Source organism: Shinella daejeonensis (assembly GCF_024281235.1).
GTDB lineage: Bacteria > Pseudomonadota > Alphaproteobacteria > Rhizobiales > Rhizobiaceae > Shinella > Shinella daejeonensis.
Genome location: NZ_JAHWXY010000004.1, coordinates 114,353 through 226,382, shown reverse-complemented (window position 1 = coordinate 226,382; position 112,030 = coordinate 114,353). Strand labels below are relative to the sequence as shown.

The window sequence follows — 112,030 nt, the reverse complement described above, 5'->3', positions numbered from 1 at the left end:
CGGTGGCCGAGACGAGCGCGACCTTCGGATGATCGACGAGGACTTCGCCGATCGCCCGGTCGCCGATGAGAACCTGCGACAGGTTCTTCGGAGCGTCGCCGAAGCGGGCGATGGCGCGCTCGAGGATCGCCTGGCTGGCGAGCGCGGTCAGCGACGCCTTTTCGGAGGGCTTCCAGACGACGGCATTGCCGCAGACGAGCGCCAGCGCGGTGTTCCACGACCAGACGGCGACCGGGAAGTTGAAGGCCGAGATGACTCCGACGACGCCGAGCGGATGCCAGGTCTCCATCATGCGGTGGCCGGGGCGCTCTGTGGCGATGGTCAGGCCGTAGAGCTGGCGGGAAAGTCCGACGGCGAAATCGCAGATGTCGATCATTTCCTGCACTTCGCCGAGGCCCTCGGACGTGATCTTGCCGGCCTCGATCGAGACGAGACGACCGAGATCGTCCTTGGCGGCGCGCAATTCCTCGCCGAGCAGGCGTACGAGTTCGCCGCGCTTCGGCGCAGGCACGAGACGCCATTCCTTGAAGGCCGCATGGGCGGCGTCGATCGCCCCGGCGGCGCCTTCGGCCGAAACGGTCTTCAGCCGGGCGATCTCCTCGCCGCTCACCGGGCTGAAGGAGGCCATGTCGCCGCCTTCCCAGGCCGCGCGCGGCACGCCCAGCTTGTCGAGAAGAGCTGCGGTTTCCTTTTTCACGTCGACTGTCGTCATGAGATGTCTCCCTATTGTCCTGTCAGAATGTCATGGCGCCGAGCGGACCCGGCGAGGTGATCGATTTCAGCCCGGCCGCCAGCTTGCGGATCTCATCCGGGGTATATTTGTCGTAGAAGCCTTGGTTCTTGCGGCCGATCGCATGTTCCGCGCTGAAGCTGCCGCCGAAGGTTTCCACGGCGGCCGTGAACACCCATTCGCGCAAACCCGGCTCGAAGCCCGGATCGGCAAGCCGCCGGTCGTCGCAGGCGACAACGAGGTTGAAGTGCACGCCGCCGTCGCCGATATGGCCGAAGTCGCAGATGGTCACATCCGCAAAGCGTTTCGGCATCTCCGCCTTCATATGGTCGAGGAAACGCATGATGTCGCCCCGCCGGAAGGATAGATCGAAGGCGATCAATCGCCCGCTATGTTTGACACCTTCCGAAAGCCCATGCCGCAGCGCCCAGATCTCGTGCGGCGGACCGACGAAGGCATCGGCAAGCGGCGCGCCTTCCTGCTCCCAGATTGCCGCCAGCACGTCCTCCAGCACCGCGTCGAGCGGCTGCTCGCCCTCGCGCTGCGGGCTGGAGCGGGAAATCTCGGCAAGGATCACGAAATCCGGAACGATGCCGCCCTGAAATGGATTGCGGAGCGAAGCGACATGGTCAAGCGCCGCGCGCACCGCATTGCCGGACATGCCCTCGAAGGCGGAAAGATAGCTGCCGAGAGCCTCCTCCATCGCCACGAGCAGGGCGGGAACCGCCTCCGTCGAGGCCGGCACGAGCAGCGCGGTCGCGGTCTGGCGCGGCAGGGGCTCGAGGTTCAGCACGCATTCGGTGACGATGCCGAAGGCGCCCGAGGTGCCGATGAACAGCTGTTTCCAGTCGATGCCCGTATTGTTCTTGCGCAGGCCCGAGGACAGGTCGAGCACCGTGCCGTCCTCGTCGGCAAGCACGACCGTGAGGCCCAGCGTATTGCGGCGTACGTCGCCATAGCGCAGGAAACGCGAGCCGCCGGTATTGGTGGCGATCATGCCGCCGAGACACGGATCCGCCCCGAGGTCGATCGGGAAGAAAAGACCGGCCTCCTCCAGCCTGCCGTTGAGGTCGGACAGGCGAAGCCCTGCCCCGGCCTTCACCGTGCGGTTCACCCGGTCGAGCGCGAAGGGCGCGGTCAGCCGGTCGAGGCTCAAGACGCCCTGCCGGCCGCTATCGTCCGGCGTCGAGCCGGAGACGAGGCCGGTATTGCCGGATTGCGGTATCAGCGCGATGCCGTTTCGAACGCAGTAGGAGACGACCGCCGAGACTTCCCCGGTGGAGGCCGGCCGCGCCACGAAGGCGGCCGCGCCGTGATCGTAGCGCGCGCCCGTCTCATAGGCCGCCATATCGGAGGCCGTAGCGAGAAGGCCTTTCTCGCCGAGCAGGTTCTGCAATGCCTCGATATGGGCGTCGATCATTCTCTTGTCTGTCACTCCGCGGCGACGGCCATGTTGACGATGGTGAGGCAGATTTCAAGCGATGCACGCTCGATGCCGGCATAATGCGCGAACTCGTCGAGCACGGCCACGCCCAGATCGCGCTCGAACATCAGCTGGTTGGGGCTGGCGGCAAATTCCTGCGTCGCGTCATCGCCGAGGTTCGACTGGAAGATGCCGGCGGCGCTGACAGGCAGGAAGTCCTCGTAGACGATCGGATCGAACCGGATGAGGCCCGCCTCGATGGCCGTCTCGAGATCGGCCTTGCGGCCCGAGGCCGCCCTACCCTTCTCCGTCAGCGAATAGCTGAAGTAACCGAGGCCGGCCTTGCGCATGTCGTCCCAGTCGTCCGGAAACGCCTTGAAGACATCGGCGAGCGCTGCTTCGTATTCTGCCGCATTGGAGCCGTCGGCGGCCGGGCGCACACGGGCGCGGGTCTCGCTCAGCAGCTGATCGTAGAGCGCGCGGCCCTTCGGGGTCAGGGCTACGCCGCGCTGCTCGATCTCACCGAAGCGGGCCGTATGCGAGCCCTTCTGCCAGCTGCCGTCCGGACCGGCGAAGGAGACGGCTTCGTCCAGCGCCTTGAAGGAGGTCTGGCGCAGCAGGATCGGGCAACGCCGGGTCGGCGGCCCTTCGACGACGGCCTTGGGAGCGATACCCTCTTGCGGCATCCGCGCCTGCACCTTGTCGATATCGAGCGTGCGCGGGGTCAGGTGGTTGATATGCGGCCCCCTGAAGGACACGACATCGGCAATCAGCCGGTGCGCATCGTGCAGGCGCCCGTACATCCCGGCGCTGACGATCGCATGATCGTGCCAGCGGAAGGTTTCGAGCACTTCGCAGACGAAGCGCGCCGCATCGGTCTCATCAAGGCCGCCGTCACGCTCGGCCTTCTCGACGAGCGCGACGGCTTCGTCCGTGAAGATCCTGCGGGTAGCGAGCACGGCGGCGGCCTCCTCCCGCAACGCCTCGTCGGCGATGAGGTCGAGACGCAGCAGCGAGGTGAAGACGCGGAACGGGTTGCGCTTCAGGCTCTCCTCCCCGACCGGGCGGAAGGCGGTGGAATGGACGGGGACGCCGGCCGTCGAAAGATCGTAGTAGCCGACCGGGTCCATGCCCATCACCGCGAAGACCCGGCGCATCATGGACAGTTCCGCCGGCGTGCCGAGACGGATCGCGCCATGGCGCTCCTCGGAAATGCGATCGAGCGAACCGGTGGCTTCCAGCCGCTCCCGCAAGACCGGATCGGCGGCAAGCGTTTCCGCGTTGACGGCGGCAACCAGCGACATCAGCGTACCATAGGCCGGAACCTCGTCGCGATACATCGCGGACATCGCCGCCGAGAAGCGGGAGCGGATATCGTCGGCGTGGACGTGTGGATTTTCTGTCATGACAAACGGTCTCGTCTCATTGTTGCGCAATTCCGGATGGAAAACCGCTTCACACTTTTCGCGAAATTGCTTTAGAAGGGTGGGAGGCCCTGATCATTCTCAAAACGGATCATACCGGATCGTTCTACCCCGCGATTGCGACCGTTTTGACTATGTTGATGCGAGGAACGAATGAAGCTCAGTCGCCGGTTGATTCCGGACGTCACCACGCTACAGGCTTTCGAATGTGCGGCGCGCCACGGCAGCTTCACCCAGGCCGCCCATGAGCTGAACCTGACCCAGAGCGCCGTCAGCCGGCAGATCAAGGATCTGGAAGAACAGCTCGGCGTATTGCTTTTCGAGCGCGTGCGCCAGCGCGTCGTCCTGTCCGACGACGGCCGCCGGTTCCTGCCGGAGGTCCGCAAGCTCCTGCATCAGACCGAGGAAACGATGCTGCGCGCCATGGCGTCGGCCTCTTCCGATCACAGCCTCAGCGTGGCGACGCTGCCGACCTTCGGCAGCCGCTGGCTGACGCCGCGCGTTCCCCGCTTCCTCGCGCAGCATCCCGGCACCGTCCTCAATATCGCCTCGCGCTCGGCGCCCTTCGATTTCGACGAGGAGAATTTCGACCTGGCGATCCACTACGGCCAGCCGGTCTGGGCGCGGGCCTCCTGCTCCTATCTGTGCAGCGAGATCATCCTGCCGGCGGCAAGCCCGGCGCTGCTTGAACGCTCGACGCCCGCCGAGCCGAAGGAACTGGAGCACGCGCCGCTTCTCCATCTGGCGACCCGCCCCAAATTATGGGCGCAATGGTTCGATCTCAACGGCGGCGCGACCGAGACGGCCTATCGCGGCCACCGTTTCGACCAGTTCTCCATGGTGATCGAGGCGGCCATCGGCGGCCTCGGCTTCGCCCTGCTTCCGCTCTATCTGATCGAGCAGGAACTGGCCGCCGGCCGGCTGTCGGTCGTCTTCGACAGGCCGATGCAGACCGAGAACAGCTATTATCTCGTCGTACCGGAGGGCAAGCTCGAGAATCCGCTCAGCCAGGCGTTTCGCGCCTGGATCGCCGCCGAGGTGGAATGAGGGATCCGGCTTCCGATGCGGTCCGTCATGCCGCATGGGCATGACCCGGTTCCGAAATTTCGTTTTTCCCCTTGCGCGCGATGCCGGAATGTGGCGCCATCGCAACCGCCTCTCCGGAAATAAAGACAGACGATCATGCTCAACGATCCGCGCTCCCATGGCCTTTGGGAGGTGACCGCCCCGCCTGCTCCCGAAACCGCCGCCTTTTCAGGCCGTGCCGAGGCCGATGTCGTTGTCGTCGGCGGCGGCTTCACGGGCTTTTCCACGGCCTTGCATCTGGCCGAACGCGGCACGCGCGTCGTGCTGCTGGAAGGCGCCGAGATCGGCTTCGGAGGCTCGGGACGCAATGTCGGCCTCGTCAACGCGGGCATGTGGGTGATGCCGGACGAACTGCCGGGAGCGCTCGGCGAGGTCTATGGCGGGCGGCTTCTCGCATTGCTCGGCGATGCGCCGCGCCTGGTCTTCGACCTCGTGGAAAAGCATGGCATGGATTGCGAGGCGATGCCGGTCGGCACGCTGCATTGCGCGGTGGGCCGGAGCGGCTTGCGGGAGCTGGAGCAACGCGCCGGGCAATGGAGCCGGCGCGGCGCGCCGGTGCGCCTGCTCGATGCCACCGAGACGGCGCAGAAGGTCGGGACGGATGCCTACGCCGGATCGCTGCTCGACCTGCGGGCCGGCACGATCCAGCCGCTTGCCTATGTGCGCGGCCTTGCCCGCGCGGCGATCGCCGCCGGAACGCAGGTATTCACCGCAAGCCCGGTCATCGGCGCGGAACGCAACGGCCGGCGCTGGACCGTGAAGACGGCGCGTGGAGAGATCACGGCCGACTGGGTGGTCGTCGCCACCAACGCCTATACCAACGCGCCCTGGCCCGAAGTGCGCGCCGAGCTTGTCCACCTGCCCTATTTCAATTTCGCCACCGTGCCGCTGCCGTCCGAAATGCAGGCGAAGATCCTGCCCGAGCGGCAGGGCGTCTGGGATACCAAGGAGGTGCTTTCCTCCTTCCGCTTCGACAAACGCGGCCGGCTGGTGTTCGGCAGCGTCGGGGCGCTGCGCGGCCCGGGCACGGGCATCCACAGGGCCTGGGCGCAGCGGGCGCTGGCGAAACTCTTCCCGGCGCTTGGAAACATCGCCTTCGAGGCGGAGTGGTACGGCAAGATCGGCATGACCACCGATTCGTTGCCGCGCTTTCACCGGCTGGCGGAAAACGTCGTCGGCTTCAGCGGCTATAACGGGCGCGGCATCGCGCCGGGCACCGTCTTCGGCCGCACGCTCGCCGAACTGATTTCCGGCGACATCACCGAGAAGGACCTGCCCCTGCCGGTGAGCGACCCCGAGGCCCGCTCCCTGCTTGCCCTGCGGGAAGGCTATTACGAACTCGGTGCGCAGATCGCGCATTTCGCCGGCGCGCGGATCTGACCCGGCCACCGGAAGCTGCCTGTCCTGCTTGTGGATACGCCCGGCCGGAGCCGGGCGTCTGAGCCCTCAATGCCGGCCGGGCAGACGCGGCAGCAGGATCGTCAGGATCCCGAGCAGCGGCAGATAGGAGCAGATATGGTAGACGAAGTCGATGCCGTGGCTGTCGGCGAACAGGCCTAGAACCGCCGCGCCGAGACCGCCCGCGCCGAAGGCGAAGCCGAAGAAGATGCCGGCGATCAGGCCGACCCGGCCGGGCACCAGCTCCTGCGCGAAGACGACGATGGCCGAGAAGGCGGACGAGAAGATCAGGCCGATCAGCACCGTCAGCACGCCGGTCCAGAACAGATCGGCATAGGGCAGGATCAGCGTGAACGGGATCACGCCCAGGATCGACAGCCAGATCACGAAGCGCGCGCCGTAGCGGTCGCCGATCGGCCCGCCGAGAAAGACGCCGACAGCCGAAGCGCCGAGGAACAGGAACAGCATCAGTTGCGCCTGCTGCACGCTGAGGCCGAAATGCTCAATCGTGTAGAAGGTGAAATAGCTCGAGAGGCTAGCAAGATAGACGTTCTTGGTGGTGGTGAGCAGCACCAGCACGGCAAGTGCCCAGGCGACCTTGCCGCCCGGCAGCGGCAGGGCGCGGCTTGCGGCGGGCCGCCCGGCCGAAAGGCGCTGCTCGCCGGCATACCAGTTGCCGACCCAGCTCAGGATCCCCATGCCGATCAGCGCGATGGCGGAGAACCAGGCAAGGCTGGTCTGGCCGAAAGGCAGCACGATGAAGGCCGCAAGCAGCGGCCCCATCGCCGTGCCGGCATTGCCGCCGACCTGGAACATCGATTGCGCGAAGCCGTGCCGGCCGCCGGAGGCAAGCCGCGCCACGCGCGAGGCCTCCGGATGGAAGACCGCCGAGCCGAAGCCGATCAGGCACGCCCCGAAGACGAGAACGGGAAAACTGTGCGCATAGGCGAGCAGGATCAGGCCGCAGAACGTGCTGCCCATGCCGACGGGCAGCGAGAAGGGCATCGGCCAGCGGTCGGTGACTATGCCCACGGCCGGCTGGAGCATCGAGGCCGTGACCTGGAAAGCCATGGTGAGAAGGCCGATCTGCACGAAGTCGAGCGCGTAGTTTTCCTTCAGCAACGGATAAAGGGACGTCAGCAACGACTGCATGATGTCGTTCAGCATGTGGCACAGGCTGACGGCGAGGATGATGGAGAAGGTGGTTCGCGCAGGAGACGGCGCGGCAGGAGCGACTGCCGACATCTGGACCTCGAATGTCAGGGACGGAATTGTCAGCCGTCATCCATACAGGGATTGTAGACGGCCTGCTTTCGTGTTCTGGTCCATTTCTTTCTTGATCGGGCCAATATGGACAGATTGACGCACAGCCGCAACGCCACGCTTCACGACGATCATCTGCGGAACCTCGTCCGGGTGGAGCAATCGAACGCCGACGTCATCGTGCATAATTCCGAAGTGCCGCATGGCTATATCGTTCCGCCGCACCGGCATCGCCGCACGCAGTTTCTCTGCGTCTTCGCGGGCGTCGTCCTAGTGGCGACGGTGCGGGGACGCTGGATGATCCCGCCGGGCCACGCGCTGCTCATTCCGCGAGGGCTGGAGCATTCGGTGGAAATGCATAGCGACGTGACGATGCGCTCCGTCTACGTCATGTCGGGCGAAGGACTGGCGGCCTCGCCCGAACCCGCCGTGCTCGAAGTGACGGAACTGGCGCAGCAACTCCTGACGGAGGCGGTGCGGCTCACGCCGATGGAAGCGGATTCCCGGCGGGCCGAACTGGTCATGGCGCTGCTCCTCGACGAGATCGGCCGGCTGCGCGATCGGCCTCTGGGTCTGCCGTTTCCCTCCCACGCCCGGCTTGCCGCGCTCTGCCGCCGCTTCATGGACGATCCGGCGCCCGACGCCAAGATCGACGACTGGGCGGCCCGCCTGCACATGAGCCGGCGCAGCTTCACCCGGCTGTTTCGCGAGGAGACGGGGGTCAGCTTCTCCACCTGGCGTCAGCAGGCGGTGATTTTCGCCTGCCTGCCGAAGCTTGCCGCCGGCCTGCCGGTCACCCAGGTGGCGCTGGAGGCGGGCTATGACAGCGTTCCCGCCTTCACCACCATGTTCAAGCGCATGCTCGGCAGCGCCCCGAAACTCTATTTCCACAACCGCCAGGGGGCCTGAGTCTCAAAAAGACCGGTCGAGGACGCGTTTCAGGGGCTGTTTTCCACCACCGTTTGAGATTAGGAAGGAGAAGCGGGACCCATTCCGGGACGCGGCAACAGCCGGCAGCGCAAGAGCGCACGGAGGCAGACGTGACGAGACGCATTCGCATCATCGGGATAGGAACGGGAAATCCCGATCACATGACCGTTCAGGCCATCGATGCGCTGAACGCCTGCGACGTCCTGTTTATTCCGACCAAGGGCGACGAGAAAGCCTTTCTGGCGACGCTGCGTCACGATATCTGCGAGCGCTTCATCACCGGCCGGATGCCCCGTATCCACGAGTTCCCGGTTCCCAAACGGCGCGCCGACGGCGACTACGGCGCCGGCGTCACCGATTGGCACACCGCAATCGCCGCGATCTACGAGCGGATGCTGCTGGAAAATCTCGACGCGGACGAGACCCTCGGCCTGCTCGTCTGGGGCGACCCGATGCTCTATGACAGCACCATCCGCATCATCGATCTGGTACGCACCGCCGGGCGGGTCGCCTTCGACTATGACGTCATTCCCGGCATCACCAGCCTTCAGGCGCTTTGCGCCAGCCACCGCATCCCGCTGAACCGGATCGGCCTGCCCGTCCAGGTCACCACCGGCCGCCGGCTTTCCGCGGGCTGGCCGGAAAGCGTGCGCGACATCGCGGTGATGCTCGACGGCGTGCAGGCCTTCGAGACGGTGGACGATCCCGATGCGGTCATCCATTGGGGCGCCTATCTGGGAACGCCGATGGAGATCACGCTGTCGGGCCGACTTTGCGAGATCGCCGGCACGATCGCCGAAACCCGGCGGGCCGCCCGCGCCGAACATGGCTGGATCATGGATACCTATCTGATCCGCCGCCCTGTCGAAAGCGGCGGCGAGGAGGGCGAATGAACCCGGCCTCCGACCTGACAGTCCCGTTCCGGCGGGGCGCCTGCCCCTCGGTCCTGACGCCGATGCCAACCGGCGACGGATTGCTGGTGCGGCTGAGGCCCCGGGCGGCCGGACTTGCGCCCGCGCAATGGCGCACCCTGGCGCAGCTTGCCCGCAGCCACGGCAACGGCATTCTCGACATCACCGCGCGGGGCAATCTCCAGATCCGGGGGCTCACCGCCAAAACCGCACCGAAGCTTCGGGCAGCACTCGACGCAGCCGGCATCGCGCCGCGGTCCGGGGTCGCCATCGAGACCCCGCCGCTTTCGGGGCTCGACCCGTCCGAGACGGCGGACGCCGGGCCTCTGGCCACCGCCCTCGAAGCGGCGATCGCCGGTTGCAAGCCGCCGCTGACGCTTGCACCGAAACTCGCCATCGTGGTGGATGGCGGCGGCGTGCTGTCGCTTGCCGATATGGTTGCCGACCTGCGTCTCGATGCCGTCAGGTGCGCAGACGCGGTGCGGTGGCGGATTTCCATCGCAGGCAATGCATTTTCCGCCCGCCCCGTCGCCCTGCTCGATGCATCGCAGGCTATTAAAGAGGTTCTGCGTCTTCTCCGCCTGCTCGACGCGCGTGGTCCCGCCGCGCGGGGACGTGATCTGGCGGGAGAGCGCATGGACGACCCCGCATGGAGGCCCGTTTCCCCTCGCCCGCCGGTCGGCGTGATCGCACTGGACGACGCCTTCGTACTCGGCCTGCGCCTGCCCTACGGCCAGGTCGACGCTGACCGGCTGGCGGGGCTGGCCGACGATCTCGAAGAACTCGGCGTCACCGATATGCGCCTTGCGCCGCATCGCGCGCTGCTGGCGCGGGGACTGGCCCAGGCGCAGATCGCCACGGCCCGGCGACGGGCGGAGGGCCGGGGTTTCTGCACCGATCCCGACGATCCCGGCCTGGCGCTGTCCGTCTGCGCCGGCTCGGCCGGCTGCGCCGCGGCGAAGCTCGACACCCATGCCGTCGCCGACGCGCTTCGCGCAACCGCGCCTACGCTTCTCGACGGCACGGCGTCCGTCCATATCTCCGGCTGCCCGAAGGGCTGCGCCCATCCCGCCAGGGCGTCGCTGACGCTGGTCGGCACGCCAGAGGGAACGGGCCTTGTGCTGTCCGGCAGGGCGGGCGACGCACCGGCCGCCGTCGTGGCCTCCGGCGATCTGTCCGCCGCGCTTGCCCGCCTCGACGCGTTCGTCCGGCGCGAACGCCGGCCGGACGAGACCTTTTCCACGCTTTACGACCGACTGGGCGAAAAGCCGTTTGAAACCGCATTTCAGGGCAGGATATGATCCACTACGACTATATCAAGGATGGCGCGGCCATCTATGAGCGCTCCTTCGCCATCATCCGCGCGGAGGCCGACCTTGCGCGCTTTTCCGAAGCCGAAGCCGATGTCGCCGTGCGCATGATCCATGCGGCGGGCCTTGTCGAGGCGGCGGAGCATTTCGTCTTCTCGCCGGATTTCGTGGCGGCGGCGCGCGGAGCGCTTGTCGCCGGCGCGCCGATCCTCTGCGATGCGGAAATGGTGGCGCGCGGCGTCACGGCGGCGCGGCTTCCGGCGGAAAACGATATTCTCTGCACCCTGCGCGATCCGCGCACGCCGCAATTGGCCGATGAGATCGGCAACACCCGCTCGGCGGCGGCCATCCGTCTCTGGCTCGACCGCATGGCGGGCTCGGTGGTGGCCATCGGCAACGCGCCGACCGCGCTTTTCTACCTGCTCGAACTGCTGCGCGACGGCGCACCGAAGCCGGCGGCCATCCTCGGCATGCCGGTCGGTTTCGTGGGGGCGGCCGAATCGAAGGAGGCGCTTGCCGAAAACGCCTATGGCGTGCCCTTCGCCATCGTGCGTGGCCGGCTCGGCGGCAGCGCCATGACGGCCGCCGCCCTCAATGCGCTTGCAAGGCCCGGCCTGTGAGCGGCGCGGGGAAGCTCTACGGCGTCGGCACCGGCCCCGGCGATCCGGAGCTGCTGACGCTGAAGGCCGTGCGCGCCATCGGCGAGGCGGATGTCCTTGCCTGGTTCGCCAAGGCCGGGCGCAACGGAAACGGTCGCGCCATCGTCGAGGGCCTGCTGAAGCCGGGCCTTGCGGAACTGCCGCTCTACTATCCGGTGACCACGGAAGTGGAGAAGGACCGCGAGGACTACACCCGGCCGATCACCGCCTTTTACGACGAATCGGCCGCCGCCGTGGCGGCGGAACTGTCGGCTGGGCGCACCGTGGCGATCCTCTCGGAGGGCGATCCGATGTTCTACGGCTCCTACATGCACCTGCATGTGCGGCTGGCGCATCGCTTCCCGACCGAGGTCATTCCCGGCATCACGGCAATGTCCGGCTGCTGGTCGCTTTCGGGCCTGCCGATCGTGCAGGGCGACGACGTGCTCAGCGTGCTGCCGGGGACGATGGGCGAGGCGGATCTTGAGCGCCGGCTCGGCGATACCCAGGCCGCCGTCATCATGAAGGTCGGCCGCAACCTGCCGAAGATCCGCCGGGCGCTGGCCGCCGCCGGCCGGCTCGGCGAGGCGATCTATGTGGAGCGCGGCACCATGGCGGCGGGCCATTCGCTGCGCCTTGCCGAAAAGCCGGACGACATCGCGCCCTATTTCTCGCTGGTGCTGGTTCCCGGCTGGAGTGCAAGGCCATGACCGGCAGGCTGTTTGTGATCGGCACCGGCCCCGGAAATCCGGACCAGATGACGCCGGAGGCGCGGCAGGCCGTTGCGGCGTCGCGCGAATTCTTCGGCTATTTCCCCTATATCGACCGGCTGGAACTACGCCCCGATCAGCGAAGGGTCGCCTCCGATAACCGCGAGGAACTGAACCGGGCGCAGGCCGCGCTGTCGCGCGCGGCGGCGGGCGTCGACGTCTGCGTCGTCTCGGGGGGCGATCCGGGCGTCTTCGCCATGGCGGCCGCCGTCTGCGAGGCGATCGACGCGGGACCGGAGGAATGGAAGGCCATCGACCTCGTCGTGGTCCCCGGCGTCACCGCCATGCTGGCGGTCGCGGCCCGCATCGGCGCGCCGCTCGGCCACGACTTCTGCGCGCTTTCGCTTTCCGACAACCTGAAGCCCTGGGAGGTCATCGAGACCCGGCTGCGGCTCGTCTCGCAAGCCGGTCTCGTCATCGCGCTCTACAATCCGATCAGCAAGGCGCGGCCATGGCAGCTCGGGCGCGCCTTCGAGATCCTGCGCGAGGTACTGCCGGCCGAAACCCCGGTCGTCTTCGGCCGCGCCGCCGGCCGGCCGGACGAACAGATGCTGGTGATGCCGCTCGCGCTGGCCGAGGCGGAGCGGGCGGACATGGCCACCTGCGTGGTCATCGGCTCGCCGGAAACCCGCGTGATCGCCCGTCCCGGCCGCCCCGACCTCGTCTATACGCCGCGCTTCCTGGGGGCCGCGAGCAGATGACCGGCAAGCCGCATCGCCTCCCCCACCGTTTCAGCGCGGTTTTCCCCGCCGGAGGCCCCACGATCGATCATCACGACGGGCAGGTCGAGGATGCGGGCGGCGACGATCTTTGCCGCCGTCGCCTCGCCGCCGCTGTTCTTGCTGACGATCATCTCGATGCGGCGGCGCTTCAGGAGATCGACCTCCGCCTCCACCGCGAAGGGTCCCCGCGCCAGCAGATAATCCACATGCGGCGCGGCAAGCGGCGGAACGACCGGATCGACGCTGCGCACGAGATAGTGATGCTGCGGCGCGGCGTCGAAGGCGCCGGCCTCCTGCCGGCCGATGGCGAGGAAAACGCGGCGCGGCCTTTCGCCGAGGGCGGTCACCGCTTCTGCAATCGAACCGACCCGGATCCAGCGGTCGGTCTCCGTCTCCTCCCAGCCGCGCCGTTCGAGCCGCAGCAGCGGCACGCCGGCGGCCTTCGCCGCCGCGTCCGCATTTTCGGAGATCCGGCGCGCGAAAGGATGCGTCGCATCGATCAGCAGGTCGATCTGCTCCTGACGGAGATAGGCCTCCAGTCCGGCCACCCCGCCGAAACCGCCGGTCCGGACCGGAACGGGCTGCCGGGCGGGATCGAGCGTGCGGCCGGCCAGCGACAGCGTGACGCGGTGCTCGCCGCCGGCGTCGAAGCGGGCCGCCAGCGCGCGGGCTTCGGCCGTGCCGCCCAGAATGAGGATCCGTGCCTTGTCCAATGCTGATGCGTCCCTTCCGCCGTGGCTTGCCGTCATCGGTATCGGCGAGGACGGTCTAGCCGGTCTCGGCGATGCGGCCAAGGCGGCAATCGCGCAAGCGGCGATCGTCTTCGGCGGCGCGCGTCATCTGGAACTGGCCGCCGACGCGATCCGGGGCGAGCGTCACGTCTGGCTCAGCCCGTTCGAGCGTTCCGTCGAAGCGGTGCTTGCCGCGCGCGGACAACCGGTCGCCGTGCTCGCCTCCGGCGATCCCTTCTTCTACGGTGTCGGGGTGACGCTGTCGCGGTGCGTTCCGCGGGCGGAAATGCGGGTTTTCTCCGCGCCCTCCGCCTTCAGCCTCGCGGCGGCCCGCATGGGCTGGGCCTTGCAGGATACGATCTGCCTTTCGCTTCACGGCCGCCCGCTCGATCTCATCCGTCCCCATCTCCATCCGCAAAGCCGCATTCTGGCGCTGACGTCCGACAGCGACGGGCCGGCGGCGCTGGCGGAACTTCTCGTCGAGAACGGTTTCGGGGGATCCGCGCTCAGCGTGCTGGAAGCGCTCGGGGGACCGCGTGAACGGGTGAGCCATCACCGCGCCGGACATTTCGCGCTGTCCGGCGCCGACATGCTGAACGTCTGCGCCATCGAGGTCGAAGCCGGAGACCACGCGCGGGTGCTCGCGCTGACGCCGGGCCTTGACGACGACCTTTTCGAACACGACGGGCAGATCACCAAGCGGGAGGTGCGGGCGCTGACGCTTTCCGCGCTCGCCCCTCGACGCGGCGAGCGGCTTTGGGACATCGGCGCGGGCTCCGGTTCCATCGGCATCGAGTGGATGCTGGCCGATCCGTCGCTCACCGCCATCGCCATCGAGGCCGATGCGACGCGCGCCGCGCGCATCCGGTATAACGCCGGCCGCTTCGGCGTGCCGGCGCTTGCGGTCGTGGAAGGGGCGGCTCCGGCAGCGCTGGCGGCGCTTGCCGCAGCGGACGCCGTGTTCATCGGCGGCGGCGGCAGCGAGCCGGGCGTGATGGCGACGGCGCTCGCCGGCCTCAGGCCGGGCGGGCGGCTCGTCGCCAATGCGGTGACAACCGAAATGGAGAGGGTGCTTCTCGACCATCATGCCCGCCTCGGCGGCAGCCTCATCCGCATCGACATCGCCCGCGCCGCGCCGGTAGGGCGGATGACCGGCTGGCGGCCGGCCATGCCGGTCACGCAATGGCGCTGGAGGAAACCGGAGAGCGGCGAGAGCCCGTAAGGGCGGGCCGACGGGCGGACTGGCGGAAAGAACGGGGATCAATCTGTGCGGAAAATCGAGGAAAGAACATGACGGTCCATTTCATCGGCGCCGGACCGGGCGCCGCCGATCTCATCACGGTGCGCGGGCGCGATCTCATCGGCCGATGCCCCGTCTGCCTCTACGCGGGATCCATCGTCTCGCCGGAACTTCTCGCCTATTGCCCGCCCGGCGCGCGCATCGTCGACACCGCCCCGATGGCGCTCGACGAGATCGAGGCGGAATATCTGCGTGCGGCCGAAGCCGGCGAGGACGTGGCGCGTCTGCACTCCGGCGACCTTTCGGTCTGGAGCGCCGTGGCCGAGCAGATCCGGCGACTCGAGCGCCATGGCATCGCCTATACGCTGACGCCGGGCGTGCCCTCCTTCGCCGCCGCCGCCGCCGCGCTGGGCCGCGAACTGACCATTCCGGCCGTCGCCCAGAGCCTGGTGCTGACCCGGGTCTCGGGACGGGCATCCCCGATGCCGAATCGCGAGACCTTGCAGGCGTTCGGCGCGACGGGAGCAACCCTCGCCATCCATCTCGCCATCCACGCGCTGGAGGACGTGGTGCGTGACCTGACGCCGCTCTACGGCGCGGATTGCCCGGTCGCCATCATCGTCAAGGCCTCCTGGCCGGATGAGCGGATCCTGCGCGGAACGCTCGGCGATATCGCGGCAAGGGTCGCCGAGGATCCGATCGAGCGCACCGCGCTGATCTTCGTCGGCCAAACGCTGGCGGCGGCGGATTTCCGGGAAAGCTCGCTCTACGATCCGGCCTACCAGCGGCGTTTCCGCGGTCGCGAAGGCTAACCGATAGTCCGGCAACGAACCGGGCGGACTGGCGGCCCGGACGGGAATATGCTGAAATTGTCCGGCCGCAGCGGGCGGCTTCGTGAGGAAACAATCGCCCGGAGGAGGGCGGCCAGACGGGAAAGCAGCATGCTTCAGAAGAACGCAATGACCGACAGACTGAATTTCTACATCGATGGCCAGTGGGTGCGGCCTGCCGACGCTCCGGTGATCGAGGTGGTGAACCCGGCGACCGAGGCGGCCTTCGCGCGGATTTCGGCGGGTTCTGCGGCCGATATCGATCAGGCCGTGGCGGCAGCGCGGCGCGCCTTCGACGGCTGGAGCGCCACGGCGCGCGAGGAGCGGGTCGCCTTCCTCGAACGGCTTGCGGCGATCTATCGCCGCCGTATGGACGAAATGGCCGAGACGATCAGTCTGGAGATGGGCGCGCCGATCAGGCTTGCGCGCAATTCCCAGGCCGCCGTCGGCCTTTCGCATCTGGAAGCCTTCATCCGCGCCTTCAAGGCTTATGACTTCGAGCGGCAGCCCAACCCCGAACAGTCGGAACAGCGCGTCGTCCATGAGCCCATCGGCGTCTGCGGCCTCATCACGCCCTGGAACTGGCCGATGAACCAGATCGCCCTCAAGGTGGTGCCGGCCATCGCCGTCGGCTGCACGGTGGTGCTGAAGCCATCGGAGATCGCACCGCTCTCGGCGATGCTCTTTGCCGAATTCGTCGACGAGGCCGGCCTGCCGAAAGGCGTGTTCAACCTCGTGAACGGCGAAGGCGTGGTGGTGGGAGAGGCGCTGTCCGGCCATCCGGACGTCGACATGATGTCCTTCACCGGCTCGACCCGGGCCGGCACCGCCGTTTCCCGGGCCTCGGCGGCAACCGTCAAGCGCGTTTCCCTGGAACTCGGCGGCAAGTCGCCCAATATCGTCTTTGCCGATTGCGACCTGCCGGCGGCGATCGAGCGGGGCATCCAGCACTGCTTCGAAAACACCGGCCAGTCGTGCAACGCGCCGACGCGCATGCTGGTGGAGCGCTCCGTCTACGACGAGGCCGTACGGCTCGCCATCGAGGCCGGGGCGAAGGTGAAGGTCGACGACCCGGCCCGGGACGGAGACCATATCGGCCCGCTCTCCTCCAGGGCGCAGTTCGACAAGGTCTCCTCGATGATCGACAAGGGCATTGCCGAAGGCGCGCGCCTCGTACTTGGCGGCCCGGGGCGTCCGGACGGTCTCGAACGCGGCTATTTCGTCCGCCCGACGATCTTCGCCGACGTCGACAACGACATGACCATCGCGCGCGAGGAAGTCTTCGGGCCGGTTCTGGCGATGATCCCCTTCGAGGACGAGGAAGACGCCATCCGCATTGCCAACGATACGGTCTACGGCCTTTCCGGCTATGTCCAGACCGGCTCGCCGGAGCGGGCGCAGCGGGTGGCGCGGCGGCTGCGCACCGGCATGGTGCAGATCAATGGAACCTCGCGCGCGCCGGGAACGCCCTTCGGCGGTTACAAGCAGTCCGGCGTCGGCCGCGAGGGCGGCGCCTGGGGTCTCGAGGACTTCATGGAAGTCAAGCTGATCAGCGGCTGACGCCGCCGCTCCCCCGCCCGGCTCAGACCGCCGGGCGGCGGGCGACGAGCATATAGTTGACGTCCATGTCCTTCGAGAGGCTCCACTGGTTGGCGAGCGGATTGAAGAACACACCGGTCCGGTCGGTGATCGTCAGGCCGGAAGCGGCAAGCGGCCTCTCGATCTCTTCCGGCCGCACCAGCTTCTCATATTGGTGGGTGCCGCGCGGCAGCCAGCGCAGCACGTTCTCGGCGGCGAAAATGGCAAGCGCCGCCGCCTTCATCGTGCGGTTGATCGTTGCGACGAACATCATGCCGCCCGGCCGCACCATGGAGGCGCAGGTGGTGAGGAAGAAGTCGACGTCGGCGACATGTTCGACGACCTCCATATTGAGCACCACGTCGAAGGTCTCCCCGGCTTCGGCGAGTGCTTCCGCCGTCACCGCGCGGTAGTCGACCGGCACGCCGCTGCCGGCGGCATGGGTCCGGGCGATGCCGATGTTCTTCTCCGAGGCGTCGGCCCCCAGCACATCCGCGCCCATGCGGGCGACCGGCTCGGAAAGGAGCCCGCCGCCACAGCCGATATCGAGAACGCGCAGGCCCTCCAGCGGGCGGTGCGACGCCGGGTCGCGGCCGAACTGGGCGGAAACGAGATCGCGGACATAGGAAAGGCGGATGGGATTGAACTTGTGCAGCGGCCGGAACTTTCCGGTCGGATCCCACCATTCCGCCGCCATGGCCGAAAAACGCTCGACTTCCGCCGGATCGATCGTGGTGCGGGGCGCTTGCCTGGTGGCGCCTTCGCCTGCTGTCTCTTCGCTCATGGTCCGGTCTCCCTCGCATCGCTTCATCCTGTGAAGTCGACCCGGCGGCCCCGGATGTCAAGGGGGCGCGGCCGGTGACGCTTGCGAGCCCTGCGCTTGTAGCCTATCAGAAAGCGAGGGATCGGCGGATCGAAGGCTTGCCGGCGCGCCGTTCGGGGTGAACATCCGCAATGCCGCAAGCCGCAGCGTTTGGGACGAGGTCGCGATCGGCATGACGACGCGAACGAAGGGCAGATCGGGCTTGACCGTCTTTGCGCTGCTGGCGACCCTTCTCGTCGGCGCGATCGGCGCGACCGTGCTGATGGCCAACGGCTATCGCAACCTCAACCGCCTGCTGCTCTCTTTCGATCTCCCGCCGATCGAGGTCGGACGAAGCCGGGATGATCCGCCGTCGCAGGAACTGCGGGGAAACCGCATGCCTCGCCCGCGCGGCTTGCTGCCGGATCGTCTCTTCGCGCCGGTCGCAATGGCGCCGGCCCAATTCGTGCGCACTATCCGCCAGCCGCCCGAACGGCTTTGCGCGGCGCTGACGGAGGCGGGCTTTCCCAATTCCGGCTGGCGGACCGGCGTTTTCGACAAGCAAAGCTGGGAGTGCCAGTCCTATCGCGACTTCCCCGCAGACAGCGACACCACCGCTCCCTCCTCGGCGTTCCTGTCGATCCGCGGCAATGCCGAGACGCGGATCTCCTCCTTCCGCATCAAGCTCAATATCGAGAACCCGCAGACCCGGGACCGCGTGATCGACGTCACCCTTGCCGCCATCGGCGTTTTCCTCGACGAGGTGCGCTGGGAAGAGGCGCCGGACATTTTTGCCGACCTTCGCGCCCTTAAGGAGTTCGATCTCATCCGCTTCGGCAATCGCATCCGGCTCGGCAAGGAATTTTCGGAAACGCCGCGCTATAATTTCATCGTGACGCCCGACCGCAAGCGCAATCGCGGCAGCTATCTGCCGGATTACTTCGACCGCAGCCGCTGGCTGCCGCTTCGCGAAGGGCCGTAGGTGAAGCCGGTAGAAGCGATATGTTAGAGCATTTCCAGCAAAAGTGTGAAACGGTTTTGCGTCCGGAAATGCGGCTAAAACAAAGAGATAGAGCGGCTCTGCCGATTCTGTGAAAACCGGAACCGCTATAGAGCAATCCCGATGCGCCGGATTTCACCGGAATTGCCTTGGCGTCGGAGCAGGAGGACAGGACGATGACCTGCCGGACGGGGAAACGCGGAAGGAGATGGCGAGGCGGCGTTCATGCCGTTTGCGCGCTCATTCTTCTCAGTCTCCCGCCCGCCGGCGCGCCCTGGGCCGGCGACAGCGGAAACCTGCGACACGACGAGCCGGTCTGGACCGACCGGCCGATACGCATCGATCGCAACAACCAGCCCTACGAGCGTATCGCCGTCGAGCGCCTGCCGGAGCGCTTCCCGCTGCGGATATCATCCCGCGCCACCGTTTTCGATAGCGCGTCCTTTCGCGACGGCGGGCGCATCTACGTCCTGACGGGCGTCGTTGCGGTCGACCCGGGGCGGCGCTGCCGGCAGGCGGATGGCGGCCTCGCCATCTGCGGACAGCAGGCCCGGGTGCTCCTGCGCCGGCTCGTCCAGAACGTGGCGCTCGCCTGTGAGGAGGATTTCCGTCTCGCAACGGTCTCCTTCGTCACCTGCCGCCGGCAGGGCCGGGATCTTGCCACGGTCATTATCGAGAACGGCGCCGGATGGGCCGCCCTGCCCGCGCTGGCCGCAGCGCAGGAAGAGGCCATGCGGATGCGCAAGGGCATCTGGGCCGACGCGCGGTGCCGCGAAACCCGGCGATGCCCGCCGGGCGAAAAACGCTGAACGCCGTCCAGATCAGCCGCGGCCGAATTCATCCTCGATACGGATGATGTCGTCTTCTCCCAGATAGGATCCGGTCTGGACTTCGATCAGTTCGAGCAGGATCTTTCCCGGATTGGCCAGCCGGTGCATCTCGCCCTGGGGAATATAGACCGACTCGTTTTCACGCAGCGACATGGTCCTGTCGCCGATGGTGACCTCCGCCGTACCGCGCACCACGACCCAATGTTCCGAGCGATGATGGTGTTTTTGCAGGGACAGCCGCTTGCCGGGCGTCACGAACAGCCGCTTCACCTGAAACCGCTCGCCGTTCAGCACCGACGTATAGCCGCCCCAGGGGCGATAGGACGTCGGATGGGTCTCGGTGAGCTTCGAGGTTCTGGCGGCCGCCGCCAGATGCTTGACCAGTTTTCCGACGTCCTGGCTGTCCTCCATGCGCCCCACATAGACGGCGTCCTCGCTGGCGATCACCGCGAGGTCGTCCAGCCCCTGCACGGCGACATGGATATCGCGGGAAATGACCAGCGAGTTGCGCGTATCGAGCAAGGTGGTACTGCCGTCCGCGACATTGCCGGCCTCATCGCGCTTTCCGGTCTTCCACACGGCGTCCCAGCTGCCGAGGTCCGACCACCGGAAAGGCGAGGGAACGACGGCGGCAATCGGCGTCTTTTCGAAGATCGCGTAGTCGACGGAGATATCCGGCGCACGGGCGAAGGCCTCCTCGTCCAGACGCTCGAAATCGAGATCGTGGCGGGCTTTCTCGACGGCGGAGCGGGCGGCGTCCAGCACGGCGGGCGCATATTGGCGCAATTCGCTGAGAAACAGGCCGACCGGCAGCATGAACATGCCGGAGTTCCAGAGGTAGCCGCCCTGATCGAGCATGGCTTGCGCATTTTCCCGATCAGGCTTCTCCACGAAACGGCGAACCGCATGTGCGCCATTGCCGACAGCCTCGCCGATCTCGATATAGCCGTAACCGGTGGCCGGCTCCGTCGGCGCGATGCCGAAGGTGACGAGGTGATCGTCCCGCGCCGCATCGCGCGCCTTGAGAATGCAGTCGAAATAGGCCTCGCCGGCGTCGATCTCGTGATCGGAGGCCAGAACCTGCATGATGGCGTCGTCGCCGTGGCGGGCCTCCGCCACGATCGCCGCGGCGGCAAGCGCCGGGGCGGTGTTGCGCGGCACGGGTTCGAGCAGGATGGTGGCAAGCGCCGCGCCGGCAGCCCGCGCCTGTTCCGCGACGAGGAACCGGAAGTCGGCATTCGTCACGACGATCGCCGGACTATAGAGCTTGCGGTCCGACACGCGCTCCAGCGTCTTCTGGAACAGCGTCTTTTCCCCGAGAAACTCGAGAAACTGCTTCGGCGCGGAAGAGCGGGAAAGCGGCCACAGACGGGTTCCCTTACCGCCTGCCATGATTACGGGTACGATCTTGCTGGTCATGATCCGGCTCTCCTTGCCCTTCGTCCGCGTCCGTCTGTTCAGGATTTTAAAGCGGAATCCGATTAAGGAATCATGCAAGCGGAGGATGCAAGCGAAGAAGTCGAAATCTTTCCCCGGCGCATCGGTTCCTTGCCCGAAAAGGCGACAGCCCGCCAAAGGCGGGCTGTCGGGAAAGGCAGGCATGTTCCGGCCGGCGTCAGACCGGGACGACGATACCTTGTAGCGTGGTAAGCTCCGCGAGGTAGCTCTGAAGACCGTATTTGTGGTCGTCTTCCCTGGCGTTCTCCAGCTCGGCCCGCGCGGCTTCGATACGGCGCACGATGTCCTCGCTCTTGACCTCCTCGATATGGACCGCCGATTCGGCCAGCAGCGTGCAACCGGTCGGGACGATATCCGCGAAACCGCCGAAAACCACATAGCTGTCGTTCTTGCCATCGGCGAACTTGATCGTGACGACGCCGGGCTTGATCGTCGTCATCGTCGGCGCATGATTAGCCATGACGGTCATCTCGCCCTCGCTCGCCGGGATGACGACTTCGCTGACGCTGCCGGAAACCAGCAGGCGCTCGGGAGAAACGAGTTCAAAGTTGAAATTGTCAGCCATGACCATTCACTTCTTCTGATTTCATACGGCCGGGAGCAATTCCGGGAAAAATACCGCGCGGTTTTCCACCCGGAATTGCGACAGCAGGAAAGGGCGCCCGGCCTGCGGACGCCCGTCGTTCGTCAAGCGGCTTCGGCAGCCAGCTTCTTGGCCTTCTCGACGGCTTCCTCGATGGAGCCGACCATGTAGAAGGCCGCTTCCGGCAGATGGTCGTATTCGCCGTTGACGAGGCCCTTGAAGCCCTTGATCGTGTCTTCGAGCGCGACGAGCTTGCCCGGCGAGCCGGTGAAGACTTCGGCGACGAAGAACGGCTGCGACAGGAAGCGTTCGATCTTGCGGGCGCGGGCGACGGCCAGCTTGTCGTCTTCCGACAGTTCGTCCATGCCGAGGATGGCGATGATGTCCTGAAGCGCCTTGTAGCGTTGCAGGGTCGTCTGAACCTTGCGGGCGACTTCGTAGTGCTCTTCGCCGACAACCATCGGGTCGAGCATGCGCGAGGTCGAGTCGAGCGGGTCAACGGCCGGATAGATGCCCTTCTCGGCGATCGAGCGCGACAGAACCGTCGTGGCGTCCAGGTGGGCAAACGAGGTCGCCGGCGCCGGGTCGGTCAGGTCGTCGGCGGGAACGTAGATCGCCTGCACCGAGGTGATCGAGCCCTTGGTCGTGGTGGTGATGCGCTCCTGCATCGAACCCATGTCGGTGGCGAGCGTCGGCTGATAGCCCACGGCCGAGGGGATACGGCCGAGAAGTGCGGACACTTCGGAACCGGCCTGCGTGAAGCGGAAGATGTTGTCGACGAAGAACAGAACGTCCTGACCCTTGTCGCGGAAGTCCTCGGCGATCGTCAGACCCGTCAGCGCGACGCGGGCGCGGGCGCCCGGAGGCTCGTTCATCTGGCCGTAGACGAGCGCGGCCTTGGAGCCTTCGCCGCCGCCGAGCTTGTTCACGCCGGATTCGATCATCTCGTGGTAGAGGTCGTTGCCTTCGCGGGTACGCTCGCCCACGCCGGCAAACACCGAGTAACCGCCGTGCGCCTTGGCGACGTTGTTGATCAGTTCCATGATCAGAACGGTCTTGCCGACGCCTGCGCCGCCGAAGAGGCCGATCTTGCCGCCCTTGGCGTAGGGCGCGAGAAGATCGACGACCTTGATGCCGGTGACGAGGATTTCAGCTTCCGTGGACTGCTCGACGTATGCCGGGGCGTCCTGGTGGATCGCGCGCTTTGCCGACGTGACGAGCGGGCCCGCCTCGTCGACCGGCTCGCCGATGACGTTCATGATGCGGCCGAGAGTCTCGTCGCCGACCGGAACGGAGATCGGAGCGCCGGTATCGCTGACCGGCTGGCCGCGCACGAGACCTTCGGTCGAGTCCATGGCGATCGTGCGAACCGTGTTCTCACCCAGGTGCTGGGCGACTTCGAGAACGAGGCGGTTGCCGTTGTTGTCGGTTTCCAGCGCGTTCAGGATCAGCGGCAGATCGCCATCGAAGGCGACGTCGACGACGGCGCCGATGACCTGGGTGACGCGACCGGTCGCCCCGGCGGCTGCCGGAGCTGCGGCCTTGGTTGCAGCAGCGGTGCGTGCCGCCGGCCTGCGTGCAGCCGGCTTCTTCTCCGCTGCGGTTTCCTTCGGGGTAGCTGCCTTAGCCATATCTCTTACCCTCTTTGTCCTGGTCCTTAGAGCGCTTCAGCGCCCGCAATGATTTCGATGAGTTCCGTGGTGATCTGAGCCTGACGCTGACGGTTGTAGTTGAGCGTCAGCTTGTCGATCATTTCACCGGCATTTCGCGTCGCATTGTCCATGGCGCTCATCTTGGCGCCCATCTCGCCCGCGACGTTCTCGAGCAGGGCCCGGAAGATCTGGACGGAGATGTTGCGCGGAATGAGATCGTCGAGGATCGCGGCGGCATCCGGCTCGTAGTCGTAGATCGCCGATGCGCCCGTCGTCTCGTCGGCAACCGCCGGAGCGGCGGCGGGCACGAGCTGGAGCGCGGTCGGAATCTGCGAAATGACCGACTTGAACTCGGAATAGAACAACGTGCAAACGTCGAACTCGCCCTTTCCGAACAGCTCGATAACCTTCCGGCCGATCTGGTCGGCGTTGGCAAAGCCGATACGCTTGACTTCGCGCAGATCGACACGGTCGATGATCAGCGAGGCGAATTCGCGCCGCAGGATATCGAAGCCCTTCTTGCCGACGCAGATGATCTTGACCGTCTTGCCCTCGGCGAGAAGCTTGCGGGTATGGTCGCGCGCCAGACGGGCGATCTGCGAATTGAAGCCGCCGCAAAGGCCGCGCTCGGCGGTGCAGACGATCAGAAGATGAACGTCGTCCTTGCCGGTGCCGGTCATCAGGCGCGGCGCGGCATCGTCCTGGCCGACGGCCTGGGCGATATTGGCGAGAACAGCGTTCATGCGCTGCGAATAGGGCCGGGCGGCCTCGGCCGCTTCCTGGGCGCGTCGAAGCTTCGCCGCGGCGACCATTTTCATCGCCTTGGTGATCTTCTGCGTCGCCTTGACGGAGGCGATCCGGTTTTTCAGATCCTTAAGTGAAGGCATCCGTTTCCGTCCTGTAACACGATCCCGGAGAAAATCTCCGGCCTGGATCATGCGTCAATCAAAGTTCCCGGGCGATCCCGCGCGCCGAGCGCGCAGGACGTTGACGAGAGGCGTCGCCTCAGCCGAAGCTCTTGGCGTAGGCGTCGAGGGCGTCCTTGAGCTTGCCCTTGGTCTCGTCGCTGATCGCCTTTTCGGTGCGGATCGTGTCGAGGATGGCCTTGCCTTCCGAACGCAGGTAGGCGAGCAGGCCCTGCTCGAACTTGCCGACATCGCCGACGGCGATCTTGTCGAGATAGCCGTTAACGCCGGCGAAGATCACCGCGACCTGTTCTTCCGTCTTGAGCGGCGAGAACTGCGGCTGCTTCAGGAGTTCCGTCAGGCGGGCGCCACGATTGAGGAGGCGCTGCGTGGCGGCGTCGAGGTCCGAGCCGAACTGGGCGAAGGCGGCCATTTCGCGATACTGGGCAAGCTCGCCCTTGATCGAGCCGGCGACCTGCTTCATCGCCTTGATCTGGGCCGACGAGCCGACGCGGGAAACCGACAGGCCGACGTTCACGGCCGGGCGGATACCCTGGTAGAACAGGTCCGTCTCAAGGAAGATCTGGCCATCGGTGATCGAGATCACGTTGGTCGGGATGAACGCCGAAACGTCGTTGCCCTGGGTCTCGATGACCGGAAGGGCCGTCAGCGAGCCGGCGCCCATGTCGTCGTTGAGCTTTGCAGCACGCTCGAGAAGACGCGAGTGCAGATAGAAGACGTCGCCCGGATAGGCTTCGCGGCCCGGCGGGCGGCGCAGCAGCAGCGACATCTGACGGTAGGAAACGGCCTGCTTGGAAAGGTCGTCGTAACCGATGAGGGCGTGCTGGCCGTTGTCACGGAAGTATTCGCCCATCGCGCAACCGGCGAACGGTGCGAGATACTGCATCGGCGCCGGATCGGACGCCGTCGCGGCAACGATGATCGAATACTGGAGAGCGCCGCGCTCTTCGAGCACCTTCACGAACTGGGCGACGGTCGAACGCTTCTGGCCGATGGCGACGTAGACGCAGAAGAGCTTGTCGCCGTCCGGGCCGTTGTCGTGGATCGCCTTCTGGTTCAGGATCGTGTCCAGAATGATCGCGGTCTTGCCGGTCTGGCGGTCACCGATGACCAGCTCGCGCTGGCCGCGGCCGACCGGGATGAGGGCGTCGATGGCCTTGAGGCCGGTCGACATCGGCTCATGCACCGACTTGCGCGGAATGATGCCCGGAGCCTTCACGTCAACACGCGAACGCTGCTTGGCGTTGATCGGGCCCTTGCCGTCGATCGGGTTGCCGAGCGCGTCGACGACGCGGCCGAGCAGTTCCGGACCGACCGGGACGTCAACGATGGCGCCGGTCCGCTTGACGGTGTCGCCTTCCTTGATGTCACGGTCCGAACCGAAGATAACGACACCGACGTTGTCGCTTTCCAGGTTCAGCGCCATGCCACGGATACCACCGGGGAACTCCACCATTTCACCGGCCTGAACATTGTCGAGGCCGTAAACGCGGGCGATGCCGTCACCGACGGAGAGCACCTGGCCGACTTCCGAGACTTCCGCCTCTTTGCCGAAATTTTTGATCTGATCTTTGAGAATTGCGGAAATTTCCGCGGCGCGGATATCCATCAGCCGACCTCTTTCAGTGCAAGCTTAAGGGTAGAGAGTTTGGTGCGAAGGGAAGTGTCGATCTGGCGGGAACCGACCTTGACGATCAGGCCACCGAGAATGGACGGGTCGACGGTGACGGAAACCGCCACGTCTTTGCCGGTGACGCCTTTCAGCGCCGCCTTCAATTCAGTTTCCTGCGCTGCGGAAAGCGCATGGGCGGAGGTGACCTCGGCATTGATCTCGCCGCGATGGCGCGCCGCGATAGCGCGATAGGCCTTGATCATGCCGGGAATGGCGAAAAGACGCCTGTTGGAGGCCACCACCTGGAGGAAGTTGCCGACGAGGCCCGCAATGCCTGCCTTGGCGGCGACGGCGGCGATCGCCCTGGTCTGCTCTTCGGCGGAAAAGACGGGGCTGGTAATCAGCCGCTTGAGATCGCTGCTCTCGTCGATCATCGCCTGGACCCGGTCCAGTTCAGCGCCGACGCTGTCGGCGGAGCCGGCTTCCAGCGCGAGGTCGAAAAGCGAGGATGCGTATCTTTCTGCAACACCGGAAACAAGCTGGGATGTGTCTGCCACGGGCTCGAGCTTCTCTTCTTTTCATCAACAGCCCCGGCGGCAGCGAGGCTGCTGTTCCAAGATGTTGACATCGTTGCGGTAATTTTCAGGTATTACAGGTCTTTAGGTCCGCTTTTCCTGAATTTCGCGGTTCGTCTAGCATAGGACGTGCGGACTCGCAACACGCCTGCCGAAGGAATGCGCCTAACTCGGGCCTGGAGGACACAAAAAGTTCCGCGCCCCGCTGCTGCCCCTACAGGAAACCGAAGGCATAGCCGAGCGGCAGGCCGGCCAGAACGATCTCCACGGCGAGGATTGCAAGGTTGCCGGGTGAGGCGGAACCGTCCGACATCAAAGACAGGATGCGGCCGAAGGCGGCAAGGGCGAAAGCGCCGCCGATCGCCATATAGATCCAGCTTTGCGCCATCAGCAGCGCGACGACGGCGAGCCCGGCCCGAAAGCCGCCGGCCGAGCGGGCGAAGGCCAGCCCCTCGCGGGAAGGCCCGGCAAGCGAAAGGCCGGCCAGCCGCAACGTCAGGCGCGGCGCGAAGAGCCCGAAAAGTCCGATGACGCCGGTCAGAAGGGCCGCGCAAAAGGCCAGAAGCTCGCCGGTTTCCTCCGGTATGTAAAATTCCATGCCGCGTCTCCCCCTGTCGGCGTCCGCTTTCACCTGTCTATCGCATAGCGCCCGGCCGCCGCAAAGCCCTCACAGAAAGCTCTGGGGATCGATGTCGATCTGAACCTGGAGCGAGGCCCGTTCCTTCGGTCCCTGCGCCAGCATCCGGCGCAGGAAACCCTGCATGTCGCTGCCGCGACGGCCATGCACCAGCAACCGGAAGCGATGACGGCCGCGGATCAGCGCCAGCGGAGCCTCCGCCGGCCCGAGCACGGAAATGCCGTCGGCCTGGGGCGCGGCCTGACGCAACGCGCGCGCGTGGGTCTCCGCCTCGCCGCGATTGTCGGCGGAGACGATGACCGAAGCCAGCCGGCCGAACGGCGGCAGCAGCGCCTTTTCCCTTTCCCCGACCTCGCGATCGTAGAAGGCGTCCGGATCGCCCGAGACGATTGCCTGCATGACCGGGTGGAGCGGCTGGTAGGTCTGGATGAGGCCATGGCTCTTCAGCCCGGCGCGGCCGGCGCGGCCGGTCACCTGATAAAGCAGCTGGAAGGTGCGTTCGGCCGCGCGCGGATCGCCGTTCGAAAGCCCGAGATCCGCATCGACGACGCCGACCAGCGACATCCGCGGGAAATTGTGCCCCTTGGCGACGAGCTGCGTGCCGATGACGATATCCGCCTCGCCCCGGGCGATCGCCTCCAGTTCCAGCCTCAGCCGCTTCACGCCCATCAGGTCGGACGACAAAACGATGGTGCGCGCTTCGGGGAAGTGACGCTCCACCTCCTCAGCGATGCGCTCGATACCCGGCCCGCAGGCGGCGAGATGGTCGAAGGTGCCGCATTCCGGACAGGCTTCCGGCGTGCGCTCGCCATAGCCGCAATGATGGCACTGGATCTGGCCGCGGAAACGGTGCTCGACCAGCCAGCTTGAGCATTGCGGGCACTGGAAGCGATGGCCGCAGACCCGGCAGAGCGTCAGCGGCGCATAGCCGCGACGGTTCAGGAACAGCAGCGCCTGCTCGCGCTTTTCGATGGTGCGGGCAATGCCGCGCAGCATGACCGGAGAGAGGAAGCCGCCGCGCGCCGGCGGATGGCGGCGCATGTCGACGAGATGGAGGTCGGGGAGCGCCGCATCGCCGTAGCGGGTTGGCAGATGCAGCTTGCGATAGCGCCCGACGTCGCTGTTGACCCGGCTTTCCACCGAGGGCGTCGCCGAGACGAGGACGGCGGGGAAATCGCCGATGCGCGCGCGCACCACCGCCATGTCGCGGGCGTTGTAGAAGACGCGATCCTCCTGTTTGTAGGCCGGATCGTGCTCCTCGTCGACGATGACGAGCCCGAGGTTCTCAAACGGCAGGAAGAGCGCCGAGCGCGCACCGGCCACCACGCGCACATCGCCGGTCGTCACCTGCCGCCAGACCTTTTCGCGGGTGCGGGGCGCAAGGTCGGAATGCCATTCTGCGGGCTTTGCCCCGAAACGGTCCTGGAAACGCTCCAGGAAGCTCGCCGTCAGCGCGATCTCCGGCAGGAGGATCAGCACTTGCCGGCCCTTTCTGAGCACCTCGGCGATCGCCTCGAAATAGACTTCCGTCTTGCCCGAGCCGGTGATGCCATCGATCAGCGAAACGGAAAATTCGCCCGTCCGCACGCTCTCGACCAGTTCCGCCGCGCTCTGCGTCTGCGGGCCTTCGAGGCGCGGCGCGACGTAATCCGGATCGGGCGGAGCGACGACCGGCGGCGGCGGCAGGAAGACGGTCTCGAACGTGCCCTGTCTCACAAGCCCGTCGATGACGCTCGCCGACGTGCCGGAGGCGTGCGCAAGGCCGGAGCGGGTCCAGGCGGCGCCGTCCCCGATCAGCTCCAGCACCCGTTCGCGGGCGCTCGTCAGCCGTTCCGGCCGGTGGCCGGTATAGCGAAGCCCCTCGATCATCGGTTCGGGATCGAAGGCGGCCGGCGCACGCAACGCCATGCGCGCCACGAGGCCGGGCGGCGTCAGCGTATAGGCGGAGACCCAGTCGAGGAAGTCGCGCATCTCCCTCGACAGCGGCGGGCAATCGAACACCTTCTCGATGGGTCGCAGCTTCTTTGGATCGATGCCGCCGTCGTCGCCGCCCTCCCAGACCACGCCCGCCACCAGACGCGGCCCGAGCGGCACCTGCACGATCGAGCCGGGCTCGACCGCCATGCCGTCCGGCACGCGATAGGAATAGGGCGCAGGCGTCGGCACCGGCACCAGTACGGGCACGGTGCGCGGAAAGAGCTTCTCCCCGAAAAGATCGGTCGAATCGCTGGTCATGTCCTTGTTCATGCGCGGCGAAGATGCCCCCGTCGCGACCGGAAGGAAACCGTAAAGATTTCCGTCTTCCTGACGGAGGATAAATGGATGGCCGGCCTTCTTGCCGGGAGGGCGGCAAGCGTTAGCAAATCCCTAACGGAAACCGGCGATCATCGGAAAGGCGCCTCGATCGCGAGGCCGGCGGAAAGGCGCGAGCGCTTGTCAACGAATTCGCACATGCAATGAACGAATTTCTCATCATCGCCGATCCGGCGCTATTGGCGCAACGGCAGGCCTGGCTTGCAACGCTTGCGGACGAGCGGCGCCTGTCGAAGCACACGCTCGACGCCTATGAGCGCGACACCCGGCAGTTCTTCACCTTCCTCACCGGCCATCTTGCCCAGCCGGCGCGGCTCCAGGATATCGGCGCGCTTCGCCCGGCGGACCTGCGGGGGTTTCTTGCCGCACGGCGGCGGGACGGCGCCGGCGCGCGCACGCTGGGGCGGGGACTTGCGGGCCTGCGCTCCTTCCTGCGCTATCTGGAGCGCAAGGGGCTCGCCAATGCGGCGGGCGCGGCGGCGATCACATCGCCGAAACAGCCGAAGTCCCTGCCGAAGCCGCTGACCGACCGGCAGGCCGTCGCCGTCGTCGACGCCGGCGAACAGCTTGCGGAGGAACCGTGGATCCGGGCGCGCAACGCCGCCGTTCTGACGCTGCTCTACGGCTGCGGCCTGCGGATCTCCGAGGCGCTGGGGCTGACGCCCGTCGATTTTTCCGGCGCGCCGACGGCGCTGCGCATCACCGGCAAGGGCGGCAAGACCCGCATCGTGCCGTTGATCGCGGCGGCGCGGGCCGCCGTCGACCTCTATCTCGGCCTTTGCCCCATGGTGCTTGCCGAAGACAGGCCGCTCTTTCGCGGCGCGCGCGGCGGCCCGTTGCAGCCGGCCATCATCCAGCGCGAGATGCAGAAGCTGCGCGGCGCGCTTGGCCTGCCCGACAGCGCCACGCCCCATGCGCTGCGGCACTCCTTCGCGACGCATCTGCTGGCCGGCGGCGGCGACCTGCGAACCATCCAGGAACTGCTCGGCCACGCCAGCCTGTCGACGACCCAGGTCTATACGGGCGTCGATTCGGCGCGGCTGCTGGAGATCTACGACCGCGCGCATCCACGCGCCTGAACCGGTGCGCAAGCCCCGCCCGGATGCGCCCGCATTTAAGACATTATAAGAAATCGGACGCTAGGGTCATTCCAGCAGAGGTGCGCAGCGGTTTTGCGTCCGGCAATGCGGAAGTGCTCTGGCATCGCCGCGAAACGACAGGAGTCTCCATGACCGCTCGATCCTTCGCACGCCAGCGCGGCCCGCTTGCCGACCGGCTCGCCGACGCGGCGCTCGGGATGCTGGCCGCCGTCCATGTGCTTGCCGCGCTCGCCGTCCTCATCGTGCTGTTTTCCCTCTCGCCGGCGCGCGCGCAGACGGCGGCGGAATGCGGCGGCGACAACCTGCTCGTCCGGATGGAGAAGGACGATCCCACCGCCTTCGCGACGGTGCGCGCCGAAGCGGACGCGGTCCGAAACGGCAAGGGCATCTTCTGGAAGATCGAGAAGGATGGCGTGGAGCCCTCCTGGCTGCTCGGCACCATGCATGTAACCGATCCGCGGGTGGTCGCCATGCCGGAGCCCGCCCGCGCGGCCTTCGCCGCCGCCGGAACCGTTATTATCGAATCGGACGAGATCGCCGACGAGAAGAAGGCCGGAGCGGCCATCCTCGCCCGTCCCGACCTCACGATGTTCGCGGCGGGAGGGCGCATCACCGATCTTATCGACGCCAGGGAAACGGAGGTGCTTTCCGAAGGGCTTCGCAAGCGCGGCATTCCCCTTTCCGCCGTCGTGCGCATGAAACCCTGGATGATCATGAGCTTCGTGGCGCTGCCGGCCTGCGAGACGGCCCGCAAGGCGAAAGGCATCGCCTTTCTCGATCAGCGTCTTGCGCGCGACGCGCTTGCCGAGGGCAAGACGCTGCAAGGGCTGGAAACGCTGGTCGAGCAGATTTCCGCGCTCGACTCTTTACCGATGGAGCCGCAGGTCCAGGGACTGATCCAGACGCTGAAGCTCGGCGACGCCCTGCAAGACGTGACGGAGACGATGATCCAGCTTTACCTCGCTGGCGAGACCGGAACGATCATGCCGATGATGCGCGCGGCAACGCCCGAAACCGCCGACGGCGCCGAAGCCACCGGTGATGACGCCGAAGCCTATGCGGATTTCGAGCAGCGCATCATCGTCGACCGTAATCATCTCATGGCCGAACGCGCCGCACCGATGCTTGCGCGGGGCAATGCCTTCATGGCGGTCGGCGCGCTGCATCTGCCGGGCGAAGAAGGGGTCGTGGAACTCCTCCGCCGGCAGGGTTTCACCCTTTCCCGCGTCGAGTGAGCGTCAGCGCCGCGTCGCCATCTCCATAGGCTTCGCCTGTCCTCTTCCGTTCGCGGGGCCCGGGCCGGTCGATCCCGGCGAGCAGGCCGCGCAGCACATATTTGTGAAAAGGCAGGACGGCGGCGAGATAGAGCCTTGCGGGCAGGCTCCTGCGGCGCAGCAACGTCATGAAGCTCAGCGTCTGGCCGCGCGGCCGGTCCTGCCGGACATCGATGACGATGCGGAAATCCAGATGCCGGCCATCGGCGCCGAGCACGACACGGTCGTCGCCGGCGCTGATCACCGGGATCCCGCCGATCGTCGCGCCGTCCTCTGCGGGCGTTTTCTTCCAGCCGAAGGGCGCGACCAGACGGTTGCGCGAGACGAGGAAGGCGCGGATGCGCAACGGCGGACGCTCCAGCGTCAGACGGGCCGCGTGCCGCGCCGTCAGGCCGCCGGCCGGCAGACGCAGGGTGAAACGGTCGGCCCAGTCGGCATCCGGCAGCAGCGGGTGAGGAAGAAAGACAGGCCTCGAAACGGGGGACATATGAACCATCCTTTGCGAGGTCCCATGGTGTGCCCGTTTACGGCGGCGGAACAGGCGGCCCGTTGTCGCAGCCGCCCGAAGGCGGCCGGCGAACGGCAGGCCGCCTGATTCTTCACAAGCTCCGTACTACGGCCGCCTCACATATGAAGCGGCTTGAAGAAGGCGGCGAGCGCTGCTTCCTTCACGGCTTCCGACATCGTCGGATGCGCGTGGCAGGTGCGGGCGAGATCCTCCGCCGAGCCGCCGAACTCCATCAGCACGGCCGCCTCGTGGATCATCTCGCCGGCACCGAAGCCGACGATATGCACGCCGAGCACCCGATCGGTCTCCTTGTCCGACAGGACCTTCACGAAACCGTCGGTCGCCATCATCGCGCGGGCGCGGCCATTGGCCGTGAAGGGAAACTTGCCCGCCTTATAGGCGACGCCGGCAGTCTTCAGTTCTTCCTCCGTCTGGCCGACGGACGCGACTTCCGGCTGGGTATAGACCACGCTAGGGATGACGTCGTAGTTCACATGGCCGGCCTGGCCGGCAAGGATCTCCGCGAGCGCCACGCCTTCGTCCTCGGCCTTGTGGGCGAGCATCGGCCCGCGCACCACGTCGCCGATCGCATAGACGCCCTCGACGCTGGTGCGGAAATGACCGTCGATCTCGACGCGGCCGCGGCTGTCCATGGCGACACCGGCCTCGGCGAGCCCGAGACCGTCCGTATAGGGCTTGCGGCCGGTGGCGATCAGCACGACATCGGCGTCCAGCACCGTCGCCTCGCCGCCCTTGACCGGCTCGAAGGTCACCTTCGCGCCCTTGCCGCCCTTCTCCACCCCGGTCACTTTCGCGCCGAGCTTGAAGTCCATGCCCTGCTTGGCCAGCATGCGCCGGTACTGTTTGGAAACCTCGCCGTCCATGCCGCCGAGGATCGTGTCGAGATATTCGACCACCGTCACCTTGGAACCAAGGCGGCCCCAGACGGAGCCGAGTTCGAGGCCGATCACCCCGCCCCCGACGACCACGAGATGGCCCGGCACCTTTTCGAGCGCGATGCCGCCGGTCGAGGACACGATCACCTTTTCGTCGATCTCGACGGGAACGCCCGGAATGCCGGCGACGTCCGAGCCGGTGGCGATAACGATGCTCTTCGTCTCCAGCACCTGTTCCTCGCCATTGTCGCCCGTGACGGAAACCTTACCCTGGCCCAGCACCTTGCCGGTGCCGCGGATACCGTCGATCTTGTTCTTCTTGAACAGAAAGGCGACGCCGTCGACATTGGCCTTCACCGTCGCATCCTTATGCCCCATCATCTTCGCAAGGTTGAGCGTCGGCTTCACGCCCTCGATGCCGAGCGGCTCCATGCCGTGGGCGGCATGGGCGTAGGTCTCCGAGGCGTGCAGCAGCGCCTTGGAGGGAATGCAGCCGATATTGAGGCAGGTGCCGCCGTAGGTGGCGCGCCTTTCGACCACCGCCACCTTGAGACCGAGCTGGGCCGCCTTGATCGCGCAGACATAGCCGCCGGGACCGGAGCCGATAACGATGAGATCATATGCCATGACAAGTCCTTCCTGCACGGGCGCCTAGCGGCCGCCGCTGACGTTGAGGGCGGCACCCGTCACATAGGATGCCGCATCGGAGAGAAGATAGACAATGGAATGCGCGACCTCGTCGGCGGTGCCGGGGCGCTGCATGGGGATAAGCGGCGCCATTTCGCGCGCCCGGTCCGGCAGGCCGCCGGCCGCATGGATATCGGTCTCGATCACGCCGGGACGCACGAGATTGACGCGGATGCCCTCCGCCGCCACCTCGCGGGAAAGCCCCACGGTGAAACTCTCGATCGCCCCCTTGCTGGCGGCGTAGTCGACATATTGGCCGGCCGCACCGAGGATCGCCGCCATGGAGGAAAGATTGACGATGGCCCCGCCCCGTCCGCCATGACGCGTCGACATGCGGCGCACCGCCTCCTGCGCGCAACGGATCGAGCCGATGACGTTGACGGCGAACATGCGCTCCAGCCGTTCGGCGGATATCTCGTCGACCCGTTGCGGCAGGGCGACGATCCCGGCGTTGTTGACAAGCCCGTCGAGCCGGCCGAAGGCTCCGTCGACGGCGGCGAAGATCGATGCGAGGCCGGGTTCCGAGCCGACGTCGCCCTGGACGGCAAGCGCCGACCCTCCGGCCGCGCGGATATCCGCCACCACCGCGTCGGCGGCCTCGATATTCGAGACGTAGTTTACCGCCACCTGCCAGCCGGCGGCCGCCGCCAGCCGGCATACGCTTGCGCCGATGCCACGGCTGCCGCCGGTGACGAGAAGAACCCGGGCTGTGCTCATGCGTCATATCCTTTCAAGGGGAAGATATTCCGGAAGTACCCGCCGCCGCGCCCGCTTCGGATGCGACGCTGCCGGCAGGTCTGCAATATCGCCGTATCGACCAAGCCCGTCCCTTCCGCTCATGCATCCAGCTGGGTGATGATCGTGCGAAGCGCCTCGAGACCGCGGTGCAGTTCCGCGATCTTGTCGCCCTTGAAGGCGCTGAGCGCCGCTTTCAGTTCCGTGCTCGAAATACCGCCGGTGCGGGGAAGATAGGCGACCTCGCAAAGCGTGCCGTAATGGTCGAACTTCCCCTGCCAGTCGTCGCCCATGACGAGGACCGACGCCTGGAAACGGCGGATATCGTCCTCCTTCTGCTGCCAGTCGTGTTCGGGAAAAACCTCGTCGACGCAGGTGAGCGCCTGAAGGATTTCCGCCCGGTGGGCATAGGGAATGACGCTGAGCTTGCCCTTGACGGCGTTGAACTCGTCCGATGAGACGCCGACGACGAGGCGGTCTCCCAGCCCGCGAGCCCGCTCCAGAAGCCGGATATGGCCCACATGGAGAAGATCGAACGTGCCGTAGGTGAGTATCGTTTTCATGGGACCTGTTGCCCTGCCCTGCCCCGGAACGCCGCGTCCCGCCCGCTTGCCCCGACCTCATTCCTAGCAGAGATCGCCGGCGATCGGTATGCGGATGGATAAGGCGGCGCGACGCCCATGGCCGCGCCGCCTGCGATATCCCGCTCTCAGAGATCCAGAACCAGCCGTTCCGGGTCTTCCAGGCTTTCCTTGACGCGGACGAGGAAGGTCACGGCCTCCTTGCCGTCGACGATGCGGTGATCGTAGGAGAGCGCCAGATACATCATCGGCCGGATGACGATCTGGCCGCCGACGACGACCGGACGTTCCTGGATCTTGTGCATTCCGAGAATGCCGGATTGCGGCGCATTGAGGATCGGCGAGGACATCAGCGAGCCGTAGACGCCGCCGTTCGAGATGGTGAAGGTGCCGCCCTGCATGTCCGCCATGGAAAGCTCGCCGTCGCGGGCGGCCCGGCCGAGACGGCCGATCTCCTTTTCGATCTCGGCGATCCCCATCTGATCGGCATCGCGCACCACCGGCACGACGAGGCCCTTGTCCGTGCCGACGGCGACGCCGATATGGCAATAGTTCTTGTAGATGATGTCCGTGCCGTCGATCTCGGCGTTGACGGCCGGCAGTTCCTTCAGCGCATGCGTGATCGCCTTGGTGAAGAAGCCCATGAAGCCGAGCTTCACGCCATGCTTCTTCTCGAACAGATCCTTGTAGCGGGTCCGCAGATCCATGACGGCCTTCATGTCCACCTCATTGTAGGTGGTGAGCATGGCGGCGGTGTTCTGCGCATCCTTGAGGCGTCTGGCGATGGTCTGGCGCAGCCGCGTCATCTTCACCCGCTCCTCGCGCGGCGCATCGGCCTCGGAAGACGGCGCACGGGCGGCGGCCTTGGCCGGCTCGGCGGCGGCCGAAGCCGTGATCCCCTTGGCGACGGCGGCGATCACATCGCCCTTCAGCACCTGGCCGCGCTTGCCGGAACCGTCGACCTGATCGGCCGAAAGGTTGTTTTCCGCAAGCATCTTGGCGGCGGCGGGCGCCGGCGGCATGGTGGATCCGGCAGCCGGCTTCGCCTCTGCTGTGGTCTGCCCGGCCTCTGCGGCGGCGGGCTTTTCAGCCGCCCCGGCGGCCGGAGCGGCAGCGCCCTCGGCGATCTGGCCGAGCAGGCCGCCCGGCTCGACCGTCTCGCCGTCATTGGCGGTGATTTCCGACAGCACGCCGGAAACGGGCGCCGGCACTTCGATCGTCACCTTGTCGGTTTCCAGTTCGCAGAGCGGCTCGTCGACCTTGATGGCGTCGCCGACCTTCTTGAACCAGGTGCCGACGGTCGCTTCGCTGACGGATTCTCCCAGGGTCGGGACGCGGATTTCGGTAGCCATGATTTAAGTTCCGTTCGTTCGTGTCTTTGTCGCTGTGACCGGAGCAAGACCGGGAAGACCGTGATGCGGGTCTTCGTCCGGAATTGCGCGAAAGGCTGCCGGGCGGATCAACCGCCCAGCGCATCCTCAAGGAAGGCGGCGAGTTGCGCCAGATGTTTCGACATCAGGCCCGTGGCCGGCGAGGCGGCGGCCGGTCGCCCGGTATAGCGCACGCGCTGGTACTTGGCTTCGATATGGGCAAGCACCCATTCGAGATAGGGATCGATGAACGCCCAGGCGCCCATGTTCTTGGGCTCTTCCTGGCACCAGACCATCTCGGCGTTGCGGAAGCGCGACAACTCGTTGATCAGCGCCTTGGCCGGGAACGGATAAAGCTGTTCCAGGCGCAGCAGGTAGACATCGTCGATGCCGCGCTTCTCGCGCTCTTCCAGAAGGTCGAAATAGACCTTGCCGGAGCACATCACGACGCGCCGGATCCTGGCGTCCTTCTGCAACTTGATCGGACCGTCCTTGATGACCTCGGCATCGTCCCACAGCAGGCGATGGAACGAGCTTTCCCCCGCCATTTCCGACAGCGAGGACACCGCGCGCTTGTGGCGCAGCAGCGACTTCGGCGTCATCATGATCAGCGGCTTGCGGAAGTCGCGCTTCACCTGGCGGCGCAGGATGTGGAAATAGTTCGCCGGCGTCGTAACATTGGCGACCTGCATATTGTCCTCGGCGCACATCTGTAGCCAGCGTTCCAGCCGCGCGGAAGAATGTTCCGGCCCCTGGCCTTCATAGCCGTGCGGCAGCAGGCAGACGAGGCCCGACATGCGCAGCCACTTGCGTTCGCCCGACGAGATGAACTGGTCGAAGAGGACCTGGGCACCGTTGGCGAAGTCGCCGAACTGGGCCTCCCAGAGCGTCAGCGCATTCGGCCGGGCAAGCGAATAGCCGTATTCGAAGCCGAGCACGGCCTCTTCCGACAGCATCGAATTGATGACCTCGTAGCGCGCCTGGGTCGGCGAGAGGTTGGCGAGCGGAATATAGCGGTCCTCGGTCTCCTGATCGTAGAGCACCGAATGGCGCTGCGAGAAGGTGCCGCGTTCGCAGTCCTGTCCGGAAAGACGGATCTTCGTGCCTTCGACGCAGAGCGTGCCGAAGGCCAGCGCCTCGCCCATCGCCCAGTCTATGCCTTCGCCCGTCTCGATCATCTGGGCGCGATTGTCCATGAAACGCTGGATGGTCTTATGGGCGCGGAAGCCTTCCGGGATGGTCGAGATCTTGCGGCCGATCTCCTTCAGCGACTTCATCGGCACCGAGGTCTTGCCGCGGCGCTGTTCGTCCTGATTGTCGGCCGTGCGAAGCCCCGACCAGGCGCCGTCGAGCCAGTCGGCCTTGTTCGGCTTGTAGGACTGGCCGGCCTCGAATTCCTGTTCGAGATTGGCGCGCCAGTCCGCCCGCATCTTCTCGAATTCGCCCTCGGTGATAAGGCCTTCGGCGATGAGGCGCGCGGCATAGAGCTGCACGACCGTCTTGTGGGCGCGGATCGCCTTATACATCTTCGGCTGCGTGAACGCCGGCTCGTCGCCTTCGTTATGGCCGAAGCGGCGATAGCAGAACATGTCGACGACGACCGGCTTGTGGAACTTCATCCGGAATTCGGTGGCGATCTTGGCGGCATAGGTGACGGCCTCGGGGTCGTCGCCGTTGACGTGGAAGATCGGCGCCTCGATCATCTTCGCCACGTCGGACGGATAGGGCGAGGAGCGCGAGAAGGCCGGATTGGTGGTGAAGCCGATCTGGTTGTTGATGATGAAATGCAGCGTGCCGCCGACCCGGTGGCCGCGCAGGCCCGACAGGCCGAGGCATTCGGCGACGACGCCCTGGCCGGCGAAGGCGGCATCGCCGTGCAGCAGCAGCGGCAGCACCTTGACGCGTTCGCGCAAGGGGATGATGTCGCCCTCGAAGACGGTGGCCATCACGTCCTGCTTGGCGCGCGCCTTGCCCATCACCACGGGGTTGACGATCTCCAGATGAGACGGGTTGGCCGTCAGCGACAAATGCACGCTGTTGCCGTCGAACTCCCGGTCGGAGGACGCGCCGAGATGGTACTTCACGTCGCCCGAGCCCTCGACGTCGTCCGGCGCGAAGGAGCCGCCCTTGAATTCGTGGAAGATGGCGCGGTGCGGCTTGCCCATCACCTGCGAAAGGACATTGAGGCGGCCGCGGTGCGCCATGCCGAACACGACCTCCTTGAGGCCGAGCTGGCCGCCGCGCTTAATGATCTGCTCCAGCGCCGGGATGAGCGACTCGCCGCCGTCGAGGCCGAACCGCTTGGTCCCCTTGTACTTGACGTCGATGAACTGCTCGAAGCCCTCCGCCTCGATCAGTTTCTGGAGGATCGCGCGCTTGCCTTCCGGCGTGAAGCCGACGCCCTTGTCGGGACCTTCGATCCGGCTCTGGATCCAGGCCTTTTCTTCCGGGTTGGAGATATGCATGAACTCGACGCCGATGGTCGAGCAATAGGTGCGCGTGAGGATATCGACCATCTCGCGGACGGTCGCATATTCGAGGCCGAGAACATTGTCGATGAAGATCCTGCGGTCGAGATCCTTCTCCTCGAAGCCGTAGTTCGAAGGCGACAGTTCGTCGTAATCCTCGACCGGCGCGGCGATGCCGAGCGGATCGAGCTTGGCATGGAGATGGCCGCGGGCGCGATAGGCGCGGATCATCATGATGGCATGCACCGAATCGTTCGTCGCCTGCCGGACGTCGGCGGCATCGACCGGCGCGCCCGTTGCGGCGGCGGCGGCTTCCGCCTTGGCCTGCACCTTCTTCCCGATGACCTTCTCGACGGCGCCCCAGTTGCCGTCGAGCGCCGAGACAAGCTCGCCGTTGGCCGGGATCGGCCAGTTCTCGCGCTTCCAGGACGCGCCCCTTGCCGCCTTCACGATGTCGGAGGGCTGGTCGGCGAGCGCCTCGAAGAACGTCCGCCATTCCTCGCCGACGGAGGACGGGTCGGCTTCGTATTTCGCGTAAAGCTGTTCGATATAGGCCGCGTTCGCGCCGTCGAGGAAGGAAGTGGCCAGGAATTGTTCGTTAGCGTCTTGCCGTGCCATGGTATCTTGCGGGTATCGCACCCGCCTCCCGAGCGATCGTGTTGACCGGGGTTTTCCCGGCTTGCCGCCCGGCGAACGCATGACCGCATGCGCCGGGGAGATATGGATCGGCCGGCTTGTCGCCGGCCTGTCCCTTTCGTTCGTTTCAGCCCTTGAGGACTTCCACCAGCGTCGTGCCCAGCCGCGCCGGCGAGGGGGAAACGCGGATACCCGCCGCTTCCATCGCCGCGATCTTGTCTTCCGCGCCGCCCTTGCCGCCGGAGATCACCGCCCCGGCATGGCCCATGGTGCGGCCGGGAGGAGCGGTGCGGCCGGCGATGAAGCCGACCGTCGGCTTGCTGCGCCCGCGCTTCGCCTCGTCCTTCAGGAACTGCGCCGCTTCTTCCTCGGCCGAGCCGCCGATCTCGCCGATCATGATGATCGACTTGGTCTCGTCGTCGGCGAGGAACATTTCGAGCACGTCGATGAACTCGGTGCCCTTGACGGGGTCGCCGCCGATGCCGACGGCCGTCGTCTGGCCGAGGCCTTCGTTCGTGGTCTGGAAGACCGCCTCATAGGTCAGCGTGCCGGAACGGGAAAGAACCCCGACCGAGCCCTTCTTGAAGATATTGCCCGGCATGATGCCGATCTTGCATTCGTTCGGCGTCAGGACGCCGGGGCAATTCGGGCCGATGAGACGCGACTTCGACGCATCGAGCCGCGCCTTGACCTTCACCATATCGGCGACCGGAATGCCTTCCGTGATGCAGACGATGAGCGGGATTTCCGCATCGATCGCCTCGATGATCGCCGCCGCCGCGCCAGCCGGCGGAACGTAGATGACGGAGGCGTTCGCGCCGGTGGCGTCCCGGCCCTCGGCGACGCTGGCGAAGATCGGCAGCGTCTCGCCCCTGGCGCCGGTCCATTGAGTTCCGCCCTTGGAGGGGTGGATGCCGCCGACCATCTGCGTGCCGTGATAGGCAAGCGCCTGCTCGGTGTGGAAGGTTCCGGTCTTGCCGGTCAGGCCCTGGACGAGAACCTTGGTGTCTTTGTTGATGAGGATGGACATTCTCAGGCTCCCTTGACGGCCTTGACGATCTTCTGGGCGGCGTCATCGAGGTCGTCGGCCGAAATCACGTTCAGGCCGCTTTCGTTGATGATCTTCTTGCCCAGTTCGACATTGGTGCCCTCGAGGCGCACGACGAGCGGAACCTTGAGACCGACGTCCCTGACGGCGGCGATCACGCCTTCGGCGATGACGTCGCACTTCATGATGCCGCCGAAGATGTTGACGAGGATGCCCTTCACCGCCGGATCCGCCGTGATGATCTTGAAGGCGGCCGTCACCTTCTCCTTGCTCGCGCCGCCGCCGACGTCGAGAAAGTTGGCGGGTTCGGCGCCATAGAGCTTGATGATATCCATGGTCGCCATGGCAAGGCCCGCACCATTGACCATGCAGCCGATATTGCCGTCGAGCGCGACATAGGCGAGATCGTATTTGGAGGCCTCGATCTCCTTCTCGTCTTCCTCGGTCGTGTCGCGCAGCTCCACGATGTCGGAATGGCGGAACAGCGCGTTGCCGTCGAAGGAGACCTTGGCGTCGAGAACGCGCAGCCGGCCGTTCGTCATGACGATCAGCGGGTTCACTTCCAGCAGGCTCATGTCCTTCTCGACGAAGGCCTTGTAGAGCAGCGGAAAGAGCTTTTCCGCATCGGCCCGCGCCTCGCCCTCGAGCTTGAGCGCATCCGCCAGCGTCGCGAGGTTTCCGGCCGTGACGCCGGCGTCGGGATCGATGGCGACGGTGACGATCTTCTCGGGCGTCTCCTCGGCGACCGCCTCGATGTCCATGCCGCCCTCGGTGGAGACGACGAAGGCCACCTTGCCGACCGAGCGGTCGACGAGGATCGACAGGTAAAGCTCGCGGTCGATATCCGCGCCATCCTCGATATAGAGGCGGTTCACCTGCTTGCCGGCCTCGCCGGTCTGCTTGGTGACCAGCGTGTTACCGAGCATTTCCCGGCTGTTGGCGACGACGTCCTCGACGCTTCGGGCAAGGCGCACCCCGCCCTTGGCGTCGGGGCCGAGTTCCTTGAACTTGCCCTTGCCGCGCCCGCCGGCATGGATCTGGCTCTTGACCACATAAAGCGGCCCGGGAAGCTTGCGGGCGGCGGCTTCCGCCTCGTCGGCGGAGAAAATGGCCACGCCCTCGGCGACCGGCGCGCCGTAGCTCTTCAGGAGAGCCTTGGCCTGATATTCATGGATGTTCATGGGAAAAGTCCTGTCTTGATGCCGGGATTACTTCAGCGCGGGCGCGATGTTGATGCAGGCTTCGCAAAGGCCGGCGACGGCGCCGACCGACTTGTCGAAGGCTTCCTGCTCGGCCTTGTTGAACTCGACCTCGATGATGCGCTCGACGCCGCCTGCGCCGATGACGGTCGGCACGCCGACATACATGTCCTTGACGCCGTACTGACCCGACAGATGAGCCGCGCAGGGCAGGACACGCTTCTTGTCCTTGAGGTAGGATTCGGCCATTTCGATGGCGGAAGCGGCCGGGGCGTAATAGGCCGATCCGGTCTTCAGCAGGCTGACGATTTCCGCGCCGCCGTCACGGGTGCGCTGGATGATTTCCTCCAGGCGCTCCTTGCTGGTCCATCCCATCTTGACGAGGTCGGGCAGCGGGATTCCGGCGACCGTCGAATAGCGGGCGAGCGGCACCATCGTGTCGCCATGGCCGCCGAGAACGAAGGCGGTGACGTCCTGGACGGAAACCTTGAACTCCTCGGAGAGGAACAGGCGGAAGCGGGACGAGTCGAGCACGCCGGCCATGCCGACGACCATGTTCTTCGGAAGGCCCGAGAACTTCTGCAAGGCCCATACCATCGCGTCGAGCGGGTTGGTGATGCAGATGACGAAGGCGTCGGGGGCGTATTTCTTGATGCCCGCGCCGACCTGCTCCATCACCTTGAGATTGATGCCGAGCAGGTCGTCACGGCTCATGCCGGGCTTGCGCGCGACGCCGGCCGTCACGATGCAGACGTCGGCGCCTTCGATCGCCGCATAGTCGCTGGCGCCGGTGAAGGAGGCGTTGAAGCCCTCGACCGGGGACGACTGGGCGATGTCGAGACCCTTGCCCTGCGGAACGCCGTCAGCAATGTCGAACAGGACGATATCGCCCAGTTCCTTGAGGCCGGCGAGGTGCGCCAGCGTGCCACCGATCATTCCGGAACCAATAAGTGCGATCTTGCTGCGGGCCATGTGAGAGCTTCCTCTTGAGTTGGACACCGGCCCCGTGTCGCAAACGCGAGACCTTTCGCCGCAAGGGATTAGCCCTCTCTGGTTAAAAATTCAATCGATACTTTTAAAGCAAGATATTTCAATCGGTTAGATATAAAAATTCTTACGTTTACGTAAGAATTTTACGACACTTCCACGACAGGATGGTCGTATTTTCGCTGATGCTCGGCAAGATACTCCGCACTTCGCATCTCCGTCAGACGGGAAACCGTGCGGTCGAACTCGAAGCCTTCCGTGCCCCTGCGGGTCACGAGCAGCCTGTCCGGCGCAGCGGCGGCGGAGGCGAAAAACCGGGCGCGGCGATCGTAGACCGCATCGACGAGATTGATGAAGCGTTTGGTTTCGTTGCGCTTCTCCGCGCCGAGAAAAGGGATGTTCTCGACGAAGAGCGTATCGTAACGGCCGAGAATTTCGAGATAGTCCGCTGCGGCCAGCGGCCGCTCGCAAAGATCGGAAAAATCGAAACGGGCGGCGCGGCCGGCCGCAAGCGGCACGGCGATGGCGCGGCCGCGAAACGAAAGCGTGGCCGGCGCCACCGGCAGGTCCGCGACCTCGCGCTGCCAGGCCGCCTCCATGGCCATATCGGCTTCCGGTCCGATCGGATGGCGGAAGACGGGCAGGCCCGCCTCTTTCTCCATGCGGTAATCGGTCACCGAATCGAGCGGCAGGATCTCAACATGCTGTTTCAGAAGCCCCACGAAGGGCAGGAACAGGCCGCGGTTGAGACCGTCCCGATAGAGATCGTCCGGCTCGACGTTCGACGTGGCGACAAGAATGCAGCCGCTGGCGAAAAGTTCACCGAACAGCCGCGACAGGATCATCGCATCGGCAATATCGGTGACGGAGAATTCGTCGAAGCAGAGCAGGCGCGCTTCGGCGATCAGGCTCGCAGCAACGGGAGGGACCGGATCGGCCTGCCGCGTCTTGCCGGCCTTGAGATCCTGGCGATGGCGGTGGATCCGCTCGTGGACATCGGCCATGAATTCATGGAAATGGGCGCGACGCTTGCGTTTCAGCGGCGCGCGCTCGAAAAACATGTCCATGAGCATGGTCTTGCCGCGCCCGACACCGCCATGAATGTAAAGACCCTTCGGAGCGGCGACGGTTTGCGGCTTGCGGGACGCGAAAAGCCAGCCGAGCGCGCTCGATTTGCGCGCCGGGCGCTGGTCGCGGATCTCGCGGAGCAGGCGGTCGAACCGCCGCGCCATCGCCGCCTGTGCGGGATCCGGCTTCAACTCGCCCATGGCGATCAGGGTTTCCAGCCGGGCGGAAACACCGTGTTCCGAGGGGTTGGAGGCCCTCTCCCAATCCTTGCTCATGGGCAAGCTGCGCCATCCTTCCGGCAGAAGACGAAATCAGCGGCCAAGGCTGATCGGCTGACCGGAGGTGGTGGTTCCGCTATAACGGGAATCGGCGGTCTTGTAGAGGCGGGCGATGGCGTTTCCGCCGCGATCCTTCAGAACCACCTGCTTGCCGGCCACTTCCCAGGAACCCATCGTCGTGAGTTCGCCGGCGCAGCCCCGGGTGCCGCCGCGCGAGCCGCTGCCGAGATTAGTCAGCGTCAGGAACATATCGCAGGTGGAGGGGCCGGCGGTCACGCGCCAGTTGCCGACCATCGATTCCTTGGTGACGTCCATCGCGCCGGAGGCTTCGGCCCCATCGATCGAGGCCATCTCCGTGCCGCCGGTCATCGGCTTTTCAGGAAACTGCGTCGCGCTCGTCGTGGGATCGGGAAGCTGGCTCGAGGAGACCGCGCCGATCGGCTGCGCTTCCAGCGGCGTCAACGGCCGGGTATTGATCGTCGTGGTGGAGGTTCGCTGGCAGCCGGCCAGAGCAAGCGCCATCATAAGTCCGCCCGCCACATGTATAATTCGCATGTCGAAACTCCTGCTGTTCTGCCGGATTCTGCTGCCCCGCAGCAATTTTTCCCGAATTAACGTGAAATGCCTGCCTGAATCAAGTCAGGCCGGCCCGAATCGGCGGACCGGTCTCTCACGTTTCGTAAATGGCGGTTCATATGGGTCAGAACCGGCGCTCGACCAGCATCTTCTTGATTTCGCCGATCGCCTTGGCCGGGTTGAGACCCTTCGGGCAGGCCTGGGCGCAATTCATGATCGTGTGGCAGCGATAGAGGCGGAAGGGATCTTCCAGATCGTCGAGACGCTCGCCCGTGGCTTCGTCGCGGCTGTCGATCAGCCAGCGGTAGGCCTGAAGCAGCACCGCCGGGCCGAGATAGCGGTCGCCGTTCCACCAGTAGCTCGGACAGGACGTCGAGCAGCAGGCGCACAGAATGCACTCGTAGAGGCCGTCGAGCTTGAGGCGATCGTCATGGCTCTGCCGCCACTCCTTTTCGGGCGTCGGCGACACGGTCTTCAGCCACGGCTCGATCGAACGGTGCTGCGCGTAGAAATTGGTAAGGTCCGGAACGAGATCCTTGACCACCGGCAGATGCGGCAGCGGATAGACCTTCACGGCGCCCTTGATCTCGTCCATGCCCTTGGTGCAGGCGAGCGTATTGGTTCCGTCGATATTCATGGCGCAGGAGCCGCAGATGCCCTCGCGGCAGGAGCGGCGCAGCGTCAGCGTCGGATCGATCCTGTTCTTGATGTAAAGCAGCGCATCGAGCACCATCGGGCCGCAATCGTCGACATCGATATAGAACGTGTCGACCGACGGATTGCTGTCGTCGTCCGGGCTCCAGCGATAGATGCGGAACTCGCGGGTGTTGGTCGCGCCTTCCGGCTTCGGCCAGACCTTGCCTTCGGTGATCTGCGAATTCTTCGGGAGAGCGAGTTCAACCATGTCCTGTTCTCCTCGGGATCAGTAGACGCGCGCCTTGGGTTCGATCTTCTTGGGATCGATCCCGTCCGCGATGAGTTCGGTATGAACCGGGCGATAGTCGAGCGTGACCTCGCCCACCTCGTTGACCCAGGCCAGCGTGTGCTTGCGCCAGTTGACGTCGTCACGGCCGCCGAGCGGGCCGTCCGCATAGTCCTCGCGGGCATGCGAACCGCGGCTTTCCTTGCGGGCCTCGGCGCCATAGACGGTGGTGATGGCATTGGCCATCAGGTTTTCCAGTTCCAGCGTCTCGACGAGATCGGAGTTCCAGATCATCGACCGGTCGGTGACCTTGACGTCCGGCAGTTCCTTCCAGATCGCGCTGATGCGGCGGCAGCCGTTTTCAAGCGATTCCTGGGTGCGGAACACCGCGGCGTCCTCCTGCATGGTGCGCTGCATCTTGTCGCGCAGCACGGCCGTCGGCGTGCCGCCGTCGGCATGTCGAAGACGGTCGAAGCGGTCCATGATCCTGTCGCAGGCAGCGACGTCGAGCGCGGGCACGGCCGCGTCGCGGTCGATCACCTGGCCGGCGCGGATGGCGGCGGCCCGGCCGAAGACCACGAGGTCGATCAGCGAGTTGGAGCCGAGGCGGTTGGCGCCATGCACCGAGGCGCATCCGGCTTCGCCGACAGCCATCAGGCCGGGCGCGATGCGCTCCGGGTTCTCGCTGTTGGCGTTCAGCACCTCGCCCCAGTAGTTCGTGGGAACCCCGCCCATGTTGTAATGGACGGTCGGCAGCACCGGGATCGGCTCGCGCGTGACATCGACGCCGGCGAAGATCCTGGCGCTTTCGGAAATGCCCGGCAGCCGCTCGTGCAGCACGGCCGGATCGAGATGGTCGAGATGCAGGTAGATGTGATCCTTGTTCCGGCCGACGCCCCGGCCCTCGCGGATTTCCATCGTCATGCAGCGCGAGACGACGTCGCGGGAGGCGAGATCCTTGGCCGAGGGCGCGTAACGCTCCATGAAGCGCTCGCCTTCCGAATTGACGAGATAGCCGCCCTCGCCGCGCGCGCCCTCGGTGATGAGGCAGCCCGCGCCATAGATGCCGGTCGGATGAAACTGCACGAATTCCATATCCTGCAACGGCAGGCCGGCGCGCGCGACCATGCCGCCGCCGTCGCCCGTGCAGGTATGCGCCGAGGTGGCGGAGAAATAGGCGCGGCCGTAGCCGCCGGTCGCCAGCACCACCATCTTGGCGGAAAAGCGATGGATCGTGCCGTCATCGAGATTCCAGGCGACGACGCCGGTGCAGCGGCCATCGGCCGACATGATCAGGTCGAGCGCGAAATATTCGACGAAGAACTCCGCATTGTGCCGCAGCGACTGGCCGTAGAGCGTGTGCAGGATGGCATGGCCGGTGCGGTCGGCAGCCGCGCAGGTGCGCTGCACCGGCGGACCTTCGCCGTAGTTCTGCATGTGGCCGCCGAAGGGCCGCTGGTAGATCTTGCCTTCCTCGTTGCGCGAGAAGGGTACGCCGTAGTGCTCCAGCTCATAGACCGCCTTTGGCGCTTCCATGGCGAGATACTGCATGGCGTCGACGTCGCCGAGCCAGTCGGACCCCTTGACGGTGTCGTAAAGGTGCCACTGCCACGAATCCGGCGTCATGTTCTGGAGCGAGGCGGCGATGCCGCCCTGCGCGGCGACCGTATGCGAACGGGTCGGGAAGACCTTGGTGATGCAGGCCGTCTTGAGCCCCTGCTCGGCCATGCCGAGCGTGGCACGAAGGCCGGCGCCGCCGGCGCCGACGACGATCACGTCGAAGGAATGGTCCACATATTGATAGGCCTTGCCGTTGGCCGCCGGAGAGGAGATCGCTGCCATGATTGGATTATCCTGCAAAAGCGATTTTGAGGACGGCGAAGAGACAGAGTCCGCCGACCAGGATCGCGAAGAAGGTGTTGAGCATGAGGAGCGCGATCTTCGCGCCCTCGCCATGCACATAGTCCTCGATGATGACCTGCATGCCGAGCTTCATGTGAATGAGGCCGGAAATGACGACGAGCCCCATCAGGACGGCCACGAGCGGGTTTGCGAGCGAGGCCGTCACCTCCGCGTAGGAAGCGCCGTTGTGGCAGACGAGGAAGCCGACGAAGAACAGGAGCAGGGGAACATTGGCGACCGCCGTCAGGCGCTGACGCCAGAAATGCTCCGTGCCGTCCTTGGCCGAACCGAGGCCGCGAACGCGGCTGAGGGGCGTGCGCATATCCATGTTTCCGTCCTCCTCAGCGCGCCAGATAGGCGGCGATCCACACCAGCACCGTCAGCGCGACGGAGACGAAGGGGGTCGCGATGGCGAGTCTCGTGTTGAAATGTTTCTCGTAGCCGCGCCCGATGTCCCACATGAAATGGCGCAAGCCCCCAAGCATGTGATGCAGCAGCGCCCAGGTGTAGCCGAAGAGGATCAGCCGCCCGACCAGCGTGCCGAAGAACCAGCTGACCGTGTCGAAGGCGCTCTCTCCCATGGCCGCCGCGATCAGCCACCAGGCGACGAGCACGGTGCCGAAATAGAGCGCGCCGCCGGTAATGCGGTGGACGATCGACATGACCATCGTCGGGATCGGCTTGTAAACCTGGAGATGCGGCGAAAGCGGCCGGCTTCGAGTGACATTCGTCATCTGAACCTCACGGAACCCCGGAGAGCCAAAATCTGGACGAATTTTCTCCGGAATTGCAGTATGTTGTGCACATTGCAGTGATTGCGACGTTTAATCACCGCAGCGCCGAACCACAAGTCTCATTGCGGTGCAAAATTAATTTAATCGATTAAAGGTCAATCGGCCTCGCGCGGATGCGGGCATGGCAGGCGCCATTAACGATAAACGCGGAAAATCCCGCCTTTGCCGTGACTTTTGCCCGCGACTGCGCCAGTTTGAAGGTTAAGGATCCGTTAAGCGCTCCCTGCAAGGAGAAACGGGATGACCGTATTTTCAGTCTCTCATACCGGCAAGGTCCTCGCCTGCGTCATGGCGCTGGGCCTGTCGTTCGGCATCGCCGCCGAAGCGGGCGATCGCCACCACGATCACCGGCGTTCCGCCGGGCGTTCGGGCGAGCCGCTCGGCGGCATGGTCACCGAACCGCTGCGCCGCCACGGCCATGACTGGCGGCATGAGCGCGTCCGGCCGAAATACGGCCATGCCGGCCGGCGCGACGGCAGACGTGACCGACGCGACGGCGGGGCCTTCTACGGCGGCGCGATCTCGGTCTACCGCGAGCGCGGCAACGGCCGCTATCTCTATGTCGAGAACGACGGCCCTTACCGCGAGCGCCGCGACGGTTCATACGACCACCGTGGCAGCGACGGCCGGGTCATCGAGGTCGCGCCCGGCCGAAACGGCTGCGCCTTCGAAAGCGGAGTCTGCGTCATCCGGCGCTGACGCCCCGGCGGCCGCTCAACCCGGAAAACGCCAGACCGTCGTGCGCTTGACCTCGCTGTCTTCCAGCGCGCGGGTCACCGGCACCTCGAAGGTGGCGAGCGCCTGCATGCGGCTGCGCGGGCAATAGGCGCGGCCCGGATCGCCGACGAGCACCAGAGCGCCCCGCCCGGCGAGTTCGGCAAACCAGGGGATGATCGCCCCGGCGAAAGCACTGTCATAAAAGACGTCGCCGGCCAGCACCACGTCCCAGCCGCTGTCGGTGCCGATGGCGTTTTCACCGCTATGGTCGAGCGTGACCCCGTTCAGGCCCGCATTGAGACGGATCGCCGTGGCGCTCCAGGGATCGATATCGGCGGCCAGCACGCTTGCCGCGCCGGCAAGGCGCGCCGCGATGCCGACAAGGCCGGAGCCGCTGGCGAAGTCGAGCACGGAGCGTCCCCGGACCGTTTCCGGCCTGTCGAGCACATAGCGGGCGAGCCCCTGTCCGCCCGCCCAGGCGAAGGCCCAGAAGGGCGGCGGCAGGCCGATCCCTTCCAGTTCCTCCTCGGTCTTCAGCCAGAGATCATGCGCCTCGGTGGCGAGATGCAGCCGCACCTCGGGCACATGCGGCGGCGAAAGAATCCCGGTATTGGCGCGAATGAAGGCCTCGGGTTCGGTCCGCACGGGAATTCAGCGCGGGGGGTTGTCGAGGCCGCCCATGCGGCAGACTTCCAGCCATTCGTCTTCCGTCACCGGCTGCACGGAAAGGCGCATGGACGTGACCAGCGCCATGGAGGAAAGCTTCGGATTGGCCTTCACCGCCTTGAGCGAGACCGGCTTCGGCATGTCGCAGACGGCCCGGATGTCGACGCATTCCCAGCGCAGGTCCTCGCCGGCGGTGGAATCGGGATGCGCGAGCGCGCAGACTTCACAAATGCCGACGACCTCCAGCCCCTCGTTGGAGTGGTAGAAGAAGCCCTTGTCGCCAAGCGTCATCGCCCGCATGTTGTTGCGCGCCTGATAGTTGCGCACGCCATCCCATTCCTCGCCTTGCGCGCCCTTCGCCTTGAGCATTTCCCAGGAAAACTTGAAGGGTTCGGACTTGTAGAGCCAGTATGCCATGCGTCTTACGCCTCCGGACCGTTGAAGACCCAGTTCCACGGCTTCACCGCGACGGAGGCGAAGAGCCCCGCCCTGGCGTAGGGATCTTCGGCGGCCATGGCGCTCGCCTCCTCGAGACTTTCGGCCCGAACGACGACGAGGCTGCCGTTCGGCTTGCCGTCCTCGCCGAGGAAGGGTCCGGCAAACCCGAGCTTGCCGGCGTCGTTGAGCGCGTTCAGATAGGCGAGATGTTCGGGGCGGGTATCGAGGCGGATCTGCAACGCGCCGGGCTTGTCGGCGCAGACGAAAGCGTAAAACATCGAGCGGTCCTTCCGTTCAGTCATTCCGTGGTAATGGGACGCGTCATCAATTGCCCGATTGCCGTCCTCACGTCCAGCGACCCGTCGACGATGGCCGCCACCGCATCGGTGATGGGCATGTCGACGCCCATGTCGGCGGCGACGCGGGCGACGACGCCGGCAGCGACGGCCCCCTCGACGAGATCGCCGGAACTGGCGTCGGCCGCGCCGTTGCGGCCGAGCGCGATGCCGAAGCGCAGGTTGCGGGACTGGTGGCTGGTGCCGGTCAGCACGAGGTCGCCGAGACCGGAAAGACCCGCCACCGTCGCCGCCTCGCCGCCATGGGCGGCGATGAAGCGGCCGAGTTCGGCCAGCCCGCGCGAAATGAGGGCCGCACGCGCCGAATCGCCGAGCCCCGCCCCCTCGACGATGCCGCAGGCGATCGCCAGAACGTTCTTGAGCGCCCCGCCGAGTTGCACGCCGATCCGGTCGGCCGAGGGATAGAGCCGGAAGGTCGGGCCGGAAAGCGCTTCCGCAAGCCTTGCTGCCGCCCGTTCCGTGCGGGCCGCGACCACCATGGCCGTCGGCAGGCCGCGGGCGATATCGGCCGCGAAACCGGGCCCGGACAGGACGGCGATCTCATGGCCGGGCAGTTCTTCTTCCACCGCCTCGGTCAACAGCTTGCCGGTCGTCCTTTCCATGCCCTTGGCGCAGATGACGATGGCGGCGTCGGCCGACAGATAGGGCGCGATCCCACGAGCCGCCTCGCGCTGGGCCTGCGAGGGCATGGCGAAAAGAATGATCCCCGCCCCTGCCGCCGCCGCGATATCGGCGCTGTAGCGAAGCTGCGGCGCAAGCGGAATACCGGCAAGCGCCTTGTCATTGCGGCCGGTCGCCCGCATGGCGGCGACAGCGTCGGGATCGCGGCCGATCAGCGTCACGGTGCTGCCGGCGCCGGCGGCCATGCTTGCAAGCGCCGTCCCGAAGGCCCCTGCGCCGACCACGGCGATATCGGGCGTCGTGCTCATGCCTTGGCGCCCCGCTTGCCGGATCCGAGAAGCGCCGCGGCCTCCCGGTCGAGCGGCCAGCGCGAGCGCGGAGCGACGGACAGGTCGTCCGCCGCAAGGCCCGCCGCCATGCGCTCCAGCCCGGCCCAGGCGATCATCGCCGCATTATCGGTGCAAAGGGCAAGCGGCGGCGCGCTGAAACGGAAGCCGTGTTTCTCGCAAAGCGCTTGCAGCGTCATGCGCAATTCACCGTTGGCGGCGACGCCGCCGGCGACGACCAGCGCACGCGCCGCGCTCTCCGGATGGAGGGCGCGGAACCGTTCGAGGCCCCGGCCGATGCGGTCCTTCAGCGTGCGCGACACCGCCCGCTGGAAGGAAGCGCAGATATCGGCCACGTCCTGCTCGCTCAGCGGCTCGATCGCCTGGGCGGCCTGCCGCACCGCCGTCTTGAGGCCGGAGAAGGAGAAATCGAGCCGCGCCTCGCCGAGCAGCGGGCGCGGGAAGATGAAGCGCTTCGGGTCGCCGCTGCGGGCCATGCGCTCGACGGCCGGCCCGCCGGGATAGGGCAGGCCGAGAAGCTTGGCGGTCTTGTCGAAGGCCTCGCCCAGCGCATCGTCGATGGTGGTGCCCCAACGCTCGTAGTCGTCGACGCCGCGCACGAGGACGAGTTGGGTATGGCCGCCGGAAACCAGCAGCATGAGATAGGGGAAGGCGAGACCGTCCGTCAGCCGCGCGGTCAGCGCATGGCCCTCCAGATGGTTGATCGCATAGAGCGGCTTTCCGGTCGCCCGGGCAATCGCCTTGCCGGTCATCAGCCCGACGATGAGCCCGCCGATCAGCCCCGGCCCGCTGGTCGCGGCAATCGCGTCGAGGGACGAAAGGGAGCGCCCGGAGCGCAGCAGCGCCTCGCCGATCAGGCTGTCCAGCGCCTCCACATGGGCGCGCGCCGCGATCTCCGGCACCACGCCGCCATAGGCGCTGTGTTCCTCAAGCTGGCTCAGGACCACTTCGCCGAGGATCGTTCCGCGCCCCTCCGCATCACGGGTCACGACGGCGGCGGCGGTCTCGTCGCAGCTCGTTTCGATGCCGAGAATGGTCAGATGGGACGACATGAAGCACGCGGGTTGATTGCGAAAGCCCCGAAAGGCGGATACGAGACACCCCGGTAACAACGGATCAAGGTGGATGCAAACAAAACCTTTCAGGATCGGCACGCGCGGCAGCCCGCTCGCTCTCGCCCAGGCCCGGGAGACCCGTTCCCGGCTGATGGCGGCCCATGGCCTGCCCGAGTCGATGTTCGAGATCGTCGTGCTCTCGACGAAGGGCGACCGCATCACCGACCGCTCGCTGGCGCTGATCGGCGGCAAGGGCCTTTTCACCGAGGAGATCGAGGCCCAGCTTGCCTCCGGCCAGATCGATTTCGCCGTGCATTCCTCCAAGGACATGCCGACGAAGCTGCCGGACGGGCTGCATCTTTCCGTGTTCCTGCCGCGTGAGGACGTGCGCGACGTCTTCATCAGCCCCGTCGCGCCGCGCCTTCTCGACCTCCCTCGGGGGGCGACCGTCGGCTCGGCCTCGCTGCGCCGCCAGGCGCTCATCCGGCGGCTGCGGCCCGACCTCAACGTCATCGTCTTCCGCGGCCAGGTGGATACCCGCCTCGAAAAGCTCGCGAGGGGCGAGGCGGATGCGACGCTCCTGGCCTATGCCGGCATCAGGCGCCTCGGCAAGCTGGATGTGCCGACCGAAGTCCTCGATCCGGAAATCTTCCCCCCGGCCCCGGCGCAAGGGGCGATCTGCGTCGAAAGCCGGATCGGCGATGCGCGCATCGACGCGCTGCTTTCGGCCATCGACCACGCGCCGACCCGCGCGGCCGTCACCTGCGAGCGCGCCTTCCTCGAAACGCTCGACGGCTCCTGTCGTACGCCGATCGCCGGCCTTGCGACGATCGGGGACGGACAGTTGCGCTTCCGGGGGATGATCCTCACGCCGGACGGCGGCACCTTCCACGAGATCGAGGCGACCGGCCCGGCCGCCGACGCGGCGGATCTCGGCGCCACGGCCGGCCGCACGATCCGGGAAAGGGCCGGCGCGGCGTTCTTCGAAAGCTGGATATAGGCATGCGGATCCTCGTGCTGCGCTCCCCTGACGCCGCGCCGCGCACCGCCGCGCGGCTTGCCGCGCTCGGGCATACGCCGGTGCTGTTGCCGCTGGCGCGCGCCCGGCACGACGCGGCCGCTCTGGAAGCCGGCCTTGCCGCGCCGCATGCGGCCATCGTCCTCACCAGCGCCGAGGCGGCGGCCGTCCTGCGCAGCCGGCCGGACCTCGTCGAGCGGCATCGGGACGCGACGCTCTTCGCCGTCGGCCACGCCACGGCGGCGGCGGCACGCGAGGCCGGTTTCCGATCCGTGACGACGCCCGGAAGCGACGGCTGGACGCTTGCGGGCTTTATCGACGCCCGTCGTCCGGCAGGTCTTTCGGCGGACGCGCCGCTTCTTTATCTCGCCGGCTTCCCGCGCTCGCCGCCGTTCGAGCGCCGGCTTGCCGAACTGGATGTGCCGCACCATACGGTCGAATGCTATCGCATGGAGCCGATCGCCCATCCGCCCGGGGAACTGGAGCGACGGCTGTCCGCTCCCCGGCCCGACGCCGTGCTCTTCCACTCGCGCGAGAGCGTACGCCGCTTCTTCGCGCTGCCGCCGCTTGCCGGAGCCCCGGAACGGATTGCCGGCATGCGGCTTTTCTGCATCAGCGCCAATGTCGCAGACGCCGTTCCGCCGGACCTTGCGACGGCCGTGGCCATCGCCGACGCACCGGATGAGGAAAGCCTTCTCGCATTGCTCGCAGCCGCCCCGCCGGTGGAGTAAATTGCCGCAAGGGTCTTTCCCTCACCGGCTTCCCTGTCTACTTTGAGTGCAGTGCATACCTTTGCGAGGAGACCCCATGGATCCGGAAAACCCGTCCCGTCGCAAGAAAACCGACGACACGCCGGTGACGATCGATCTCGAAGCCGCCTCCACGCCGGCGGGAGACACGGGTGAAGCCGCAGTCTCCGGGCCGCCCCCCGAAACATCCGCCACGGACGCGCCCGAAAAACCCGCCGACGCGAGCGAAAGGCCGGTGCATTCGCGACCTGGTGACCGGGAGCCTGCCGTCCGCTCGGCCGAGGCGAACGAGGAAACGCCTTCCCAGCCGCCGAAAGGGCCGGCGATACAGCCCCGACCGGGCCGCTCCGGCGCTTTGGCAGCCGGGATCGTCGGGGGACTTGTGGCGCTCATCGGCGCAGGCAGCCTGCAATATGGCGGCTTCCTGCCGGCCCCCGGTCCGCAGCGGGGCGACGACGGCGCATTGATTGCGCTGCAAAATGAAATCGAGGCGATGAAACGGCAGTTTTCGGAGGCCGCCGGTGCGCGCATCGACCTGTCGCCGCTCGAAACGCGGCTGGCAGCCCTGGAACAGGCCCGACCCGAAACGGCCGGCGGGGCGGAAGCCGAGACGGTCGACCGGCTGGAGAGCGAAATCGCCCGGCTGAGCGGCGATCTTGCCGCCGCCCGGGAGGAGATCGCCCGGACGGGTGCAGCCGTCAGCACGACGGAAGACCAGTTGACCCAGCGGATCGCCGCCGCCGAGCAGAAGCTCGATGAACCGCGCAGCGACATCGAGATGGCGCGGGCCGTGGCCGCCAGCGCCCTGAAGACGGCGATCGATCGGGGCGGACCCTATCTCGCCGAACTCGAAGCCTTCGCCAGCATCGCCCCGGAAGACCCCTCCGTCGCCGGTCTGCGCGAGCATGCCGCGGCCGGCGTTCCGTCACGCTCGGATCTGGTGCGGGCCTTTCCCGAAACGGCCGACGCCATACTCGACGCGGTTCATCAGCCGCAGGGCGACCAGGGCGTTTTCAGCCGGCTGCTTTCGAGCGCGACCTCGGCCATCCGCGTGCGGCCGGTCGGCAGCATCGAGGGCGACACGCCGGAAGCGGTGGTCGCCCGGATCGAGAACAAGCTTCAGAACGGCGATTTCGCCGGCGCCCGGATCGAATGGCAGGCCTTGCCGGAAGCCGGACAGGCGGCGGCAGCGGAATTCAAGCACAGGCTCGACGCGCGCGTGACGGTCGAGGACCTGGCCGGGGCAGCCGTCGCCGGCGCCATGGCCGGCGGCAAGCAGGGCTGAGGAGAGGCATGTCATGATTCGCATTCTCGCCTTCATCCTTCTCGTCCTCGCACTGGCCGGCGGTTTTGCCTGGCTTGCCGACCGACCGGGCGAATTGTCCATCGTCTGGCAGGGCCAGCGGGCGGACATGAGCCTGATGGTGGCGGCGACGATGGTCGCTGCGCTGGTGGCGGCGATCATGCTGTGCTGGTGGATCCTGCGCGTCATCTGGACGTCGCCCCATACGATCCAGCGCTATTTCCGCGCCCGCAAGCGCGACCGCGGCTATCAGGCGCTGTCGACCGGCCTCATCGCCGCCGGTTCGGGCGATGCGGCGGCGGCGCGCCGGATGCACGCCCGCACCCGCGGCCTGCTCAGCGCCGATCAGGAGCCGCTGATCCATCTCCTCGAGGCGCAGGCGGCGATGATCGAGGGTCGCCACGACGAGGCCCGAACCCTTTTCGAGCGGATGGCGGAAGATCCGGAAACGCGCGAACTCGGCCTGCGCGGACTGTATCTGGAGGCCCGGCGGCTCGGCGCGAACGAAGCCGCACGGCAATATGCGGAACGGGCGGCCGAAAACGCGCCGCAACTTCCCTGGGCCGCCATGGCGACGCTGGAATATCGCTCGCAGGCCGGCCAATGGGATGAAGCGCTGAAGCTTCTCGGCGACGGGCGCTCCGGCTCGCCGGAGGACAGGAAGACCTACGCCCGGCGCAAGGCCGTGCTTCTCACCGCCCGCGCCGCCGAACGGCTCGAAGCCGACCCGAAGGGCGCGCGGGAAGACGCACAGCAGGCGCTGAAACTCGTCGACGATTTCGTCCCCGCGGGCCTTGTCGCCGCCCGGGCCTGGCTGCGCGAGGACAACCTGCGCAAGGCGGCGGCAATCCTCGAAAGGCTTTTCAGGGCGACAGCGCATCCCGAGGTGGCGCGGCTTTACGTGCGGGCGCGCAGCGGCGATTCGGCCGCTGACCGGCTGAAACGCGCCGGGAAGCTGGAGGCCATGCGCCCCAACAATCCCGAAGCGCTCTATACGCTGGCCGAAGCCGCGCTCGAGGCGCGCGATTTTCCCCTGGCGCGGGCGAAGGCCGAGGCCAGCGCGCGCCTCTCGCCGCGCGAAAGCGCCTTTCTGCTGCTTGCCGATATCGAGGATGCCGAAACGGGCGATCAGGGCCGTATCCGCCACTGGATGAACCAGGCATTGAAGGCCCCGCGCGATCCGGCCTGGACCGCCGACGGCATCACCTCGCCCGAATGGCGTGCGGTTTCCCCCGTCACGGGCCGTCTCGACGCATTCGAATGGAAGACGCCGGTCAGCCGGATCGACGGACCGATCGAGGACGCGGCGGCCACCGTGGCGGATGAGGCGATCCGCACGTTGCCGCCGGTCGCCACCGAAACGAAGCCGGCTCGGGAAATCCCCGAACCGGCCGTCGAAGCCGTGGCGGAAAGACCGCCGGTCGTCGTCGCGGCGGTAAAGCCGCCCATAGCGGTAAAGCCGGCCGCTGCGCCGAAGCCGGCCCCCGACGGCGGCCCGCGCCCGGCCGAAAACCCCGACGAAACACCCCCTTTCTATGGCCTGCCGGACGATCCCGGCGTCAAGCAAGGCGCAAAGCGGGAGGAAGCCGGCAGCTTCCGCCTGTTTTGAACAGAAGCAAGAGGCCGGAAACGACCATTCATGTTTGAGCGACTGCAAAATTTTCTCACGAGCCTGGCCGGGGGCGATGACCAGCGCACCCTTGCCGTCGATGATCCGCGTATCGCCGTCATGGCGCTGTGCATCCAGGTGATGGAGGCGGACGGCCGGGTGCTCGACGTCGAGAAGGAAACGCTGAGAAGCCGCTTCAAGGCCCTCTACGGCATCGGAAATGTCGAACTCGACGCAATCTTCGCGGCGGGAAGCGACGCGGAGAGCGAGGCGATCGATTTCTTCCGCTTCACATCGGAATTGAAACGCCAGCTGAACGAGGAGCAGCGCGTCGATCTGATCGGCCTGCTCTGGGAAATCGTCTATGCCGACGGCGAACGCAGCGAGATGGAGGACCACGCGATCTGGCGGATCGCCGACCTGCTCGGCGTCTCGGGGCGCGAACGCATCATGAAGCGGCAGGAGGTCGCCGAGCGCGTCACGACGATCATCCCGCGCGAGGAGCCCGACGAAGGCTGACCATGCTGGAATTTCCCCATGCAGCGCGCCGCAAGCGCCCCGTTCTCGTCGTCCTGCATCAGGAGACCTCCAGTCCCGGACGGGTCGGCCAGATCCTGCAACGGATGGGCCACGCCCTCGATATCCGCCGCCCGGTGCTCGGCGACCTTCTGCCCGAAACGCTCGCCGATCATGCCGGCGCGGTGGTGTTCGGCGGGCCGATGAGCGTCAATGACGACGCCCCCTACATGCGGGCGGAGATCGACTGGCTTTCCGTCCCGCTTGGCGAGAGCCGCCCCTTTCTCGGCATCTGTCTCGGCGCGCAGATGCTCGTGAAGCATCTCGGCGGGCTGGTTTCCGGCCATGAAGAGGGGCTGACCGAAATCGGCTGGTATCCGCTGTCGGCGACGGCGGCGGGCGCCGCGCTGATGGAATGGCCCGCCATGGTCTACCAGTTTCACCGCGAGGGCTTCGACCTGCCTTCGGGCGCGACGCTGCTGGCCACCGGTCATCACTACGAGAACCAGGCCTTTCGCTATGGCGACAACGCCTGGGGCATCCAGTTCCATGGCGAACTGACGCTGGCGATGATGCACCGCTGGGTGGTGCACGGCGCCAACCGTTTCGGGCTCCCCGGCGCACAGATCGGCCGCGCCCATCTCGACGGCCGGCTGTTGCACGATGCGGCGCTGCACCGCTGGATGGGTGCCTTCCTCGATCGCATCTTCCGGGAAGGGTGAGGACGCAGCGGCGGGCCGAGAGCATTTCCAGCCGAAGCGAGATCGCTTCGGCGTCGGATAATGCGGTAAGGAAAATATATGGGAGCAATCCCGGTGAGCCGGATTTCACCGGAATTGCTCGAGCCATTAAACATCTTGCGGTCCTCGCGGAGACCGCCCTTGCTGGCGGCACCGGCAATGGCTAAATGTCAGTTCGAAAAGAACTGGAGACGACAATGATCGCGGTCATTAATACCCTGTTGTTCATCATCAGCATCGCGTGGTTCCTGGTGATCGCCTCGGCGATCTTCTCCTGGCTCTATGCCTTCAACGTCATCAATACGAACAATCAGGTCATCGCCACCATCGGCCGCTCGCTCTACCAGCTCACCGAGCCGGTCTACCGGCCGATCCGCCGTGTGCTGCCGAATTTCGGCGGCGTGGACCTGTCGCCGCTCGTCGTTCTCGTGATCCTGTTCTTCCTGGAGCAGATCATCCGCACCGTTCTCGCCCCGGCGCTGCTCGGCTGAGCGGCGCCGTCATGGCGGCTCTGACGCGCCATGAGGACCATGTGCGCCTCACCGTGCGGCTGACGCCGAACGGCGGGCGCGATGCTATCGAAGGGCTGGAGACCGGCGCGGATGGCGAAAGCCACCTCAAGGTGCGCGTGAGCGTCCCGCCGGAAAAAGGCAAGGCGAACAAGGCGCTTGCGGAACTGGTGGCGAAATGGGCCGGCGTCGCGAAATCTGCCGTTTCGCTGTTGAGCGGAGACACCCGGAGAAAGAAAATCCTCCGGATCGACGGCGACCCGGAGGAGATCATGGCAAGGCTCGAAGCGGCGCTGAAAGGCTGAACGCCTATTTCTGCGCCTTGTAGCGGTCGATCGCCTCGACGATGAGCCTCTTGGCGACCTGAACGTCCTGCCAGCCGCCGATCTTGACCCATTTTCCGGGCTCCAGATCCTTGTAATGCTCGAAGAAATGCTCGATCTGCTTCAGGGTGATTTCCGGCAGATCCGTGTAATTCTCGACCTTATCGTAGCGGCGCGTCAGCTTCGGCACCGGAACGGCCAGGATCTTCTCGTCCTTGCCGCCGTCGTCCTCCATCACCATCACGCCGATCGGCCGCACGTTGATGACGCAGCCCGGCACCAGCGGACGCGTGTTGCAGATCAGGACGTCGATCGGGTCGCCATCCTCGGAAAGCGTATGCGGGACGAAACCGTAGTTTCCGGGATAGGTCATCGGCGTATAGAGGAAACGGTCAACGACGAGCGCGCCGGCGTCCTTGTCCATTTCGTATTTGATCGGATGGCCGCCGACCGGGACCTCGACGATGACGTTGACGTCTTCCGGCGGATTCTTGCCGATGGAAATAGCATCGATGCGCATGAGGCTTCCTTAAGAGGGGACGGGATTGCTGCTCGTGCGCTTCCTAATGCGAAACCGTGTGCGGCGCAATATGACTTTCGTTCAGGGGGCCGGCAGCAGCCGGTCGGAGAGGCCCTAACGCGCATCGTCCGGCAGGCCGGCGGAACAGGCGAACGGCGTTATTTCCAGACGAAGCCGATCTTTTTCAGCTCCTTTTCGCCGAAGTCCTCCATCCCTTCGGCGATGTCGTCGCCGCCGGCGGCGCGGAAGAAGGCCTGAGCCTGTTCGCCGTCTTCCAGGCACCAGACGATGAGGCCGTTGCAGCCGAGCGATTTCAGCAGTCTCTGCGCTTCGCCGAACAGCAGGCGGCCGAGGCCGAGGCCCTGATATTCCGGCCGCAGGTAGAGCTCATAGACCTCGCCCTCCTGCGGCATCGCGCGGGCGCGATTGAGGCCGAGGGTGGCATAGCCGGCGATGGTTCCCGCAACGTCCAGGACGAGAAGCGTCGCGGGACCGCGGGTGGCCTTGCGCCACCAGGTCTCGTCGCGGCGGTCGACCATGCGCACCAGCGGCCTGTGCGGGATGAGGCCGCCATAGGCGTGCAGCCAGGAAACCCGGTGGGTCTCGGAAATGGCTCCGGCATCCTGCGGCTCGGCGCGCCGCACATCGATCGACAGTGTTTTCATAACACGACTCTATTCCCGCACTGATATTGCCGGAATCCCGTTGGCAACGCCGCGCTTGATTGCCCACAGGCAAGTTCCACGCGGCGAACCGAAAGGTTAACGCTTTTTTAACAAATGTCACCAGCGATCGGAAAGCGGCACACATGAAAAAACCCCGGTGGGTGAGGCCGGGGTCGAAAGAGTGTGATTGCGGATGGTTGCGTTCAGGCAGCGCCGGCAGCGCGCTGCTTTTCGAATCGCTTGCGATCGTTCGGATCGAGATAAAGCTTGCGCAGGCGCAGCGACTTCGGCGTCACCTCCACCAGTTCGTCGTCCTGCACCCAGGAAAGGGCGCGTTCCAGCGTGAACTTGATCGGCGGCGTGAGCTTGACGGCCTCGTCCTTGCCGGCGGCGCGAATATTGGTCAGCTTCTTGCCCTTCAGCACGTTCACGTCGAGATCGTTGTCACGCGAATGGATGCCGACGATCATGCCTTCATAGACCTTCTCGCCGGGCTCGATGATCATCGGGCCGCGATCTTCCAGGTTGAAGAGCGCATAGGCGACGGCCTCGCCGGATTCGTTGGAGAGCAGAACGCCGTTGACGCGGCCGCCGATCTCGCCCTTGTAGGGCTGGTAGTCGTGGAACAGCCGGTTCATGATCGCGGTGCCGCGCGTATCGGTCAGAAGCTCCGACTGATAGCCGATCAGGCCGCGCGTCGGGGCGAAGAACACGAGCCGAACGCGATTGCCGCCGGAGGGACGCAGCTCGACCATTTCCGCCTTGCGTTCGGACATCTTCTGCACGACGACGCCGGAATGCTCCTCATCCACGTCGATGACGACCTCTTCCACCGGTTCGAGAAGCTCGCCGGCCTCGTTCTTGTGCATGACGACGCGCGGGCGCGAGACGGCCAGTTCGAAGCCTTCGCGCCGCATGGTCTCGATCAGCACGGCGAGCTGGAGTTCGCCGCGGCCGGAGACGTAGAAGGAATCCTTGTCGGAGCTTTCCTCGATCTTGAGCGCGACATTGCCCTCCGCCTCCTTGAACAGGCGGTCGCGGATGACGCGGCTCGTCACCTTGTCGCCTTCCGTGCCGGCCAGCGGGCTGTCGTTGACGAGAAAGGTCATGGTGACGGTCGGCGGGTCGATCGGCTGGGCCGTCATCGGTTCGCTGACGGAGGGATCGCAGAACGTGTCCGCGACGGTGCCCTTGGAAAGGCCAGCGATGGCGATGATGTCGCCGGCATGCGCTTCCTCGATCGGCTGGCGCTCGATGCCGCGGAAAGCCAGGATCTTGGAGATGCGGCCCTGCTCGATGAGCTTGCCGTCCTGGCCGAGAACCTTGACCGCCTGGTTCGGCTTGATGGAGCCGGAATGCACGCGGCCGGTGATGATGCGGCCGAGGAAGGGGTTGGCTTCCAGAATGGTGCCGATCATGCGGAACGGCCCCTCTTCGACCTTCGGCTCGGGCACATGCTTGACGACGAGGTCGAGCAGTGGCGCAAGACCGTCCTCCGTCGGGCCGGCGGGATCGTAGTTCATCCAGCCGGAACGGCCGGATCCGTAGAGGATCGGGAAGTCGAGCTGTTCGTCGGTCGCGTCGAGATTGGCGAAAAGGTCGAAGACCTCGTTCACCACCTCGTCGGCGCGGCCGTCCGGCCGGTCGATCTTGTTGATGGCGACGATCGGGCGCAGGCCGACCTTCAGCGCCTTGCCGACGACGAATTTCGTCTGCGGCATCGGCCCTTCGGCGGAATCGACGAGAACGATGGCGCCGTCCACCATGGAGAGGATGCGCTCGACCTCGCCGCCGAAATCGGCGTGGCCGGGCGTATCGACGATATTGATGCGGGTTCCCTTCCATTCGACCGACGTGGCCTTGGCGAGGATGGTGATGCCGCGTTCCTTTTCGATGTCGCTGGAATCCATCACGCGTTCGACGACGCGCTGGTGGTCCCGGAACGCGCCGGATTGCCTGAGGAGCCCGTCGACGAGCGTGGTTTTACCATGGTCGACGTGCGCGATGATCGCGATATTACGGATGGTCATGGTCTATCTCTGAGGTTCGGGGGCGCGCCGTCAAGACAAAGGGCGCCCGTCTTCAATGGGGCGCTCATACAGGTTTTTCCGCTAATGCAAAAGGGGCTCGACCCGACAAACCGCCGCCGCCGCGCCGGCCGGCGCGGCGTGACGGGCAATCGGCGCCCTTCTCGCCGTCGACAGAGGGCGGAACGCCGTCCGTCTGTTCAGGCGGCAAGGCCCTTCTGCGCCAGCAGCGCCTCCACGCCCGGAAGCTGCCCGCGGAAGGCCCTGTAGGCATCCTCGGGATCCACCGAGCCGCCGACCGAATAGATATGCGCCTTCAATCGTTCCGCCGTCTGCGCATCGAACGCATTCCCGGTTTCGCTGAAAGCTGCGAAAGCATCGGCATCGAGCACTTCCGACCACATGTAGGAATAATAGCCGGCGGAATAGCCGTCGCCGGAAAAGACGTGCTGGAAATGCGGGGTGGCGTGACGCATGACGATCGCGGCCGGCATGCCGATCGTCTCCAGCACCTCCGCCTGCACCGCCATGGGATCGTCCACCGCCGCGCGCGTGTGGAAGGCCATGTCGACAAGCGCGGAGGCGGTGAATTCCACCGTCGCGAAGCCGGCGTTGAAGGTGCGGGCGGCCAGCACCTTTTCCATGAACGCCGGCGGTATCGCCTCTCCCGTGCGATAATGAACGGCGTAGCGCGCCAGTATCTCCGGCACGGTCAGCCAGTGTTCGTAGAGCTGCGAAGGAAGCTCCACGAAATCGCGCGAGACGGCGGTGCCGGAGACCGAGGGATAGGTGACATCGGACAACATGCCGTGCAGCGCATGGCCGAACTCGTGGAACAGCGTCCGCGCATCGTCGAGCGACAGCAGCGCCGGCTTGCCCTCTGCGGGCTTTGCGAAGTTGCAGATATTGTAGACGATCGGGATTTCGCCCGTCTCGCCATTCGACAGGGTCAGCCGGTGCTGGCTCTGGAAGGCGCTCATCCACGCGCCCGAGCGCTTGGAGGAGCGCGCGAAGTAATCGCCGAGGAACATGGCGACAAGCCGGTCCTGCCGGTCACGGATCTCGAAGACCCGCACATCCGGATGATAGACCGGCAGGCCGGGCTTCTCCACGGCGCGGATGCCGAAGAGCCGTTCGGCGACATCGAAACAGGCCGCAAGGATCTTCTCGAGCTGGAGATAGGGTTTCAGCTCCGCCTCGGAGAAGTCGAATTTCCGCGTCCGCAGTTTTTCCGCGTAATAGCGCCAGTCCCACGGCATGATCGGGTGATTGAAGCCCTCTTCCGCCATGAGGGCCGTCAGTTCCTTCTCCTCCTCGCGCGCCCGCGCCAACGCCTTGTCCCAGACCTGCATCAGGAGACCGTTCACGGCGTCCGGCGTCTTCGCCATGGTGTTGTCGAGCTTCAGCGCGGCGAAACTGTCATAGCCGAGCAGCTTCGCCTTTTCGGCGCGTAGCGCCAGCGTCTCCTTGACGATGCCGCGATTGTCCGTCTTACCGTCGTTCTCCCCGCGCGCCACCCAGGCGCGGAAGGCCTCTTCGCGCAGATCGCGACGGGCGGAAAAGGTGAGGAAGGGCTCGATGATCGAGCGCGACAGGGTCACCGCATAGCGTCCGCCGGCGCCGCGCTCGCGGGCCGCGGAGGCCATCGCATCCTTGAGGAAATCGGGGAGTCCCGCCAGCGCGTCGTCCCCGTCGAGCAACAGCGACCAGCTCTTTTCGTCGGCAAGCACGTTCTGGCCGAAGGTTGCGCCCAGTCCGGCAAGCCTTTCGTTGATGGCGGACAACCGCTCCTGCCGCGGTCCGGTCAGCTTCGCGCCGGACCGGACGAAGCTTTTCCAGTGGCGTTCGAGCACGCGGGTCTGTTCGAGGGTCAGGCCGAGGTTGTCGCGGTTTTCCCAAAGCGCGTCGATCCGCGCGAAAAGCGCCGGATTGGTTCCGATCTTCGAAGCATGCCGCGCCATCCGCGGCGCAATCTCGCGTTCCAGCGCCTGGATCCTGTCGTTCGTGTCGGCTCCGGCGCGGCTCCAGAACAGCGCTGAAACACGAGAAAGGGTCTTGCCGGCACGCTCCAGCGCGACCACCGTATTATCGAAGGTCGGCGGCTCGCGATTGGCGGCGATCGTCTCGATTTCGGCTTCATGCGCCATGAGCGCTGCGTCGAAACTGCCGGCGAAGGCCTCATCGCGCACCAGATCGAAACGCGGCAGGCCATTCAGGCCGCTCCACTCCACGAAGGCGGGATCGGGGCGCATGTCGGTCATTTGAGGCTGGTCCTTTCAGGCAAATCGTTGCAGGAGGAATATAGGAACTGTCACGGCAGTTGCGCCAGTCCGCAGGCCGCCTTTCGCGCAAATCGGCCCCGACAGCGGAGGCGCTCGCCACATCCCCCTTGACGGACAGCAAAACTTCGGGGACAACACGGGCTATCCGCGGCCTTGGCCACCGATAGCCGCGGTCAATTTTGGTGCCGGGCCCCTCTGGCGAGAGTTTACGGCGCTCTCGTGATGTCGGTACCGCCAGCAAATGAGCCGGCGGATTCAAACCCATGAAAATCCTCACCATGCCTCGTTCGCATGCCTTTTCCGGCATGCGCGCTTTCCTTTCCCCCTCGATCCGGTCCCATGCCGCCTCCAACGACGAGGTGACGTCATGATCGGCGACGGTACGGGAAAATCCACCCTTTCCTACCTTAAATGGGCGTTCATCTTCACGGCCGTGGGCCTGGCGCTCGGCGCCTGGCTCGGCTGGCAGATGGACGGCACGATCGGCGGAATGGCGACCGTCTTCTTCATCTGCGCCGTTCTCGCGGTGCTGGAAATCTCGCTGTCCTTCGACAACGCCATCGTCAACGCCAACAAGCTGAAGGACATGACGCCGGTCTGGCAGCACCGCTTCCTGACCTGGGGCATCGTCATCGCGGTCTTCGGGATGCGCATCGTCTTCCCGTTGCTGATCGTCGTGATTGCGGCCGGCATCGGCCCCATCGAGGCGATCCTTCTGGCGGCGCGCCAGCCCGCGGAATACTCCCGTATCATGCACGAGGCGCATCTGCCGATCGCCGCCTTCGGCGGCACGTTCCTGATGATGGTCGGCCTTACCTACTTCTTCAACCAGGAGAAGGACGTGCACTGGATCGGCTTCATCGAGAAATACATGGCGCGCTCGGCGACCATCAAGGGCATCGAGATCGCCTTCGTTCTGATCCTCATCCTCGTCTTTTCCAATCTGCTCGAAGGTGAGGCGGCGGATACTTTCGTCTATTCGGCGATCTACGGTCTTCTGACCTTCCTCGCCGTCGAGGTTATCGGCGGTCTCCTCGACGCGTCGCAGAAAAGCCTGACGGAGGCCGCGAAGGGTGGTCTCGGCGCCTTCATCTATCTGGAGGTGCTGGACGCAAGCTTCTCGTTCGACGGCGTGATCGGCGCCTTCGCGCTGACGCAGAACCTCTTCGTCATCGCCATCGGCCTCGGCATCGGCGCCATGTATGTGCGCTCCATGACGATCATGCTGGTCGAAAAGGGCACGCTTGCCGAATACCGCTATCTGGAGCACGGGGCCTTCTATGCCATCCTGATCCTCTCGGTCATCATGTATTGCCAGACACTGGTCCATATTCCGGAAGTGATCACCGGGCTTGGCGGCGCGGGCCTCATCGGCATCTCGCTATTGTCGTCGATCCGCTACAACCGGCGCGAACGCCGCCGTCGCGATCCGCAAGAGGCCGGCTGCGCCACCGAACGGGCCTGACGAAGGCATATCGTCCGGCCAGCGGAGATACCGTCGCGGGCCGGATACGGCCGGAAATGAAAGAACCCGCCGGTCCTGCGACCGGCGGGTTCCTTTTTTGGAATGGATGCTTCGCGTCAGGCGCGCCGGAAATCGGCGGACTTGCCACCGGCCATGCGCGGATCACGTTCCTTCGGGGGGTAAATCCCCTCGACCGCCGCAGCGGCTGCATGGGCAGCGCTCAATACGGCGAAAGCCCGGCCGAAAAAGCCCTGGGCGAAGGAGTTGCGGAGGGAGGTCATTGTGTATCTCTCTTTCTACTATCCTGCACCTTGGAGATGACGCTTTCGCAGGCAAAGGACAAGAGACGGAAATTCACCGCAGCCATGCGCTGAACGCAAACCGGCCAATGTCCTGCTTGCATGGCTCCCGTGAAACGGCCGCGACTACCGCGGCTCAGGCGCGCCGCCAGCCGAGAAGGCCGGGGGCCGCATGCCAGATCGCCTGCGCGGCGAAACCGAGGAAAAGCAAGCCGGAAAGGCGCACGATGGCCAGTTCGTGCCGGCGATAGAAGCGCCGGACGAGCCCCGCGCCGATGATTGCCACCAGCACGCCGTCGGCGATCAGGAAACCGATGAGGGAAGCGCCGAGCAGCGGCGGAAGCGCTGCGAAATCGAGTGCGCTGGAGGAACTGGAGAGCAACGCCGTGAAGGTCGCAAGCGCCACCGGATACCCCTTGGGATTGGTGAGGCCGAAAAGCAGGCCGCGCCGCAGCGGCCGCGCCACCGTCAGCACCGCCCCGTTCTCCAGCCCCCGCCGGGCGCGAAGCGCCTTCCAGCCGATCCAGGCGAGATAGACGCCGCACAGAAGCCCGAGTACGTCGAAGACCGTGGCGCCGATGGTCTGCGCGCCGATGATCGCCACCAGCGCCAGCGACGACCACAGCAGATCGCCGGCCAGATGGCCGCCGAGGAACAATGCGCCGGCCTTTCGGCCCTGGCCCGCCCCGATGCCAAGCAGCGCCAGGAAGGCCGGGCCGGGAATGAGCACATAGCAGGCGGCAGCGAAAAACGCACCGAAGAGCATTGAACCGGTCATCGAGAAGTCCCCCCTGGATCGGCGCATTCGATGCGAGCGGCAGCGCGCCGTCAAGGCCGGGTTGCGCCTGTTCGCAGATATTCTGCGCCCTTTCCGCGACAAGCGCCGGGGCTTGCGGCGCGTGGAGACACATAATAAGCTAGGCTTACGATTTATCCCGGAAGCCACCCCGAAAGCCGCCATGTCCTTTCGCCCCGATCCCGACGCCCTCGGCTTCGTTCTTCTCGACGTCTCCCGCATGCTGCGCCATGCGTTCGAGCGGTGCATCGCCACCGCCGGTCTCGGCGTCACGCCGGGCGAGGCGCGCGCACTCGTCCATGTCGCGGCGCTGGAGGGCAGCCGCCAGCACGACATCGCCCATCGCATGGGCATCGAGCCGATGACGCTTTCGGTCTATCTCGACCGGCTTCAAAGCCTCGGCTTCATCGAGCGCCGGCCGGATCCCGGCGACCGGCGCGCCAAGCTGATCTTCACCACCGGGGCGGCCGACGCGCTGATCCGGGCGGTGCGGGTCGAACAGGTCGAACTGATGGCGCAGGTGACCCAGGGGATCGCCCCGGAGGAAAAGGAGCGCCTGCGCGACCAGTTGAAGCGGATGCGCGGCAATCTCGCAGCGATCGAGGAAGACCAGCGGGCGATCTCGCATTCGCGTGAGACCGCCCGATGACGACGCCGCGCATGAGCGAGCGACGCACCAGCATGATCAGCGCCTTCCTGGTGGCGCTCGGGCCGGTGTCCATGGCGCTCTATACGCCGGCCATGCCGGAACTGGTCGACGCCTTCTCCTCCACGGAATCGATGATCAAGCTGACGCTTTCGGTTTATTTCGCCGGCTTCGCATTGTCGCAGCTCGTCTCCGGCACCCTCTCGGACGCCTTCGGCCGGCGGCCCGCGACGCTTGCCTTCATGATGATCTATCTCGCCGGAAGCCTGATGGCGGCCTTCGCTCCTTCCGTCGACATCCTGCTCGCCGGCCGGCTGGTTCAGGGCATCGGCGCCTCGGTCGGCATGACCGTCTCGCGGGCGCTCGTGCGCGACCAGTTCACCGGACTGCAATCCGCCCGGATCATGAACGGCGTCGGCATGATGCTCGCGCTCGGTCCGGCGATCGCGCCCACGCTCGGCGGCCTCGCCCTCGGCCTGTTCGGCTGGCGGTCGATCTTCTTCCTCATGGTGGGCTTTGCGCTCGTCGCCTGTTTCGTCGTCATCGTCTTCATGGCCGAAACGACGGTTCCGGATCCGGAGAAGCGACGCATCGCCCCCATCTTGCAAGGCTATGCCGCCCTTGCTTCAAGCGGCCATTTCGTTTCCGCCACGCTCGTCATGGCGGGCGCCGTCGGCGCGCTCTACGGACAGGCGACCATCCTTCCCTTCGTGCTGATCGACGAGGTGGGCCTCACGCCCACCCGGTTCGGCATCGGAATGCTGATGCAGTCGGGCTTTTTCTTCCTCGGCACAGTCTGCTTCCGCCTTGCCCTGCGATGGGTGACGCCCGCGCGGCTCGTTCCTCCCGGCCTCGCCTTCATCGGCGCGGGCAGCATCCTGATCGCCGCCGCCTCGAACCTCGTGACGCCGGGATTCCTGAGCGTCATGGGTCCGGTGGGGCTCTACGCCTTCGGCATCGCCTTCGTCATGCCCTATATGATGACCGCGGCCATGGAGCCCTTCCCGCGCATCGCCGGTTCGGCCTCCGCATTGATGGGCTTCGTGCAGATGGGCTCCGGCTTCCTGGCGGGAACGATCGCCGCCGCCATCGGCGCGCCGCTCGTCGCCTTCGGCATCGTCGTCCCCGCCATGGGCCTTCTCGCCATCCTGAGCTATCTCTGGTTCCGCGCAGCCTCGCCGCCCGCCGCCCGCCTGGCGATCCAGCCCGGCCAATAGGACAGGCCCCGCAAGCAAAAGGCCCGCCACCGGCCGGGTAGCGGGCCTTGTTTCCCCATCGAGGAAAGACCGGTCAGCCGCGACGGTTGCGGGCGGCAAGCGTGCGCAGGCGCAACGCGTTCAGCTTGATGAAACCGGCGGCGTCCTTCTGGTCGTAAGCGCCCTGGTCGTCCTCGAAGGTGACCAGCGTGTCGGAATAGAGCGACTTCGGGCTCTCGCGGCCGGTGACCATGACGTTGCCCTTGTAGAGCTTCAGCGTCACTTCGCCCTCGACATGCTCTTGGCTGCGGTCGATCGCCGCCTGAAGCATCTCGCGCTCCGGCGAGAACCAGAAACCGTAGTAGATCAGTTCCGCGTAGCGCGGCATCAGTTCGTCCTTGAGATGCGCCGCACCCCGGTCGAGCGTGATCGATTCGATCGCCCGGTGGGCGGCAAGCAGGATCGTCCCGCCGGGTGTCTCATAGACGCCGCGCGACTTCATGCCGACGAACCGGTTCTCGACAAGATCGATGCGGCCGATGCCGTTGTCGCGGCCATAGTCGTTGAGCGCCGCAAGCAGGGTCGCCGGCGTCATGCGCACGCCATTGATGGAAACCGCGTCGCCGCGCTCGAAACCGACGGTGATGACGGTCGCCTTGTCCGGGGCGGCTTCCGGCGAGATCGTGCGCATATGCACATATTCGGGGGCTTCGACGGCCGGGTCTTCCAGAACCTTGCCCTCGGAGGACGAGTGCAGCAGATTGGCGTCGACGGAGAAGGGGGCTTCGCCCTTCTTGTCCTTTGCGACCGGGATCTGGTGCTTTTCCGCAAATTCGAGGAGATGCGTGCGACTCTTGAAGGACCAGTCGCGCCACGGCGCGATGATCTTGATGTCGGGGTTCAGCGCATAGGCGGACAGCTCGAAGCGCACCTGGTCGTTACCCTTGCCGGTCGCGCCATGGGCGATCGCGTCGGCGCCGGTCTTCTCGGCGATCTCGATCAGGTGCTTGGAGATCAGCGGACGGGCGATCGACGTGCCGAGCAGATAGATGCCTTCGTAGACGGCATTGGCGCGGAACATCGGGAAGACGAAATCACGCACGAATTCCTCGCGCACGTCCTCGACGAAAATTTCCTTGATGCCGAGCATCTCGGCCTTTCGGCGCGCCGGCTCCAGTTCCTCGCCTTGGCCGAGATCGGCGGTGAACGTGACGACCTCCGCATTGAGTTCGGTCTGGAGCCATTTCAGGATGATCGAGGTGTCGAGGCCGCCGGAATAGGCGAGAACGACCTTCTTCACTTGCTTGTGCGATGCCATGGTTGTTGTCCGTCTGGTTGATGCGGCGAGAGGATCGCCCGGGAGTGGCGCGCACTTTAGCCAGAACGCCAGCTGAAACAAGCGCCGCTCCGGAGGTCAGGGCGATTCCGCTTTCAAAAAATCGAGGTCCGCGCTATCGAAACCGACATAAAGCGCCATCGGAGCCCGCCAACATGGATTTTCTGCCCACCCTGCCGACGCTTCTTGCTTTCGTCGCCGCAAGCCTGCTGCTGGCGACGACGCCCGGCCCGGACATGACGCTGTCGATCAGCCGGGCGGTGTCGCAGGGGCGGACGGCCGCGCTCTTCATCCTGCTCGGCACCAGCCTTGGCCTCATCGCCCATACGCTGCTCGTCGCTTTCGGCGTATCCGCGCTCATCACCGCTTCGCCGGCGGCGTTCGCGATTCTCAAGACCGGCGGCGCCGCCTATCTCCTGTGGCTCGCCATACAGGCGATCCGCCGCGGCTCGACGATCACCGTGAAGACGGCCGCCGGACCGCGCGGCACGGCGCTTTCCAATGTTTCCACCGGCTTCTGGGTGAATCTGCTCAATCCCAAGGTCATCATCTTCTTCATGACCTTCCTGCCGCAGTTCGTGACGGCGGGCGATCCCCATGTGACGGGCAAGCTGGTCTTCCTCGGCCTGCTTTTCACCGGCGTCGGCATTCCGGTGACTGCCGGCGTCATCCTTGCCGCCGACCGGCTTTCGGGCTGGCTACAACGAAACAGGAAGGTCCTGCGCGGCCTCGACTATGCCTTCGCCACGGTCTTTTCCGCCTTCGCCGTGAAGATACTCTTCGCGCAGGGGCGCTGAGCCGCCCTATCCGATCAAAAGCGCGTCATCGTCGAGCGTCTGGCCGCGCATCTTGCGGAACATGGCGATCAGGTCCTCCACCTGAAGGTCCTTGCGGCTGTCGCCGGCGACGTCGAGAACGATCTCGCCGGCATGCAGCATGACCGTGCGGTGGCCGTAGTCGAGCGCCTGGCGCATGGAGTGGGTCACCATCAGCGTCGTCAGCTTGCGCTCGGAAACGATCTTCTGCGTCAATGTCATGATGAATTCGGCCATGCCCGGATCGAGCGCCGCGGTATGCTCGTCGAGCAGCAGCACATCGGAGCCGGCAAGCGTCGCCATGACCAGCGAGACCGCCTGGCGCTGGCCGCCGGAAAGCAGGTCCATGCGGTCGCGCATACGGCTTTCGAGACCGAGATTAAGCTCGGCGATGCGCTCGCGGAAATGGGCGCGCCGCCGTGGGCCGAGGGATGCCGACAGGCCGCGCCGCTCGCCGCGCCGGGCGGCAAGCGCGAGGTTCTCCTCGATGGAGAGCGAGCCGCAACTGCCGGTGAGCGGGTCCTGGAAGACCCGTGCGACCCGTCCGGCGCGGGCCGCCGTCCCCTGTCGCGTCACATCCGCCGTACCGATCCGCACCTGACCTTCGGTCGCGATGACATCGCCGGCCAGCACGCCGAGCAGCGTCGACTTGCCGGCGCCGTTCGAACCGATGACCGTGACGAACTGGCCTTCCTCTATGGTGAGGCTGACGCCGTTCAGCGCCTGTTTCTGCAACGGCGTTCCCTTGCCGAAGACGACCTTGATGTCGGAAACGGAGATCACGACGCGGCTCCTCCCCTGCGCAGGCGCGGCAGGATGAGCGCCACGGTGACGAGCAGCGCCGTCACGAAGTTGAGGTCGGACGCCTTGAGGCCGAGAATATCGGAAGAAAGCGCCAGCTGGATGGCGATGCGATAGAGGATCGAACCCAGCACGCAGCCGATCAGCGCGATCAGGATGCCGCGCGCGCCGAACAGCGTCTCGCCGATGATGACGGCGGCCAGCCCCACGACGATGGTGCCGACGCCCGAGGTGACGTCGGCAAAGCCGTTGGTCTGGGCGAAGAGCGCGCCGCCGAGCGCCACGAGCGCGTTGGAGATCGCGATGCCGAGATAGATCTGGCGGTTGGTGTCGACGCCTTGCGCCCGCGCCATGCGGGCGTTCGCGCCGGTGGCGCGCATCGACAGGCCGGCATCGCTTTCCAGGAAGCGCCAGACGAGAACCACAGCGAAGAGGACGAGCAGGCCGACGAAGAGCGGGCGGACGTAGAAGTCGCGCAGACCGAGGCCGAAGAAGGGACTGAGCATCGTATCGGCATTGATCAGCGCCACGTTCGGCTTACCCATGACGCGCAGGTTCACGGAGAACAGCGCGATCATCGTCAGGATCGAGGCAAGCAGGTTGAGGATGCGGAAGCGCACGTTGAGCAGCGCCGTGACGAGGCCGGCGATCGCGCCGGCGATCATGGCGACGGTCGCGGCGAGCCATGGATTGACGCCGGAAATGATCAGGACGGCCGTCACCGCGGCGCCGAGCGGAAAGGATCCGTCCACGGTGAGATCGGGAAAATCGAGCACGCGGAAGGTGAGATAAACGCCGATCGCGACGAAGGCATAGACCAGCCCCAGTTCCACGGCGCCCCAGAAGGCAATCAGGCTCACGGTTCGGCTCTCCTGGCTTGTCTCTTCCGCCGCCGGGGGGAAGGGCTCTAACGGATCAACCGCCGCCGGAACTGCCGGCAGCGGTTGATCGCAATGGTGTCGGTTTCGGTGGCCCGGTGGCTATTCGATGACATTGGTGGCGCGGGCAAGAACGCTTTCGGGAACGGTCACGCCCATCTTGGCGGCGGCGGCCTTGTTGATCACGAGGTCGGTTCCGACGGCGACGCGCACCGGAATGTCACCGGGCTTCTCGCCCTTGAGGATGCGCACCACGATCTCGCCGGTCTGCCGGCCGACATCCTTGTAGTTGAAGCCGAGCGCAGCCAGAGCCCCGCGCGAGACGGAGTCCGTGTCGGCGGTGAAGAGCGGCAGCTTGCTTTCCTCGGCGACGGAGACAACGCCCTCGAGCGCCGAGACGATGGTATTGTCGGTCGGCACATACATGACGTCGGCGCGGCCGATCAGCGCGCGCGCCGCGCCCTGCACGTCGGCGGACTTGATGGCCGCGGATTCGATGACCGAGAGGCCCGCCTTCTCCGCTTCGGCCTTCAGCACGTCGAGCAGCGAGACGGAGTTGGCTTCACCGGAATTGTAGAGATAGCCGATGGTCTTGGCTTCCGGCAGGATTTCCTTGATCAGCGCGACGTGATCGGCAACCGGCGACATGTCGGACAGGCCGGTGACATTGCCGCCGGGCTTTTCCATATCGGTGACGAGCTGCGCGCCGAGAGGATCGGAGACGGCCGTGAAGACCACCGGAATATCCTTGGTGGCGGAAACGACCGCCTGGGCCGAAGGCGTGGAGATCGGCACGATCACCGCCGGGTCGTCGCCCGCAAACTGCCGGGCGATCTGGGCGGCCGTCGCCGGGTTGCCCTGGGCGGACTCATAGACGAACTTCAGGTTCTCGCCTTCCTTGTATCCCGCCTCTTCCAGCACCTCCCTGACGCCGTCACGGGCGGCATCGAGGGCCGGATGCTCGACGATCGCGGTGACCGAAACGGTGACGTTCTCCGCCTGAGCGGGCAAGGCAAGCGCCAGCGTGGCCGCGGCAGCGAGCAGAAGTGAGCGCATGGAAGTCCTCCCTGAATGGCTTTCCGACAGTTTCTAGGAGAAACAGGACCCCAGATCAACTCTCGGGCCGCGGCCGGCAGTCATATTTGTCGATCAGTCGTCCTCGCCGTGACCGGCGATCATCATCGCTTCGAACGCCATGCGGTCGACCTTGCGCATACGTTCCGATTCCGACTTGAGCTGGCCGCAGGCGGCGAGGATGTCCCGGCCGCGCGGGGTGCGGATCGGCGAGGCGTAGCCGGCCTGGTTGATGAAGTCGGCGAAGCGCTCGATCTGCTCCCAGTCCGAACACTGGTAGTTGGTGCCGGGCCACGGGTTGAACGGGATCAGGTTGATCTTCGCGGGGATGCCCCTCAGAAGCTTTACGAGAAGCTTCGCGTCCTCCAGCGTGTCGTTGACGTCCTTCAGCATCACATATTCGAACGTGATGCGCCGCGCGTTCGAAAGGCTCGGATAGGCGCGGCAGGCGTCGAGCAGGTCCTTCAGCGGATACTTCTTGTTGATCGGCACCAGCATGTCGCGCAACTCGTCGCGCACCGCATGCAGCGAGATCGCCAGCATGACGCCGATCTCGGAGCCGGTGCGGTAGATTTCCGGTACGACCCCAGAGGTCGACAGCGTAACGCGGCGTTTGGAAAGCGAAAGGCCGTCGCCGTCGGTGGCGATCAGCAGCGCCTGCTTGACGTTCTCGAAATTGTAGAGCGGCTCGCCCATGCCCATCATCACGATATTGGAGACCTTGCGGCCTTCCGAGGGCACGATGGCGCCGGCCGGCGTGTCGCGGTCGGGGAAATCGCCGAGGCGATCGCGCGCCAGCAGGAGCTGCGCGAGGATTTCCTCGGCCGTCAGGTTGCGCACCAGCTTCTGCGTGCCGGTGTGACAGAACGAACAGGTGAGCGTACAGCCGACCTGGCTGGAAATGCACAGCGTGCCGCGGCCTTCCTCGGGAATGTAGACGGTCTCGATCTCGACCGGCCGGCCGGCGCCCCGGGCGGGAAAGCGCAGCAGCCACTTGCGGGTGCCGTCGCTGGAGATCTGCTCGTCGACGATTTCCGGGCGCGCGATGGTGAAATGGGTCTTCAACGTCTCCCGCATGTCCTTCGAGACGTTGGTCATGTCGTCGAAATCGGAGACGCCGCGCACATAGAGCCAGTTCCACAACTGGCTCACGCGCATTTTCACCTGCCGCTCGGGAACACCCGTTCCGGCAAGAGCGCGCGCCATTTCCTCGCGCGAAAGCCCGATGAGCGAGGGCTTTTCGGCGGCGGGGACATTGCGCGCCGGCGGCGTCTTCACCGGCGCGGCCGTGTCGAGGAAATCCATAGTTGCCATCGGTTCATCCTGTTGAGCGGGACGGGCCTGCACAAATGGGCGTGCGAAAAACGGTCCTGGCTCGACTGACGTTCATTGCGGCCCATCGGCGCGGGCCGGACGGGATCACGCCCGTATGGGCGGCCCTTTAGCATTGTTCCGCCCGCAAGTCACCTGCCCTCGATGTCCGGGGAAGCCATCGCCGGAAATGCCGAAGGCCGGCAAAAGCCGGCCCCGATGCAGGATGCGGAACGCGCCAGCGTTCAGCGGCAGGTTTCGATCTGCTTGAGCGCCGCCGTAATCCCCGACAGCGAATAGGAATAGGACGTATTGGTGCCGCGGCGCGACGTCGCCTCGACCTTCATGTCGCGACCACCCTTCATCGCGGCGACCAGCGCCGGTTCTTCGGCCGCATTCTCGACCCAGGCGGAATTGCCCTTGGTGAACATCACGAAGTTGCGACCGTCGATGTTGACGGTGACCTTGGAGCTCTCCTTGAGAGGGTAGCCCATCATCGCCTGCGGCTCGTAGCTGATGTTCTGGCCGGGGCGCTGGGAAACGAGGAAGAAGATATCGCCGTGGTCGACGCCGGCGGGCGCCTTGTCCTTCGGCACGGAAAGCACATAGCAGACCTTGCCGTTGCCGGCCTGATACGAATAGGCGCCCCAGGCATTGAACTGCTGAATGCGTGTCGGCGTCTGCGCCGAAACTACGCCTGCCGTCGCGAGAACAAGGGCGAGTGCGGTTGCGAGCTTTCTTACGAACATGTTTTCCTGCCGATTGTCTTGCCAGTGAACGCCCGACCGGAGAGGCGGCGGGCAATGCCATTAGGACGATTTGATTTATTTTGACTTAATTCAGGTTACCAAACCGTCAACATATCCCTTTTTCGCCGGGTTTGCGCGCCGGATGGGACGGACGCGAAGATCGCCGAAGGCAAATGCCATCGCTGCCCTCATGGCAGGAGAAGGGCCGTCCTCCGGCGTTCGAGGCCCGAAAGCCTTGCGGCCGGAAGAACGGGTCGGCGACTAATGGCCGAACGAATTGGGCAAGAATTTGACCCGCCGCCGCAAACCGGCCGGCTTTTCCCGGCCGGACCCTAGCGGGCCGGCGCGGTTTCGCCGTCGGCGTCGAGCGCCCGGTCCGCGGCCTGGTAATGATCTTCGCGGATATGACCGCGAATGGCCGCGAAAGCCGCGGTCAAAACCGCGACATCGTCGGAAAAGCCGACAACCGCCAGAATGTCCGGGATCGCATCCAGGGGAAGCACGAAATAGGCGAGCGCGGCGAGCAGGATGCCGCGCACCCGCGTCGGCGTGCGTGGATCGAGCGCACAGTAATAGGCCGCCACGAGATCGCGGCTGAAGGGAACCTGCCGCAAGGCGCGCTTCAGCACCGGCCAGAAACGCTGGCGCACACGCTCGCTCTGGCGCGCCTGTTCCTCATCGTCACCGGGCAGTAGAATCTCGCCGATCTTCACCTCGTCCATAGCCTGCGGCCTCCTTCGGGCGGCAACACCGGAACCTTCCGGTCGATCCGCATATGGGAAGCGCCGGTCCCCCCGTCAACCGCCAACCCGTCAACCAGCCACACGCGCACCGGCCGCCGTCTCCATCGCGGCGGCAAGCTTGAAGTCGAGTTCCGTCAGCCCGCCCGCATCATGGTTGGTAAGCCGCACATCGACCCGGTTATAGACATTGAACCATTCGGGATGATGGTTGAATTTCTCCGCCGCCAGCGCGGCCTCCGTCATGAAACCGAAGGCCGCGCGGAAGGATTTGAACCGGTAGGATCTGGAGATGGCAATCCCGTCCTCGGTGAGCGTCCACCCCGCAAGCTGCTCCAGCGCCGTGCGGATCGCCGTCTCGTCCAGTCGTTCCTGCTTCATCGTTCGTCTCCGTTTTCAGGCCACGATAGCACGCTTCCCAGAAAACAGCCCGCCCTCAGACGACGAACTGGCCGCCGTTCGCCGAAATCGTCGAACCCGTGATGAAGCCGGCCTCGTCGGAGGCGAGGAAGACGACGATACGCGCGATCTCCTCCGGTTCGCCCAAGCGACCGACGGGGATTTGCGGAATGATCCGTTCGTTCAGCACCTTTTCCGGGATGGCGCGGACCATTTCCGTACCGATATAGCCGGGGCAGATGGCGTTGACGGTGATGCCCCTGGCCGCCCCTTCCTGCGCCAGCGCCTTGGTGAAGCCGAGATCGCCGGCCTTGGCCGCGGAATAGTTCACCTGCCCCATCTGGCCCTTCTGGCCGTTGATGGAGGAGATGTTGACGACACGGCCGAAATTGCGATTGCGCATGCCCGGCCAGACCGGATGCGTCATGTTGAAGACGCCGCTCAGGTTGGTGTCGATAACGGCGCGCCACTGGTCCGGCGTCATCTTGTGGAACATCGTGTCACGGGTGATGCCCGCATTGTTGACGAGCACGTCCACCGACCCGAGGTCGGCCTCCACACGGCCGATCCCCGCCACGCAGGCCTCGTAGTCGGAAACATCCCATTTATGGACCGGAATGCCGGTTTCGGCCCTGAAGGCCTCCGCCGCCGCATCGTTGCCGGCGTAATTGGCGGCGACGCTGTAGCCCGCCGCCTTGAGAGCGACCGAGATGGCCGCTCCGATCCCCCGTGATCCGCCCGTTACCAGTGCTACCCTGCTCATACCGTGTCCCTCCCCCTCGGGTTGCTCGTCGGTGCGGCCGGCCGCCCGACGGGCGACCGGCCCTGGCAAGAACGGCGGCGGACGGCTAGAGCCGCTCGACGCACATGGCGACCCCCATGCCGCCGCCGATGCAAAGCGTTGCAAGACCCTTCGCCGCGCCGCGCCGCTTCATCTCGAAAAGAAGCGTGTTGAGGATGCGGGCGCCGGATGCGCCGATTGGGTGGCCGATGGCGATCGCCCCGCCGTTGACGTTGACGATCGCCGGATCCCAGCCGAGGTCCTTGTTGACGGCGCAAGCCTGCGCCGCAAAGGCTTCATTGGCCTCGACAAGATCGAGATCGCCGATCTTCCAGCCGGCCTTTTCCAGCGCCTTGCGCGAAGCCGGGATGGGACCGGAGCCCATGATCTTCGGATCGACGCCGGCCGTCGCCCAGGACACGATGCGGGCGAGCGGCTCGATACCGCGCCGCGAAGCCTCGGCTTCGCTCATCAGCAGGGCGGCCGCCGCGCCGTCGTTGATGCCGGAGGCATTGGCGGCCGTGACGGTGCCGTCCTTGTCGAAGGCGGGACGCAGCTTCGCCATGGTCTCGAGCGTCGCGCCGTGACGGATATATTCGTCGGCATCGACGGTCACGTCGCCCTTGCGCGTCTTCACCACGAAGGGGACGATCTCGTCCTTGAAGCGGCCTTCCTTCTGGGCCGCCTCGGCCTTGTTCTGCGAGGCGACGGCGAAGGCGTCCTGCTCGTCACGCGAAAGCTGCCACTGGCGGGCGATATTCTCGGCGGTGATGCCCATGTGATAGCCGTAGAAGGCGTCCGTCAGGCCGTCCTTGATCATCGTATCGATCAGCTTGTAGTCGCCCATCTTCACGCCGCCGCGCAGATGGCCGCAATGGGGGGCCATCGACATGGATTCCATTCCCCCGGCCACGATGATCCGGGCGTCGCCGGTGGCGATCTGCTGCATGCCAAGCGCGACGGCGCGCAGGCCCGAACCGCAAAGCTGGTTCATGCCCCAGGCGGTCGCCTCCTGCGGCACGCCGGCTTTCATCGCCGCCTGGCGGGCCGGATTCTGGCCCTCGCCGGCCGACAGGACCTGACCGAGAATGACTTCGTCGACCTCGCCCGCGGCCACGCCCGCGCGCTCCAGAACGGCCGTGACGGCCGTCGCCCCGAGTTCATGGGCGGGCGTTCCGGCGAAAGCCCCGTTGAAGGAGCCGACCGCCGTGCGGGCGGCGCTGGCGATGACGATGGACGGAGTGCTCATGGAATGCTTCCTCAGTTCTTGTTGCCGTCTGGCGGGCAAAGGTCCGGGCGCGGGAAGCGCCGGGCAGTTCTCCCTGTGATCGAAACTGGCAAAGCCGCAGGGGAGAGTCAAACGGGATGTCGCCTCGGCGAAGGTTTCCGCGGCGGCAGTCGTCATCGGTGTCGGGGAAACACGCCGCAACGCACAATATCGATTGTCAGGTCGCCTTTTTTGCGGATACTCGGCACGATCCTTATAAAAACGAGATACGGGAACGAGGAGGTCCGGGGATGGCGAAGAACGACGGGCAGATTGTCATCAAGAAATACGCCAATCGCCGGCTCTACAATACCGGGACGAGCACCTATGTGACGCTCGACGATCTCGCCGTGATGGTCAAGAAAGGGGAGGATTTCATCGTCCAGGACGCCAAGTCCGGCGATGACATCACCCATTCCGTGCTGACGCAGATCATCTTCGAACAGGAAACCAAAACCGGCAACACATTGCTGCCGATCTCCTTCCTGCGCCAGCTCATCTCCTATTACGGCGACCAGATGCAGATGGTGGTTCCAACCTATCTGGAACATTCCATGCAGGCCTTTGCCGATCAGCAGACCCAGATGCGCGAGCAGATCAGCAAGGCCTTCGGCGACACCCCGGTCGGCAAGAACCTGCAAGCGCCGATGCAACTCGTCGAGGAACAGGTGCGCCGCAATACCGAGATATTCCAGCAGGCCATGCGGATGTTCTCGCCCTTCGCCGCCGGCGCTGTACCGCCGAAGGAACCCCGCAAGGCCGAGGCGAAGGACATCGACGAACTGAAGGCGCAGCTTCGCGCCCTACAAGCCAAGCTGGACGATTTCGGCTGAGAACCCGGATCGGCCTAGAGGCCGATCGACACATCCCGGCTTGCGGTGCGGATGGAGACGGCGAAGCCGGCGACGACATCGATCAGCGATATCGTCATCAGGATGAAGAAGACCTGCGTGGCGGCGCCCGGCACCAGCAGGAATTCCACCAGAAAGACCACGAACAGCACCATCGACAGCATGTGGTCGACAAGCGCCCGCGAACCGGGCCGCGTCGCCTTGAGGATCTCCACGAAAAGCAGCGCCAGCGCGATGACGATCAGCAGATCGCCGAAGGAAAGCGTCCAGGTCGCGCCGGAAAGCATGTCCACCGCCAGCACGGGACCGCCCAGCACGGCGATGCCGCCGCCGGACAGCCCGCCCATGGCGAGATTGTAGAGGGCGAAGGGAACGATCAGCAGCGGTATGGCCAAAAACAAGACGGGACGCTCCCTACTTTAAGTTTCCACCGGCCAGGGCGGGATCGCCGCACGCCTTCGCCGACCCTGCCTTACCCCATGAAGACGGGCAGGAAAATGTCGGCCGAAAAAGAAAGGGGCCGGTCGAACCGGCCCCGATCTCGATTAAATGCGGTGGAGGCGCTTATGCGCTTTCCTTCGGCGTCAGCACCTGACGGCCACGATACATGCCGGTCTTCAGGTCGATATGATGCGGCCGACGCAGTTCGCCGGAGTTCTTGTCTTCGATGTAGGTCGAACCCTTGAGAGCATCCGCGGAACGGCGCATGCCGCGCTTGGACGGGCTCGTTTTTCTTTTCGGTACAGCCATTTCACTACTCCACGGTATCGACGACCCTGTCCGTGGCCTTGGCGCGGCCGGCAAAGACATGTCTTTTTCTCGGAAATTTGGCGGGCTTATACATGGCCGGGCAACGTTTGACCAGTCCCCGGGCAGATTTTTTCGCGCTCCCCGCGCCCGCGCCATCGCCGCCGTCCGGCCCGGGCGGCGAAGCCGACGGGATGAACCGGTCCCGCCTCAATCATAAAGGCATTTGACATAATCGCCGGAACGGCTGGCGCGGCGCTCGATCAGCGCGGCGAGACGTTGCAGGCCGCGGCCGGGCTTGCTGGCATTGCGCTCGTAGGGATTGGGCAGCGACACGGCGAGAAGGGCGGCCTGGCGGCGCGAAAGCCCGGCGGCGGGGACCTTGAAATGATGTTGCGCAGCCGCCTCGATGCCGTAGATGCCCGGCCCCCATTCGGCGATATTGAGATAAATCTCCATGAGCCGCCGCTTGCTCCAGACGAAATCCGCAACGACGGCGAGCGGCATTTCCATCACCTTGCGCAGAAACGACCGGCCGTTCCACAGGAACAGGTTCTTCGCCGTCTGCATGGGGATGGTGCTCGCCCCGCGCGTCGTTTCTCCGGCAAGCGCGTCATTGACCACGGCGCGCATCTCGCCCCAGTCGATGCCCGCGTGGCGACAGAACTGCCCGTCCTCCGACATCATCACCGCCCGCACCAGATTGGGCGAGATATCCTGAAAATCCACCCATTGGCGATCATAGCCGCGCAACAGCACGAGATCGCGCAGCATCAGCGTCGAGACGGGCCGCACGAAATCGAACGCATAGAGGAGGATGACGACATAGGGCAGCGCCAGAAACGCGAGAAAGGCGAGGGCGAGGCGCCGCAGGAGCCGGCGGGGCCGTTTCGCCGAGCCGGCCTCCCTCCCGCCCCGCAACTGCCTGTCCGTGCGTGTTTCCGGTGCGATTTCCAAAAGCGGGCGCCCGTCCTTCCATGATTGCGCCTTCATAACCGCTCGAGCGCGCGAAAACCAGTGCGAGGGGCGATTCTTTGCTGCGGTCCCGGCATCGCCGTTGCCTCCGGCGGGAAGCCATGCCAAAGAGCAGGCATGAGTGCGCGTTACGAAGAGTTCCAGGCCCGCCTCGGGGCCAATGCGGCGGCGATCGAGGCGACGCTGTCCACGATGCTTTCTCCGCAGATCCGGCATGACGAGATCGCCCGGCCAGAGTCCCTTCTGGCGGCCATGCGGCACGGAGCCCTGAACGGCGGCAAGCGGCTTCGCCCATTCCTCGTCATCGAAACGGCGGCGCTGTTTGCCGGCGCCGACCGCAAGGCCGCATTGCGCATCGGGGCGGCGCTCGAATGCGTCCACTGCTATTCGCTGGTGCATGACGACCTGCCGGCCATGGACGACGACACCGTGCGGCGCGGCCAGCCGACCGTGCATGTCGCCTTCGACGAGGCGACGGCGATCCTTGCCGGCGACAGCCTGCTGACGCTCGCCTTCGATATCGTCGCCGCTCCGGAAACCCCGCTTGCCGACGGCATCAAGACGCAGATCGTGCTCGCACTCGCGCGCGCCGCCGGCGTCGGCGGCATGGCGGGAGGCCAGGCGCTCGATCTTGCCGCCGAGACGAAGGCCCCGGACGAGGCCGGCATCGTCACCTTGCAGGCGATGAAGACCGGGGCGCTCCTGCGCTTCGCCTGCGAGGCGGGGGCGATCCTCGCCGGCGCGGAGGCCGGGGACCGCGCGACGCTGCGCCGTTACGGCGAGCGCATCGGCCTTGCCTACCAGATTGCCGACGATCTTCTCGACCTGACGGCCGACGCCGAGGTCATGGGCAAGGCGACCGGCAAGGACGCCCGGCGCGGCAAGGCCACGCTCGTCTCGCGGCGCGGGCAGGACTGGGCGAGGACCCGCCTCGACGAGCTGGCGGCGGAAGCCGAGGCGCTGCTTTCTCCCTTTGGCGCACGGGCCGGCATTCTCGTCGAGGCCGCGCATTTCATCGCAAACCGCAGGAACTGACCGCATGAGCAAGTTCTGGTCCCCCGTCGTCGGCAGGCTCAGCCCCTATGTGGCGGGCGAACAGCCCCGCATCGATAACCTGCTCAAGCTCAACACCAATGAGAACCCCTACGGCCCCTCTCCGAAGGCGATCGGGGCGATGCAGGCGGCCATCGCCGACAGCCTGCGGCTCTATCCCGATCCGGCGGCACTGGCGTTGCGCCAGGCGATCGCCCGCCTCCACGGCGTTGCCGCCGACGAAGTCTTCGTCGGCAACGGCTCGGACGAGGTCCTGGCGCATGCCTTCGTCGCGCTTCTGAAGCAGGACGAACCGCTTCTCTATCCGGATATCACCTACAGCTTCTACCCCACCTATTGCCGCCTGTTCGATATCGAGGCCGAGGAAATTCCGCTGAAGGACGATTTCACCGTCGATCCGGCCGATTACCGGCGGCGCTGCGGCGCGATCATCCTGCCGAACCCCAATGCGCCGACCGGCATCGGCCTGCCGCTGTCGCAGATCGAGGCGCTGGTCGCCGGACATCCCGACCGGCCGGTGGTGCTTGACGAAGCCTATATCGACTTCGGCGGCGAGAGCGCCATTCCGCTCACCCGCACTTACCCGAACCTGCTCGTCATCCACACCCTGTCCAAATCGCGCTCGCTGGCCGGCTTGCGCGTCGGCTTCGCCATCGGCCAGCGACCGCTGATCGAGGCGCTGGAGCGGGTTAAGGACAGTTTCAATTCCTATCCTGTCGACCGCATCGCCCAGGCCGGCGCGACGGCCGCCATCGAGGACAGGGACTGGTTCGACACCACACGGAACAAGGTGATGGAATCGCGCGAACGGGTGAGCGGAGTCCTTCGCCAGCACGGTTTCGAAGTCCTGCCCTCGCAGGCGAATTTCGTCTTCGCCCGCCATCCGGATCATGACGGCGCGGCGCTGGCGAAGACGCTTCGCGAGCGCGCGATCCTGGTGCGCCATTTCGCACGGCCCCGCATCGCCGATTTCCTGCGCATCACCATCGGCACGCCGGCGGAATGCGACCGGCTGATCGCGGCGCTGGACGAAATCGTCTGAAAGACGGAACGGGGAGCGATCGCCGTCGCCTTGCCTGACGATGGCATCGTGATGGCGGCGGATCGCCGCCGGCGCGCCGGCTATTCGGCCGCCGCCCGGCCCTCGCCGTAACGTTTCTCGATATACGCGCCGACGAGTTTCTCGAATTCGCCGGCAATATCGGTGCCGCGCAGCGTCATCGCCTTCCGGCCGTCGATATACACCGGAGCGGCCGGCAATTCGCCGGTGCCGGGCAGCGAGATGCCGATGTCCGCATGCTTGCTTTCGCCGGGTCCATTGACGATGCACCCCATGACGGCGACCTTCAGCGCCTCGACGCCCGGATATTTCTCACGCCAGACCGGCATGTTCTTGCGGATGTCGTCCTGGATCTTCTGGGCGAGTTCCTGGAACACCGTGGAGGTCGTGCGGCCGCAGCCTGGACATGCGGCAACGACGGGAACGAACTGGCGGAAGCCCATGACCTGCAACAGTTCCTGCGCCACCTGCACTTCGCGGGTGCGGTCACCGCCGGGCTCCGGCGTCAGCGAGATGCGGATCGTGTCGCCGATCCCCTGTTGCAGCAGGATGCCGAGCGAGGCCGAGGAGGCGACGATGCCCTTGGTGCCCATGCCGGCCTCGGTGAGCCCGAGATGCAGCGCATGGTCCGAACGCGCCGACAGCATGGCGTAGACGGCGATGAGGTCCTGTACGGCGGACACCTTGGCCGAAAGAATGATGCGGCTTCGCGGCAGGCCGATCTCCTCGGCAAGCGCCGCCGACAGCAGTGCCGACTGGCAGATCGCCTCGCGCATCACCTCCTGGGCGGTCAGCGGAAACCCCTCCGCCTGGTTCTCGTCCATCAGGCGGGTGAGCAGTTCCTGGTCGAGCGAGCCCCAGTTGACGCCGATGCGTACGGGCTTGTCGTAGCGGGCCGCCGTTTCGACGATCGCCGCGAACTGCTTGTCCTTCTTGTCCTTGAAGCCGACATTGCCGGGATTGATGCGATATTTCGCCAGCGCCTCGGCACAGGCCGGATGGTCGGCGAGCAGCTTGTGGCCGATATAGTGGAAGTCTCCGACCAGCGGCACGTCCATGCCGAGACGGAGCAGCCGCTCGCGGATCTTCGGCACCGCCGCCGCACTCTCGTCCCGGTCGACCGTGATACGCACGATCTCGGATCCGGCGCGGGAAAGAGCGGCGACCTGCGCCACCGTCGCGTCGATATCCGCCGTATCCGTATTGGTCATCGACTGGACGACGACGGGCGCGCCGCCTCCCACCATGACGCCGCCGACATCGACGCCGACGGACGGACGCCGCGGCTTCGGTTCAAAGTCGAAGGAAAAAGACATGACGAGGAGCCTCTTGGCTTGCGAAGGCGGCCATGCGCCGGCCGGGCGCGGCCTTTGCCTTCACGTGGATCAGGATCGTAGCCTTGTCAACCTTGGAGATGGCCGGCACGCGAGGATGTGATCGCGCCATCCGCCGCGCCGCTGTCCTCAGTTCCGGTCCGCCACATCCGCATGGACGGCGTGATGCGATAGCGACAGCACCACGATGAACAGCACCGGCAGCATGGTGAAGATCAGGGCGAAGCCGGTGTGTTCGGCGACGAAGCCGATGACGGACGGAGCAAAGAGCGAGCCGGAGTAGCCCATCACGGTCGTGACGGAAAGCGCCACCCCTTGCGCGAAACCCGGCAGGTTGCCGGCGGCCGAAAAGGCGATGGGCACCATATTGGAGATACCGACACCGCAAAGCGCAAAACCCGCCATGGCGATCCAGGCGTTGGGCGCCGTGCCCGCGATGATCATGCCGGCGGCGGCCGTCAGGGTGCAGAAGCGCAGCGTCCTGACCGCACCGAACCGGTCGCGCACATGGTCGCCGGCAAAGCGCATGACGGCCATGGTGAGCGAGAACGCGCCGAACGCGAAACCGGAAAGCGCCAGCGACGCGCCAAGCTCCTCACGCAGATAGAGCGCGCCCCAGTCGAGGATCGAGCCTTCCGGCACCATGGAGAACAGCGCCATGACGCCGATCAGCCACGGCAGCGGCGTCAGCGGCAGGCGCACTTTCTGCCGCTCCTCGCTGGGATGCGGCGCGTCGGGCAGGACGGCGGGCCAGATCACCGCCAGCATGGCGACGCCGGCCAGCGTGAGCAGGATGGCATGGCCGAGGACGCCGACCGTCTCGATCAGGAAACCGCCGGTGATGGCGCCGATGAACGCGCCGAGGCTCCAGAAGGCGTGGCAGGAGGACATGATCGCCCGGCGCATCCTTTTCTCCACCTCGACGGCATTGCCGTTCATCGCCACATCCATCCCGCCCATCAGCCCGCCGAAGAGGAAGATGGCGACGGCCCCCGCCGGAACCGAGGTGGCCAGCGACAGGGGCAACATCGTGGTGAGGAACAGCACGGTCACACCCCGGAGAATGCGGGTGCTGCCGAAATGGGCGATCAGCACGCCGACGACCGGCATCAGCACCAGCGAGCCGATGCCGAAACACATGATCATCAGGCCGAGACCGGATTCGGAAAGCGACAGACGGCTGGCGAATTCGGGGATCTTCGGCGCCCATGCGCCGGCGAAAGTGCCGTTCAGCAGAAACAGGCCTGAAATGGCCAGACGGATCGGCGGAAAGGCCGTCCGGGAAGCCGGCTGGCCGGCCAGGGGCGTTTCGGAAGATGTCATCGTGTTGTCCATCGATATCTCGGGAGGAATGCTCAAGCGTCGGGCGATCGTTCGGCTGCGTGTTCGTCTTTCAGATTTCCGGCGCTATCCCCGCCGTAACGCCGGGCGGTCGTACCGTTTTCCCGGCGGGCTTTCATTTGGCGCGAAGGATCTCGATACCGGCGGAGGCAAGCCGGGCCACCGCGACGGCATCGGCGTCCCTCTCGAGCACTGCGCGGGCGACGCCGGTCAGGGAAACCACCGGATAGGGCGCGGCGGTCGAGAACTTCTCGTTGGTGAGCGCCACGAGAAGCCAGCGGCTCAGCGAAGCGACAAAGCGCTTGAACTCGGCTTCCTCGAAACTGTGGGCCGTGACGCCCGCTTCCCGGTCGATGCCGCAAACGCCGAGCACGAAGACGTCGGGACGGAAGCTCTCGCAGTCGCGCATGGCCTTCGCGCCGATGGCCGCGCCGGCGCGCGGATCGATCGTCCCGCCGATCTGGATGGTGGCGATGCCGCGCTCGATCAGAACGGCGGCGATGGCCGGCGCATTGGTGGCGACGGTGAGATCGTCCGAAGCCGCAAGCGCCCGCGCGATGGCGAGATTGGTGCTGCCGGCGTCGAGGAAGACGGCCGAGCCCGCCGGGATCGCGCGCGCCGCCGCGCGCGCCAGGGCGGCCTTGCGGTTGCCGTCGCCGGCCTGCGGCCGGATCGACAGGCGCGCCGGCGCAACGCGCAAGGCGCCGCCATAGACCCGCCGGCAGAGGCCGGACGCCGCCATTTCGCGCAAGTCACGGCGGATCGTGTCCTCGGACACGCCGAGTTCCTGCGCCAGTTCGGCGGCGATCACCCGCCCGGAATGATCGAGGCGCTGGCAGATAAGATCCTGCCTTTCGCCGAGAAGAAGATCCTGCCCTGACATGACAACGCCCGATTATGCACAATCCGGCGACAATCTGCATGAATCGGCATGGGCGTCAACGGAGGAATTTGCGCCTGGCAGACCGCGCCGGTGGAGACGCACCCGAAAAACCGCGGGCTTCATGCAAAAACCCCGCCGTTTCCGACGGGGTTTTTCTATCTCATTCGTGACCTGAAACGCTTATTCGCGGTTTCCGAGGAAGCGCAGCAGGAACAGGAAGAGGTTGATGAAGTCGAGGTAGAGCGTCAGCGCGCCCATGATGGCCTTGCGCCCGGCCACGACGTCGTCATCGGCCTCGAAGTACATTTCCTTGATCTTCTGCGTATCCCAGGCGGTGAGGCCTGCGAAGACCAGAACGCCGATGGCGGAGACCGCGAAATCGAGCGCCGAGGACTGAAGGAACAGGTTGACGAGCGAGGCGATGATCAGGCCGAACAGGCCCATGATCAGGAACGATCCCATCGCGGAGAGATCACGCTTCGTCGTGTAGCCGAAGAGCGATAGTGCGCCGAAAGCCGCCGCCGAGACGAAGAAGGTCTGCGTGATGCTGGCGCCCGTATAGACCAGGAAGATCGACGAAAGCGACAGGCCCATCAGCCCGGCATAGACCCAGAACGTCGTCTGGGCGGCCGGAACGCTCATCGTATGAATGCGGAAGCTCATGAAGAAGACGAGCGCGAGGGGGGCGAGCATCACCACCCATTTCAGCGGGCTGACGTAGATCGCCTGACCGAAGGCCGTGAGCTGGCCGCCGGAGAAGGCCGCCTGCGAAGCGAAATAGGCGACAAAGCCGGTGATCACCAGACCGAGCGCCATCAGATTGTAGACCCGCAGCATATAGGTGCGCAGGCCCTCGTCGATGACGGCGCCGGCCCGCGCGCCGGGACTCGCCGTTCGGGTTTGATAGTTGCGGAGATCTGCCATGTTTTCCTCTCAATAAAGTCCCGTGGGGTATCTACGGTGTCGGGCGCGCTCCACCGACGGATCGGGAAAGCGCCCAGGCGCCGCTGCGGGGCTTCAGCTTGCCTGCCGCAAATATGAGTATGATTTGTTTCCTGCACAAGTGCTTAAGACACCGATCACAATTCCTTGAGCACCGGCGCGGCCTTCTGCCCCAGGACGCGCCAGGTGCCGGCCAGCCCGATTCCCACGGTCACGATGAGCGCAAGGCCGAGGGTCGCCAGCGCCACGTCCGGCAGGAAATGCGATGGCAGCGTCATGATCCGGCTGACCACGAACCAGGCGGCGACGCCACCGGCCAGAAGCGAGAAGACGGCGGTGGCAAGGCCAAGCATCATATATTCATAGATGAAGGCGCGCATGAGCTTGCCGCGCGTCGCGCCGAGCGTCTTCAGCACCACCGCATCATGCACGCGCGCCCGGTTGCCGGCGGCGAGCGCACCGGAGAGCACCAGCACGGACGCCACGAGGGCGACGGCGGCGGCGGCGCGAATGGCGGTCGCCAATTGCCCCACCAGTTCGTTGATCACGTCCAGCGCGTCCTTCACCCGGACGCTGGTGATCGTCGGATAGGCGCTGGTGACGGCTTTCAGCGTCGCCGCCTCCTCGGCGGCGCTGGCGGCGGGATCGATCACCGTGGCGAGCCAGGCGTGCGGCGCGCCGGCGAAGGTGTTCGGCGAGAAGACCATCACGAAATTGATCGACAGCGATTCCCATTCGACCGTGCGGAAGCTCGCGATGCGCGCCGTGACGTTGCGGCCCAGCACGTTGACGGTCACCGTATCGCCGATCTTCAGGCCGAGTTCACGTCCCTCTTCCTGCGAGAAGGAGACGAGCGGTTCGCCGGAATAGTCCTCCGGCCACCAAGCGCCTTCCGTCAGCTGCGAATTTTCCGGCGTGCGCTTGGCATAGGTGATCCCGCGGTCGCCGCGCAGCACCCATTGGCCCTTGGGCGGTATGTCCCGTTTCGCCACGTCCACGCCATCAAGGGCGACGATGCGGCCGCGCAGCATGGGCACCTCGATGAGCTTGCCGTCCGGCATGGAGCGTTGCACCAGTTCGCGGAACCCGTCGAGTTCGCTGCCTTGGATATCGACGAAGAAGAAGTTGGGCGCGCGGTCGGGCAGGTTGCCGGTCAGCTCCCGCCGCAGGTTGCCGTCGATCAGCGCCAGCGTGACCAGCAGGGTCAGCCCCAACCCGAGCGACAGCACGACGGAGGCGGTGAGTGCGCCGGGACGGCGGATATTGCCGATGGCGAGCCGCAGCGCCGGCGAATGCACCGGCGGCGCCCGATGGGCGAGCGCCGTCACCGCCCATGCCACGCTGCGCAGCACCACGAAGGCGAAGGCGATCGCCGTAAGGAAGGTGACGGCGATGAAGCGGTCATAGGCGGTAAGGATCGCAAGCGCTGCCAGCAGGGCCATAAGCGCCGCCGCACCGAGAAGATAGGGCCACCCCGGCAGCCGCGCCTTCTCGAAGCCCTGCTCGCGGAAGAGCGCCGTCGCCGGCACTTCGCGGGCATGACCAAGCGGCAGGATGGCGAACGCCAGCGCCGTCACGAGGCCGAAGACGGCGGCAGCCATCAGCGCGGACGGGTAGAGCGTCGTTTCGGCCGGCACCGGCAGGACGTCGGAAAGGAAACCCATGGCGATGAAGGGGGCCACCGCGCCGAGAACCAGTCCGATCGTGATGCCGATGGCGGCGATCAGCACGATCTGCGTGAGATAGATCGTCACGACCAGAAAGGCCGGCGCACCGAGGCATTTGAACGTGGCGATGACCGGCCGCTTCGAATCGAGGAAGGCGCGCACCGCATTCGCCACGCCGACGCCGCCGACGATCAGCGCCGTCAGCCCGACCAGCGTCAGGAACTGCGAGAAGCGGGCGATATTGTTGGCAAGGGCGGGAGCCGCATTGGCGGCGGTGCGGATCGACCAGCCCGCCTCGGGGAAGGCGGCGTTCGCCCGATCCTGAAGCCCCGGCAGTTCGCGCGCCGGATCGGCAAGACGGATCTTATACGCATGTTCGACAAGACTGCCGGTCTGCACGAGCCCGCTTTCCGCAAGGGCATCGCCGGAGACGACAAGGCGCGGCGCAAGCCCGAAACCCTCCGACACGGCATCGGGTTCGCGCACAAGCGTCGCAGCCACCGTCAGCCGGGCGGTTCCGACGAGAAACGTATCGCCCGGCGCAAGGCCCAGCCTGTCGAGAAGCAGCGGCGCGACGATGGCCCCATAGGCGCCGTCCTTTTCCGCCAGCAGGTCCGCGGTCGGCCGCTGCGGCGCGGTCTCCAGACCGCCGTAGAGAGGATAGGCGTCATCGACAGCCTTGACCTCGACCAGCGTCTGGTCCGAGCCGTCGGCACGGCGCGCCATGGAGCGCAGACCCGTGGAGACCGCGACTGCGCCGAGACCGTCGAGATAACGGCGCTCCTCCGGCGTGACGGTACGGTTCGTCAGCTTGAAGCGCACGTCGCCGGCCAGGAGCGTCTGGCCCTGGCTGGCGAGCGCGCGCGTGATGGCGGTGGAAACCGAATTGACGCCGGCGATCGCCGCGGTGCCGAGCGCGATGCAGGCGAGAAAGATATAGAAACCGTGAAGGCCGCCGCGCATTTCGCGAAGCGCCAGCCGGAAGGCAAGTGGAAACCGCGCGAACGCCGCGGCGATCCTCATGCCGGCACCGTCTGCGCGGGCGTGGCCGGCTGCCCGGCGGCGACGATCTCGCCCGAGCGCATCCGCACCTGCCGCCCGCAGCGCGCGGCGAGCGCCGGATCATGGGTCACCAGCACCATCGTCATGCCCCGCTCGGCCTGTTTCGAAAAGAGCAGGTCGGCGACCTGGCGACCGGTCTCGCCGTCGAGATTGCCGGTCGGCTCATCGGCGATCAGCAGTTTCGGCATGGGCGCCAGCGCCCGGGCGATCGCCACGCGCTGCTGCTCGCCGCCGGAAAGCTGGCCGGGATAATGGGTGAGCCGCTCGCCAAGGCCGACGGCCTCCAGCTCGCGCCGGGCGATGGCGAAAGCGTCGCGCACATTGGCCAGTTCCAGCGGCACCGCCACGTTCTCCAGCGCCGTCATGTTCGGAATGAGGTGGAAGGACTGGAAGACGATGCCGATGTTGCGTCCCCGGAAATCGGCGACCGCGTCCTCGCTCAAATGCGTGAGGTTCACGTCGTCGATGACGATCTCGCCGCCATCCAGCCGTTCCAGACCGGCCAGAACCATCAGCAACGTCGACTTTCCCGAGCCCGAGGGACCGACGATGCCGACCGATTCGCCTGCCGATATCTGGAGGTCGATCTCCTTGAGGACATGCACGGCGGCGGCCGCCCGGCCCAGCGTCAGGTCGGCTTTTTTCAGGTCGATCATGGTTTTGGCCAAGGAATTCTGCCCTATATGCGGATAAGAATCGGAATGCTTGCAATCTAGGATCAGCCCCATGCCGTTTAAAGCCGCCTGCGGTATTTTCGCCGCGCTCGCGATCACAGCTTTGTTATCCGTCGGCGCCGCGCGCGCGGAGCCGCTGCGGCTCGTCGGTTTCGGCGACAGCCTGATGGCCGGCTATCTTCTGCCGGCCAACGATGCCTTTCCGGTTCGCCTGGAGGCGGCGCTGCGCGAGAAGGGCTATGACGTGGAGATCGCCAATGCCGGCGTGTCGGGGGACACCACCTCCGGCGGGCTCGCCCGTCTCGACTGGTCCGTGCCGGAGGGCACGAAAGGGGTCATTCTCGAACTTGGCGCCAACGACGCGCTGCGCGGCATCGCGCCGGAGGAAAGCGAGAAGAACCTCGACGCCATGGTGACGCGGCTGAAGGAGCGCGGCATCGCGGTCCTGCTCGCCGGCATGCTCGCGCCGCCGAACATGGGTCCCGATTACGAGGAGCGCTTCAACGGCATCTATCACCGGCTTGCCGAAAAACACGGCGTACCCCTCTACCCCTTCTTCCTCGACGGCGTCGCGGGAGAGGCGAAGAGGCAGCTCGAGGACGGCATGCACCCGAACGCCGAGGGCGTGGACGTCATGGTCCGTTCCATCCTGCCGACGGCCGAAGCCTTCGTCCGCTCGCTCGCGGCGTCTCCCTGACGATTTTTGCGGTTGCGAAATAGGGGTTGCGCAAATCGGCAAGGCATGATTCGCTGCACCCACTGTCCAGTCAGGGGAGAGCTCGCCATGCCGAGACTTTTCGTTGCCCTCGAAGTGCCGCGCAATGCGGCGCTGAGCCTCTCTCTCCTGAGAGGCGGCCTTCCGGGAGCCCGCTGGATCGACGTGGAGAACTTCCACATCACCCTGCGCTTCATCGGCGATATCGACGGCCGCACCGCCGACGAGGTGGTCGACGCGCTCGACCGCATCGAGCGCCCCGAGTTCCAGCTCGCGCTGGCCGGCATGGGCTCCTTCGGTTCCAAGAAGCCGCATTCGATCTTCGCCGGCGTGAGCCCGGCGCCGGAAATGTTCGCCCTCCAGGGGGAAATCGAGCGCCTCTGCCAGCGTCTCGGCCTTCCCGCCGATCCGCGCAAGTTCACACCGCATGTCACGATCGCGCGGCTGCGAAACGCCCGCACCGAGGATGTCGCGCGCTATCTTTCCGGACGCGGCGATTTCCACACCGCGACCTTCACGGCCAGCCGCTTCGTGCTGATGTCATCGAAGGAATCGGTCGGCGGCGGCCCCTATCTCACCGAGGAGATCTTCCCTCTCTACGAAACCCGCCCGGCCGGCGAAGCCGCCGAAATGGAGGCTCATCGATTCTAGAGCGGGATGCAGGCGGAAAAAGCCGCTCTGCGTTTTTCCGCATTCTGCTCTGCCGGCCACCGCTCCGTAATTTTGGCATGGTTTCTTGGCGAAATCCGCAAATCAGCATAGAGCGGAAGAAACGGATGCTTCGGAGCGCGATGACTAAGGCCGGCAGATCCTGTCGAGAAGCAAGGCCCGGCCGCCTATGGCGGCTGGCGGCGCTTTCGGCCGCGCTGACGGCGCTTGCCGTCTCCCTGTCCCTGGCCGCCGAACCGGAAGAGCCCGGCGTTACGCTTGAAAAAACCGCGTCGCTGCCGGCGACCGAGCGCGATCCGGCTGCCGCACTTGCCTTGCGCCGCGACAGCACGCGCCGCGAGCTGGAGGCCTTGTCGCAGTCGATCACCCTGTCCGAGAAAAAGACCGGGCAGCTCGAGGCGGAGATCGCCGCTCTGGAAAAGACCCGCCAGTCGCTGCGCGACGCCATCGTCCGCTCGGCCGCGCTGCGCAAGGACATGGAGGAAAAAATCCTCGCCGGGGAGAAGCGACTGGAGGGCATGCGCGAGAGGGAAGCGGGCGTGCGCGCCTCGCTCCACGAACGTCGCGGCCTGCTTGCCGAAGTGCTGGCCGCGCTGCAACGCATGGGGCGCAATCCGCCGCCGGCGCTGCTGGTGAAGCCGGAGGACGCGCTTGCCTCGGTGCGCAGCGCCATCCTGCTGGGCGCGGTGGTGCCCGGCATCCGCAGCGAGACGGAGGAACTGGCGACCGATCTTGCCGCGCTCGCCGCGGTGAAGGTGGAAATCGGCAAGGAGCGCAGCGCACTGGCGGAGGCCATGCGCCTGCGCGCCGAGGAGGAGAAACGCTCCGAGCTTCTGGTCGCCGAAAACGAGGCGCTTGCCGAAACGAACAGCCGCACGCTGGCCGCCGAGCGCCGCCGCGCGGAGGAACTCGCCGCCCGGGCGACAAGCCTCGAAGGCCTGATCGGCAGCCTGGAGCGGGAAATCGGCTCGGTGCGGGACGCCGCCGCCCTCGCCCGGGCGAAGGAGGAGGAGCGGCGCAACCAGAGCGAGGCCGAGCGCGAGAGGGCGCGCGCGCGCGCCCGTGACAGCGTGCCCGACAAAAACCGCATTGCGCCGGCATATGAATTCTCGCAGTTGCAGAGCAGGCTCGACCATCCCGTGGCTGGCGACGTTCTGCGCCGCTTCGGCGATGCGGACGGGACAGGCCATGATTCGCAGGGCATGATCCTGGCGGCCAATCCCGGCGCACTGGTGACGGCTCCCGCCGATGGCTGGATCGTCTTTGCGGGCACGTTCCGCAGTTACGGTCGAATGATCATTCTGAACGCCGGCGAGGGCTATCATCTCGTCCTTTCCGGCATGGATCGGGTGAGCGTGCGGGAAGGTCAGTTCGTCGTGGCGGGCGAGCCGCTCGCGGTGATGGGAGAAAAGAGGGTGGCGAGCGTCAACGCATTGGCGCTGGAAACCGACAGGCCGACACTTTACATTGAATTTCGAAAGAACGGAAAACCGGTTGATTCCCGGCCCTGGTGGTCCGTCAGGGAATCTGGAAAGGCACGCAATGATACGTAGGGCTTCACTCGTTCTCGTCGGTGCACTCATGGGTGCGACCGCCATGAGCGTCATCTATACGGCAACGCTGCCCGCGGAAGCCGCCGGCTCGTCGACCTATCGCGAGCTTTCCATCTTCGGCGACGTCTTCGAGCGCGTGCGCGCGCAATATGTGACGCCGCCGAAGGAAGATCAGCTCATCGAGAACGCCATCAACGGCATGCTCACCTCGCTCGATCCGCACTCCTCCTACATGAACGCCAAGGACGCGGAGGACATGCGCACGCAGACCCGCGGCGAGTTCGGCGGCCTCGGCATCGAGGTCACCATGGAGGACGAACTGGTCAAGGTCATCGCGCCGATCGACGACACGCCGGCGTCGCGCGCCGGCGTTCTGGCCGGCGACTTCATCTCGAAGATCGACGGCAAGGACGTGCGCGGCCTCAAGCTCGAGGAAGCCGTCGAGAAGATGCGCGGCGCCGTCAACACGCCGATCAAGCTGACGCTCATCCGCAAGGGCGCGGACAAGCCGATCGAACTGACCATCATGCGCGACATCATCTCCGTGAAGGCGGTGAAGTCCCGCGTGGAGAACGACGTCGGCTATCTGCGCGTCATCTCCTTCACCGAAAAGACCTATGACGATCTCGAAAAGGCGATCCTCAAGATCAAGGAGGAGGTCCCGGCCGACAAGCTGAAGGGCTATGTGCTCGACCTGCGGCTCAATCCGGGCGGCCTGCTCGACCAGGCGATCAATGTCTCCGACGCCTTCCTGGAGCGCGGCGAGGTCGTCTCGACCCGTGGCCGCAACGAGGACGAAACGCGCCGCTTCAACGCCTCGCCGGGCGACCTTTCCGACGGCAAGCCGGTGATCGTGCTGATCAACGGCGGCTCGGCCTCGGCCTCCGAGATCGTCGCCGGCGCGCTTCAGGACCTGCGCCGCGCGACGGTGGTCGGCACGCGATCTTTCGGCAAGGGCTCCGTGCAGACCATCATCCCGATGGGGGAGGCGGGTGCGCTGCGCCTGACGACGGCGCTCTATTACACGCCGTCCGGCAAGTCGATCCAGGGCACCGGCATCACCCCCGACGTCAAGATCGATCAACCGCTGCCGGCCGAATTGCAGGGCAAGCTCGAAAATGCCGGCGAATCCAACCTGCGCGGACACATCCAAGGTCAGGACGAGACGGAAGAGGGCTCCGGCTCCTCGGCCTATGTGCCGCCGGAAGCCGAGGACGACCTTCAGCTTCAGTATGCGCTGCAACTGCTGCGCGGCGAGAAGACCGACCCGTCCTTTCCGCCGAACCCCGAGAACGCCGCCCTGAAGAAGGCGGATCTGGAACCCTGACGCCGAAACCCTGACACCGGGAGCCGGTCCGCCGCCGACGGACCGGCTTTCGCTTCCCATCCCGCGCCGGCACGGACCGACCTTGGGCACAGACATCCACGCACCTCTCGGCCAGGACCGCAAGCCAAGGCCGGCCCCGGCCCCCTCGCGGTTGTCAGCGGGCGGGGTGTTTTTCGCCGCCGCCGCAATCGCAATGATCGGCTTTTCGACCTGGACGGCACTCCTTCCGAGCGGGCTGCGCACCGCCCTGCCGGAAATTTCCGCCATAGTTCCCGGCCCCGGGACCGAGGCGGCGACACCGCCGGGCGGGCCTGACAGCGGCCCCGGCGGGGTGCGGCGGGAAACGGGACTTTCCGGCGCAGGCGTCGAGCGCACGGTGACCGACGACGGCGCGATCGTCCGGACCTTCAAGCCACGCCCGCGCAACGGCGATGGACCGCTCGTCATCGAGGCGAGCCGCATCGGACAGGATCCGCGATCCGCCGCCTTCCCCAACGAGGACCTGCTGGAGGATACGCCGGAGGGCCGCCTGCCGATCGTCGGCAGCGACGGCACGCGCCCGATGGAGCAATACGCCCGCCCCTGGTCCGGCGCGCGGGCGACACGGATCGCCATCGTCGTCGGCGGCCTCGGCCTCAGCCAGACCGGCACGCAACGCGCCATTCGCGAACTGCCGGGGGAGGTCACGCTGGCCTTCGCCGCCAGCGGCAACAGCCTGCCGCGCTGGATGCAGGAAGCCCGGCGCGGCGGCCACGAGATCCTGTTGCAGATGCCGCTTGAGCCCTTCGACGCCGCAGACAGCGATCCCGGTCCCTATACGCTTCAGGTCGGCCGCAAGGCGGAACGGAACCTGGCCGACCTGCATCGCGCCATGGGACGCCTCACCAATTATACCGGCATCGTCAATCACATGGGCGGCCGCTTCCTCGCCGATGCCGACGCGCTGGAGCCGGTCATGCGCGACATCGCCGGACGCGGCCTGCTCTTCCTCGACGACGGCAGTTCGGCGCAATCGCTCTCCGGCACCATCGCCGGGGCGATCGAAGCGCCCTACGCTGTTGCCGATCTCCAGCTCGACGGCGAGCTTTCGCACGACACCATCCTGCGCAAGCTCGACGAACTGGAGCGGCTGGCACGGCGCAACGGCACGGCGATCGGCATCGCGTCCGCCTTCGATGAAAGCGTGGACGCGATCCGCGATTGGTGCGAAGAGGCGAGCGGCCGCGGAATCGAGATCGTCGGCGCGGCCGCACTGGCCGGAATCCCCGCGAAACGATAGGAATTTTTCATGGGCAAGGATTTCACGGGCAAGGAAAAGCGCAAGGCGGTTCGGGCCGAGGATCTGCCCTACCGCCCCTGTGTCGGCATCATGGTGCTGAACGCCGCCAACAGGGTCTGGGCAGGTCGGCGCATACCGGTCGGCAATTCGGAATATGACGGCTCGCCGCAACTGTGGCAGATGCCCCAGGGCGGCATCGACAAGGGCGAAGACCCCCTGGAGGCCGCTTATCGGGAACTCTACGAGGAAACCGGCATGAAAAGCGTCACGCTCATCGCGGATGCCGGACGCTGGATCAATTACGACCTGCCGCCGGAGCTTGTCGGCATCGGCCTGAAGGGCAGGTTTCGCGGCCAGACCCAGCGCTGGTTCGCCTTCCGTTTCGAAGGAAGCGAGAACGAGATCGCCATCAATCCGCCGCCGGGCGGCCATACGGCGGAATTCGACGCCTGGGACTGGAAATCGATGCGCGACCTGCCGGAGCTGATCGTTCCCTTCAAGCGCAAGGTCTATGAGGACGTCGTCGCGACCTTTGCGCATCTTGCCCCTTGAACCGGTCCTGCCGGCGGCGAGCGATCACGGCGGCCGGCCAGCCTTTCACGCCCCCCAAACAGGAAATCCCCGGACAAGCCGGGGATTTCGCAATCTGCAAATAGGTCCGGAAGACCCTATTCCGCTTCGTTGGCCGGAGCGGCGTTAAGCTGGCCGTATTTTTCCTCGCCGAGCTTGTCCAGCAATTCGAGCTGCGTCTCGAGGAAATCGATATGGCCTTCCTCGTCCGCTAGAAGCTCCTCGAACAGCTTCATGCTGACGTAGTCGCCCGCCTCGTGACAGATGTCGCGAGACTTCTTGTAGGCCGTGCGGGCGTCGTATTCGCCGGCAAGGTCGGCCTCCAGCACTTCCTTGACGTTCTGGCCGATGCGAAGCGGAGCCACCGTCTGAAGATTGGGGTGCCCTTCAAGGAAGATGATGCGCGTGACCAGCTTGTCGGCGTGGTGCATCTCCTCGATCGATTCCACGCGCTCCTTCTTGGCGAGAAGCGTGTAGCCCCAGTCTTCGAGAAGGCGGTAATGGAGCCAGTACTGGTTGACGGCGCCCAGTTCGAGATAGAGCGCTTCGTTAAGCTGCTCGATGACCTTTTTGTCGCCTTTCAAGATCCGCTCTCCTGTTTTCTTCATGGAATTGTTTGAGGCGGGTCATGAAATCAAATATCTCGTCATCCGTCGAGTGGCGACGGGCGTGATAGTTCTCGGTGGTGCGGATAATGATGTCGACGACGTTGGGAAAACAGCCGCAGCAACGGCCGCGCTTCTGCATCGCATGATAGACTTTTGCCGGCACGATGAGCTGCCAACAGTCCTCATCAAGGAGGCTGTCGATCGTCTCGATGATTTCCTGTTCGGTAATGAAGTTACAACTGCAAACCAGCATTTTGTCTTGCCTGCCATGCGCAACCGTCTGAATTTCCGGGATTAAGCAAAAGAAGATATTTCCTGTCAAGAATAAACATGTCAGCAACGTTGACACAGTTTTTTAGATTGCTTCTAAACTTGACAAAAGATATCGTATTTTCATGCGCTTAGAGCATGGTTTCTCGTCCAAAAGCCGGGTTCCGCGGATTTTCGGTCGCCGATCACATTTTGTTGCATCGCCCCTTTCGAGGGGATTCCCGGACGGGCCGCCGGCGCGATGCCGCCAAGCATTGGAAGAGATGAATTCAACTCTCGAAAAACGGGAGAAATCGTCTATATGACGGGCATAAGGAGTATCTATGGCCCAGATTGACCTGACCGACGATTGGCGCACGCGTCATGCCCCGACGATCAGCGCGTTCGAATCGCTGGCGCTTGAGGCCTATGGCCATCTGCCGGAGGATTTCCGCGCGCTGACCGGCAACCTCATCATCGAGATTTCGGAGTTTCCGAGCGACGACGTCTTCGACGACATGGCGCTCGAAACCCCTTTCGATCTTCTCGGCCTTTTCGAAGGTCGCGGCATCGGCGAGCGCTTCACCGTCGAGACCGGGGAGATGCCAAACCGCATCACGCTCTACCGCCGCCCGATCCTCGACTATTGGGCGGAAAACGAGGAAACGCTGGGCGATATCATCAGCCATGTCCTCATTCATGAGATCGGCCATCATTTCGGCCTGTCGGACGACGACATGGAGCGTATCGAGGCAAGCGCCGAGATTGCGGCGGGCTGACGCGCGCCACCAGCGCCGTCACGGGTAAAAATCCGGAGGAGGGGCTTTCCGGCCTCGGGCCGCCCGTCTGCCGAGGCCGGTTCCGGTTTTCCCAGGTTCGGCAGAACCTCTCTTAGCCGCATTTCCGGACGCAAAACCGCTTCGCACTTTTGCGGGAAATGCTCTATTGCTCGGAAAGCTTCATATCCGGCGAATAATCCCGGCCCGGAACGTCTTTCACCACCGCCTGACCGCACTGCATCTGCCGCGCCGCGCCGTTATAGGCATAGCTTGGAGAGCCGTGCAGTTCCCAGCCCCTGCTCAGGGCCAGCGTCACCTTGTGGCAGAAGGAGGCGTCGTCCGGCCCGGTGAGGAAACGATAGACCTTCATGATTTCTTCTTCCTCTCGTTGATCAGGTCGGCCCTGGCGAGAACACGCTCGGCCTGTTCGGCATGCAGTTTCTCGACCATGCGGCCGCGCAGGCTGACGACGCCCTTGCCGGCGTTCTCCGGCGCGCCGAAGGCGGCGACGATGGCAAGCGCTTCCGCGGCCTCGGCCTCGCCGACGCCATAGGCGTCGTTGGCCGCCGCGATCTGCGCCGGGTGGATCAGCATCTTTCCGTCGAAACCCATCAGGCGGCCCTGCCGGCATTCCGCCTCCAGCCCGTCCGTGTCGGAAAAATCATTGAAGACGCTGTCGATAACGTCGAGCCCGGACGCCCGCGCCGCCACGATAACCTGAAGGAGAAGGGGGACGAGGAAGGGACGGCCGGGAATATCGGCGATCCCGGTTTCCTTGCGCAGGTCGTTGAGGCCGACGACGAAACAATCGAGCCGGCTGCCGCGGGTGCGCCCGGCCTCGGCGATGGCCGCCAGATTGAGGAGCGCCGCCGCCGTCTCGATCATCGCCCACAGTCGCGGCCCGTCGTCGGTTCCGGCCTCGCTGAACCAGTCGGCGATGGCGAGCACCTCTTGCGGCGTCGACACTTTCGGCAGCAGCACGGCATCCGGCCGGCAGGCGAGCGCCAGGTCGAGATCGGCAGCCCCGTCCGGCCCTGAAGGCGCGTTGATGCGGATGACGTGCTCGCGCGCGCCCGACCGGTCGAGAGCGGAGAAATGGGCGGCAAGCGCTTCCCGCGCCTCGGCCTTCCTCTCCGGAAGCACCGAATCCTCCAGATCGAAGATCACCGCGTCGCAGTCGAGCCCGGCGGATTTGGCGAGCGCCCGCGCATTGCCGGCGGGAACGCTCAGCAGCGAACGGCGCAGACGCAGCGGATGGTGACGGGACGTTCTGTTCATGCACTCTTTTGCCGTGCTTTGCCGCAGCCGGCAAGCGCTTTGCGATCGAGCCTTGCAAAGGACAAAATCACCCCCCACATTGCTCTTCAGAGAAAGGGCTCCACCATGCAGCGTATCCGTTCCATCGCCTTCACCGTTTTCACCATGTTGATCGCCGGCGCGACGCTCCTGTTCGCGGCCTCCTTGGGCCTTGCCCTTGCGGGCATCGCCGCCGTGGTCGTGATCGGCAGCATGCTTGCCGCACGCCTCCAGCCGAAACCCGTTCGGGCCACCGCCCGTCGCCATGCCGCCGGACAGCGTGAACCGCGCATCTGGAACGACGGCCGGGGAACGATCATCGACCTTTAAGCCGGCTCGCCCTGCCAGGCAGGCACCGCCCGGGCGCAGCGCGCGCCCGGCTTTTTGCGTCCGCCCGCCCGCTGCCGGGAAGTTTCCCCTTCAAATCACGCGGAAACTGATCTAAACGCTTGGATCAACCGACATTACCGATTTCGAGGATATCCGCATGGACAAATTTGTCAGGCTGACCGGCGTCGCCGCGCCGCTTCCCGTCGTCAACGTCGACACGGACATGATCATTCCGAAGGATTACCTCAAGACCATCAAGCGCACCGGTCTCGGCAAGGGTCTTTTCGCCGAGGCGCGCTACAATGAAGACGGCAGCGTGAATCCGGATTTCGTGCTGAACAAGCCTGCCTACCAGAACGCGTCGATCCTCGTCGCCGGCGACAATTTCGGCTGCGGCTCCTCGCGCGAGCACGCGCCCTGGGCGCTGCTCGATTTCGGCATCCGCTGCGTCATCTCCACGAGCTTCGCCGACATCTTCTACAACAACTGTTTCAAGAACGGCATCCTGCCGATCGTCGTCAGCCAGGAAGAGCTGGACAAGCTGATGGACGACGCCGACCGCGGCTCCAATGCCGTTCTGACGGTGGATCTGGAAGCCCAGGAAATCACCGGCCCCGACGGCGGCCGCATCGGCTTCGAGATCGACGCCTTCCGCCGCCACTGCCTGCTGAACGGCATCGACGACATCGGCCTGACGCTGGAAAAGGTCTCCGCCATCGACGGTTTCGAAAAGCAGGCCGCGGCGTCCCGCCCCTGGGCCTGAGCCTTCTCCGCGCCGCTATCATCGCCTGAACGCCCATCCGGCCGGTAAATGCCGGTCGCGATGGACGTCGCGGCGCCTTGCGCAAATCGAGCGGGCGTGAAGCCCGCGCAAAAATCTTTCTTTCCGGCGATTTTCCTTGAACGGAAGTTGCGCTAAGAAGCCCGCAACCCTTCCGTGACCTTCGGTATATCAAGGAAAATCCCATGACGACCCGCAATCTTCTTCTCCTGCCAGGCGACGGCATCGGCCCGGAAGCCATGGCGGAAGTCCGCAAGATCATCGCCTATATGAACGCCGAGCACGATGCCGGCTTCACGACCGACGAGGGCCTCGTCGGCGGGTCGGCCTATGACGCCCATGGCGCGGCGATCTCGGAAGGCGACATGGAAAAGGCGCTCGCCGCCGACGCCGTGCTGTTCGGCGCGGTCGGCGGTCCGAAATGGGACGACGTTCCCTATGAAGTCCGCCCGGAAGCCGGCCTGCTGCGCCTGCGCAAGGACCTGAAGCTTTTCGCGAACCTGCGTCCGGCGATCTGCTATCCGGCGCTCGCCGCCGCCTCGTCGCTCAAGGCCGAACTGGTCGAGGGCCTCGATATCCTGATCGTCCGCGAACTGACGGGCGGCGTCTACTTCGGCGAACCGAAGGAGATCGTCGACCTCGGCAACGGCCAGAAGCGCGGCATCGACACGCAGGTCTACGATACCTACGAGATTGAGCGCATCGCCGGCGTCGCCTTCGAACTGGCGCGCACCCGCGGCAACCGCGTCTGCTCGATGGAAAAGCGCAATGTCATGAAGTCCGGCGTGCTCTGGCACCAGGTCGTGAGCGACACGCACAAGCGCAATTATTCCGACGTGGCGCTCGATCACATGCTGGCCGACGCCGGCGGCATGCAGCTCGTGCGCGCGCCGAAACAGTTCGACGTCATCGTCACCGACAACCTGTTCGGCGACATGCTCTCCGACGTCGCCGCCATGCTGACGGGCTCGCTCGGCATGCTGCCCTCGGCATCGCTCGGCGCCCCGGACGCCAGGACCGGCAAGCGCAAGGCGCTTTACGAGCCGGTGCACGGTTCGGCGCCGGATATCGCCGGTAAGGGCATCGCCAATCCGATCGCCATGATCGCCTCCTTCGCCATGTGCCTGCGTTACTCCTTCAACCTGGTCCGGGAAGCCGACAATCTGGAAAAGGCGATCGCCGAGGTTCTCGACGGCGGCATTCGCACCGGCGACATCATGGCCGAGGGTTGCCGCCAGGTCGGCACCGTCGAGATGGGCGACGCGATTCTCGCCGCCTTCCGGCGACTTTCGGCCTGAAGAAACGCCTCCCTTCGCAAGCTCCCGGCCCCGGCCGGGAGCTTTTTGCGTTTCCGCGCCCTTGAAAAGCGCCGATTGACCGGCCATGAAGCCTTCCACCAACCGGAAGGCCCCATGAAACGTCCCTTCGCCACGTCGCCGCTCTGGCTTTTCGCCGCCACGCTCATTCTCATTCCCGCGCTGGCGCCGCTGGATCCGGTACTCTCCATGCGGGCGCAGGCGCTACCCGACGCCATCGTCGCCTTCAACCGGACCATCACCGATTTCGGCACCTTCCGCTGGATGATCGGCGCTTCGGCGGCCGTCGCTCTCCTCGCCTGGGGCCTCCATCGGATCGGCCGCAACGGCCCGTTCGCCGCGACCATGCAGGCCATCGCCCGCGCCTCGCTCTATGTCTTCCTGACCATCGGCGCGACCAGCGCGCTGGTCCATGCCGCCAAGCTGCTGATCGGCCGGGCGCGGCCGGAACTCTTTGCCGAACTTGGCGCCTATAGTCTGGCGCCTTTCACGCCCGACAACCTTTATCACAGCTTTCCGTCCGGCCATTCCGCCGCCGTCGGCGCCCTGTTCGGCGCGCTGGCCATGCTGGCGCCGCGCCTGCGCCCGCTCTTCGTCCTCGGCGCGCTGGCGATCGGCGTCTCCCGGGTGGTGGTCGGCGCGCATTATCCAAGCGATGTCGCCGCCGGCCTTCTCCTCGGGCTCTGGACGGCGATCGCCATCGCCTTCCTCTTCGCCCGGCGGAACGTCCTCTTCCGCCTCGACCGGGGCTGGCCGAAACCGGAAGGCTTTTCGCCGCATCCTCCCGCCGGGACTTGACTCTTGCGGCGATCGGCGTATTGAGCACCCACGCAAAGGAGCTCCCGTGTTTCGCCTTGGTCTAGCCATCGCCAGCATGATCGCCCCGGCCTTCAACGCCGGGCGGGCCCGCCATTGCGCATCGTTTTCCAAAACAACGGCCAAAACGACGACGAAAGCCGTCTGACGTCTCTGGCCCGCCGCTCTCTCCCCGGCAAGGCCGGGGACCGGATCCCGCGTCCTGGGCAGCGGGTTTCCCCTCCTGAAACCGCGGAGAGACAGAGAAAGAGAGCTTTGCAATGGGTTTCAAGATCGCAATCGCCGGCGCGACCGGCAATGTCGGCCGCGAGATGCTGAACATCCTGTCCGAACGCGGGTTTCCCGCCGATGAGGTGGTCGCCCTCGCATCGAGCCGTTCCATCGGCACCGAAGTTTCCTTCGGCGACAGGACGCTGAAGGTGCAGAATCTCGAAACCTACGATTTCTCCGACACCGACATCTGCCTGATGTCGGCCGGCGGCACGATTTCCCAGAAGTATTCGCCGAAGATCGGCGCGCAGGGCTGCGTCGTCATCGACAATTCCTCCGCCTGGCGCTACGACGCCGACGTGCCGCTGATCGTGCCGGAGGTCAACCCGGACGCCATCGCCCAGTTCACCCGCAAGAACATCATCGCCAACCCGAATTGCTCGACCGCCCAGCTCGTCGTCGCGCTGAAGCCGTTGCATGACCGCGCCACCATCAAGCGCGTGGTCATATCGACCTACCAGTCGGTTTCCGGCGCCGGCAAGGACGGCATGGACGAGCTCTTCAACCAGACCCGCGCCGTCTTCGTCGCCGACCCGATCGAGACGAAGAAATTCACCAAGCGCATCGCCTTCAACGTCATTCCGCATATCGATTCCTTCATGGAGGACGGCTACACGAAGGAAGAGTGGAAAGTGCTGGCCGAGACGAAGAAGATGCTCGACCCCAGGATCAAGGTCACCTGCACCGCGGTGCGCGTGCCGGTCTTCATCGGCCACTCCGAATCGGTCAACATCGAGTTCGAGAAGGAAATCACCGCCGACGAGGCCCGCGACATCCTGCGCGAGGCGCCGGGGTGCCAGGTCATCGACAAGCCGGAGGACGGCGGCTACATCACGCCTTACGAATCGGCCGGCGAGGACGCCACCTATATCTCGCGCATCCGCGAGGACGCCACGGTCGAAAACGGCCTCAACATGTGGGTCGTTTCCGACAACCTGCGCAAGGGCGCGGCTCTCAATACCATCCAGATTGCGGAACTTCTGGTCGCCCGCGGCCTCATCAAAGCCAAGAAGCAGGCTGCCTGATCAGATTTTCGTAAGCAATTTGAAATAAATATCCCGCTGTTTCCTCCTGGAAACGGCGGGGTTCCCCTTCGGGCCGGCTTCACCGGAAGTAGGCCAAGAGCGGGAATGCTGTGACAGATTTGGCGCAGTATCGCATGATGGCGATACGGATCACGGGGTTTCTCATGAGGATGAAAAAGGGCCTGGCCGGCACGGCGGCCGCACTGATGGCGATGATGATGTTGCCGGCGGCCGCCAAGGCGGCGGCATGCGGCAACGATGCCGGCGGATTTCCCGCCTGGATCGAAGCCTACAAGCGCGACGCCGCAGGCCGGGGCGTCGGCCGCTCGACGCTCGACAAGGCCTTTGCCAATGTCAGCTACGCACGGGCGACGATCCGCGCCGACCGGGGCCAGAAGAGCTTCAGGCTCTCGCTCGACCAATTCATGCAGAAGCGCGGCGCCACGACAATCATCCGTCGCGGCAAGAGCCTAAAACAGCAGCACGCCACGCTTCTGAAGCGCATCGAGCAACGCTACGGCGTGCCGGCGGGACCGCTGCTCGCCATCTGGGGCATGGAGACGGGCTTTGGCGGCTTCCTCGGCAAGGAGCATACGCTCTCGGCCGTCGCCACGCTGGCCTACGACTGCCGCCGTCCGGAATTCTTCACCACCCAGCTCAACGCCGCCGTACAGCTCGTCGAGCGGGGCGTTCTCAGCCCCGCCGCGCGCGGCGCGGCGCATGGCGAGATCGGCCAGACCCAGTTCCTGCCGGCCAACGTGCTGAAATACGGCGTCGACGGCGACGGCAACGGTCGTATCGACCTCGTCGGCTCGCGCGCCGACGCGCTCGCCTCCACGGCGAATTTCCTGCGCGGCCACGGCTGGGCGCCCGGCGCCGGCTATCAGCCGGGCCAGCCGAATTTCGCCGCGCTCCAGGGCTGGAACGCCGCAAGCGTCTACCAGCAGGCGATCGCCATCATCGGCGCGGAAATCGACGGCCGCTAGAGTGTTTCCAGCAAAAGCGCGAAGCGGTTTTGCATCCGGAAATGCGGCTAAGACAAAGAGATAGAGCGGTTCTACCGTTTCTGTGAAACCCGGAACCGCTCCAGACCTCGCCGCCATCCGGACAATTCGGGCTTGATCTGACCCGGTGCGACCGCGCACCGGGTTTTTCCTCTGCGTGGTCTCAGGGGTCGGGCCGCAGGAAATCGCCGGTCCCGGCGTCCATGATCCACAACTCACCGGTCGAAATGTCGAACCAGGCCCCGTGCAGGGTGAGCCGGCCACGCTCCTCGAGCAGGCGCACGCAGGGAAACGTCCGCAGATTGGTAATGGAATTGCGGATGGAAACCCGTTCCAGCGCCCGCTGGCGTTCGCCTGCCGTCAGGATGCCCGCCTCCTGGATCTGCTTGGCGACCGGTTTCAGCATGCCCATCCATTTGCCGATGAAATCGCCCGGCGACAATGGTCCGGCGTCCGGATCGAGCGCCGCCTTGATGCCGCCGCAGCGACCGTGCCCCATGACCACGATATCGCTTACCCTCAGCGACTGCACCGCGAATTCGAGCGCGGCGGACGTGGCGTGATACTGGCTGTCCGGCTCGTAGGGCGGCACCAGATTGGCGACATTGCGGATAACGAACAGCTCGCCCGGGCCGGCATCGAAGATGGTTTCCGGCGCCGCGCGCGAATCGCAACAGGCGATCATCAGCGTTTTCGGCTTCTGCCCGGTTTCCGCCAGCGCGCGATAGCGCTTCTGCTGCTCGCTGAAGCGTCCGGACATGAAGTTGCGATAGCCATTGAGGAGGCGTTCGGGAAAGCGGTTCATGTCGTGCGGATCCTTTGTGAGCCATCGGCCGGCCGGCGACCGTTCGCGCCTGCATAAATCACCCGGGGACCACGACGCAAGAAAGAATGGACGTCACGGCCGGCGCAATCGTGCCGGCTGCATGAGCCGGCGAAGCTGCACCGCCGCCATCGGCGAAACGATGCTGGCGGCGTTGCTTTCCAGCATCAGTTCGTCCGCGCCGCATGTTGCCGAGCGCGCGACGATCTCGAAGACGCTCGCGACGGCCAGCGCCAGCGCCTGATCTTCCGCCGTTCCCTCCAGCAGCCTGGAAAGGAAGATCGCGGCGAGCAGGTCACCCGTCCCGCTCGGCGGATCGTCGACCAGCCGATGCTCCGCAAGCAGCGCATCGCGGCCGGACAGATAGAGATTACCGGTACAGCCCGCCATCATCGGCAGGGCGGACGTGACGAGCATGCGGGCCGGGCCGAGCGCAAGCGCCGCCTCCGCGATCTCGGAATTGGTGCCGAGCGTCCGCCCGCAAAGCCATGCAAGCTCGAAGCGGTTCGGCGTCGCGATACTGGCGAGCGGAACGAGATGATCGCGGATCGCCAGCGCCGTTTCCTCCGGGACATAGAGCCCGTCGCCGTCACCGCAGACCGGATCGCAAAGATAGAGGAGGTCCGGCCGCTCGCCGCGCAGCGCGGTCACCAGCCGGGCGACCGAACGGGCCTGCGCGGCATTCCCGAGATAACCGGACAGCACCGCCCGCACCTGGCCGCGCCACGGCGCGCGGATGAGATCGCCGATCATGGAATCGAATTCCTCCGGCGCGATGGTGATCCGCGTGGAGCGCCCGTGGCCCGGATGCCACGGCAGGATCACCGTCGGCACCGCCCAGACGGGATGACCGAGCGTTTCGAGTGCGAAGACCGAGGCCCGGTTGCCGACGGACCCCCGCACCACATGGCTCGCAATGACGATGACGGTTCCTTTTTCGCTCTCGTCCATGCCGGCCCTGTCCGCTTTTGCACTCTCGCGCCGAGTGATGGCAAAGCACGGCGAAACCTGTCAACCCTCGACGCCGACGGAGTCGGCAAGGGAATGGAAAATGCCTTCTCTTCACACCGTTTCCCGGGGTTGCGGATGCAAAAGACACCCAAGGAGCCGTTATTTTTCCGTGACTTGGCATTTTCCTGAACAAAATCGATTGAATTTTCTTCGAGCCGGGCAATTTTCACTGCGCCCATATTTTCTTCTGCTAACGTCCGGGCATCGTATTCGGGAAGCAGTCCATTGGGTGCCAGAATGAACATGAAGCGTGAGAAATATATCGATGCAGCCAGACAGGCGGCAAACGAGAGCGGCAGCCGGACGCTGGACCCGGCCATTCTTTTCAGTCGCGCCAGCAAGGACGACCTCGAGCGTTACGATGGCGGGATGCTGGCGCTGACCGCCGCCCATGCCCGGCAGGAAATCGAAGCCTGGGACGGCAAGAGCCCGCGGGTGACCGTCGCCACGCCGGCCGGTCTCGCGCTGAAAGGCGAGCCCGTCAGCGTGCTCTGCGTCACCGCCCACGACCAGCCTTTCCTTTACGACTCGGTGATGGGAGAGGTCACGAGCACCTATCGCGACATCTACCTCGCCATCCATCCGATTCTGGTCATCGACGGCAAGGCGGAACCGAAACTCTTCGCGCCGGATGACGACAGCACGCCGCAACAGCGTGTCAGCCACATCGAGATTCATCTGCCGCAGCTTGCGCCCGGTGAGGCGGCGCTGATCGTCGAGCGTATCCGCGCCGTGCTCGACCAGGTTCATCTCGCCGTCAGCGACTGGCCGCATATGCTGGCGCGGCTCGATTCGGCCATGGAGGAACTGGCCCGCCATGCCGCGGCAAGGCGCAAGGCCGACAAGGAGGAGGCGCTCGCCTTCCTGCAATGGCTGCGCGACGATAATTTCACCTTCCTCGGGATGCGCGAACATACCTACAGCGGCAAGGGCGAGACCGCCAATGTGGAGCGCAGCGGCGACGGCCTCGGCATCTTGTCCGACCCCGACGTTCGCGTCCTGCGGTTCGGCCGGGACGCGGTGACGACCACGCCGGAAATCGTCGAATTCCTCGAAGGACCCGATCTGCTCATCGTCACCAAGGCCAATGTGAAATCCGTGGTGCATCGCCGCGCCCACATGGATTACGTCGGCCTGAAGCGTTTCGACGAGAACGGCAAGGTGATCGGCGAATTGCGGATCGTCGGCCTCTTCACCTCCACGGCCTATACCCATGTGGCGGCGCAGATTCCGCTGCTGCGCTCGAAAGTCGCCCGCATCGTCGAGCATTTCGACTACGACCCGCACAGCCACTCGGGCAAGATGCTGACCAACACGCTGGAATCCTACCCGCGCGACGACCTCTTCCAGATCGACGTGAAACTGCTGGCCTCCTTCTGCGAGCAGATCAACGAGCTGTCCGACCGTCCGCGCATCCGCGTGCTGCCGCGCATCGACCGTTTCGACCGCTTCGTGTCCGTGCTCGTCTACATTCCGCGCGAGCAATATGATTCCGATGTGCGCGAGAAGATCGGCGACTATCTGAAAACGGTCTATGACGGCCGCCTTTCGGCCTATTATCCGGCCTTCCCGGACGGCGGGCTGGCACGCATTCATTTCATTATCGGCCGCACCGAAGGCAAGACGCCCCATATCCCGCAGGCCCAGCTCGAACAGGCGGTGCGCGATCTCGCCACCCGCTGGAGCGACCGCTTCGTCGCGCTGGCCGGCCTCGATGGCGTCCGCCTCATCGCCGACGCCAGCTATCAGGCCGAATTCACGCCTTCCGAAGCCCATGCGGACCTCGGCTTCATCACCGGCGCGACGCCGGAAGATCCGATCCGCATCGCCTTCTATCGCAAGACCGCCATCAGCGACCCGCATGTCCTGGGGCTGAAGATCTTCCACGCCGGCGCCGCGGTCTCGCTGTCGCGCCGCGTGCCGCTGCTGGAAAACCTCGGCTTCAGCGTCGTCAGCGAACAGACCCACGAGCTGGCTCTGGCCGAACTGAACGGCGGCATGCGCAAGGTCGTCCTGCACGACATGGAGCTGCGCCACCGTGACGGGCTGGAAATCGACCTCGGCAAGCTGAACGCCATGCTCGAGGAAGCCTTCCTCTCGGCATGGCACGGCACGACGGACAACGACACGTTCAATCGCCTGACCATGACCGCCGGCCTCGACGTCCGGGAAATCTCGACGCTGCGCACCTATGCGCGCTATCTGCGCCAGACGGCCATTGCCTATTCCCAGGACTATATCGCCGATACGCTCAACAAATATCCGGCGATCGCGGCAAGCCTTTTCCGGCTGTTCGAAGCCCGGCTCGATCCCGGTCTTTCGGCACGCCAGCGCGAACGCAAGCCGGCGGAAATCAATGGGGCCATCGAGGAGGCGCTGGCCAATGTGCCCAGCCTCGACGAGGACCGTATCCTGCGACGCTACATCAACGCCATCGAGGCGACGCTGCGCACCAATTATTTCCAGCGGAACGCGGACGGCAAGCCGCCAGCGACGCTGGCCCTCAAGCTCGATCCCGAGCATCTCGACGGCCTGCCGGAACCCCGTCCCCATCGCGAGATCTTCATCTACGGCGCTGAGGTGGAAGGCGTCCATCTGCGCTTCGGCCAGGTCGCGCGCGGCGGCCTGCGCTGGTCGGACCGGGCGCAGGATTATCGCACCGAGGTGCTCGGCCTCGTCAAGGCGCAACAGGTCAAGAACGCCGTCATCGTTCCCGTCGGCGCCAAGGGCGGTTTCTATCCGAAGCAGCTCCCGGCCGGCGGCAGCCGCGAGGCGGTATTTGCGGCCGGCGCGGAGGCCTACAAGACCTATATCCGCACCATGCTTTCGGTGACCGACAATATCGTCGGCCAGGAGATCGTGCCCCCGCCGGACACGGTGCGCCGCGACGGCGACGATCCCTATTTCGTCGTCGCCGCCGACAAGGGCACGGCGACCTTCTCCGACACCGCCAACGCATTGGCGCAGGAAGCCCACTTCTGGCTGGACGACGCCTTCGCCTCCGGCGGTTCCGCCGGCTACGACCACAAGGGCATGGGCATCACCGCCCGGGGCGCCTGGGAAACCGTCAAGCGGCATTTCCGCGAATTGGACATCGACATCCAGACCACGCCCTTCACCGTCGCCGGCGTCGGCGACATGTCGGGCGACGTCTTCGGCAACGGCATGCTGCTGTCGCGCAAGATCCGGCTTGTCGCCGCCTTCGATCATCGCGATATCTTCCTCGATCCGGATCCCGATCCCGAGACCGCCCATGGCGAACGCAGCCGCCTGTTCCAGCTGCCGCGCTCCAGCTGGCAGGATTACGACCGCTCGCTCCTGTCGAAAGGCGGCATGATCGTCTCGCGTTCGGAAAAATCCGTGACGCTCACGCCCGAGGCAATGGCGGCGATCGGCATCGAGAAGCAGAAGGCGACACCCTTCGAGATCATGAGCGCCATTCTCAAGGCGCCGGTGGACCTGCTCTGGTTCGGCGGCATCGGCACCTACATTCGCGGCCAGTCGGAAACCGACGCGGAGGTGGGCGACCGCGCCAACGACCCGATCCGCGTCGTCGGCGAGGACGTTCGCGCCCGGGTGATCGGCGAGGGCGCCAATCTCGGCGT

At 65.6% G+C, this 112,030-nt stretch carries 110 protein-coding genes (2 of these 110 cut by a window edge); 45 read left to right on the top strand and 65 right to left on the bottom strand.

Features of this window, described 5'->3' with window-relative positions; translation table 11 throughout:
* The 3 genes in view from amaB to hglS are tightly spaced (at most 22 nt apart) and all read right to left on the bottom strand, a layout consistent with a single transcriptional unit that may run on beyond the window.
* Positions 1-712 carry the 5' end (the start) of an L-piperidine-6-carboxylate dehydrogenase gene (gene amaB / locus KYK29_RS13795; RefSeq protein WP_254691483.1) on the bottom strand. The gene continues 812 nt to the left of window position 1, outside the view, so 712 of the gene's 1,524 nt are visible here — the first part of the coding sequence; the start codon lies at positions 710-712; its stop codon lies beyond the left edge, outside the window.
* 22 nt (positions 713-734) lie between these two features.
* Positions 735-2,150, bottom strand: coding sequence for an FAD-binding oxidoreductase (locus KYK29_RS13790; protein ID WP_254691482.1), 1,416 nt, complete (start codon positions 2,148-2,150; stop codon positions 735-737).
* Positions 2,151-2,161: 11 nt separating this feature from the next.
* Positions 2,162-3,559, bottom strand: coding sequence for a 2-oxoadipate dioxygenase/decarboxylase HglS (gene hglS, locus KYK29_RS13785; RefSeq protein WP_254691481.1), 1,398 nt, complete (start codon positions 3,557-3,559; stop codon positions 2,162-2,164).
* Positions 3,560-3,730: 171 nt separating this feature from the next.
* Between hglS and KYK29_RS13780 the strand changes: the two genes are divergently transcribed.
* Positions 3,731-4,624, top strand: a complete 894-nt coding sequence (locus KYK29_RS13780) for a LysR family transcriptional regulator (RefSeq protein WP_254691480.1) — start codon at positions 3,731-3,733, stop codon at positions 4,622-4,624.
* A gap of 135 nt (positions 4,625-4,759) precedes the next feature.
* Positions 4,760-6,043, top strand: a complete 1,284-nt coding sequence (locus KYK29_RS13775) for an NAD(P)/FAD-dependent oxidoreductase (protein ID WP_254691479.1) — start codon at positions 4,760-4,762, stop codon at positions 6,041-6,043.
* A 66-nt stretch (positions 6,044-6,109) separates the two neighbouring features.
* On the opposite strand, the gene KYK29_RS13770 is transcribed toward KYK29_RS13775, so the two are convergent.
* Complete coding sequence (locus KYK29_RS13770) at positions 6,110-7,306, bottom strand: MFS transporter (RefSeq protein WP_254691478.1); 1,197 nt, start codon at positions 7,304-7,306, stop codon at positions 6,110-6,112.
* A 105-nt stretch (positions 7,307-7,411) separates the two neighbouring features.
* On the opposite strand from KYK29_RS13770, the gene KYK29_RS13765 reads away from it, so the two are divergent.
* The 6 genes from KYK29_RS13765 to KYK29_RS13740 all read left to right on the top strand — a co-directional run bounded on the left by KYK29_RS13765 (position 7,412) and on the right by KYK29_RS13740 (position 12,584).
* Positions 7,412-8,233: an AraC family transcriptional regulator gene (locus KYK29_RS13765; protein ID WP_254691477.1), complete on the top strand. Its 822-nt coding sequence runs from the start codon at positions 7,412-7,414 to the stop codon at positions 8,231-8,233.
* 131 nt (positions 8,234-8,364) lie between these two features.
* On the top strand, positions 8,365-9,147 hold the full coding sequence (cobF, locus tag KYK29_RS13760; RefSeq protein WP_367880996.1) for a precorrin-6A synthase (deacetylating): 783 nt from the start codon (positions 8,365-8,367) through the stop codon (positions 9,145-9,147).
* The gene (gene cobG, locus KYK29_RS13755; protein ID WP_254691476.1) at positions 9,144-10,466 is read left to right on the top strand and encodes a precorrin-3B synthase; all 1,323 of its coding nucleotides are present in this window, start codon (positions 9,144-9,146) and stop codon (positions 10,464-10,466) included. The genes cobF and cobG overlap by 4 nt, the downstream gene beginning before the upstream one ends.
* The gene (locus KYK29_RS13750) at positions 10,463-11,095 is read left to right on the top strand and encodes a precorrin-8X methylmutase (RefSeq protein ID WP_254691475.1); all 633 of its coding nucleotides are present in this window, start codon (positions 10,463-10,465) and stop codon (positions 11,093-11,095) included. Before cobG ends, KYK29_RS13750 begins: the two co-directional genes overlap by 4 nt.
* Positions 11,092-11,823, top strand: a complete 732-nt coding sequence (locus tag KYK29_RS13745; protein WP_254691474.1) for a precorrin-2 C(20)-methyltransferase — start codon at positions 11,092-11,094, stop codon at positions 11,821-11,823. Before KYK29_RS13750 ends, KYK29_RS13745 begins: the two co-directional genes overlap by 4 nt.
* Positions 11,820-12,584 (top strand): precorrin-3B C(17)-methyltransferase, encoded by a 765-nt coding sequence (locus tag KYK29_RS13740; protein ID WP_254691473.1) that lies wholly within the window; start codon positions 11,820-11,822, stop codon positions 12,582-12,584. The genes KYK29_RS13745 and KYK29_RS13740 overlap by 4 nt, the downstream gene beginning before the upstream one ends.
* Here KYK29_RS13740 and KYK29_RS13735 read toward each other — a convergent pair.
* The gene (locus KYK29_RS13735; protein WP_254691472.1) at positions 12,548-13,354 is read right to left on the bottom strand and encodes a cobalt-precorrin-6A reductase; all 807 of its coding nucleotides are present in this window, start codon (positions 13,352-13,354) and stop codon (positions 12,548-12,550) included. The two genes, KYK29_RS13740 and KYK29_RS13735, sit on opposite strands and share 37 nt — an antisense overlap.
* Between KYK29_RS13735 and cbiE the strand changes: the two genes are divergently transcribed.
* The 3 genes from cbiE (at position 13,296) to KYK29_RS13720 (ending at position 16,966) form a co-directional block, all read left to right on the top strand.
* The gene (gene cbiE, locus KYK29_RS13730; RefSeq protein ID WP_437437255.1) at positions 13,296-14,558 is read left to right on the top strand and encodes a precorrin-6y C5,15-methyltransferase (decarboxylating) subunit CbiE; all 1,263 of its coding nucleotides are present in this window, start codon (positions 13,296-13,298) and stop codon (positions 14,556-14,558) included. The two genes, KYK29_RS13735 and cbiE, sit on opposite strands and share 59 nt — an antisense overlap.
* Before the next feature lie 68 nt (positions 14,559-14,626).
* Positions 14,627-15,388 carry a precorrin-4 C(11)-methyltransferase gene (gene cobM, locus KYK29_RS13725; RefSeq protein WP_254691470.1) on the top strand — a complete coding sequence of 254 codons (762 nt, stop codon included), beginning with the start codon at positions 14,627-14,629 and terminating at the stop codon, positions 15,386-15,388.
* Positions 15,389-15,517: 129 nt separating this feature from the next.
* A complete protein-coding gene (locus KYK29_RS13720; RefSeq protein WP_254691469.1) occupies positions 15,518-16,966 on the top strand; it encodes an aldehyde dehydrogenase family protein in 1,449 nt (482 codons plus the stop codon).
* Positions 16,967-16,988: 22 nt separating this feature from the next.
* Here KYK29_RS13720 and ubiG read toward each other — a convergent pair whose 3' ends face one another.
* Positions 16,989-17,768, bottom strand: coding sequence for a bifunctional 2-polyprenyl-6-hydroxyphenol methylase/3-demethylubiquinol 3-O-methyltransferase UbiG (ubiG, locus tag KYK29_RS13715; protein ID WP_254691468.1), 780 nt, complete (start codon positions 17,766-17,768; stop codon positions 16,989-16,991).
* A 211-nt stretch (positions 17,769-17,979) separates the two neighbouring features.
* Here ubiG and KYK29_RS13710 point away from each other — a divergent pair, with 211 nt between their 5' ends.
* Positions 17,980-18,768, top strand: coding sequence for a DUF6030 family protein (locus tag KYK29_RS13710; RefSeq protein WP_254691467.1), 789 nt, complete (start codon positions 17,980-17,982; stop codon positions 18,766-18,768).
* Positions 18,769-18,962: 194 nt separating this feature from the next.
* On the top strand, positions 18,963-19,595 hold the full coding sequence (locus KYK29_RS13705) for a hypothetical protein (RefSeq protein ID WP_254691466.1): 633 nt from the start codon (positions 18,963-18,965) through the stop codon (positions 19,593-19,595).
* 12 nt (positions 19,596-19,607) lie between these two features.
* Here KYK29_RS13705 and KYK29_RS13700 read toward each other — a convergent pair whose 3' ends face one another.
* The 8 genes from KYK29_RS13700 to KYK29_RS13665 all read right to left on the bottom strand — a co-directional run bounded on the left by KYK29_RS13700 (position 19,608) and on the right by KYK29_RS13665 (position 29,294).
* Positions 19,608-21,035: a mannose-1-phosphate guanylyltransferase/mannose-6-phosphate isomerase gene (locus KYK29_RS13700; protein WP_254691465.1), complete on the bottom strand. Its 1,428-nt coding sequence runs from the start codon at positions 21,033-21,035 to the stop codon at positions 19,608-19,610.
* A 196-nt stretch (positions 21,036-21,231) separates the two neighbouring features.
* A complete protein-coding gene (locus KYK29_RS13695; protein WP_254691464.1) occupies positions 21,232-21,639 on the bottom strand; it encodes a F0F1 ATP synthase subunit epsilon in 408 nt (135 codons plus the stop codon).
* A gap of 122 nt (positions 21,640-21,761) precedes the next feature.
* Positions 21,762-23,288: a F0F1 ATP synthase subunit beta gene (gene atpD / locus KYK29_RS13690; protein WP_254691463.1), complete on the bottom strand. Its 1,527-nt coding sequence runs from the start codon at positions 23,286-23,288 to the stop codon at positions 21,762-21,764.
* A 26-nt stretch (positions 23,289-23,314) separates the two neighbouring features.
* A complete protein-coding gene (locus KYK29_RS13685) occupies positions 23,315-24,196 on the bottom strand; it encodes a F0F1 ATP synthase subunit gamma (RefSeq protein ID WP_254691462.1) in 882 nt (293 codons plus the stop codon).
* Between the two features lie 118 nt (positions 24,197-24,314).
* Entirely contained in the window at positions 24,315-25,844 is a 1,530-nt protein-coding gene (gene atpA / locus KYK29_RS13680; protein ID WP_254691461.1) for a F0F1 ATP synthase subunit alpha, read from the bottom strand.
* Positions 25,844-26,404, bottom strand: coding sequence for a F0F1 ATP synthase subunit delta (locus KYK29_RS13675; protein ID WP_254691460.1), 561 nt, complete (start codon positions 26,402-26,404; stop codon positions 25,844-25,846). The genes atpA and KYK29_RS13675 overlap by 1 nt, the downstream gene beginning before the upstream one ends.
* A 232-nt stretch (positions 26,405-26,636) precedes the next feature.
* A complete protein-coding gene (locus KYK29_RS13670; RefSeq protein WP_254691459.1) occupies positions 26,637-27,020 on the bottom strand; it encodes an AGROH133_08824 family phage infection protein in 384 nt (127 codons plus the stop codon).
* Positions 27,021-27,089: 69 nt separating this feature from the next.
* Positions 27,090-29,294: a primosomal protein N' gene (locus KYK29_RS13665; protein ID WP_254691458.1), complete on the bottom strand. Its 2,205-nt coding sequence runs from the start codon at positions 29,292-29,294 to the stop codon at positions 27,090-27,092.
* A gap of 221 nt (positions 29,295-29,515) precedes the next feature.
* On the opposite strand from KYK29_RS13665, the gene KYK29_RS13660 reads away from it, so the two are divergent.
* A complete protein-coding gene (locus tag KYK29_RS13660; RefSeq protein WP_254691457.1) occupies positions 29,516-30,451 on the top strand; it encodes a tyrosine recombinase XerC in 936 nt (311 codons plus the stop codon).
* A gap of 149 nt (positions 30,452-30,600) precedes the next feature.
* Positions 30,601-31,707 carry a TraB/GumN family protein gene (locus KYK29_RS13655; RefSeq protein WP_254691456.1) on the top strand — a complete coding sequence of 369 codons (1,107 nt, stop codon included), beginning with the start codon at positions 30,601-30,603 and terminating at the stop codon, positions 31,705-31,707.
* Here KYK29_RS13655 and KYK29_RS13650 read toward each other — a convergent pair.
* The 15 genes from KYK29_RS13650 to sdhC all read right to left on the bottom strand — a co-directional run bounded on the left by KYK29_RS13650 (position 31,685) and on the right by sdhC (position 48,341).
* Entirely contained in the window at positions 31,685-32,233 is a 549-nt protein-coding gene (locus KYK29_RS13650) for a DUF2867 domain-containing protein (RefSeq protein ID WP_254691455.1), read from the bottom strand. The genes KYK29_RS13655 and KYK29_RS13650 overlap by 23 nt on opposite strands.
* A gap of 137 nt (positions 32,234-32,370) precedes the next feature.
* Positions 32,371-33,777, bottom strand: coding sequence for a dihydrolipoyl dehydrogenase (lpdA, locus tag KYK29_RS13645; protein WP_254691454.1), 1,407 nt, complete (start codon positions 33,775-33,777; stop codon positions 32,371-32,373).
* A 24-nt stretch (positions 33,778-33,801) separates the two neighbouring features.
* Positions 33,802-34,554, bottom strand: coding sequence for an SDR family oxidoreductase (locus tag KYK29_RS13640; RefSeq protein ID WP_254691453.1), 753 nt, complete (start codon positions 34,552-34,554; stop codon positions 33,802-33,804).
* Positions 34,555-34,673: 119 nt separating this feature from the next.
* Entirely contained in the window at positions 34,674-35,135 is a 462-nt protein-coding gene (locus KYK29_RS13635) for an adenylyltransferase/cytidyltransferase family protein (RefSeq protein WP_367880995.1), read from the bottom strand.
* A 146-nt stretch (positions 35,136-35,281) separates the two neighbouring features.
* Positions 35,282-36,505 carry a 2-oxoglutarate dehydrogenase complex dihydrolipoyllysine-residue succinyltransferase gene (odhB, locus tag KYK29_RS13630; RefSeq protein WP_254691452.1) on the bottom strand — a complete coding sequence of 408 codons (1,224 nt, stop codon included), beginning with the start codon at positions 36,503-36,505 and terminating at the stop codon, positions 35,282-35,284.
* Between the two features lie 107 nt (positions 36,506-36,612).
* Entirely contained in the window at positions 36,613-39,609 is a 2,997-nt protein-coding gene (locus tag KYK29_RS13625; protein WP_254691451.1) for a 2-oxoglutarate dehydrogenase E1 component, read from the bottom strand.
* Between the two features lie 145 nt (positions 39,610-39,754).
* A complete protein-coding gene (sucD, locus tag KYK29_RS13620; RefSeq protein WP_254691450.1) occupies positions 39,755-40,657 on the bottom strand; it encodes a succinate--CoA ligase subunit alpha in 903 nt (300 codons plus the stop codon).
* A 2-nt stretch (positions 40,658-40,659) separates the two neighbouring features.
* Positions 40,660-41,856 (bottom strand): ADP-forming succinate--CoA ligase subunit beta, encoded by a 1,197-nt coding sequence (sucC, locus tag KYK29_RS13615; RefSeq protein WP_254691449.1) that lies wholly within the window; start codon positions 41,854-41,856, stop codon positions 40,660-40,662.
* A 27-nt stretch (positions 41,857-41,883) separates the two neighbouring features.
* Entirely contained in the window at positions 41,884-42,846 is a 963-nt protein-coding gene (gene mdh, locus KYK29_RS13610; RefSeq protein ID WP_254691448.1) for a malate dehydrogenase, read from the bottom strand.
* A gap of 161 nt (positions 42,847-43,007) precedes the next feature.
* A complete protein-coding gene (gene zapE, locus KYK29_RS13605; protein WP_254691447.1) occupies positions 43,008-44,204 on the bottom strand; it encodes a cell division protein ZapE in 1,197 nt (398 codons plus the stop codon).
* 36 nt (positions 44,205-44,240) lie between these two features.
* Positions 44,241-44,762, bottom strand: a complete 522-nt coding sequence (locus tag KYK29_RS13600) for a protease inhibitor Inh/omp19 family protein (protein ID WP_254691446.1) — start codon at positions 44,760-44,762, stop codon at positions 44,241-44,243.
* A gap of 145 nt (positions 44,763-44,907) precedes the next feature.
* Complete coding sequence (locus tag KYK29_RS13595; protein WP_254691445.1) at positions 44,908-45,687, bottom strand: succinate dehydrogenase iron-sulfur subunit; 780 nt, start codon at positions 45,685-45,687, stop codon at positions 44,908-44,910.
* A gap of 18 nt (positions 45,688-45,705) precedes the next feature.
* A complete protein-coding gene (sdhA, locus tag KYK29_RS13590; RefSeq protein WP_254691444.1) occupies positions 45,706-47,547 on the bottom strand; it encodes a succinate dehydrogenase flavoprotein subunit in 1,842 nt (613 codons plus the stop codon).
* Positions 47,548-47,554: 7 nt separating this feature from the next.
* Positions 47,555-47,935, bottom strand: coding sequence for a succinate dehydrogenase, hydrophobic membrane anchor protein (sdhD, locus tag KYK29_RS13585; RefSeq protein ID WP_254691443.1), 381 nt, complete (start codon positions 47,933-47,935; stop codon positions 47,555-47,557).
* 13 nt (positions 47,936-47,948) lie between these two features.
* On the bottom strand, positions 47,949-48,341 hold the full coding sequence (sdhC, locus tag KYK29_RS13580) for a succinate dehydrogenase, cytochrome b556 subunit (protein ID WP_254691442.1): 393 nt from the start codon (positions 48,339-48,341) through the stop codon (positions 47,949-47,951).
* A gap of 300 nt (positions 48,342-48,641) precedes the next feature.
* Between sdhC and KYK29_RS13575 the strand changes: the two genes are divergently transcribed.
* Entirely contained in the window at positions 48,642-49,100 is a 459-nt protein-coding gene (locus tag KYK29_RS13575) for a hypothetical protein (RefSeq protein WP_254691441.1), read from the top strand.
* A gap of 15 nt (positions 49,101-49,115) precedes the next feature.
* Here KYK29_RS13575 and KYK29_RS13570 read toward each other — a convergent pair whose 3' ends face one another.
* The 5 genes from KYK29_RS13570 to tsaD are packed head-to-tail and all read right to left on the bottom strand — an operon-like array spanning position 49,116 to position 52,598.
* Entirely contained in the window at positions 49,116-49,763 is a 648-nt protein-coding gene (locus tag KYK29_RS13570) for a class I SAM-dependent methyltransferase (RefSeq protein WP_254691440.1), read from the bottom strand.
* 6 nt (positions 49,764-49,769) lie between these two features.
* Positions 49,770-50,201, bottom strand: coding sequence for an EVE domain-containing protein (locus KYK29_RS13565; protein WP_254691439.1), 432 nt, complete (start codon positions 50,199-50,201; stop codon positions 49,770-49,772).
* Between the two features lie 5 nt (positions 50,202-50,206).
* Positions 50,207-50,500: a YciI-like protein gene (locus tag KYK29_RS13560; RefSeq protein WP_254691438.1), complete on the bottom strand. Its 294-nt coding sequence runs from the start codon at positions 50,498-50,500 to the stop codon at positions 50,207-50,209.
* Positions 50,501-50,520: 20 nt separating this feature from the next.
* Positions 50,521-51,507, bottom strand: coding sequence for an NAD(P)H-dependent glycerol-3-phosphate dehydrogenase (locus KYK29_RS13555; protein ID WP_254691437.1), 987 nt, complete (start codon positions 51,505-51,507; stop codon positions 50,521-50,523).
* Complete coding sequence (tsaD, locus tag KYK29_RS13550) at positions 51,504-52,598, bottom strand: tRNA (adenosine(37)-N6)-threonylcarbamoyltransferase complex transferase subunit TsaD (protein ID WP_254691436.1); 1,095 nt, start codon at positions 52,596-52,598, stop codon at positions 51,504-51,506. The genes KYK29_RS13555 and tsaD overlap by 4 nt, the downstream gene beginning before the upstream one ends.
* 73 nt (positions 52,599-52,671) lie before the next feature.
* Between tsaD and hemC the strand changes: the two genes are divergently transcribed.
* The 8 genes from hemC to KYK29_RS13510 all read left to right on the top strand — a co-directional run bounded on the left by hemC (position 52,672) and on the right by KYK29_RS13510 (position 59,350).
* The gene (gene hemC, locus KYK29_RS13545) at positions 52,672-53,601 is read left to right on the top strand and encodes a hydroxymethylbilane synthase (protein WP_254691435.1); all 930 of its coding nucleotides are present in this window, start codon (positions 52,672-52,674) and stop codon (positions 53,599-53,601) included.
* Between the two features lie 2 nt (positions 53,602-53,603).
* Entirely contained in the window at positions 53,604-54,350 is a 747-nt protein-coding gene (locus KYK29_RS13540; RefSeq protein WP_254691434.1) for a uroporphyrinogen-III synthase, read from the top strand.
* Positions 54,351-54,426: 76 nt separating this feature from the next.
* Positions 54,427-55,653: a COG4223 family protein gene (locus KYK29_RS13535; RefSeq protein WP_254691433.1), complete on the top strand. Its 1,227-nt coding sequence runs from the start codon at positions 54,427-54,429 to the stop codon at positions 55,651-55,653.
* A gap of 13 nt (positions 55,654-55,666) precedes the next feature.
* Entirely contained in the window at positions 55,667-57,280 is a 1,614-nt protein-coding gene (locus tag KYK29_RS13530; RefSeq protein WP_254691432.1) for a heme biosynthesis protein HemY, read from the top strand.
* 30 nt (positions 57,281-57,310) lie between these two features.
* Complete coding sequence (locus KYK29_RS13525; RefSeq protein WP_254691431.1) at positions 57,311-57,799, top strand: tellurite resistance TerB family protein; 489 nt, start codon at positions 57,311-57,313, stop codon at positions 57,797-57,799.
* A 2-nt stretch (positions 57,800-57,801) separates the two neighbouring features.
* A complete protein-coding gene (locus tag KYK29_RS13520; protein ID WP_254691430.1) occupies positions 57,802-58,518 on the top strand; it encodes a glutamine amidotransferase in 717 nt (238 codons plus the stop codon).
* A gap of 215 nt (positions 58,519-58,733) precedes the next feature.
* On the top strand, positions 58,734-59,027 hold the full coding sequence (locus KYK29_RS13515) for a YggT family protein (protein ID WP_254691429.1): 294 nt from the start codon (positions 58,734-58,736) through the stop codon (positions 59,025-59,027).
* Between the two features lie 11 nt (positions 59,028-59,038).
* The gene (locus KYK29_RS13510) at positions 59,039-59,350 is read left to right on the top strand and encodes a DUF167 domain-containing protein (protein WP_254691428.1); all 312 of its coding nucleotides are present in this window, start codon (positions 59,039-59,041) and stop codon (positions 59,348-59,350) included.
* A gap of 4 nt (positions 59,351-59,354) precedes the next feature.
* Here KYK29_RS13510 and ppa read toward each other — a convergent pair whose 3' ends face one another.
* The 4 genes from ppa to KYK29_RS13490 all read right to left on the bottom strand — a co-directional run bounded on the left by ppa (position 59,355) and on the right by KYK29_RS13490 (position 64,841).
* Entirely contained in the window at positions 59,355-59,888 is a 534-nt protein-coding gene (gene ppa, locus KYK29_RS13505; protein WP_254691427.1) for an inorganic diphosphatase, read from the bottom strand.
* Between the two features lie 158 nt (positions 59,889-60,046).
* A complete protein-coding gene (locus KYK29_RS13500; RefSeq protein WP_254691426.1) occupies positions 60,047-60,553 on the bottom strand; it encodes a GNAT family N-acetyltransferase in 507 nt (168 codons plus the stop codon).
* A gap of 203 nt (positions 60,554-60,756) precedes the next feature.
* Positions 60,757-62,583 carry a translational GTPase TypA gene (gene typA / locus KYK29_RS13495; RefSeq protein WP_254691425.1) on the bottom strand — a complete coding sequence of 609 codons (1,827 nt, stop codon included), beginning with the start codon at positions 62,581-62,583 and terminating at the stop codon, positions 60,757-60,759.
* A gap of 197 nt (positions 62,584-62,780) precedes the next feature.
* Positions 62,781-64,841 carry a M3 family metallopeptidase gene (locus KYK29_RS13490; protein WP_254691424.1) on the bottom strand — a complete coding sequence of 687 codons (2,061 nt, stop codon included), beginning with the start codon at positions 64,839-64,841 and terminating at the stop codon, positions 62,781-62,783.
* 388 nt (positions 64,842-65,229) lie between these two features.
* Here KYK29_RS13490 and KYK29_RS13485 point away from each other — a divergent pair, with 388 nt between their 5' ends.
* On the top strand, positions 65,230-66,327 hold the full coding sequence (locus tag KYK29_RS13485; RefSeq protein ID WP_254691423.1) for a DUF475 domain-containing protein: 1,098 nt from the start codon (positions 65,230-65,232) through the stop codon (positions 66,325-66,327).
* A gap of 116 nt (positions 66,328-66,443) precedes the next feature.
* Here the strand turns inward: KYK29_RS13485 and KYK29_RS13480 are convergent, their stop codons facing one another.
* Positions 66,444-66,608: a hypothetical protein gene (locus tag KYK29_RS13480; RefSeq protein WP_254691422.1), complete on the bottom strand. Its 165-nt coding sequence runs from the start codon at positions 66,606-66,608 to the stop codon at positions 66,444-66,446.
* Positions 66,609-66,762: 154 nt separating this feature from the next.
* Positions 66,763-67,404, bottom strand: a complete 642-nt coding sequence (locus KYK29_RS13475; RefSeq protein ID WP_254691421.1) for a LysE family translocator — start codon at positions 67,402-67,404, stop codon at positions 66,763-66,765.
* A gap of 181 nt (positions 67,405-67,585) precedes the next feature.
* Between KYK29_RS13475 and KYK29_RS13470 the strand changes: the two genes are divergently transcribed.
* Both KYK29_RS13470 and KYK29_RS13465 read left to right on the top strand, forming a co-directional pair.
* A complete protein-coding gene (locus tag KYK29_RS13470) occupies positions 67,586-68,071 on the top strand; it encodes a MarR family winged helix-turn-helix transcriptional regulator (RefSeq protein WP_254691420.1) in 486 nt (161 codons plus the stop codon).
* Positions 68,068-69,285: a multidrug effflux MFS transporter gene (locus tag KYK29_RS13465; protein ID WP_254691419.1), complete on the top strand. Its 1,218-nt coding sequence runs from the start codon at positions 68,068-68,070 to the stop codon at positions 69,283-69,285. The genes KYK29_RS13470 and KYK29_RS13465 overlap by 4 nt, the downstream gene beginning before the upstream one ends.
* Before the next feature lie 73 nt (positions 69,286-69,358).
* Here KYK29_RS13465 and KYK29_RS13460 read toward each other — a convergent pair whose 3' ends face one another.
* Positions 69,359-70,582 carry an argininosuccinate synthase gene (locus tag KYK29_RS13460; RefSeq protein ID WP_254691418.1) on the bottom strand — a complete coding sequence of 408 codons (1,224 nt, stop codon included), beginning with the start codon at positions 70,580-70,582 and terminating at the stop codon, positions 69,359-69,361.
* A 173-nt stretch (positions 70,583-70,755) separates the two neighbouring features.
* Between KYK29_RS13460 and KYK29_RS13455 the strand changes: the two genes are divergently transcribed.
* Positions 70,756-71,397 (top strand): LysE family translocator, encoded by a 642-nt coding sequence (locus KYK29_RS13455; protein WP_254691417.1) that lies wholly within the window; start codon positions 70,756-70,758, stop codon positions 71,395-71,397.
* Positions 71,398-71,403: 6 nt separating this feature from the next.
* On the opposite strand, the gene KYK29_RS13450 is transcribed toward KYK29_RS13455, so the two are convergent.
* From KYK29_RS13450 to KYK29_RS13410, 9 genes are all read right to left on the bottom strand, one after another.
* Positions 71,404-72,198, bottom strand: a complete 795-nt coding sequence (locus KYK29_RS13450; protein ID WP_254691416.1) for an ABC transporter ATP-binding protein — start codon at positions 72,196-72,198, stop codon at positions 71,404-71,406.
* Positions 72,195-73,076, bottom strand: a complete 882-nt coding sequence (locus tag KYK29_RS13445; RefSeq protein ID WP_254691415.1) for an ABC transporter permease — start codon at positions 73,074-73,076, stop codon at positions 72,195-72,197. The genes KYK29_RS13450 and KYK29_RS13445 overlap by 4 nt, the downstream gene beginning before the upstream one ends.
* A 120-nt stretch (positions 73,077-73,196) precedes the next feature.
* Positions 73,197-74,150, bottom strand: coding sequence for an ABC transporter substrate-binding protein (locus KYK29_RS13440; protein WP_254691414.1), 954 nt, complete (start codon positions 74,148-74,150; stop codon positions 73,197-73,199).
* 93 nt (positions 74,151-74,243) lie between these two features.
* On the bottom strand, positions 74,244-75,482 hold the full coding sequence (rlmN, locus tag KYK29_RS13435; protein ID WP_254691413.1) for a dual-specificity RNA methyltransferase RlmN: 1,239 nt from the start codon (positions 75,480-75,482) through the stop codon (positions 74,244-74,246).
* Between the two features lie 242 nt (positions 75,483-75,724).
* A complete protein-coding gene (locus tag KYK29_RS13430) occupies positions 75,725-76,228 on the bottom strand; it encodes an invasion associated locus B family protein (protein ID WP_254691412.1) in 504 nt (167 codons plus the stop codon).
* Positions 76,229-76,560: 332 nt separating this feature from the next.
* Entirely contained in the window at positions 76,561-76,950 is a 390-nt protein-coding gene (locus KYK29_RS13425; RefSeq protein WP_254691411.1) for a YkvA family protein, read from the bottom strand.
* Positions 76,951-77,040: 90 nt separating this feature from the next.
* On the bottom strand, positions 77,041-77,349 hold the full coding sequence (locus tag KYK29_RS13420; protein ID WP_254691410.1) for a 4a-hydroxytetrahydrobiopterin dehydratase: 309 nt from the start codon (positions 77,347-77,349) through the stop codon (positions 77,041-77,043).
* 55 nt (positions 77,350-77,404) lie between these two features.
* Positions 77,405-78,130: a beta-ketoacyl-ACP reductase gene (locus tag KYK29_RS13415; protein WP_254691409.1), complete on the bottom strand. Its 726-nt coding sequence runs from the start codon at positions 78,128-78,130 to the stop codon at positions 77,405-77,407.
* 85 nt (positions 78,131-78,215) lie between these two features.
* Positions 78,216-79,397 (bottom strand): acetyl-CoA C-acetyltransferase, encoded by a 1,182-nt coding sequence (locus tag KYK29_RS13410; protein ID WP_254691408.1) that lies wholly within the window; start codon positions 79,395-79,397, stop codon positions 78,216-78,218.
* Between the two features lie 269 nt (positions 79,398-79,666).
* Between KYK29_RS13410 and phaR the strand changes: the two genes are divergently transcribed.
* Positions 79,667-80,248: a polyhydroxyalkanoate synthesis repressor PhaR gene (gene phaR / locus KYK29_RS13405; protein ID WP_254691407.1), complete on the top strand. Its 582-nt coding sequence runs from the start codon at positions 79,667-79,669 to the stop codon at positions 80,246-80,248.
* Between the two features lie 14 nt (positions 80,249-80,262).
* Here phaR and KYK29_RS13400 read toward each other — a convergent pair whose 3' ends face one another.
* The 3 genes from KYK29_RS13400 to mtgA all read right to left on the bottom strand — a co-directional run bounded on the left by KYK29_RS13400 (position 80,263) and on the right by mtgA (position 82,006).
* Complete coding sequence (locus KYK29_RS13400) at positions 80,263-80,667, bottom strand: hypothetical protein (protein WP_254691406.1); 405 nt, start codon at positions 80,665-80,667, stop codon at positions 80,263-80,265.
* 163 nt (positions 80,668-80,830) lie between these two features.
* Positions 80,831-81,016: a 50S ribosomal protein L32 gene (gene rpmF, locus KYK29_RS13395; RefSeq protein WP_069060722.1), complete on the bottom strand. Its 186-nt coding sequence runs from the start codon at positions 81,014-81,016 to the stop codon at positions 80,831-80,833.
* Between the two features lie 207 nt (positions 81,017-81,223).
* The gene (mtgA, locus tag KYK29_RS13390; protein ID WP_254691405.1) at positions 81,224-82,006 is read right to left on the bottom strand and encodes a monofunctional biosynthetic peptidoglycan transglycosylase; all 783 of its coding nucleotides are present in this window, start codon (positions 82,004-82,006) and stop codon (positions 81,224-81,226) included.
* A 99-nt stretch (positions 82,007-82,105) separates the two neighbouring features.
* On the opposite strand from mtgA, the gene KYK29_RS13385 reads away from it, so the two are divergent.
* Positions 82,106-83,023: a polyprenyl synthetase family protein gene (locus KYK29_RS13385; protein WP_254691404.1), complete on the top strand. Its 918-nt coding sequence runs from the start codon at positions 82,106-82,108 to the stop codon at positions 83,021-83,023.
* 4 nt (positions 83,024-83,027) lie between these two features.
* Entirely contained in the window at positions 83,028-84,083 is a 1,056-nt protein-coding gene (hisC, locus tag KYK29_RS13380) for a histidinol-phosphate transaminase (protein WP_254691403.1), read from the top strand.
* A gap of 80 nt (positions 84,084-84,163) precedes the next feature.
* Here hisC and ispG read toward each other — a convergent pair whose 3' ends face one another.
* From ispG to KYK29_RS13350, 6 genes are all read right to left on the bottom strand, one after another.
* Positions 84,164-85,417 (bottom strand): flavodoxin-dependent (E)-4-hydroxy-3-methylbut-2-enyl-diphosphate synthase, encoded by a 1,254-nt coding sequence (gene ispG, locus KYK29_RS13375; protein ID WP_254691402.1) that lies wholly within the window; start codon positions 85,415-85,417, stop codon positions 84,164-84,166.
* A 147-nt stretch (positions 85,418-85,564) separates the two neighbouring features.
* Positions 85,565-86,758: an MFS transporter gene (locus tag KYK29_RS13370; RefSeq protein ID WP_254691401.1), complete on the bottom strand. Its 1,194-nt coding sequence runs from the start codon at positions 86,756-86,758 to the stop codon at positions 85,565-85,567.
* Positions 86,759-86,891: 133 nt separating this feature from the next.
* A complete protein-coding gene (locus tag KYK29_RS13365) occupies positions 86,892-87,659 on the bottom strand; it encodes a DeoR/GlpR family DNA-binding transcription regulator (RefSeq protein ID WP_254691400.1) in 768 nt (255 codons plus the stop codon).
* A gap of 180 nt (positions 87,660-87,839) precedes the next feature.
* On the bottom strand, positions 87,840-88,583 hold the full coding sequence (locus KYK29_RS13360) for a Bax inhibitor-1/YccA family protein (protein ID WP_254691399.1): 744 nt from the start codon (positions 88,581-88,583) through the stop codon (positions 87,840-87,842).
* 155 nt (positions 88,584-88,738) lie between these two features.
* Positions 88,739-91,291, bottom strand: coding sequence for an ABC transporter permease (locus tag KYK29_RS13355; RefSeq protein ID WP_254691398.1), 2,553 nt, complete (start codon positions 91,289-91,291; stop codon positions 88,739-88,741).
* Positions 91,288-91,998: an ABC transporter ATP-binding protein gene (locus KYK29_RS13350; RefSeq protein WP_254691397.1), complete on the bottom strand. Its 711-nt coding sequence runs from the start codon at positions 91,996-91,998 to the stop codon at positions 91,288-91,290. Before KYK29_RS13350 ends, KYK29_RS13355 begins: the two co-directional genes overlap by 4 nt.
* A gap of 58 nt (positions 91,999-92,056) precedes the next feature.
* On the opposite strand from KYK29_RS13350, the gene KYK29_RS13345 reads away from it, so the two are divergent.
* The 6 genes from KYK29_RS13345 to KYK29_RS13320 all read left to right on the top strand — a co-directional run bounded on the left by KYK29_RS13345 (position 92,057) and on the right by KYK29_RS13320 (position 98,099).
* Positions 92,057-92,701 carry an arylesterase gene (locus tag KYK29_RS13345; protein ID WP_254691396.1) on the top strand — a complete coding sequence of 215 codons (645 nt, stop codon included), beginning with the start codon at positions 92,057-92,059 and terminating at the stop codon, positions 92,699-92,701.
* An 87-nt stretch (positions 92,702-92,788) separates the two neighbouring features.
* Positions 92,789-93,370, top strand: coding sequence for an RNA 2',3'-cyclic phosphodiesterase (thpR, locus tag KYK29_RS13340; protein WP_254691395.1), 582 nt, complete (start codon positions 92,789-92,791; stop codon positions 93,368-93,370).
* Positions 93,371-93,510: 140 nt separating this feature from the next.
* The gene (locus tag KYK29_RS13335; protein WP_254691394.1) at positions 93,511-94,941 is read left to right on the top strand and encodes a murein hydrolase activator EnvC family protein; all 1,431 of its coding nucleotides are present in this window, start codon (positions 93,511-93,513) and stop codon (positions 94,939-94,941) included.
* Positions 94,931-96,268 carry a S41 family peptidase gene (locus KYK29_RS13330; RefSeq protein ID WP_254691393.1) on the top strand — a complete coding sequence of 446 codons (1,338 nt, stop codon included), beginning with the start codon at positions 94,931-94,933 and terminating at the stop codon, positions 96,266-96,268. Before KYK29_RS13335 ends, KYK29_RS13330 begins: the two co-directional genes overlap by 11 nt.
* 82 nt (positions 96,269-96,350) lie before the next feature.
* Positions 96,351-97,547: a divergent polysaccharide deacetylase family protein gene (locus KYK29_RS13325; protein WP_254691392.1), complete on the top strand. Its 1,197-nt coding sequence runs from the start codon at positions 96,351-96,353 to the stop codon at positions 97,545-97,547.
* Positions 97,548-97,556: 9 nt separating this feature from the next.
* The gene (locus KYK29_RS13320) at positions 97,557-98,099 is read left to right on the top strand and encodes an RNA pyrophosphohydrolase (protein WP_254691391.1); all 543 of its coding nucleotides are present in this window, start codon (positions 97,557-97,559) and stop codon (positions 98,097-98,099) included.
* Positions 98,100-98,215: 116 nt separating this feature from the next.
* Here KYK29_RS13320 and bfr read toward each other — a convergent pair whose 3' ends face one another.
* On the bottom strand, positions 98,216-98,701 hold the full coding sequence (gene bfr / locus KYK29_RS13315) for a bacterioferritin (RefSeq protein ID WP_254691390.1): 486 nt from the start codon (positions 98,699-98,701) through the stop codon (positions 98,216-98,218).
* Positions 98,667-99,047, bottom strand: a complete 381-nt coding sequence (locus KYK29_RS13310) for a (2Fe-2S)-binding protein (protein WP_437437254.1) — start codon at positions 99,045-99,047, stop codon at positions 98,667-98,669. The genes bfr and KYK29_RS13310 overlap by 35 nt, the downstream gene beginning before the upstream one ends.
* A 271-nt stretch (positions 99,048-99,318) precedes the next feature.
* Between KYK29_RS13310 and KYK29_RS13305 the strand changes: the two genes are divergently transcribed.
* A complete protein-coding gene (locus tag KYK29_RS13305; RefSeq protein ID WP_254691389.1) occupies positions 99,319-99,753 on the top strand; it encodes a metallopeptidase family protein in 435 nt (144 codons plus the stop codon).
* A 163-nt stretch (positions 99,754-99,916) separates the two neighbouring features.
* Here KYK29_RS13305 and KYK29_RS13300 read toward each other — a convergent pair whose 3' ends face one another.
* Both KYK29_RS13300 and KYK29_RS13295 read right to left on the bottom strand, forming a co-directional pair.
* On the bottom strand, positions 99,917-100,123 hold the full coding sequence (locus KYK29_RS13300) for a DUF1737 domain-containing protein (RefSeq protein ID WP_254691388.1): 207 nt from the start codon (positions 100,121-100,123) through the stop codon (positions 99,917-99,919).
* Positions 100,120-101,031: an HpcH/HpaI aldolase/citrate lyase family protein gene (locus tag KYK29_RS13295; protein WP_254691387.1), complete on the bottom strand. Its 912-nt coding sequence runs from the start codon at positions 101,029-101,031 to the stop codon at positions 100,120-100,122. The genes KYK29_RS13300 and KYK29_RS13295 overlap by 4 nt, the downstream gene beginning before the upstream one ends.
* 105 nt (positions 101,032-101,136) lie before the next feature.
* Here KYK29_RS13295 and KYK29_RS13290 point away from each other — a divergent pair, with 105 nt between their 5' ends.
* From KYK29_RS13290 to KYK29_RS13265, 6 genes are all read left to right on the top strand, one after another.
* Positions 101,137-101,379, top strand: a complete 243-nt coding sequence (locus tag KYK29_RS13290; RefSeq protein WP_254691386.1) for a hypothetical protein — start codon at positions 101,137-101,139, stop codon at positions 101,377-101,379.
* A 157-nt stretch (positions 101,380-101,536) separates the two neighbouring features.
* Entirely contained in the window at positions 101,537-102,142 is a 606-nt protein-coding gene (gene leuD / locus KYK29_RS13285; protein ID WP_254691385.1) for a 3-isopropylmalate dehydratase small subunit, read from the top strand.
* Positions 102,143-102,345: 203 nt separating this feature from the next.
* On the top strand, positions 102,346-103,458 hold the full coding sequence (leuB, locus tag KYK29_RS13280) for a 3-isopropylmalate dehydrogenase (protein ID WP_254691384.1): 1,113 nt from the start codon (positions 102,346-102,348) through the stop codon (positions 103,456-103,458).
* A 114-nt stretch (positions 103,459-103,572) separates the two neighbouring features.
* Positions 103,573-104,274 carry a phosphatase PAP2 family protein gene (locus KYK29_RS13275; protein ID WP_254691383.1) on the top strand — a complete coding sequence of 234 codons (702 nt, stop codon included), beginning with the start codon at positions 103,573-103,575 and terminating at the stop codon, positions 104,272-104,274.
* Positions 104,275-104,552: 278 nt separating this feature from the next.
* Positions 104,553-105,587 carry an aspartate-semialdehyde dehydrogenase gene (locus KYK29_RS13270; protein ID WP_254691382.1) on the top strand — a complete coding sequence of 345 codons (1,035 nt, stop codon included), beginning with the start codon at positions 104,553-104,555 and terminating at the stop codon, positions 105,585-105,587.
* 164 nt (positions 105,588-105,751) lie between these two features.
* Entirely contained in the window at positions 105,752-106,573 is an 822-nt protein-coding gene (locus KYK29_RS13265) for a lytic murein transglycosylase (RefSeq protein WP_254691381.1), read from the top strand.
* Positions 106,574-106,754: 181 nt separating this feature from the next.
* On the opposite strand, the gene KYK29_RS13260 is transcribed toward KYK29_RS13265, so the two are convergent.
* Together KYK29_RS13260 and pdxY are read right to left on the bottom strand one after the other, a co-directional pair.
* Entirely contained in the window at positions 106,755-107,396 is a 642-nt protein-coding gene (locus tag KYK29_RS13260) for a carbonic anhydrase (protein ID WP_254691380.1), read from the bottom strand.
* A 93-nt stretch (positions 107,397-107,489) separates the two neighbouring features.
* Positions 107,490-108,365, bottom strand: coding sequence for a pyridoxal kinase PdxY (pdxY, locus tag KYK29_RS13255; RefSeq protein WP_254691379.1), 876 nt, complete (start codon positions 108,363-108,365; stop codon positions 107,490-107,492).
* Between the two features lie 285 nt (positions 108,366-108,650).
* Here pdxY and KYK29_RS13250 point away from each other — a divergent pair, with 285 nt between their 5' ends.
* A protein-coding gene (locus KYK29_RS13250) for an NAD-glutamate dehydrogenase (protein ID WP_254691378.1) crosses the window boundary here: on the top strand, positions 108,651-112,030 show its 5' portion. 1,408 nt of this gene lie beyond the right edge of the window; 3,380 of the gene's 4,788 nt are visible here — the first part of the coding sequence; the start codon lies at positions 108,651-108,653; the stop codon falls past the right edge of the window.

Bases quoted from the DNA above. Each gene is read 5' to 3' on its own strand.
- KYK29_RS13470 (WP_254691420.1), top strand. From the start codon at position 67,586: ATGTCCTTTCGCCCCGATCCCGACGCCCTCGGCTTCGTTCTTCTCGAC.
- KYK29_RS13660 (WP_254691457.1), top strand. From the start codon at position 29,516: ATGAACGAATTTCTCATCATCGCCGATCCGGCGCTATTGGCGCAACGG.
- KYK29_RS13355 (WP_254691398.1), bottom strand. From the start codon at position 91,291: ATGAGGATCGCCGCGGCGTTCGCGCGGTTTCCACTTGCCTTCCGGCTG.
- rpmF (WP_069060722.1), bottom strand. From the start codon at position 81,016: ATGGCTGTACCGAAAAGAAAAACGAGCCCGTCCAAGCGCGGCATGCGC.
- KYK29_RS13370 (WP_254691401.1), bottom strand. From the start codon at position 86,758: ATGACATCTTCCGAAACGCCCCTGGCCGGCCAGCCGGCTTCCCGGACG.
- KYK29_RS13740 (WP_254691473.1), top strand. From the start codon at position 11,820: ATGACCGGCAGGCTGTTTGTGATCGGCACCGGCCCCGGAAATCCGGAC.
- atpA (WP_254691461.1), bottom strand. From the start codon at position 25,844: ATGGATATCCGCGCCGCGGAAATTTCCGCAATTCTCAAAGATCAGATC.
- KYK29_RS13290 (WP_254691386.1), top strand. From the start codon at position 101,137: ATGCAGCGTATCCGTTCCATCGCCTTCACCGTTTTCACCATGTTGATC.
- sdhA (WP_254691444.1), bottom strand. From the start codon at position 47,547: ATGGCAGCGATCTCCTCTCCGGCGGCCAACGGCAAGGCCTATCAATAT.
- KYK29_RS13525 (WP_254691431.1), top strand. From the start codon at position 57,311: ATGTTTGAGCGACTGCAAAATTTTCTCACGAGCCTGGCCGGGGGCGAT.
- KYK29_RS13365 (WP_254691400.1), bottom strand. From the start codon at position 87,659: ATGTCAGGGCAGGATCTTCTTCTCGGCGAAAGGCAGGATCTTATCTGC.
- KYK29_RS13305 (WP_254691389.1), top strand. From the start codon at position 99,319: ATGGCCCAGATTGACCTGACCGACGATTGGCGCACGCGTCATGCCCCG.
- KYK29_RS13655 (WP_254691456.1), top strand. From the start codon at position 30,601: ATGACCGCTCGATCCTTCGCACGCCAGCGCGGCCCGCTTGCCGACCGG.
- tsaD (WP_254691436.1), bottom strand. From the start codon at position 52,598: ATGTCGTCCCATCTGACCATTCTCGGCATCGAAACGAGCTGCGACGAG.
- KYK29_RS13705 (WP_254691466.1), top strand. From the start codon at position 18,963: ATGACCTGCCGGACGGGGAAACGCGGAAGGAGATGGCGAGGCGGCGTT.
- KYK29_RS13480 (WP_254691422.1), bottom strand. From the start codon at position 66,608: ATGACCTCCCTCCGCAACTCCTTCGCCCAGGGCTTTTTCGGCCGGGCT.
- KYK29_RS13335 (WP_254691394.1), top strand. From the start codon at position 93,511: ATGACTAAGGCCGGCAGATCCTGTCGAGAAGCAAGGCCCGGCCGCCTA.
- KYK29_RS13485 (WP_254691423.1), top strand. From the start codon at position 65,230: ATGATCGGCGACGGTACGGGAAAATCCACCCTTTCCTACCTTAAATGG.
- KYK29_RS13295 (WP_254691387.1), bottom strand. From the start codon at position 101,031: ATGAACAGAACGTCCCGTCACCATCCGCTGCGTCTGCGCCGTTCGCTG.
- KYK29_RS13555 (WP_254691437.1), bottom strand. From the start codon at position 51,507: ATGAGCACGACGCCCGATATCGCCGTGGTCGGCGCAGGGGCCTTCGGG.
- KYK29_RS13770 (WP_254691478.1), bottom strand. From the start codon at position 7,306: ATGTCGGCAGTCGCTCCTGCCGCGCCGTCTCCTGCGCGAACCACCTTC.
- KYK29_RS13455 (WP_254691417.1), top strand. From the start codon at position 70,756: ATGGATTTTCTGCCCACCCTGCCGACGCTTCTTGCTTTCGTCGCCGCA.
- cobM (WP_254691470.1), top strand. From the start codon at position 14,627: ATGACGGTCCATTTCATCGGCGCCGGACCGGGCGCCGCCGATCTCATC.
- KYK29_RS13425 (WP_254691411.1), bottom strand. From the start codon at position 76,950: ATGGACGAGGTGAAGATCGGCGAGATTCTACTGCCCGGTGACGATGAG.
- sucD (WP_254691450.1), bottom strand. From the start codon at position 40,657: ATGTCCATCCTCATCAACAAAGACACCAAGGTTCTCGTCCAGGGCCTG.
- KYK29_RS13500 (WP_254691426.1), bottom strand. From the start codon at position 60,553: ATGAAAACACTGTCGATCGATGTGCGGCGCGCCGAGCCGCAGGATGCC.
- KYK29_RS13625 (WP_254691451.1), bottom strand. From the start codon at position 39,609: ATGGCACGGCAAGACGCTAACGAACAATTCCTGGCCACTTCCTTCCTC.
- KYK29_RS13695 (WP_254691464.1), bottom strand. From the start codon at position 21,639: ATGGCTGACAATTTCAACTTTGAACTCGTTTCTCCCGAGCGCCTGCTG.
- KYK29_RS13385 (WP_254691404.1), top strand. From the start codon at position 82,106: ATGAGTGCGCGTTACGAAGAGTTCCAGGCCCGCCTCGGGGCCAATGCG.
- atpD (WP_254691463.1), bottom strand. From the start codon at position 23,288: ATGGCTAAGGCAGCTACCCCGAAGGAAACCGCAGCGGAGAAGAAGCCG.
- sdhD (WP_254691443.1), bottom strand. From the start codon at position 47,935: ATGGATATGCGCACGCCCCTCAGCCGCGTTCGCGGCCTCGGTTCGGCC.
- KYK29_RS13260 (WP_254691380.1), bottom strand. From the start codon at position 107,396: ATGAACCGCTTTCCCGAACGCCTCCTCAATGGCTATCGCAACTTCATG.
- KYK29_RS13330 (WP_254691393.1), top strand. From the start codon at position 94,931: ATGATACGTAGGGCTTCACTCGTTCTCGTCGGTGCACTCATGGGTGCG.
- hglS (WP_254691481.1), bottom strand. From the start codon at position 3,559: ATGACAGAAAATCCACACGTCCACGCCGACGATATCCGCTCCCGCTTC.
- KYK29_RS13775 (WP_254691479.1), top strand. From the start codon at position 4,760: ATGCTCAACGATCCGCGCTCCCATGGCCTTTGGGAGGTGACCGCCCCG.
- KYK29_RS13780 (WP_254691480.1), top strand. From the start codon at position 3,731: ATGAAGCTCAGTCGCCGGTTGATTCCGGACGTCACCACGCTACAGGCT.
- thpR (WP_254691395.1), top strand. From the start codon at position 92,789: ATGCCGAGACTTTTCGTTGCCCTCGAAGTGCCGCGCAATGCGGCGCTG.
- hemC (WP_254691435.1), top strand. From the start codon at position 52,672: ATGCAAACAAAACCTTTCAGGATCGGCACGCGCGGCAGCCCGCTCGCT.
- KYK29_RS13460 (WP_254691418.1), bottom strand. From the start codon at position 70,582: ATGGCATCGCACAAGCAAGTGAAGAAGGTCGTTCTCGCCTATTCCGGC.
- KYK29_RS13535 (WP_254691433.1), top strand. From the start codon at position 54,427: ATGGATCCGGAAAACCCGTCCCGTCGCAAGAAAACCGACGACACGCCG.
- typA (WP_254691425.1), bottom strand. From the start codon at position 62,583: ATGACCATCCGTAATATCGCGATCATCGCGCACGTCGACCATGGTAAA.
- ppa (WP_254691427.1), bottom strand. From the start codon at position 59,888: ATGCGCATCGATGCTATTTCCATCGGCAAGAATCCGCCGGAAGACGTC.
- KYK29_RS13560 (WP_254691438.1), bottom strand. From the start codon at position 50,500: ATGTTTTACGCTTTCGTCTGCGCCGACAAGCCCGGCGCGTTGCAGATC.
- sucC (WP_254691449.1), bottom strand. From the start codon at position 41,856: ATGAACATCCATGAATATCAGGCCAAGGCTCTCCTGAAGAGCTACGGC.
- rlmN (WP_254691413.1), bottom strand. From the start codon at position 75,482: ATGGCAACTATGGATTTCCTCGACACGGCCGCGCCGGTGAAGACGCCG.
- cbiE (WP_437437255.1), top strand. From the start codon at position 13,296: ATGAGGATCCGTGCCTTGTCCAATGCTGATGCGTCCCTTCCGCCGTGG.
- KYK29_RS13575 (WP_254691441.1), top strand. From the start codon at position 48,642: ATGACCGTATTTTCAGTCTCTCATACCGGCAAGGTCCTCGCCTGCGTC.
- mtgA (WP_254691405.1), bottom strand. From the start codon at position 82,006: ATGAAGGCGCAATCATGGAAGGACGGGCGCCCGCTTTTGGAAATCGCA.
- KYK29_RS13320 (WP_254691391.1), top strand. From the start codon at position 97,557: ATGGGCAAGGATTTCACGGGCAAGGAAAAGCGCAAGGCGGTTCGGGCC.
- KYK29_RS13475 (WP_254691421.1), bottom strand. From the start codon at position 67,404: ATGACCGGTTCAATGCTCTTCGGTGCGTTTTTCGCTGCCGCCTGCTAT.
- KYK29_RS13650 (WP_254691455.1), bottom strand. From the start codon at position 32,233: ATGTCCCCCGTTTCGAGGCCTGTCTTTCTTCCTCACCCGCTGCTGCCG.
- KYK29_RS13750 (WP_254691475.1), top strand. From the start codon at position 10,463: ATGATCCACTACGACTATATCAAGGATGGCGCGGCCATCTATGAGCGC.
- KYK29_RS13360 (WP_254691399.1), bottom strand. From the start codon at position 88,583: ATGGCAGATCTCCGCAACTATCAAACCCGAACGGCGAGTCCCGGCGCG.
- leuB (WP_254691384.1), top strand. From the start codon at position 102,346: ATGACGACCCGCAATCTTCTTCTCCTGCCAGGCGACGGCATCGGCCCG.
- mdh (WP_254691448.1), bottom strand. From the start codon at position 42,846: ATGGCCCGCAGCAAGATCGCACTTATTGGTTCCGGAATGATCGGTGGC.
- KYK29_RS13710 (WP_254691467.1), top strand. From the start codon at position 17,980: ATGACGACGCGAACGAAGGGCAGATCGGGCTTGACCGTCTTTGCGCTG.
- KYK29_RS13270 (WP_254691382.1), top strand. From the start codon at position 104,553: ATGGGTTTCAAGATCGCAATCGCCGGCGCGACCGGCAATGTCGGCCGC.
- KYK29_RS13520 (WP_254691430.1), top strand. From the start codon at position 57,802: ATGCTGGAATTTCCCCATGCAGCGCGCCGCAAGCGCCCCGTTCTCGTC.
- KYK29_RS13540 (WP_254691434.1), top strand. From the start codon at position 53,604: ATGCGGATCCTCGTGCTGCGCTCCCCTGACGCCGCGCCGCGCACCGCC.
- cobG (WP_254691476.1), top strand. From the start codon at position 9,144: ATGAACCCGGCCTCCGACCTGACAGTCCCGTTCCGGCGGGGCGCCTGC.
- KYK29_RS13600 (WP_254691446.1), bottom strand. From the start codon at position 44,762: ATGCGAATTATACATGTGGCGGGCGGACTTATGATGGCGCTTGCTCTG.
- KYK29_RS13565 (WP_254691439.1), bottom strand. From the start codon at position 50,201: ATGGCATACTGGCTCTACAAGTCCGAACCCTTCAAGTTTTCCTGGGAA.
- KYK29_RS13765 (WP_254691477.1), top strand. From the start codon at position 7,412: ATGGACAGATTGACGCACAGCCGCAACGCCACGCTTCACGACGATCAT.
- ispG (WP_254691402.1), bottom strand. From the start codon at position 85,417: ATGTCTTTTTCCTTCGACTTTGAACCGAAGCCGCGGCGTCCGTCCGTC.
- KYK29_RS13595 (WP_254691445.1), bottom strand. From the start codon at position 45,687: ATGGTTGAACTCGCTCTCCCGAAGAATTCGCAGATCACCGAAGGCAAG.
- KYK29_RS13410 (WP_254691408.1), bottom strand. From the start codon at position 79,397: ATGAGCACTCCGTCCATCGTCATCGCCAGCGCCGCCCGCACGGCGGTC.
- KYK29_RS13670 (WP_254691459.1), bottom strand. From the start codon at position 27,020: ATGGAATTTTACATACCGGAGGAAACCGGCGAGCTTCTGGCCTTTTGC.
- KYK29_RS13720 (WP_254691469.1), top strand. From the start codon at position 15,518: ATGCTTCAGAAGAACGCAATGACCGACAGACTGAATTTCTACATCGAT.
- sdhC (WP_254691442.1), bottom strand. From the start codon at position 48,341: ATGACGAATGTCACTCGAAGCCGGCCGCTTTCGCCGCATCTCCAGGTT.
- KYK29_RS13735 (WP_254691472.1), bottom strand. From the start codon at position 13,354: ATGACGGCAAGCCACGGCGGAAGGGACGCATCAGCATTGGACAAGGCA.
- KYK29_RS13420 (WP_254691410.1), bottom strand. From the start codon at position 77,349: ATGAAGCAGGAACGACTGGACGAGACGGCGATCCGCACGGCGCTGGAG.
- KYK29_RS13635 (WP_367880995.1), bottom strand. From the start codon at position 35,135: ATGAAAACGATACTCACCTACGGCACGTTCGATCTTCTCCATGTGGGC.
- KYK29_RS13700 (WP_254691465.1), bottom strand. From the start codon at position 21,035: ATGACCAGCAAGATCGTACCCGTAATCATGGCAGGCGGTAAGGGAACC.
- KYK29_RS13510 (WP_254691428.1), top strand. From the start codon at position 59,039: ATGGCGGCTCTGACGCGCCATGAGGACCATGTGCGCCTCACCGTGCGG.
- KYK29_RS13490 (WP_254691424.1), bottom strand. From the start codon at position 64,841: ATGACCGACATGCGCCCCGATCCCGCCTTCGTGGAGTGGAGCGGCCTG.
- phaR (WP_254691407.1), top strand. From the start codon at position 79,667: ATGGCGAAGAACGACGGGCAGATTGTCATCAAGAAATACGCCAATCGC.
- KYK29_RS13345 (WP_254691396.1), top strand. From the start codon at position 92,057: ATGCCGTTTAAAGCCGCCTGCGGTATTTTCGCCGCGCTCGCGATCACA.
- KYK29_RS13430 (WP_254691412.1), bottom strand. From the start codon at position 76,228: ATGTTCGTAAGAAAGCTCGCAACCGCACTCGCCCTTGTTCTCGCGACG.
- KYK29_RS13790 (WP_254691482.1), bottom strand. From the start codon at position 2,150: ATGATCGACGCCCATATCGAGGCATTGCAGAACCTGCTCGGCGAGAAA.
- KYK29_RS13265 (WP_254691381.1), top strand. From the start codon at position 105,752: ATGAGGATGAAAAAGGGCCTGGCCGGCACGGCGGCCGCACTGATGGCG.
- KYK29_RS13300 (WP_254691388.1), bottom strand. From the start codon at position 100,123: ATGAAGGTCTATCGTTTCCTCACCGGGCCGGACGACGCCTCCTTCTGC.
- KYK29_RS13640 (WP_254691453.1), bottom strand. From the start codon at position 34,554: ATGAGCACAGCCCGGGTTCTTCTCGTCACCGGCGGCAGCCGTGGCATC.
- KYK29_RS13275 (WP_254691383.1), top strand. From the start codon at position 103,573: ATGAAACGTCCCTTCGCCACGTCGCCGCTCTGGCTTTTCGCCGCCACG.
- leuD (WP_254691385.1), top strand. From the start codon at position 101,537: ATGGACAAATTTGTCAGGCTGACCGGCGTCGCCGCGCCGCTTCCCGTC.
- pdxY (WP_254691379.1), bottom strand. From the start codon at position 108,365: ATGGACGAGAGCGAAAAAGGAACCGTCATCGTCATTGCGAGCCATGTG.
- KYK29_RS13465 (WP_254691419.1), top strand. From the start codon at position 68,068: ATGACGACGCCGCGCATGAGCGAGCGACGCACCAGCATGATCAGCGCC.
- KYK29_RS13440 (WP_254691414.1), bottom strand. From the start codon at position 74,150: ATGCGCTCACTTCTGCTCGCTGCCGCGGCCACGCTGGCGCTTGCCTTG.
- zapE (WP_254691447.1), bottom strand. From the start codon at position 44,204: ATGAGCAAGGATTGGGAGAGGGCCTCCAACCCCTCGGAACACGGTGTT.
- KYK29_RS13665 (WP_254691458.1), bottom strand. From the start codon at position 29,294: ATGACCAGCGATTCGACCGATCTTTTCGGGGAGAAGCTCTTTCCGCGC.
- KYK29_RS13415 (WP_254691409.1), bottom strand. From the start codon at position 78,130: ATGAGCAGGGTAGCACTGGTAACGGGCGGATCACGGGGGATCGGAGCG.
- KYK29_RS13515 (WP_254691429.1), top strand. From the start codon at position 58,734: ATGATCGCGGTCATTAATACCCTGTTGTTCATCATCAGCATCGCGTGG.
- hisC (WP_254691403.1), top strand. From the start codon at position 83,028: ATGAGCAAGTTCTGGTCCCCCGTCGTCGGCAGGCTCAGCCCCTATGTG.
- lpdA (WP_254691454.1), bottom strand. From the start codon at position 33,777: ATGGCATATGATCTCATCGTTATCGGCTCCGGTCCCGGCGGCTATGTC.
- KYK29_RS13530 (WP_254691432.1), top strand. From the start codon at position 55,667: ATGATTCGCATTCTCGCCTTCATCCTTCTCGTCCTCGCACTGGCCGGC.
- ubiG (WP_254691468.1), bottom strand. From the start codon at position 17,768: ATGAGCGAAGAGACAGCAGGCGAAGGCGCCACCAGGCAAGCGCCCCGC.
- odhB (WP_254691452.1), bottom strand. From the start codon at position 36,505: ATGGCTACCGAAATCCGCGTCCCGACCCTGGGAGAATCCGTCAGCGAA.
- KYK29_RS13685 (WP_254691462.1), bottom strand. From the start codon at position 24,196: ATGCCTTCACTTAAGGATCTGAAAAACCGGATCGCCTCCGTCAAGGCG.